Source organism: Bradyrhizobium sp. 87, from assembly GCF_023073015.1.
GTDB classification, from domain to species: Bacteria; Pseudomonadota; Alphaproteobacteria; order Rhizobiales; family Xanthobacteraceae; genus Bradyrhizobium; species Bradyrhizobium canariense_D.
In genome coordinates, this window is record NZ_JADPIQ010000090.1 from 164,774 (window position 1) to 276,386 (window position 111,613).

The 111,613-nt window shown below is 63.6% G+C and carries 111 protein-coding genes and 6 pseudogenes (1 of these 117 only partly in view); 57 read left to right on the forward strand and 60 right to left on the reverse strand.

All coding sequences use genetic code 11. The features are described from left to right. Window positions 1-40: 40 nt before the first annotated feature. The 3 genes from IVB50_RS23410 to IVB50_RS23420 form a co-directional block, all read right to left on the reverse strand. Entirely contained in the window at window positions 41-319 is a 279-nt protein-coding gene (locus tag IVB50_RS23410; protein ID WP_026232756.1) for a hypothetical protein, read from the reverse strand. Between the two features lie 174 nt (window positions 320-493). Further along, window positions 494-1,480: an SH3 domain-containing protein gene (locus IVB50_RS23415; protein WP_247297421.1), complete on the reverse strand. Its 987-nt coding sequence runs from the start codon at window positions 1,478-1,480 to the stop codon at window positions 494-496. 168 nt (window positions 1,481-1,648) lie between these two features. Continuing rightward, window positions 1,649-3,571, reverse strand: a complete 1,923-nt coding sequence (locus IVB50_RS23420) for an FAD-binding monooxygenase (RefSeq protein WP_247297423.1) — start codon at window positions 3,569-3,571, stop codon at window positions 1,649-1,651. A 101-nt stretch (window positions 3,572-3,672) separates the two neighbouring features. Here IVB50_RS23420 and IVB50_RS23425 point away from each other — a divergent pair, with 101 nt between their 5' ends. Together IVB50_RS23425 and IVB50_RS23430 are read left to right on the forward strand one after the other, a co-directional pair. Continuing rightward, window positions 3,673-4,137 carry a MarR family transcriptional regulator gene (locus IVB50_RS23425; RefSeq protein WP_018454538.1) on the forward strand — a complete coding sequence of 155 codons (465 nt, stop codon included), beginning with the start codon at window positions 3,673-3,675 and terminating at the stop codon, window positions 4,135-4,137. Between the two features lie 179 nt (window positions 4,138-4,316). Continuing rightward, window positions 4,317-4,745: a hypothetical protein gene (locus IVB50_RS23430; protein WP_018454539.1), complete on the forward strand. Its 429-nt coding sequence runs from the start codon at window positions 4,317-4,319 to the stop codon at window positions 4,743-4,745. Window positions 4,746-4,752: 7 nt separating this feature from the next. Here the strand turns inward: IVB50_RS23430 and IVB50_RS23435 are convergent, their stop codons facing one another. Beyond that, window positions 4,753-5,349 carry a L,D-transpeptidase gene (locus tag IVB50_RS23435; RefSeq protein WP_198293348.1) on the reverse strand — a complete coding sequence of 199 codons (597 nt, stop codon included), beginning with the start codon at window positions 5,347-5,349 and terminating at the stop codon, window positions 4,753-4,755. 387 nt (window positions 5,350-5,736) lie between these two features. Between IVB50_RS23435 and IVB50_RS23440 the strand changes: the two genes are divergently transcribed. The 4 genes from IVB50_RS23440 to IVB50_RS23455 all read left to right on the forward strand — a co-directional run bounded on the left by IVB50_RS23440 (window position 5,737) and on the right by IVB50_RS23455 (window position 8,203). Beyond that, window positions 5,737-6,759, forward strand: a complete 1,023-nt coding sequence (locus IVB50_RS23440) for a hypothetical protein (RefSeq protein ID WP_018454541.1) — start codon at window positions 5,737-5,739, stop codon at window positions 6,757-6,759. A gap of 371 nt (window positions 6,760-7,130) precedes the next feature. After that, window positions 7,131-7,361, forward strand: coding sequence for a hypothetical protein (locus IVB50_RS23445; RefSeq protein ID WP_007591727.1), 231 nt, complete (start codon window positions 7,131-7,133; stop codon window positions 7,359-7,361). 92 nt (window positions 7,362-7,453) lie between these two features. After that, window positions 7,454-7,843, forward strand: coding sequence for a hypothetical protein (locus IVB50_RS23450; protein ID WP_018454542.1), 390 nt, complete (start codon window positions 7,454-7,456; stop codon window positions 7,841-7,843). 108 nt (window positions 7,844-7,951) lie between these two features. Further along, window positions 7,952-8,203 carry a hypothetical protein gene (locus IVB50_RS23455; RefSeq protein ID WP_018454543.1) on the forward strand — a complete coding sequence of 84 codons (252 nt, stop codon included), beginning with the start codon at window positions 7,952-7,954 and terminating at the stop codon, window positions 8,201-8,203. Window positions 8,204-8,216: 13 nt separating this feature from the next. Here the strand turns inward: IVB50_RS23455 and IVB50_RS23460 are convergent, their stop codons facing one another. The 5 genes and pseudogenes from IVB50_RS23460 to IVB50_RS42775 form a co-directional block, all read right to left on the reverse strand. Then, a complete protein-coding gene (locus IVB50_RS23460) occupies window positions 8,217-8,402 on the reverse strand; it encodes a hypothetical protein (protein WP_018454544.1) in 186 nt (61 codons plus the stop codon). 176 nt (window positions 8,403-8,578) lie between these two features. Next, the gene (gene minE / locus IVB50_RS23465; protein WP_007591739.1) at window positions 8,579-8,860 is read right to left on the reverse strand and encodes a cell division topological specificity factor MinE; all 282 of its coding nucleotides are present in this window, start codon (window positions 8,858-8,860) and stop codon (window positions 8,579-8,581) included. Next, window positions 8,857-9,672 (reverse strand): septum site-determining protein MinD, encoded by an 816-nt coding sequence (minD, locus tag IVB50_RS23470; RefSeq protein WP_007591740.1) that lies wholly within the window; start codon window positions 9,670-9,672, stop codon window positions 8,857-8,859. Before minD ends, minE begins: the two co-directional genes overlap by 4 nt. Before the next feature lie 19 nt (window positions 9,673-9,691). Beyond that, the gene (gene minC, locus IVB50_RS23475) at window positions 9,692-10,390 is read right to left on the reverse strand and encodes a septum site-determining protein MinC (RefSeq protein ID WP_026232759.1); all 699 of its coding nucleotides are present in this window, start codon (window positions 10,388-10,390) and stop codon (window positions 9,692-9,694) included. A 273-nt stretch (window positions 10,391-10,663) separates the two neighbouring features. After that, a pseudogene (locus tag IVB50_RS42775) lies at window positions 10,664-11,679 on the reverse strand (ABC transporter substrate-binding protein). A gap of 100 nt (window positions 11,680-11,779) precedes the next feature. On the opposite strand from IVB50_RS42775, the gene IVB50_RS23490 reads away from it, so the two are divergent. The 6 genes and pseudogenes from IVB50_RS23490 (at window position 11,780) to IVB50_RS23520 (ending at window position 16,922) form a co-directional block, all read left to right on the forward strand. Next, window positions 11,780-12,427, forward strand: coding sequence for a TetR/AcrR family transcriptional regulator (locus tag IVB50_RS23490; protein ID WP_018454547.1), 648 nt, complete (start codon window positions 11,780-11,782; stop codon window positions 12,425-12,427). 84 nt (window positions 12,428-12,511) lie between these two features. Next, window positions 12,512-13,226 (forward strand): annotated as a pseudogene (locus tag IVB50_RS42780) (ABC transporter permease). A gap of 18 nt (window positions 13,227-13,244) precedes the next feature. After that, on the forward strand, window positions 13,245-14,282 hold the full coding sequence (locus tag IVB50_RS23505) for an NAD(P)-dependent oxidoreductase (RefSeq protein WP_018454549.1): 1,038 nt from the start codon (window positions 13,245-13,247) through the stop codon (window positions 14,280-14,282). Then, entirely contained in the window at window positions 14,269-15,090 is an 822-nt protein-coding gene (locus IVB50_RS23510; RefSeq protein ID WP_018454550.1) for a GNAT family N-acetyltransferase, read from the forward strand. Before IVB50_RS23505 ends, IVB50_RS23510 begins: the two co-directional genes overlap by 14 nt. 6 nt (window positions 15,091-15,096) lie before the next feature. Then, the gene (locus IVB50_RS23515; protein WP_018454551.1) at window positions 15,097-16,152 is read left to right on the forward strand and encodes a dihydrodipicolinate synthase family protein; all 1,056 of its coding nucleotides are present in this window, start codon (window positions 15,097-15,099) and stop codon (window positions 16,150-16,152) included. Beyond that, the gene (locus IVB50_RS23520; RefSeq protein ID WP_018454552.1) at window positions 16,140-16,922 is read left to right on the forward strand and encodes an ABC transporter ATP-binding protein; all 783 of its coding nucleotides are present in this window, start codon (window positions 16,140-16,142) and stop codon (window positions 16,920-16,922) included. The genes IVB50_RS23515 and IVB50_RS23520 overlap by 13 nt, the downstream gene beginning before the upstream one ends. A 155-nt stretch (window positions 16,923-17,077) precedes the next feature. Here IVB50_RS23520 and IVB50_RS23525 read toward each other — a convergent pair whose 3' ends face one another. The 3 genes from IVB50_RS23525 to IVB50_RS23535 form a co-directional block, all read right to left on the reverse strand. Next, window positions 17,078-18,169 carry a substrate-binding domain-containing protein gene (locus IVB50_RS23525; protein ID WP_018454553.1) on the reverse strand — a complete coding sequence of 364 codons (1,092 nt, stop codon included), beginning with the start codon at window positions 18,167-18,169 and terminating at the stop codon, window positions 17,078-17,080. Between the two features lie 154 nt (window positions 18,170-18,323). Further along, the gene (locus IVB50_RS23530) at window positions 18,324-18,581 is read right to left on the reverse strand and encodes a hypothetical protein (protein WP_007609546.1); all 258 of its coding nucleotides are present in this window, start codon (window positions 18,579-18,581) and stop codon (window positions 18,324-18,326) included. A gap of 79 nt (window positions 18,582-18,660) precedes the next feature. Further along, window positions 18,661-19,611 carry a DUF2778 domain-containing protein gene (locus tag IVB50_RS23535; protein WP_018454554.1) on the reverse strand — a complete coding sequence of 317 codons (951 nt, stop codon included), beginning with the start codon at window positions 19,609-19,611 and terminating at the stop codon, window positions 18,661-18,663. Window positions 19,612-19,823: 212 nt separating this feature from the next. Between IVB50_RS23535 and IVB50_RS23540 the strand changes: the two genes are divergently transcribed. Together IVB50_RS23540 and IVB50_RS42785 are read left to right on the forward strand one after the other, a co-directional pair. Continuing rightward, window positions 19,824-20,264, forward strand: a complete 441-nt coding sequence (locus IVB50_RS23540; protein WP_018454555.1) for a DUF1810 domain-containing protein — start codon at window positions 19,824-19,826, stop codon at window positions 20,262-20,264. 87 nt (window positions 20,265-20,351) lie between these two features. Further along, a pseudogene (locus IVB50_RS42785) lies at window positions 20,352-22,432 on the forward strand (methyl-accepting chemotaxis protein). Window positions 22,433-22,436: 4 nt separating this feature from the next. Here IVB50_RS42785 and IVB50_RS23555 read toward each other — a convergent pair. Next, window positions 22,437-23,027 carry an NADPH-dependent FMN reductase gene (locus tag IVB50_RS23555; RefSeq protein ID WP_018456361.1) on the reverse strand — a complete coding sequence of 197 codons (591 nt, stop codon included), beginning with the start codon at window positions 23,025-23,027 and terminating at the stop codon, window positions 22,437-22,439. A gap of 51 nt (window positions 23,028-23,078) precedes the next feature. Continuing rightward, complete coding sequence (locus tag IVB50_RS23560) at window positions 23,079-23,789, reverse strand: AraC family transcriptional regulator (RefSeq protein WP_245288436.1); 711 nt, start codon at window positions 23,787-23,789, stop codon at window positions 23,079-23,081. A 532-nt stretch (window positions 23,790-24,321) separates the two neighbouring features. Here IVB50_RS23560 and IVB50_RS23565 point away from each other — a divergent pair. Genes IVB50_RS23565 through IVB50_RS23575 form a run of 3 tightly spaced genes read left to right on the forward strand, consistent with a single transcriptional unit; the run spans window position 24,322 to window position 26,908 of the window. Continuing rightward, window positions 24,322-25,419, forward strand: a complete 1,098-nt coding sequence (locus IVB50_RS23565; RefSeq protein WP_018456359.1) for a DUF2336 domain-containing protein — start codon at window positions 24,322-24,324, stop codon at window positions 25,417-25,419. Then, window positions 25,416-25,736 (forward strand): PilZ domain-containing protein, encoded by a 321-nt coding sequence (locus IVB50_RS23570; RefSeq protein ID WP_018456358.1) that lies wholly within the window; start codon window positions 25,416-25,418, stop codon window positions 25,734-25,736. Before IVB50_RS23565 ends, IVB50_RS23570 begins: the two co-directional genes overlap by 4 nt. A 50-nt stretch (window positions 25,737-25,786) precedes the next feature. Further along, window positions 25,787-26,908: an HD domain-containing phosphohydrolase gene (locus IVB50_RS23575; RefSeq protein ID WP_026233153.1), complete on the forward strand. Its 1,122-nt coding sequence runs from the start codon at window positions 25,787-25,789 to the stop codon at window positions 26,906-26,908. 26 nt (window positions 26,909-26,934) lie between these two features. Here the strand turns inward: IVB50_RS23575 and IVB50_RS23580 are convergent, their stop codons facing one another. Together IVB50_RS23580 and IVB50_RS23585 are read right to left on the reverse strand one after the other, a co-directional pair. Then, window positions 26,935-27,138: a hypothetical protein gene (locus IVB50_RS23580; protein ID WP_018456356.1), complete on the reverse strand. Its 204-nt coding sequence runs from the start codon at window positions 27,136-27,138 to the stop codon at window positions 26,935-26,937. A gap of 131 nt (window positions 27,139-27,269) precedes the next feature. Continuing rightward, the gene (locus tag IVB50_RS23585) at window positions 27,270-27,947 is read right to left on the reverse strand and encodes a nitroreductase (RefSeq protein WP_026233152.1); all 678 of its coding nucleotides are present in this window, start codon (window positions 27,945-27,947) and stop codon (window positions 27,270-27,272) included. 128 nt (window positions 27,948-28,075) lie between these two features. On the opposite strand from IVB50_RS23585, the gene IVB50_RS23590 reads away from it, so the two are divergent. Beyond that, the gene (locus IVB50_RS23590; RefSeq protein ID WP_026233151.1) at window positions 28,076-29,038 is read left to right on the forward strand and encodes an alpha/beta hydrolase; all 963 of its coding nucleotides are present in this window, start codon (window positions 28,076-28,078) and stop codon (window positions 29,036-29,038) included. Between the two features lie 46 nt (window positions 29,039-29,084). Here IVB50_RS23590 and IVB50_RS23595 read toward each other — a convergent pair whose 3' ends face one another. After that, window positions 29,085-29,456: a nuclear transport factor 2 family protein gene (locus IVB50_RS23595; RefSeq protein ID WP_018456353.1), complete on the reverse strand. Its 372-nt coding sequence runs from the start codon at window positions 29,454-29,456 to the stop codon at window positions 29,085-29,087. 103 nt (window positions 29,457-29,559) lie between these two features. On the opposite strand from IVB50_RS23595, the gene IVB50_RS23600 reads away from it, so the two are divergent. Next, the gene (locus tag IVB50_RS23600) at window positions 29,560-30,123 is read left to right on the forward strand and encodes a TetR/AcrR family transcriptional regulator (RefSeq protein WP_247297435.1); all 564 of its coding nucleotides are present in this window, start codon (window positions 29,560-29,562) and stop codon (window positions 30,121-30,123) included. A 15-nt stretch (window positions 30,124-30,138) separates the two neighbouring features. Here the strand turns inward: IVB50_RS23600 and IVB50_RS23605 are convergent, their stop codons facing one another. Beyond that, window positions 30,139-30,609 carry a cupin domain-containing protein gene (locus IVB50_RS23605; RefSeq protein ID WP_018456351.1) on the reverse strand — a complete coding sequence of 157 codons (471 nt, stop codon included), beginning with the start codon at window positions 30,607-30,609 and terminating at the stop codon, window positions 30,139-30,141. Between the two features lie 203 nt (window positions 30,610-30,812). On the opposite strand from IVB50_RS23605, the gene IVB50_RS23610 reads away from it, so the two are divergent. Next, window positions 30,813-31,061 carry a hypothetical protein gene (locus IVB50_RS23610; protein WP_247297438.1) on the forward strand — a complete coding sequence of 83 codons (249 nt, stop codon included), beginning with the start codon at window positions 30,813-30,815 and terminating at the stop codon, window positions 31,059-31,061. Window positions 31,062-31,284: 223 nt separating this feature from the next. After that, window positions 31,285-32,376, forward strand: a complete 1,092-nt coding sequence (locus tag IVB50_RS23615; RefSeq protein WP_026233150.1) for a type II asparaginase — start codon at window positions 31,285-31,287, stop codon at window positions 32,374-32,376. Between the two features lie 129 nt (window positions 32,377-32,505). Here IVB50_RS23615 and IVB50_RS23620 read toward each other — a convergent pair whose 3' ends face one another. Next, the gene (locus IVB50_RS23620) at window positions 32,506-33,381 is read right to left on the reverse strand and encodes an MBL fold metallo-hydrolase (protein ID WP_247297440.1); all 876 of its coding nucleotides are present in this window, start codon (window positions 33,379-33,381) and stop codon (window positions 32,506-32,508) included. A gap of 132 nt (window positions 33,382-33,513) precedes the next feature. Between IVB50_RS23620 and IVB50_RS23625 the strand changes: the two are divergent. Further along, window positions 33,514-34,047: pseudogene (locus IVB50_RS23625) on the forward strand (transposase). Between the two features lie 163 nt (window positions 34,048-34,210). On the opposite strand, the gene IVB50_RS23630 reads toward IVB50_RS23625, so the two are convergent. After that, window positions 34,211-35,833 (reverse strand): ABC-F family ATP-binding cassette domain-containing protein, encoded by a 1,623-nt coding sequence (locus IVB50_RS23630; protein WP_204511036.1) that lies wholly within the window; start codon window positions 35,831-35,833, stop codon window positions 34,211-34,213. A 317-nt stretch (window positions 35,834-36,150) separates the two neighbouring features. Between IVB50_RS23630 and IVB50_RS23635 the strand changes: the two genes are divergently transcribed. Both IVB50_RS23635 and IVB50_RS23640 read left to right on the forward strand, forming a co-directional pair. Continuing rightward, window positions 36,151-38,454 carry an autotransporter-associated beta strand repeat-containing protein gene (locus IVB50_RS23635; RefSeq protein ID WP_247297442.1) on the forward strand — a complete coding sequence of 768 codons (2,304 nt, stop codon included), beginning with the start codon at window positions 36,151-36,153 and terminating at the stop codon, window positions 38,452-38,454. Then, window positions 38,451-38,990, forward strand: coding sequence for an autotransporter outer membrane beta-barrel domain-containing protein (locus tag IVB50_RS23640; RefSeq protein WP_247297444.1), 540 nt, complete (start codon window positions 38,451-38,453; stop codon window positions 38,988-38,990). The genes IVB50_RS23635 and IVB50_RS23640 overlap by 4 nt, the downstream gene beginning before the upstream one ends. 19 nt (window positions 38,991-39,009) lie before the next feature. On the opposite strand, the gene IVB50_RS23645 is transcribed toward IVB50_RS23640, so the two are convergent. Next, window positions 39,010-40,617 carry a multicopper oxidase family protein gene (locus IVB50_RS23645; RefSeq protein ID WP_247297446.1) on the reverse strand — a complete coding sequence of 536 codons (1,608 nt, stop codon included), beginning with the start codon at window positions 40,615-40,617 and terminating at the stop codon, window positions 39,010-39,012. 232 nt (window positions 40,618-40,849) lie between these two features. On the opposite strand from IVB50_RS23645, the gene IVB50_RS23650 reads away from it, so the two are divergent. The 3 genes from IVB50_RS23650 to IVB50_RS23660 are packed head-to-tail and all read left to right on the forward strand — an operon-like array spanning window position 40,850 to window position 44,768. Next, window positions 40,850-43,621, forward strand: a complete 2,772-nt coding sequence (locus IVB50_RS23650) for a molybdopterin cofactor-binding domain-containing protein (protein ID WP_026233146.1) — start codon at window positions 40,850-40,852, stop codon at window positions 43,619-43,621. Then, window positions 43,618-44,142 (forward strand): (2Fe-2S)-binding protein, encoded by a 525-nt coding sequence (locus IVB50_RS23655; protein WP_018456342.1) that lies wholly within the window; start codon window positions 43,618-43,620, stop codon window positions 44,140-44,142. Before IVB50_RS23650 ends, IVB50_RS23655 begins: the two co-directional genes overlap by 4 nt. Window positions 44,143-44,150: 8 nt before the next feature. After that, entirely contained in the window at window positions 44,151-44,768 is a 618-nt protein-coding gene (locus IVB50_RS23660) for an Isoquinoline 1-oxidoreductase subunit (RefSeq protein WP_247297677.1), read from the forward strand. Between the two features lie 117 nt (window positions 44,769-44,885). On the opposite strand, the gene IVB50_RS23665 is transcribed toward IVB50_RS23660, so the two are convergent. Beyond that, window positions 44,886-46,982: an autotransporter domain-containing protein gene (locus IVB50_RS23665; protein WP_247297448.1), complete on the reverse strand. Its 2,097-nt coding sequence runs from the start codon at window positions 46,980-46,982 to the stop codon at window positions 44,886-44,888. On the opposite strand from IVB50_RS23665, the gene IVB50_RS23670 reads away from it, so the two are divergent. Continuing rightward, window positions 46,963-47,577, forward strand: a complete 615-nt coding sequence (locus tag IVB50_RS23670) for a hypothetical protein (RefSeq protein ID WP_157642964.1) — start codon at window positions 46,963-46,965, stop codon at window positions 47,575-47,577. The genes IVB50_RS23665 and IVB50_RS23670 overlap by 20 nt on opposite strands. An 894-nt stretch (window positions 47,578-48,471) precedes the next feature. On the opposite strand, the gene IVB50_RS23675 is transcribed toward IVB50_RS23670, so the two are convergent. Then, complete coding sequence (locus IVB50_RS23675; protein ID WP_143274232.1) at window positions 48,472-48,705, reverse strand: hypothetical protein; 234 nt, start codon at window positions 48,703-48,705, stop codon at window positions 48,472-48,474. A gap of 427 nt (window positions 48,706-49,132) precedes the next feature. Between IVB50_RS23675 and IVB50_RS23680 the strand changes: the two genes are divergently transcribed. The 3 genes from IVB50_RS23680 to IVB50_RS23695 all read left to right on the forward strand — a co-directional run bounded on the left by IVB50_RS23680 (window position 49,133) and on the right by IVB50_RS23695 (window position 51,779). After that, on the forward strand, window positions 49,133-49,594 hold the full coding sequence (locus tag IVB50_RS23680; protein WP_247297451.1) for a hypothetical protein: 462 nt from the start codon (window positions 49,133-49,135) through the stop codon (window positions 49,592-49,594). After that, window positions 49,575-49,931, forward strand: a complete 357-nt coding sequence (locus tag IVB50_RS23685; protein ID WP_247297452.1) for a helix-turn-helix transcriptional regulator — start codon at window positions 49,575-49,577, stop codon at window positions 49,929-49,931. The genes IVB50_RS23680 and IVB50_RS23685 overlap by 20 nt, the downstream gene beginning before the upstream one ends. Window positions 49,932-51,155: 1,224 nt before the next feature. Continuing rightward, window positions 51,156-51,779, forward strand: coding sequence for a class I SAM-dependent methyltransferase (locus IVB50_RS23695; RefSeq protein WP_018456335.1), 624 nt, complete (start codon window positions 51,156-51,158; stop codon window positions 51,777-51,779). An 82-nt stretch (window positions 51,780-51,861) separates the two neighbouring features. Here IVB50_RS23695 and IVB50_RS23700 read toward each other — a convergent pair whose 3' ends face one another. The 6 genes and pseudogenes from IVB50_RS23700 to IVB50_RS23720 form a co-directional block, all read right to left on the reverse strand. After that, on the reverse strand, window positions 51,862-52,296 hold the full coding sequence (locus IVB50_RS23700) for an MAPEG family protein (RefSeq protein WP_039799692.1): 435 nt from the start codon (window positions 52,294-52,296) through the stop codon (window positions 51,862-51,864). A 45-nt stretch (window positions 52,297-52,341) separates the two neighbouring features. Beyond that, on the reverse strand, window positions 52,342-52,827 hold the full coding sequence (locus IVB50_RS23705; RefSeq protein WP_018456333.1) for an SRPBCC family protein: 486 nt from the start codon (window positions 52,825-52,827) through the stop codon (window positions 52,342-52,344). Then, a complete protein-coding gene (locus IVB50_RS23710; RefSeq protein WP_247297454.1) occupies window positions 52,824-53,141 on the reverse strand; it encodes a metalloregulator ArsR/SmtB family transcription factor in 318 nt (105 codons plus the stop codon). Before IVB50_RS23710 ends, IVB50_RS23705 begins: the two co-directional genes overlap by 4 nt. A gap of 202 nt (window positions 53,142-53,343) precedes the next feature. Continuing rightward, window positions 53,344-53,468 (reverse strand): annotated as a pseudogene (locus tag IVB50_RS42790) (GrlR family regulatory protein); the annotation flags it as partial. Between the two features lie 19 nt (window positions 53,469-53,487). Continuing rightward, window positions 53,488-54,471, reverse strand: coding sequence for a dienelactone hydrolase family protein (locus IVB50_RS23715; protein ID WP_026233144.1), 984 nt, complete (start codon window positions 54,469-54,471; stop codon window positions 53,488-53,490). Between the two features lie 323 nt (window positions 54,472-54,794). Then, entirely contained in the window at window positions 54,795-55,133 is a 339-nt protein-coding gene (locus IVB50_RS23720) for a hypothetical protein (RefSeq protein WP_018456329.1), read from the reverse strand. Between the two features lie 144 nt (window positions 55,134-55,277). On the opposite strand from IVB50_RS23720, the gene IVB50_RS23725 reads away from it, so the two are divergent. Continuing rightward, complete coding sequence (locus tag IVB50_RS23725) at window positions 55,278-56,630, forward strand: IS1182 family transposase (protein ID WP_026233143.1); 1,353 nt, start codon at window positions 55,278-55,280, stop codon at window positions 56,628-56,630. Window positions 56,631-57,252: 622 nt separating this feature from the next. Beyond that, window positions 57,253-57,968: pseudogene (locus IVB50_RS23730) on the forward strand (DUF418 domain-containing protein). Window positions 57,969-58,379: 411 nt separating this feature from the next. Here the strand turns inward: IVB50_RS23730 and IVB50_RS23735 are convergent. Further along, entirely contained in the window at window positions 58,380-59,198 is an 819-nt protein-coding gene (locus IVB50_RS23735) for a methyltransferase domain-containing protein (RefSeq protein WP_018456327.1), read from the reverse strand. Between the two features lie 527 nt (window positions 59,199-59,725). Here IVB50_RS23735 and IVB50_RS23740 point away from each other — a divergent pair. After that, window positions 59,726-61,012 (forward strand): hypothetical protein, encoded by a 1,287-nt coding sequence (locus IVB50_RS23740; protein ID WP_247297457.1) that lies wholly within the window; start codon window positions 59,726-59,728, stop codon window positions 61,010-61,012. A 149-nt stretch (window positions 61,013-61,161) separates the two neighbouring features. Here the strand turns inward: IVB50_RS23740 and IVB50_RS23745 are convergent, their stop codons facing one another. The 5 genes from IVB50_RS23745 to IVB50_RS23765 all read right to left on the reverse strand — a co-directional run bounded on the left by IVB50_RS23745 (window position 61,162) and on the right by IVB50_RS23765 (window position 65,751). After that, window positions 61,162-61,866 carry a GrlR family regulatory protein gene (locus IVB50_RS23745; protein ID WP_018456325.1) on the reverse strand — a complete coding sequence of 235 codons (705 nt, stop codon included), beginning with the start codon at window positions 61,864-61,866 and terminating at the stop codon, window positions 61,162-61,164. Window positions 61,867-62,264: 398 nt separating this feature from the next. Beyond that, the gene (locus tag IVB50_RS23750) at window positions 62,265-63,086 is read right to left on the reverse strand and encodes a tetratricopeptide repeat protein (RefSeq protein ID WP_018456324.1); all 822 of its coding nucleotides are present in this window, start codon (window positions 63,084-63,086) and stop codon (window positions 62,265-62,267) included. A 32-nt stretch (window positions 63,087-63,118) separates the two neighbouring features. After that, window positions 63,119-63,802, reverse strand: coding sequence for a substrate-binding domain-containing protein (locus IVB50_RS23755; RefSeq protein ID WP_026233140.1), 684 nt, complete (start codon window positions 63,800-63,802; stop codon window positions 63,119-63,121). 18 nt (window positions 63,803-63,820) lie between these two features. Further along, the gene (locus tag IVB50_RS23760; protein WP_018456322.1) at window positions 63,821-64,522 is read right to left on the reverse strand and encodes a GrlR family regulatory protein; all 702 of its coding nucleotides are present in this window, start codon (window positions 64,520-64,522) and stop codon (window positions 63,821-63,823) included. 194 nt (window positions 64,523-64,716) lie between these two features. After that, a complete protein-coding gene (locus IVB50_RS23765; protein ID WP_018456321.1) occupies window positions 64,717-65,751 on the reverse strand; it encodes a glutamine synthetase beta-grasp domain-containing protein in 1,035 nt (344 codons plus the stop codon). 538 nt (window positions 65,752-66,289) lie between these two features. Between IVB50_RS23765 and IVB50_RS23770 the strand changes: the two genes are divergently transcribed. The 3 genes from IVB50_RS23770 to IVB50_RS23780 all read left to right on the forward strand — a co-directional run bounded on the left by IVB50_RS23770 (window position 66,290) and on the right by IVB50_RS23780 (window position 68,126). Beyond that, window positions 66,290-66,493, forward strand: a complete 204-nt coding sequence (locus tag IVB50_RS23770) for a DUF2735 domain-containing protein (protein ID WP_007591835.1) — start codon at window positions 66,290-66,292, stop codon at window positions 66,491-66,493. 168 nt (window positions 66,494-66,661) lie between these two features. After that, the gene (locus IVB50_RS23775) at window positions 66,662-67,405 is read left to right on the forward strand and encodes a tyrosine-protein phosphatase (protein WP_247297460.1); all 744 of its coding nucleotides are present in this window, start codon (window positions 66,662-66,664) and stop codon (window positions 67,403-67,405) included. 40 nt (window positions 67,406-67,445) lie between these two features. Next, window positions 67,446-68,126: an SDR family oxidoreductase gene (locus IVB50_RS23780; RefSeq protein ID WP_026233139.1), complete on the forward strand. Its 681-nt coding sequence runs from the start codon at window positions 67,446-67,448 to the stop codon at window positions 68,124-68,126. Here the strand turns inward: IVB50_RS23780 and IVB50_RS23785 are convergent, their stop codons facing one another. Next, a complete protein-coding gene (locus IVB50_RS23785; RefSeq protein ID WP_018456317.1) occupies window positions 68,127-68,474 on the reverse strand; it encodes a GrlR family regulatory protein in 348 nt (115 codons plus the stop codon). Window positions 68,475-68,617: 143 nt separating this feature from the next. Between IVB50_RS23785 and IVB50_RS23790 the strand changes: the two genes are divergently transcribed. Together IVB50_RS23790 and IVB50_RS23795 are read left to right on the forward strand one after the other, a co-directional pair. After that, window positions 68,618-69,304 carry a DUF2161 family putative PD-(D/E)XK-type phosphodiesterase gene (locus IVB50_RS23790; protein WP_018456316.1) on the forward strand — a complete coding sequence of 229 codons (687 nt, stop codon included), beginning with the start codon at window positions 68,618-68,620 and terminating at the stop codon, window positions 69,302-69,304. Window positions 69,305-69,399: 95 nt separating this feature from the next. Further along, window positions 69,400-69,705: a hypothetical protein gene (locus tag IVB50_RS23795; protein ID WP_018456315.1), complete on the forward strand. Its 306-nt coding sequence runs from the start codon at window positions 69,400-69,402 to the stop codon at window positions 69,703-69,705. Window positions 69,706-69,784: 79 nt separating this feature from the next. Here the strand turns inward: IVB50_RS23795 and IVB50_RS23800 are convergent, their stop codons facing one another. The 7 genes from IVB50_RS23800 to IVB50_RS23830 all read right to left on the reverse strand — a co-directional run bounded on the left by IVB50_RS23800 (window position 69,785) and on the right by IVB50_RS23830 (window position 76,228). Then, on the reverse strand, window positions 69,785-70,414 hold the full coding sequence (locus IVB50_RS23800; RefSeq protein WP_026233138.1) for a GNAT family N-acetyltransferase: 630 nt from the start codon (window positions 70,412-70,414) through the stop codon (window positions 69,785-69,787). Window positions 70,415-70,565: 151 nt separating this feature from the next. Then, a complete protein-coding gene (locus IVB50_RS23805; protein ID WP_026233137.1) occupies window positions 70,566-70,967 on the reverse strand; it encodes a PaaI family thioesterase in 402 nt (133 codons plus the stop codon). A gap of 82 nt (window positions 70,968-71,049) precedes the next feature. Continuing rightward, window positions 71,050-72,252, reverse strand: coding sequence for a kynureninase (gene kynU, locus IVB50_RS23810; RefSeq protein ID WP_018456312.1), 1,203 nt, complete (start codon window positions 72,250-72,252; stop codon window positions 71,050-71,052). An 8-nt stretch (window positions 72,253-72,260) separates the two neighbouring features. After that, window positions 72,261-73,100, reverse strand: a complete 840-nt coding sequence (gene kynA, locus IVB50_RS23815) for a tryptophan 2,3-dioxygenase (RefSeq protein ID WP_018456311.1) — start codon at window positions 73,098-73,100, stop codon at window positions 72,261-72,263. A gap of 33 nt (window positions 73,101-73,133) precedes the next feature. Further along, window positions 73,134-73,943 carry an alpha/beta hydrolase gene (locus IVB50_RS23820; RefSeq protein ID WP_247297461.1) on the reverse strand — a complete coding sequence of 270 codons (810 nt, stop codon included), beginning with the start codon at window positions 73,941-73,943 and terminating at the stop codon, window positions 73,134-73,136. Window positions 73,944-74,171: 228 nt separating this feature from the next. Further along, on the reverse strand, window positions 74,172-75,449 hold the full coding sequence (locus tag IVB50_RS23825; RefSeq protein ID WP_018456309.1) for an ArgE/DapE family deacylase: 1,278 nt from the start codon (window positions 75,447-75,449) through the stop codon (window positions 74,172-74,174). A 53-nt stretch (window positions 75,450-75,502) separates the two neighbouring features. Continuing rightward, window positions 75,503-76,228 carry a pyridoxamine 5'-phosphate oxidase family protein gene (locus IVB50_RS23830; protein ID WP_247297463.1) on the reverse strand — a complete coding sequence of 242 codons (726 nt, stop codon included), beginning with the start codon at window positions 76,226-76,228 and terminating at the stop codon, window positions 75,503-75,505. Window positions 76,229-76,302: 74 nt separating this feature from the next. On the opposite strand from IVB50_RS23830, the gene IVB50_RS23835 reads away from it, so the two are divergent. Together IVB50_RS23835 and IVB50_RS23840 are read left to right on the forward strand one after the other, a co-directional pair. After that, the gene (locus IVB50_RS23835) at window positions 76,303-77,775 is read left to right on the forward strand and encodes a PLP-dependent aminotransferase family protein (protein ID WP_247297464.1); all 1,473 of its coding nucleotides are present in this window, start codon (window positions 76,303-76,305) and stop codon (window positions 77,773-77,775) included. A gap of 67 nt (window positions 77,776-77,842) precedes the next feature. Continuing rightward, complete coding sequence (locus IVB50_RS23840; RefSeq protein WP_018456304.1) at window positions 77,843-78,091, forward strand: DUF6719 family protein; 249 nt, start codon at window positions 77,843-77,845, stop codon at window positions 78,089-78,091. A gap of 3 nt (window positions 78,092-78,094) precedes the next feature. Here IVB50_RS23840 and IVB50_RS23845 read toward each other — a convergent pair whose 3' ends face one another. Together IVB50_RS23845 and IVB50_RS23850 are read right to left on the reverse strand one after the other, a co-directional pair. Beyond that, complete coding sequence (locus tag IVB50_RS23845; RefSeq protein WP_026233136.1) at window positions 78,095-78,457, reverse strand: hypothetical protein; 363 nt, start codon at window positions 78,455-78,457, stop codon at window positions 78,095-78,097. A 35-nt stretch (window positions 78,458-78,492) separates the two neighbouring features. After that, window positions 78,493-78,657 carry a hypothetical protein gene (locus tag IVB50_RS23850; protein ID WP_018456302.1) on the reverse strand — a complete coding sequence of 55 codons (165 nt, stop codon included), beginning with the start codon at window positions 78,655-78,657 and terminating at the stop codon, window positions 78,493-78,495. Between the two features lie 417 nt (window positions 78,658-79,074). Between IVB50_RS23850 and IVB50_RS23855 the strand changes: the two genes are divergently transcribed. Beyond that, window positions 79,075-79,278, forward strand: a complete 204-nt coding sequence (locus IVB50_RS23855; RefSeq protein ID WP_026233135.1) for a hypothetical protein — start codon at window positions 79,075-79,077, stop codon at window positions 79,276-79,278. Between the two features lie 55 nt (window positions 79,279-79,333). On the opposite strand, the gene IVB50_RS23860 is transcribed toward IVB50_RS23855, so the two are convergent. Then, entirely contained in the window at window positions 79,334-79,882 is a 549-nt protein-coding gene (locus IVB50_RS23860) for a CreA family protein (RefSeq protein WP_026233134.1), read from the reverse strand. 208 nt (window positions 79,883-80,090) lie between these two features. On the opposite strand from IVB50_RS23860, the gene IVB50_RS23865 reads away from it, so the two are divergent. The 4 genes from IVB50_RS23865 to IVB50_RS23880 all read left to right on the forward strand — a co-directional run bounded on the left by IVB50_RS23865 (window position 80,091) and on the right by IVB50_RS23880 (window position 84,087). Beyond that, a complete protein-coding gene (locus IVB50_RS23865) occupies window positions 80,091-81,674 on the forward strand; it encodes a L,D-transpeptidase family protein (protein ID WP_085384887.1) in 1,584 nt (527 codons plus the stop codon). A gap of 92 nt (window positions 81,675-81,766) precedes the next feature. Continuing rightward, window positions 81,767-82,336: a glutathione peroxidase gene (locus IVB50_RS23870; RefSeq protein WP_085352959.1), complete on the forward strand. Its 570-nt coding sequence runs from the start codon at window positions 81,767-81,769 to the stop codon at window positions 82,334-82,336. A gap of 165 nt (window positions 82,337-82,501) precedes the next feature. Next, complete coding sequence (locus IVB50_RS23875; protein ID WP_018456296.1) at window positions 82,502-83,527, forward strand: polysaccharide deacetylase family protein; 1,026 nt, start codon at window positions 82,502-82,504, stop codon at window positions 83,525-83,527. Between the two features lie 8 nt (window positions 83,528-83,535). Then, a complete protein-coding gene (locus IVB50_RS23880; RefSeq protein ID WP_018456295.1) occupies window positions 83,536-84,087 on the forward strand; it encodes a dihydrofolate reductase in 552 nt (183 codons plus the stop codon). An 11-nt stretch (window positions 84,088-84,098) separates the two neighbouring features. On the opposite strand, the gene IVB50_RS23885 is transcribed toward IVB50_RS23880, so the two are convergent. Next, window positions 84,099-84,551, reverse strand: a complete 453-nt coding sequence (locus tag IVB50_RS23885; protein ID WP_018456294.1) for a DoxX family membrane protein — start codon at window positions 84,549-84,551, stop codon at window positions 84,099-84,101. 291 nt (window positions 84,552-84,842) lie between these two features. Further along, a complete protein-coding gene (locus tag IVB50_RS23890; protein WP_018456292.1) occupies window positions 84,843-87,152 on the reverse strand; it encodes an NADP-dependent malic enzyme in 2,310 nt (769 codons plus the stop codon). A 275-nt stretch (window positions 87,153-87,427) separates the two neighbouring features. Between IVB50_RS23890 and IVB50_RS23895 the strand changes: the two genes are divergently transcribed. Beyond that, window positions 87,428-88,822 (forward strand): hypothetical protein, encoded by a 1,395-nt coding sequence (locus tag IVB50_RS23895; protein WP_345946455.1) that lies wholly within the window; start codon window positions 87,428-87,430, stop codon window positions 88,820-88,822. A gap of 128 nt (window positions 88,823-88,950) precedes the next feature. After that, a complete protein-coding gene (locus IVB50_RS42795) occupies window positions 88,951-89,361 on the forward strand; it encodes a hypothetical protein (protein WP_345946456.1) in 411 nt (136 codons plus the stop codon). Window positions 89,362-89,506: 145 nt separating this feature from the next. Here the strand turns inward: IVB50_RS42795 and aspS are convergent, their stop codons facing one another. Continuing rightward, on the reverse strand, window positions 89,507-91,279 hold the full coding sequence (gene aspS, locus IVB50_RS23900) for an aspartate--tRNA ligase (protein WP_018456291.1): 1,773 nt from the start codon (window positions 91,277-91,279) through the stop codon (window positions 89,507-89,509). A gap of 194 nt (window positions 91,280-91,473) precedes the next feature. On the opposite strand from aspS, the gene IVB50_RS23905 reads away from it, so the two are divergent. Next, window positions 91,474-92,949 (forward strand): protein adenylyltransferase SelO, encoded by a 1,476-nt coding sequence (locus tag IVB50_RS23905; protein WP_026233133.1) that lies wholly within the window; start codon window positions 91,474-91,476, stop codon window positions 92,947-92,949. A gap of 87 nt (window positions 92,950-93,036) precedes the next feature. On the opposite strand, the gene IVB50_RS23910 is transcribed toward IVB50_RS23905, so the two are convergent. Next, complete coding sequence (locus IVB50_RS23910; RefSeq protein ID WP_018456289.1) at window positions 93,037-94,026, reverse strand: zinc-dependent alcohol dehydrogenase family protein; 990 nt, start codon at window positions 94,024-94,026, stop codon at window positions 93,037-93,039. A gap of 103 nt (window positions 94,027-94,129) precedes the next feature. Between IVB50_RS23910 and IVB50_RS23915 the strand changes: the two genes are divergently transcribed. Both IVB50_RS23915 and rnd read left to right on the forward strand, forming a co-directional pair. Continuing rightward, window positions 94,130-95,029 carry a LysR family transcriptional regulator gene (locus IVB50_RS23915; RefSeq protein WP_018456288.1) on the forward strand — a complete coding sequence of 300 codons (900 nt, stop codon included), beginning with the start codon at window positions 94,130-94,132 and terminating at the stop codon, window positions 95,027-95,029. A 374-nt stretch (window positions 95,030-95,403) separates the two neighbouring features. Then, a complete protein-coding gene (gene rnd, locus IVB50_RS23920; protein WP_018456286.1) occupies window positions 95,404-96,555 on the forward strand; it encodes a ribonuclease D in 1,152 nt (383 codons plus the stop codon). Window positions 96,556-96,662: 107 nt separating this feature from the next. Here the strand turns inward: rnd and IVB50_RS23925 are convergent, their stop codons facing one another. The 5 genes from IVB50_RS23925 to IVB50_RS23945 all read right to left on the reverse strand — a co-directional run bounded on the left by IVB50_RS23925 (window position 96,663) and on the right by IVB50_RS23945 (window position 100,218). Beyond that, the gene (locus IVB50_RS23925) at window positions 96,663-98,045 is read right to left on the reverse strand and encodes an aspartate aminotransferase family protein (RefSeq protein WP_018456285.1); all 1,383 of its coding nucleotides are present in this window, start codon (window positions 98,043-98,045) and stop codon (window positions 96,663-96,665) included. Window positions 98,046-98,203: 158 nt separating this feature from the next. Beyond that, window positions 98,204-98,374 carry a hypothetical protein gene (locus IVB50_RS23930; protein WP_007609402.1) on the reverse strand — a complete coding sequence of 57 codons (171 nt, stop codon included), beginning with the start codon at window positions 98,372-98,374 and terminating at the stop codon, window positions 98,204-98,206. Between the two features lie 30 nt (window positions 98,375-98,404). Further along, the gene (locus IVB50_RS23935; protein WP_018456284.1) at window positions 98,405-98,968 is read right to left on the reverse strand and encodes an isochorismatase family protein; all 564 of its coding nucleotides are present in this window, start codon (window positions 98,966-98,968) and stop codon (window positions 98,405-98,407) included. 25 nt (window positions 98,969-98,993) lie between these two features. Then, a complete protein-coding gene (locus tag IVB50_RS23940) occupies window positions 98,994-99,614 on the reverse strand; it encodes a GNAT family N-acetyltransferase (protein ID WP_018456283.1) in 621 nt (206 codons plus the stop codon). Further along, on the reverse strand, window positions 99,601-100,218 hold the full coding sequence (locus IVB50_RS23945) for a hypothetical protein (RefSeq protein ID WP_026233132.1): 618 nt from the start codon (window positions 100,216-100,218) through the stop codon (window positions 99,601-99,603). The genes IVB50_RS23940 and IVB50_RS23945 overlap by 14 nt, the downstream gene beginning before the upstream one ends. A 71-nt stretch (window positions 100,219-100,289) precedes the next feature. Between IVB50_RS23945 and IVB50_RS23950 the strand changes: the two genes are divergently transcribed. Continuing rightward, complete coding sequence (locus tag IVB50_RS23950) at window positions 100,290-101,330, forward strand: LysR family transcriptional regulator (protein ID WP_018456281.1); 1,041 nt, start codon at window positions 100,290-100,292, stop codon at window positions 101,328-101,330. A 78-nt stretch (window positions 101,331-101,408) separates the two neighbouring features. Here IVB50_RS23950 and IVB50_RS23955 read toward each other — a convergent pair whose 3' ends face one another. Then, window positions 101,409-102,569, reverse strand: a complete 1,161-nt coding sequence (locus IVB50_RS23955; RefSeq protein WP_026233131.1) for an autotransporter outer membrane beta-barrel domain-containing protein — start codon at window positions 102,567-102,569, stop codon at window positions 101,409-101,411. 378 nt (window positions 102,570-102,947) lie between these two features. Here IVB50_RS23955 and IVB50_RS23960 point away from each other — a divergent pair, with 378 nt between their 5' ends. Then, on the forward strand, window positions 102,948-103,154 hold the full coding sequence (locus IVB50_RS23960; RefSeq protein ID WP_007591938.1) for a cold-shock protein: 207 nt from the start codon (window positions 102,948-102,950) through the stop codon (window positions 103,152-103,154). 96 nt (window positions 103,155-103,250) lie between these two features. On the opposite strand, the gene purN is transcribed toward IVB50_RS23960, so the two are convergent. After that, a complete protein-coding gene (gene purN / locus IVB50_RS23965) occupies window positions 103,251-103,904 on the reverse strand; it encodes a phosphoribosylglycinamide formyltransferase (protein WP_204511004.1) in 654 nt (217 codons plus the stop codon). A 14-nt stretch (window positions 103,905-103,918) separates the two neighbouring features. Beyond that, complete coding sequence (gene purM, locus IVB50_RS23970) at window positions 103,919-104,992, reverse strand: phosphoribosylformylglycinamidine cyclo-ligase (protein ID WP_247297466.1); 1,074 nt, start codon at window positions 104,990-104,992, stop codon at window positions 103,919-103,921. Window positions 104,993-105,147: 155 nt separating this feature from the next. On the opposite strand from purM, the gene IVB50_RS23975 reads away from it, so the two are divergent. From IVB50_RS23975 to ppx, 4 genes are all read left to right on the forward strand, one after another. Further along, window positions 105,148-105,690 carry a CDP-alcohol phosphatidyltransferase family protein gene (locus tag IVB50_RS23975; RefSeq protein ID WP_026233129.1) on the forward strand — a complete coding sequence of 181 codons (543 nt, stop codon included), beginning with the start codon at window positions 105,148-105,150 and terminating at the stop codon, window positions 105,688-105,690. Between the two features lie 92 nt (window positions 105,691-105,782). Next, window positions 105,783-106,460 carry a DnaA/Hda family protein gene (locus tag IVB50_RS23980; RefSeq protein ID WP_026233128.1) on the forward strand — a complete coding sequence of 226 codons (678 nt, stop codon included), beginning with the start codon at window positions 105,783-105,785 and terminating at the stop codon, window positions 106,458-106,460. Window positions 106,461-106,588: 128 nt separating this feature from the next. After that, the gene (locus IVB50_RS23985; protein WP_026233127.1) at window positions 106,589-108,781 is read left to right on the forward strand and encodes an RNA degradosome polyphosphate kinase; all 2,193 of its coding nucleotides are present in this window, start codon (window positions 106,589-106,591) and stop codon (window positions 108,779-108,781) included. 15 nt (window positions 108,782-108,796) lie between these two features. Beyond that, window positions 108,797-110,299: an exopolyphosphatase gene (gene ppx / locus IVB50_RS23990; RefSeq protein WP_018456273.1), complete on the forward strand. Its 1,503-nt coding sequence runs from the start codon at window positions 108,797-108,799 to the stop codon at window positions 110,297-110,299. 35 nt (window positions 110,300-110,334) lie between these two features. Here ppx and IVB50_RS23995 read toward each other — a convergent pair whose 3' ends face one another. Both IVB50_RS23995 and ndk read right to left on the reverse strand, forming a co-directional pair. Then, window positions 110,335-111,195: a TerC family protein gene (locus tag IVB50_RS23995; protein ID WP_018456272.1), complete on the reverse strand. Its 861-nt coding sequence runs from the start codon at window positions 111,193-111,195 to the stop codon at window positions 110,335-110,337. 44 nt (window positions 111,196-111,239) lie between these two features. Further along, window positions 111,240-111,613 carry the 3' portion of a nucleoside-diphosphate kinase gene (gene ndk, locus IVB50_RS24000; RefSeq protein ID WP_018456271.1) on the reverse strand. 49 nt of this gene lie beyond the right edge of the window, so 374 of the gene's 423 nt are visible here — the last part of the coding sequence; its start codon lies beyond the right edge, outside the window — the gene reads right to left on this strand; the stop codon is at window positions 111,240-111,242.

Genomic DNA, 111,613 nt, shown 5'->3' on the forward strand with positions numbered 1-111,613 from the left:
CCGCCGCGACGAAGCCGATAGCATCAGGTCAGCGCTCCGATCAGTGGACGCGAATGATATGGGGACGGCCAAGATCGATCAGCCCCTGCACCGCCGAGAGGCGGTCGTCGAGAGCTGCGATGGTCAGCAACAAATTGTTGCGGCGTTCGTCGAGAAGGCCCATCTCGGCGCCGGAGAGTTTGGTGCTCGATCGCTCCTTTTGAATCACCTCGAGAGATTGGCGCAATCCGGCAATCAGGCCGGACAGCTGCTTGGCTTCCTTGGTCATCGACCGCTTGGCGACATTGTGGCGGCGCGTCTCCGCCTGGTTCTGTCTCATCGTCGTCATCCTCCCGTGCCCCGCTGCCCCGAGTGGAATGCTTACAGCTTTGAGTAGACATATTACGATCGATGAAATCTGCCCGCGAAGAAGCTTCTTAAATTGTATGGGCAGGGAACCCGTTCCGGCCCAAACAAAAAGCCCGGCGCGAGGGCCGGGCTTTCGTTGGCAACTTTAGTGCTTTTGGTGCCCGCCACCGGGACCGCCGGCCGGGGCACCGCCGCCGTGCGGCGCGGCGTTGATGTGAGGTGCGCCGCCGCCACCGCCGTGAGGCATCGCAGGCGCAGCCGCGCGCGGCGCAGGCATTTGGGCATGAGCGTTCATCGGCGAACCGTGGCCGACGTTCGGCTGAGCCACATGCGGCATCGCGGGCCGGCTTGCGGGAGCGGCTGATACGCGCGGCGCCTCATGTGGGCGCGCCATCGGCTGCGCACGCAGAGCCGCGCGGTGTGCGGCCTGCTCGTGCATGATGCGGGCCTGAGCGTCCCGCGGATTGCGGCTCTGCAGATTGGTCCGCTCATGCGCGATGGGGTCAGCTCGTCCCGCACGGCTCCGGTCCGTCGTCACCGGAGTCTCGTGCCTGGCGATGGCGGCGTCGTGCCGTGAAGTTGCGGCATCACGGCCGGAGACCGCGGCCGCGCCCTTGACACTTTCCTTGGCATTCGCGCCGTTGCGCCCGAGTGCGACCGCCGCATCGCGCGTTGCCGCGCGGCCGATGCGAGCCGCGCGTGGATCGATCGTCATCCGCGTCGCGTCGCGCTGATGCGAAGTCCAGTAGCTATTCCAGTGAGCATGCCGCCGATACCAGGGCCGCCCCTGATAATAGCTCGACCAGTACGAGGTCAGCACGAAGGGGACGATCGGCACGTCGACCTCGTCGACATAGTCAGGGAGATAGACGTAGTGATTGCGATAGCGATATTCGAGATATTGCGACGACACCCAGCCACGGTCATCCGAGAAGCTCACGTCGCACCAGGCGTTGCCGCGCAGGCAACCATGGATGTCGACGCGGGCGCCCTCGGGGATGCGATCGACCAGGGGAAAGCCCGAACCCGGCCCGGCGCGCAGGCCGGTCGAGACGGTGACCATGCCCGGTGCGGCCAGCGCGGCCGTCGGGGCGAGCAGCAATGCGGCTAACAACACGCTTCGGAATTTCATGGCGTAGTCCTCCTCTTTCGAGTCGGAACGCGCTAGCGGAACGGGCGTTCCGCGTACGAAGGTCTCATCCGCCAAAAGATCGAGACGGATGCCGCGCGCGGTTCAATATTCATTCGCCGTTCATCGACACCGCGCGCAGAGAGAGCCTACGTGTGCGCCGCCGGCCCGTCAGTTCACTTGCAGCATGAAGCCGTCGAAGTACGCAGCAAGCGCAGCAAAATCATCGAGCGGCAGCACGGTCGCGACATACTGATCCGGCCGCACCACGACCATGCAGCCCGCCTTGCGGTCAATGCCGCGCATGGTGAAAACGTCCTGACCATTCTTGAGGTCCGGACAGAACATCTTCTCGTAGTCGATCAGGCCGTAGCGGCCCTTGCGCGGCAGCAGCAGCGCAGGCATCGCCTCGAGAGCGAGCTCGCGATGATCCTGCTGGAAGACCGCCCGCAGGTCGATCACGCTATCGATGTCGGCGACCGCGGGGGTGTAACGCCGGACCGGCGACTCCCGCGCATCGGAGAGAAAATTGCACAAGGCGCGAACGGCCGATCCGGTTGCTGCAGGATCCTCAGCGCCGGAGAAAGCGTAGATGCGGAAGCGGCCATCCGCCTGCGCAGCGTGACCGAGATGCACCGGCTTGGCATCCGCAAGCCGGATCACCGGTGCGGAATGAAATCGCGTGCCGATGACGAGGCCTTGCGCGAGATGCTGGTGGGACGTCGCTCCCGTCAGAACCGACGGGCGGTAATGCGTCGCCGTGCCGGCGGTGTAGCGACCGTGCCTCACGAAATAGTCCTGCGTCCTGGCGGCGTCGGCGCCGCCGGCCTTGGCGGCGGACGCAAGAATCCCCGCCCATTCCCGGTCGAAATCGATCAGCTCTTTGGCAACCGCCTGGCGCTCGGCCGAATAGGAATGCAGCAGGCTCGGCGCAGACTGCTTCCGCAAAACGGCAGCGAGCTTCCAGCCGAGATTGAAAGCGTCCTGCATCGAGACGTTCATGCCCTGCCCCGCCTTCGGGCTGTGGGTGTGGCAGGCATCGCCGGCGATGAAGATCCGCGGCAGCCGCGTAGCGGTCTCGGTCTCCGGCACGTCGTCGAACTTGTCGGTCAGGCGCTGGCCGATCTCGTACACCGACCACCACGCGATCTCCTTCACATCGAGCGTATGCGGCTTCAGGATCCGCTGCGCCTTCGCGATCACGTCATCGGCGGTGATGTTGCGATTGGCGACGCGCTCGCCGATGTCGAGCTTGGCGAGCTCGACATAGAGGCGCACCATGTAGCCGCCCTCGCGCGGAATGATCAGCAGGCTGCCGTCCTTTGCCGACTGGATCAGAGCCTTGAAGCGGATGTCCGGAAAATCGGTCACCGCCAGCACGTCCATCACGCCCCAGGCATGATTGGCGGAATCGCCGAGCAACTCGCGACCGATCGATTTGCGCACTGTGCTGCGGGCGCCGTCGCAGCCGACGACGTAGCGCGCCTTGATCGTCTCGATCTTGCCCTCGTTCCTGCCATCGACCCGTTCGAGCCGCGCCGTCACGGCATGGTCGGCGGGACCCGCGGCCGGATCGACCTGAAGGTCGAGCAGGCGCCGGCTGTAATGGGGCTCGAGCCTGCCCGGCGCCTTGCGCATGACGTCGAGAAAACCGTCATGGATGCGCGCCTGGTTGAGAATGACGTGCGGGAATTCCGACAAGCCGTCCTCGACGTCCTGCACCCGGCCGCTACGGACGATATGTTCCGGCACCCGCTCGTCCGGCTTCCAGAATGTCGTCTCGTTCACCCAGCAGGCTTCCTTGAGGACGCGCTCGCTGAATCCGAAGGCGTGGAACATCTCCATGGTGCGGCATGCGATGCCGTCGGCCTGCCCGACCAGCAAGCGGTCCGGTTTCTGCTCGACGATGCAGGTCTTGATGTCGGCAAACTGCGCAAGCTGGCCCGCGAGCGTCAGGCCCGCAGGGCCACAGCCGACGATGAGGACATTGACCTCTTCAGGCACGGCGCCCGTTGCGCCAGAAGGCTGAATGCGCGCGGCGGGATCGGCGATTTCAGGGTCGCCCGGCTGAAATCCATTGAGATGGAATTGCATGAGCACCTCTCCCGCCGATGTTCCGGTTGGATATTGATCTATGCTGACTATCAGTATACTTGTCAACGATCCCGGCCGTCCCGCCCCAACGGAGAAATTCGGTGAAAGACAACAACGACATGCCCGGACATCTGGCGCGCCGATTCCAGCAGATCGCGGTCGCGGTGTTTTTGGCCGAGGTCGGGGATGCCGGCTTCGACCTCACGCCGGTGCAATACGCCGCGCTCGCGACCATCAAGGCCAATCCGGGGCTCGACCAGGTGACGCTCGCAGGATTGATCGCCTACGACCGCACCACCATCACCGGCGTGATCGACCGGCTCGTGCAGAAGGGGCTCGCGGAGCGCCGCGCCTCGCGCCGCGACCGCCGTGCCCGCGAGCTCGAGATCACCGACGAAGGCCGCCGCACGCTGCGCAAGATCACGCCGGCCGTCGAATCCGCGCAACGCATCATGCTGCGTGGCCTCAGCGCGAAGGAAGGTGATGATCTGATGCGCCTCCTGCACAAGGCGATCGCCGCCGGCAACGAACTCAGCCGCGCCCCGCTGCGCGGAGTGCAGGCATAGAGCGTTTTCGAGCGAGGTGGATACCGCTTCGCGTCAAGAAAACGTGCCAAGACAGAAAGCCCCGTAATTCTACCCCTCATTGTCGCAGTATCGCGAAACCAGGAACTAACCTTCGGCTGTTACGGTCGACGGCATTCGGCGTTTAACGCGCGATTAACTTTGCCGGTCTGGAGTTTCGGATGTTCAGGTTCCTCATTGCGGCGGCGGCGATCGCGCTCTCGACCGCTCCGGCGCTCGCGAATGGCCATGGCGGCGGCGATGCCCCTCCGCCGCCGAAGCCCGCGACCTCACCGGCGAAAGTCATCCTGACCAAGCAGGGCCCCACACTCGTGGACCTCAACGGCATGACGCTCTACTATTACGAGCGCGATACCACCGGCAAGACGTCGAACTGCAACGGGAAATGCGTCGAGAGCTGGGTGCCGCTGCCCGCAACGGCCGATGCCAAAGCGGTCGGCGACTTCACCGTGATCAACCGTAACGACGGCAGCAAGATGTGGGCCTATCGCTATCGTCCGCTCTACACCTCGCCGGCCGACAAGGCGCCGGGCGAGGCCAATGGCAATGCCACGACGCTGCAATGGCGCGTCGCCCGTCCCGAGAACTAGGGCGACCTCACCCGCGCCAGCTGGGCCGCGCCTCGACTTGCGCGTTCTGTCCGGGCGGCAGCACCACGACCATTGAGTTGAGCTTCACCCGGTCATAGAGATCGATCACGTCCTCGTTGCGCATCCGGATGCATCCGGACGAGATCGCCTGCCCGATATATTCCGGCTGGTTGGTGCCGTGGATGCGGTAGAGCGTGTCCTTGTTGCCGGCATAGAGATAGATGCCCCGCGCGCCCAGCGGATTGGCGGGGCCTCCGGGCACCCGCGCCGGATAGGGCCCGAGCCGCGCCTGGATGTCCGCCGTCGGAACCCAATCCGGCCATTCCGCTAGACGACCGACCCGCGCGACTCCGGAGAACGCCATGGCTTCCTCGCCGACCGCGACGCCGTAGCGGATCGCCTTGCCTTCGGGCAGCACGAAATAGAGATAGCGCGCATCGGTATCGACCAGGATCGTGCCCGGCTGCTCCTTGCGCGGATAATCGACGATATGACGGAGATATTGCTCGGGCACGTTTGCTTGCGCGTAAGGCGTATGCGCCAGCAACTGCCGGTCGCGGGTCGTCATGCTCGCGTCCGTCGATGGCGAAAGCGTCGTCTGCATGCAGCCGCCCAACGGAAGCATGGCAAGGACGAGTAGAACGAATAAGGATCTTGGCACCGCCGGCCCCGATAGCGATAGCAGCGCCCCCAGCAACACCAGATGCTGCCAAAATCGTGCTGAAAACAAGGCATTGTGGAACAATTACGCGTGTTTTCTGAGGCGGGTTCCATCACCACAAACGGCGCAAGAGCGTCGCACAGTCTCCATCCCCTCGCCTTGCTTTGGTCAAACCCGGCTGGACTCGTGGGTCATGGTGCTTGGGCCTCATCGGATTTGGGGATTTGGATGGGCCCACCTCAACGGATCTGCTCGCGCCAATGCGAACGACCGATACCTCAATACTCAACACCTGGGGCTTCAAAACACCCAGGCTTCAAAGGAGCTGCGATGCTCGCGACGCTGAACTCTCGGCAAATCGTCGATGAGATCGTGAAGGACACGGTCACGAACAACGACCCGCACGACGCCGTGCAGATTTCGCCTGACATTTTGCTGGCCTCGCGCCCTCTCAGCGTTGCGCCCGCGCTCGCGCCTGAGATCACGACCCGTCCGGAACCCAAAATAGATCCGGCGTTCCTGCTGAAGCCCAGAATGAATCCGGAGCCGAAGTTCAGTCCCGTCGCGGAGCCGCAGCCGGCAGCGCCCTCGGTCGACACCGCCGTGCGCGTCGCGGCCAGTGATGGCCTCAGCCGGCAGAAGCGCTCTTCCGCCGGCAAGTGGCTGCGCGGTGCGTTCGTCACGATGCTGTTTGCGGGCGGAAGCGCAGCCGCCACTGTCGCCTGGGAGAAACATGGCGACACCGCAAGACAGATGCTCGCCGAATGGACCCCGGCTTTGGCGTCGCTGTTGCCTTCGACGTCGCAGACGGCACCGGTCGCCGCCGCGCAGGCCGCGTCGCCTGCGGACCAGCCCGCAACTGATCAAGTCGCAACGGATCAAGCGGCCGACCAATCGGCGGCTCCGCCTGCAACCCAGGTTGCAGCAGCAGTGCCCCCGGCAACACAACCCGATCCTGTACAATCGGTGCAGTCGATGACGCGCGATCTCACCGCGATGGCGCAACAGATCGAGCAGCTCAAGGCCAACATCGCCGAGTTGAAGGCCGGGCAGGAGCAGATGGCACGCGAGATGGCGAAGCCGCCCGCGCCGAAGCCGGTGGCCGATACGAAGCCGCGCGTCGATCCGCGCGCGCAAATGTCCGCGCTACCGCCGCGGCCCGCGGCGCCGCCGGTTCGCAAACCGAAGCCGGTCGTGTCGCACACCTACATGCCGGCTTATTCGCCGGCGCCGCTCGCTCCGCCGCCGCCGGCCTCGCAGGCTGCCGCAGCCCCACCGCCCGCTGCCATGACGACGCAAGCCGTTGCCGACGACGACGGACCTGTCGTACGCCCGCCAATGCCGCTGCGCTGAACCATCGTCACGCGACGACGCGTCGCACCAGCGATGCTGTCAGAGTCGATGTGATGCGTTGAATCCGGATGACTACGGGAAGCGAGCTTCGATCGTTTTCCATCAAGAGAAAAGGCCGTCGGGATCTATGCCGGCGGCCTTCTCTTGCAGCTGCCGGTTCCCGGAGCCCGGTTCTGCTGCAATTCCATGCCTCATGATCACGCCGACATATTTAATAAAATCTTAACACGCTTGAATGCTGCACATCATTTCTGCGCATAAGCAGAGAGATTGCGCGCGCCGTTCATTCGATAAACATCGACTCAGTGGTACCATCGGTCATGTGTTGAAACGTCCACCCGAAGCTCAATTCGTCACACCGGGGAATTCGGATGCCTTACTATTCCTTCGATCTCGTGGTTGGTGAAGAGTTCAAGAACCAGGGCGGTATCATCCTCGAAGACATCGAGGTCGCCTCCGATCGCGCCGTTCAACTGGCCACCGAGCTGTCGCAGGTGAAGCCCGAGCTGCAAAGCAAGGGTTGCGCTGTGCGCGTCACCGACCGCGATCACAAAGAGGTCTATCGCACGCCGCTCGATCCGGTGCCGGCCTGGCGGCGCTAACCCGCCGGCCGGCTTCGCGGGCGCACGCTATCCCCATTGCGGAGCGGCGCGGCAGCCGCTAGCCTTCCCGAAAATTCGGGGAGGTACCAAGGATGCGCACTGGTTTTCTGATGACGGCCCTGTTGCTGCTGGCCGCGTCCGCCCAAGCGGCCGACCATCCACGCTCGACCTATGTCACGTTGGTCTTGCAGGCCTTCGCCGCCAAGGTCGAATGTCCGGGCACCGATATCGCCTACCAGGATCTGGTGCAGAAGGCGGAGCAGATGCAGCTGCCCGAAGGCACCACCGAGAAGGTCCGCAAGGCGATCGCCTGGATGCACACGGGTGGCAAGATGGGCGAGAAGCAGGACGACGATCTGATGGCCGAGGTCGCGGTGGCCACCCAGGCGACCGACCTCAACCAACGCCGCCTCGGCATGCCCAACTGGTGCGAGGCCCAGAAGACCAACCTCGCCGGCCTGATCCGCAGCAAGGGCGGCTAGCGTGATCGTGCGGCGTTAAGCACGCCGCGCCGGAATTTTTGCTTCGGCCAATAATCGTCACATTTCTCGCCAGCATGCGGCTCTTTCGAACTCGAACAGGGGAGCTCCATGCGGATCAACCATGTCCTTCTCGCGGTCGCGTTTGCCGTCGCACCGATGCTGACTGCGCCCGTGCTGGCGAAGAATTCCAATGCCCAGAAGGGCGAGGACAAATCGACCTCGTCTTCGTCGTGTAGCGCTTATCAGCAGGCGCCGGATGGCTCGTGGGAGCCGCTCCCCTGCAAGGAGACGGGCGAGCGCTCCCAGCCGCAGACACAGAATCGCACCTCGCCGCAGGGCGCTGACCGCGGGGAGCGTTGAACGCGGGGGAGTGTCAGCTCTGGTGCGGACCGCGGATGATCTTCATCGCGTCCGCGATGTGACGCCACTCTTTGGCCTCGTCGGCCTCGCCGCGGCCCTCACAAGCCCTGGCCTGTTCGGCGGCCTTCGCGATCGCAGCAAAACCATGCTGTTCCAGCATCTGGCGCGCGACGGTGTGGACCTGGACCTCGGTCATCATGGGCGTTCTCCCGTTTGACGAAACCGCGGTGCATCGCGCCGCCGCGGGTTGTTCACAACGATTGAGCCCCGGACCTCGTTCCGTAGCGTTCACGTCAGCAAGCAAAAGGCGGCCCGCTATGCCCAGCGGACCGCCTTTTCACCAACCCCAAATTTGAAGCGTCGCGGCCGAGGTCCCTAGCCGGCCGCCGCGCGCTTGCGCTCGAAATCGTTGGGCACCTCGATATCGACCTCGAGGGTCGAGACCTCGTCGCCGCGATCGAGCCGGACGATGACCTTGGTCGGGTCCAGCGTGACGTGCCTGGAGACGACCGCGAGAATTTCCTCACGCAGCACACCGAGCAGATCGGGCTGGCCGCGCAGTCCGCGTTCATGGGCAAGCAGGATCTGCAACCGTTCGCGCGCGACGGGTGCAGAGGCCTTGTTGCCGCGGAGAAGCCGAAGCAGACCCATGCTCATGCGGCCCTCCGTCGCAGCAGGCGGTCCATGAAGCCCTTGCGCTCGGTCGGCACCTGCATGGGCACGGTGTCGCCGCACAGCCGTCGGGCCGCGTCGATATAGGCCCGCGCCGGTGCGCCTTCCGCGTTCGACAGCGTCACGGGCGTGCCGACGTTGGAGGCGCGCAGCACGTCCTGGCTCTCCGGGATGATGCCGAGCAGGGGCGTTGCAAGAATTTCGAGGATGTCCTCGATGGTCAGCATCTCGCCGCGCGCGGCGCGCGAGGGATCATAGCGGGTGATGAGAATGTGCTTCTCGACCCGCTCGCCCTTCTCGGCCCGCACCGTCTTGGAATCGAGCATGCCGATGATGCGATCGGAATCGCGCACCGAGGAGACTTCGGGATTGGTGACGATCACGGCTTCGTCGGCAAAGCGCATCGCCATGGAGGCGCCGCGCTCGATGCCGGCCGGACTGTCGCAGATCACCCAGTCGAAACGGCTGCGCAGATCGTCGATGACCTTGCCCACGCCCTCTTCGGTCAGCGCGTCCTTGTCGCGGGTTTGCGAGGCCGGCAGCAGCCAGAGGTTCTCCAGCCGCTTGTCCTTGATCAGGGCCTGCGGCAGCTTTGCGACGCCCTGCACCACGTTGATGAGGTCGAACACGACGCGGCGTTCGGCGCCCATCACGAGGTCGAGGTTGCGCAAGCCGACGTCGAAATCGACGACGACGACCTTTTCGCCGCGCTGCGCGAGCGCAGCCCCCAGTGCGGCGGTCGTCGTGGTCTTTCCGACGCCCCCCTTGCCTGACGTCACGACCAGTACCTTGGCCATCTCTCAAATCTCCTTCTGGTCAGTTCAGCGCAGTAATTCGCATGGTGTTGCCCTGCAGCCAGGCCTGGGCCGGCTTGCCGCGCAGGGCCGCGTCGATATCGTCGGCGGTCTGGTAAAAACCATCGATTGCAAGCAGTTCGGCCTCGATCTTCTGACAATAGATGCGCGCGCTCGTGTGACCGTTCACGCCCGCCATGGCGCGACCGCGTAGCGCGCCGTAAATGTGAATGGAGCCGCCGGCAACGACCTCGGCGCCGGAGCCGACAGAGCCCAAAATGGTGACGTCACCCTCGGGGAAGATCACGGTCTGGCCCGACCGCACGGGGCTTTCGAGCAGCAGCGAGGTCGGCTTGGTCTCGACCTTTGCCTCGACCTTCTTGGGCGCACTCGGCTCGACCACGCAGCTGCGCCCGCCCGAAAGCAGCGGCGGCATCATGGGGTTCAACCGGCCCTCCTCCACGCCCTCGATCCCGAGCACGCGGATGTTGCGGTCCTGAAGGCTGGTGAGCAGATGGCCGATGCCGGACTGGCTGAGATCGACCGAGGACAGGTCGATCACCACGGGGCGGCCGGCGAAGAAGCCCGGCGAGCGCGCGATGGTGGTGTCGATCTCCTGCAGCCAGTCCTGGATGGGAACCGTCGGCACGAAGACGAAGGCCACATAGGAGCGCCCGCGCAGGCGAACCATTTGGCGTTGAGGTTTTACTGCAGCCTCCATAGCGGCCGACTCGTCCCCTGTTATTGAATGGTTAACGATGCCGCCGATATGGTTAATGGCCGGTTAATTTCTCCGTGGGGTTACGTGGCATGGAAGCGCACCAAGGGCGTTGAGCAGGCGCTCTCGCCCCGCACAACGGTCATCGCCCGCGAAGGCGGGCGATCCAGTACTCCGAGACGGTTGCGGGTCAGCCGAAAGGCTGCGGCGTACTGGATGCCCCGGTCAAGCCGGGGCATGACAGCGGAATGTGGGGCCGGCGCGGCGACCAGCCCCCTACTTCTTCACCTTGCTCGCATCCATCTTGATGGCGGGGTCCAGCATCTTGGTCGTGAACGCCGTCGTGACGTCGAACGGCTTCTCCATGCCGAGATAGGTCTGGACCAGATCGTAGTCCTTCTTCATCCGCTCGCCGTCGATCCAGCCGAGTGCCTTCGTCGTCGTGAATTCGTCCGTCATCAGGGACTTGATGCGCTCCCACTGGCGCTCCTGGTTCTCCTTGTCGAGACCGGAGACCTGATCGAGCAGCGCCTTCAGGCAGGGCGCGGCGTCGGCGACGCAGGTCGCGAAGGCCTTTTGCGTGACCCGCACGAACGCCTCGACCAGCTTCGGGTTCTTCTGCAGATAGCCGCCGTTGACGATCAGCGAATTGCCTAAGGGTTGAGCCCGATGTCCTTCCAATTGACGTAGCCGAGATCGCTTCCGAACTCGATCACCTTCAAATCGTGCTCGTTGTAGAAGTCGCTGATGATGTCGACCGTATGGCTCTTGAGCGCGGCGATCTTCGCCGTCGGCCCGACATTGACGAAGCCGACGGAGTCGGGCGCAAGCCCTGCAGCCTTGGCGAAGGCCGGCCACATCACACGCGAGGCGTCCCCGGGCGGATTGCCGATCTTGTGGCCGGCAAAATCCTTCACCCCGTTCACGCCGTAGCTCTTCAACCAGTAGAAGGTCTGGCCGGTGTTGGCGTAGACGCTCATCACGGCAACAGCGTCAGCCCCCTTGCTCTTCGCCACCAGCATGGTGGCGAGATCGGCGACGCCGAAGGGCGAGCCGCCGGAGCCGACCTTGGCGGCGGAGACGCCGGAGCCCTTGCCGACCTCGATGGTCAGATCGATGCCCGCTTTCTCGTACCAGCCTTGCGCCTTGGCGTAATAATAGGGCGAGTGATCGGCCGTCGGCGCCCAGTTCAGAATCAGATTGACCGCCTCGCCCGCGTTCGCGGGCACGACTGGTGATCCGAGCATCAGGGCCACCGCCAGGGCCGAGCCCGCCGCCTGCAAACGCTTCATCGCATCTCTCCTCGTTGCCCGCGACCGGCTTGTCGCTCTCCCCCCGTGAGGATACCAATGCAACAAGGCCGCCCTCAACTTGTCAACTGTTTGGTTGGAAATGCCCGCAAAACGTTCAGGCGACACCGTGCCGCAGCGGCGCGACCCGGTCGCCACACGCAAGAAGCTGCTCACCGCGGCGCGCGAGGAGTTCGCCCGGCACGGGTTTGCCGGCGCCCGCGTCGACGAGATCGCAGAGCGCGCCGGTGTCAACAAGCAGCTCGTCTACCACTATTTCGGCGACAAGGACGCGCTCTATCTCGCCGTGCTCGAATGGGTTTACGCCGATATCCGCGAGCAGGAACGTCAGCTCAATCTCGAAGGCCTGCCGCCGGGAAAGGCGATCCGGAAACTGATCGAGGCCTCGTTCGATTACCTCGCGACGAACCCCGATTTCATCGTGCTTCTGAACGACGAGAACCGCGGCGGTGCCCGCCACGTCCGCGGCTCGACGCGGCTGGAGGCGATGCATTCGCCGCTGGTGAAGAGCGTGTCCCACATCCTTCACGAAGGCGTCCGCGCCGGCATGTTCCGCAAGGGGATCGACCCGATCCAGCTCTATATCTCCATCGCGGGCCTCAGCTATTTCTATCTCTCCAACACGCCGACGCTGTCGGCGATCTTCGGCAAGGACCTGTCGAGCCGGGCCGCGCGCCGCGCCCGCCGCCGGCACGTCGCCGATCTCGTGCTGCATTCGCTCCGGCCATAATCAACCAACTGGTTGAAACTTCCCTCCGGGACGGCTAGGCTTGCGACCAGCGGCAAGGTGGCCGCTGACAGCAGGGGGTAACCGGTGACAGGAGACGGCGCCCGCAATACGCGCAGCTTTGCGATCGTCCTAATCGTGCACTTCGCCGTGCTGGTGCTCTGGCAGGTGCTGGTCGATGCCTTCCACGTCCCGAAGTTCATCCTGCCCTCGCCGCTCGCGACAATCCAGACGCTGGGAACCGCGAGCTACGCCTGGGGCGCCAACACGCTGGTGACGGCGATCGAGATCCTCGGCGGCTTTGCGCTCGGCGCCTTCGCTGCCGCTGTTCGTGACGCTGAACATGATCCCGAAGGTCGCGCTTGGTCCGCTCCTCATCGTCTGGTTCTCCTACGGCATCGTGCCGAACATCCTGATCGCCTTCAGCATCTGCTTCTTCCCGATCCTGCTCACCACCGCGCGGGGCTTGCGCGAGGTCGAGCCGGATCTGCTCGACCTCGTCAAATCGCTGCGCGGCTCGCGCTGGACGCTGTTCCGCAAGATCCAGCTGCCGGGATCGCTGCCTTACATCTTCTCCGGAATGAAGGTCGGCGCCATCCTCGCGGTCGCCGGCGCCATAGTCGGCGAGTTCATCGCCTCCGAGCGCGGGCTCGGCTACCTCATGATCCAGGTGCAGTCGTCGCTCGACACGCCCGCGATGGTGATGGCCGTCGTGCTGCTCACCCTGCTCGGCGTCGCGCTTTACGGCTTCGTGCTCGTCCTCGAACGCATCTTCGTCGTCGGCGACGCAAGACAAACTTGAAGATCAAGGACCAAAACCATGCTCCTCACCCGCCACAACCTGCCGAAGACCATCCCTGATATCGCTGCGCTCGACGATCTCCTGTGCCGGCCGACCCAGGCATTGATCGACGACCTCGCCCGGGTCGACGGCGACATCATGATCCTCGGCGTCGCCGGCAAGATGGGGCCGACGCTTGCGGGGCTTGCCAAGGCCGCAGCGCCCGATCGCCGTGTCATCGGCGTCGCCCGCTTCAGCGACGCCGGCGTCAAGGACTGGCTGCACGCGCGTGGCGTCGAGACTATCAATTGCGACCTAATGGACGAGACCGCGATTCAGGCGCTGCCGAAGGCGCCCAACATTGTCTTCATGGCCGGCCGCAAATTCGGCGCTGAGGGCGATCTCTCGCTGACCTGGGCGATGAATGCGCACGTGCCGGCACTGATCGCGCAGGCCTTCCCCTCGTCGCGGATCGTGGCGTTCTCGACCGGCTGCATCTATCCGTTCGTCCCCGTCGACGGCAAAGGATCGGGCGAGGACATGGCGCCGAACCCGCCCGGCGAGTACGCCCAGTCCTGCGTGGGCCGCGAGCGCATGTTCGAGTATTTTTCGCGCAAGTTCGGAACGCCCGGGCGGCTATTCCGCCTCAACTACGCGATCGACATGCGCTATGGCGTGCTGCACGACATCGCCTTGAAAGTGCTCACGGGCACGCCGATCGACCTCAGCATCGGTCATGTCAATTTCATCTGGCAGGGCGATGCCTCATCGCAGGCGCTGCGCTGCCTCGCGCATTGCACAGCGCCGACCTCGCCGATCAATGTCAGCGGCCACGAGATTTTGGCGGTGCGCGACCTCGCAGCAAGATTCGGCGCCAGGTTCGGCCGTATGCCGGTGCTGACAGGAAACGAAGAGCCGACCGCGTGGCTGACCGACACGTCCAAGGCAGTCGAGCTTTTCGGCCTGCCGGTCGTCGACACCGAGCAGCTGATCGCCTGGACGGCGGATTGGGTGTCGCGCGCCATGCCGAGCCTCGGCAAGCCCACCAAATACGAGGTGCGCGATGGACGCTACTGACGATCCGCGCATCATCCAGCTTGGCGTCGAGGATGCTGCGGCGGGCCTCGCGCTCTCGACAGAGGCGCACTGGAACCAGAATGAAGACGACTGGCGGTTTTTCTTGAGCGACGGCGTCGCGTTCGGCATCCGTGATGGCGCGCAACTGGTCGCGACCGCAGCACTCCTGCCCTACCCCGGCGACAACGCCTGGATCAGCATGGTGCTGGTGACGGCAAGCCATCGCCGACGCGGTCTCGCCACGCGGCTCGTCGACGCCTGCCTGGCGATGGCGCGCGAACGCGGCCTGACGAGCTGGCTCGACGCAACCCCGGACGGTGCTGCCGTCTATGGGCCGCTCGGGTTCACGCCGACCCTGCAATTGCGCCGGCTCAAGCTGGTGAAATCGGCATCCGCGTCCGGGCAGGCACCTTCGTCCGCGACGCTCGACGCGCTCCGCGCGCGCGACCGGCGCGCCACGGGCCTCGATCGAACCGCCCTGCTCTCCAACTTCGCGCAGCGTTCCGGCTCGCGCATCGTCGCCGCGAACGGCGCCATCGCGCTGGTTCGCGACGGACGTACCGCGCGCCATATCGGCCCGCTGCTTGCCGACGACGCGGCAGCCGCGCTGACCCTGGTCGATGCCATCGCGCGATCGGAGACCGGACCGCTGCTGCTCGATGCCGTCGCGTCGCAAGCCGCGTTCCCTGAAGGATTGACCGCATCCGGCTGGATCATCGAGCGCCCGTTCCAGCGCATGCGGTTCGGCCCCGCTAAGACCGCGGGTGAAGACATGCCATTCGCCGTCGCCGGCCCTGAATTCGGATAGGACATCATGCACCACAGCCAGATCAACAGCGAGATCCGCAAGCTGATCGCCGACGGCACCGTGCTGCCGGCGCATCCCCTCGCGCTCACCGCCGAACGCCAGCTCGACAAAAAGCATCAGCGCGCGCTGACGCGCTATTACATCGAAGCCGGCTCCGGCGGCCTTGCGGTCGGCGTGCACACCACGCAGTTCGCGATCCGTGACGTCGGCCTCTATCGTCCCGTGCTGGAGCTCGCCGCCGAGACGGCGGCGAACTGGACCAAGCGTCCGCTGGCGCTGGTCGCGGGCATCGCCGGTCCGACTAGGCAGGCCACCGCTGAAGCCCGCACCGCGCGCGACATCGGCTATCACGCAGGGCTCCTCAGTCTCGCTGCGATGAAGAGGGCGTCGGAGGACGAGATCATCGCGCATTGCGCAGCGGTCGCAGCCGAAATTCCGCTGGTCGGCTTCTATCTTCAGCCGGCGGTCGGCGGCGTGGTCCTGTCGAGCCGGTTCTGGCAGCGCTTTGCCTCGATCGACAATGTCATCGCGATCAAGATCGCGCCGTTCAACCGCTACCGGACCCTTGATGTTTTGCGCGGCGTCGCAGCAGCCGGCGCGCTCGACCGCGTTGCGCTCTATACCGGCAATGATGACCACATCCTGCTCGATTTGATGCTGCCGTTCGACCTCCGCGACAACGGCGTCACCACGCGCACTTATTTCAAAGGCGGCCTGCTCGGCCACTGGTCGGTGTGGACGGCGAGCGCGATCAAACAGTTCGAGCGCTGCAAAGCGGCACGGCACAAGGACAGCGTGCCGGCCGATTTGCTCGCGCTCGATGCCCGCGTCACCGATTGCAACAGCGCCTTCTTCGACGTCGCCAACGATTTTCACGGCTGCATCGCCGGCTGCCATGAGGTGCTGCGACGGCAGGGCCTGATGCAGGGCCTGTGGTGCCTCGATCCGAACGAGGGCCTGAGCCCCGGCCAGAAGGACGAGATCGAGCGCGTGTACCGCGAGCATTCCGACCTCAGCGACGACGCGTTCGTGGCCGCAAACTTGGATAAATGGCTGGCATGAGCTCAAGCCCCTTCATCAGCCTGCACGGCGTCCGCAAGGTCTATCGCAGCGGCGGCGCCGAATTCCTCGCGGTGTCCGACGTCACCATGGACGTGCAGGAGGGTGAGCTGGTCTCGCTGGTCGGCCCGTCCGGCTGCGGCAAGACCACCGTGATGAAGATTTTGGCCGGCTTGCACGACGCCGACGGCGGCACGGTGAAGATCGGCAACGCCAAAAGCCCGTTCGATCCGACCCGCGACATTGGCATGGTGTTCCAGCAGGCGTTGCTGCTGAAATGGCGGACCATCCTGGACAACGTGCTGCTGCCGGCAGAGATCGTCGGTCTTCCGATGAAGGCCGCGCGCGAGCGGGCGCGCGATCTGCTCAATCTGGTGGGTCTTGCCGGCTACGAGCAGAAATATCCGCGCGAGCTGTCCGGCGGCATGCAGCAGCGCACCGCCATCGCGCGCGCCTTCATTCACGACCCGAAACTGATCCTGATGGACGAGCCGTTCGGCGCGCTCGACGCCTTGACGCGCGAGCAGATGAATCTGGAGATGCTGCGGATCTGGCGCGAGAGCGGCAAGACCATCATCTTCATCACGCACTCGATCCAGGAGGCCGTGTTCCTGTCCTCGCACTGCGCCGTGCTGACGGCCGGACCTGCGAAGATGGCCGATTATTTCCCCATCGACCTGCCCTTCCCACGGGCTCTGCCGCTGAAAACGACGGACGCGTTCGGCGCCTATGCGCGGCGGATTTACGAGAAGCTGGGTTTGGGCGCGGCTTAATTCACCGCACGATAGATGCTGTAGGGTGGGCAAAGCGACTTGTCCGCCGTAGCTCGAAGAGCGAAGGAGGAAGCGTGCCCACCATGGCGAGGCAAGCAAGCAGTGGTGGGCACGGCGCAAGTGCGCCTTTGCCCACCCTACGGGAGTTTGCGCGATCAAGCCTTGTTGCGCATCTTGCCGAGCAGATAATTGTCGTAAAAATTCTCCGCGATCTGCGTGTAGAACAGCAGCTCCTTCATATAGGCGTCGTGGCTTTCCTTGGTGCGCTTGAACAGGTCGCTCTTGATGGCGAGCTCGTTCAGATGGTCCTGGGTCGCGGTGTAGCAGGCCTCCAGCACCGGCTGCGGAAACGCCTTCAGCTCCGCGCCGTTGGCGATCAGCCGCTTCAGCGCCGCCGGATTCACGCTGTCGTATTTCTCGAGCATCCAGGCGCCCGCGGCCGACGCGGCCTGGTTGACGATCGCCTGGTACTGCTTCGGCAGCGACGCCCACTTCTCGTCGTTGACGATCATGTGCAGCATGGCGCCGCCTTCCCACCAGCCGGGGAAGTAGTAATATTTGGCGACCTTCTGGAAGCCGAGCTTCTCGTCGTCATAGGGGCCGACGAATTCGACTGCGTCGATCGTGCCCTTCTCCAGCGCCGGATAGATGTCGCCGCCCGCGATCTGCTGCGGGACCACGCCGAGCCGCGCCAGCACATGACCACCCATCCCGGCGATGCGGAATTTCAGGCCCTTGAGATCGTCGACGGTCTTGATCTCCTTGCGGAACCAGCCGCCCATCTGGGTGCCGGAATTGCCGCAGAGGATGGCATGCGCCTTGAACGGCTTCAGCGCCTCATTGGTGAGGTCGGCGCCGCCGCCGAAATGCCACCAGGATTCCTGATGGCGATGGTTCATGCCGAACGGCGCGCCGGTGGCATAGGCCAGCGCCGGCTCCTTGCCGATGTAGAAATAGAGCGGGGTCTGCGCCATGTCGACAGAAGCGGTGCTGACCGCATCGAGCGCCTGCAGGCCGGGAACGAGCTCGCCGGCCGCGAAGGTCTGGATCTGGAATTTGTTGTCGGTGGCCTCGGCAACATATTTCGCAAAAGTCTGAGCGGTGCCGTAGATAGTGTCCAGCGACTTCGGGAAGCTCGAGGTCAGGCGCCATTTGATCTCGGGCGCGCTTTGCGCGATCGCAGGTGCGGCAACCAGCGTCGTCGCGCCGGCAACCGCGCCGCCCTTGAGGAATGTACGGCGTTTCATGATGGTCTCTCCCTGAACTATGTTTCAACGTATCGGCTTGAGCGCGATCTTCGCAGACCATGGCCTGTTGCTATAGCGGAGTTCAACTAGTGAGCGGTAGCCCGGATGGAGCGCGGCGCAATCCGGGAATCTTCCCAAATTTCCCGTGTCGCTCTCAGAGCAGCTTGGCGCTCACAAACAGCGCGCGCACGGCGTTGGTCGCCTGCACCACGAGCATGGCGTTCTCGGCGGCGCCTTCGAGCGCCGCGACCGCGTCTTCATGCAGCGAGCGGAATTCCATCCACTCGACCGATTTGAAATTGGTGAGGAATTGATAGGCCTGGCCGACGGTCGCGATCGCCAGCGTGTCGCCGTTCAGCTTGATCTTGAACGTCGTGCGCAGCGGGGTCTCGGAACTTTGCGGATCACTCATGGGCTGCTTCTGGACGATGACGGCTTAACGAAAGGAAAACGGCAGCCCCGCCGTAGCAGGCCAATATCCGGAGCAGATATCAGGACTCGGTGCTCGCGCGCTGCGAGGCGGTCGCCGATGGGGTCAGCCTCGGCACCACGACCAGACGGTTGAACTCACCGTTGTCGTAGGCTTTCATGAATCGATCATAGTCCTTGATCGAAACGCAGCCGTTGGAGTCGCCACGAGGCCCGAGCATGTAATTGTGGGTGAGCAGGCCGACGCGGCCGAGCGCGCTGGTGCCCTCGGTGGGCGTCAAGCGCAGTGCGCGGACGCCGTGAAACAGTTTTTCGCGCGGCTTCAGGTCGTAGGTCGCAGGCGGGGTCGCGCCAACCATGCGCTGGTCGACGTGCTCCGGGTCGTCCATCAGCGCGCCCATGCCGGAATGCGCTTCCAGCGCGATGCCGCTCGGCAGGTAAAGCGCCTTGGCCGAGATGTCGTAGACCGCGGTGCGCGAATCGTAGCCAAGCGCGGCGAGATCCGGCGCCTTGCCGAACAGGCCGCTGTCGGGCGTCAGCGAGGCCAGCCTGATCTTGTCGGTGAATTTTTCGAAGAAATTGCGGTTGTCGACACGGGGGTTGGTCTCGGCATAAGCCTGGCTTGAGGCAATCTGGGCGGAGATGTCCGCCTGGGGCGGGCGCGAGCGCGGCATCGGGATGGCGTCAGCACGCTGCGATTGTCTCGTCTCCTCGGACATATGCCGGTCGTCATCGGTCAGGGTCGAGCGCCAGTCGTCGGCCTGGAGCTTCTGGGCGAGCATCGCCTTGGCATCGCGCAATTTGAGCTGGACTGCATTGACCGCGGAGCGCTCCAGCGTTCGCAGGCCGAGCTCGCGGGCGGGCGGACTGCTGGAAGCCGAAGCGAATCGATCATCGAACGAAGGCGCATTGGCCGGCGGCAGTGCGGCGGTGACCAGCGAGGCCGAACCGCCGATATCCGCGACCCAGGCGGCAGCGCCCAGTGCCAGCGCGACGGCGGCCAGAGACAGCAATATCGTCTCGGCTCGCCCAATACGGCGGCGCGACAATAGCCCCTCGGCTCGTGCCCGGTCGGAAACCATCAGATCCCCAAAATCGACCCCCGAGGGGACCCACCCCCACCCGGAGATTCTCTACCAGCTACCACATTGGGAGCCAAAAGTTAGGCATAATCGCGGCCGGCAAGGGCCCCGGCAAGCCATTCCAGGGTATCCCAAGGTATCTTATGACCGATCCGTTCGATCTAGAGCGCTTTGTCCGGGCCCAGGACCCGGTCTATGGCGACGTCCAGGGGGAGCTGACCCGGGGCCGAAAGCAGAGCCACTGGATGTGGTTCGTCTTCCCGCAGGTCGCCGGTCTCGGCTTCAGCGCCATGTCCCAGCGCTACGCCATCACCTCCCGCGCCGAGGCCCAGGCCTATCTCGCCCACCCCATCCTCGGTCCGCGCCTGATCGAATGCACGCGGCTCGTGCTCGCCGTCGAGGGCCGGACCATCAACGCCATCCTCGGCGCGCCCGATGATGCCAAATTCCGCTCGTCGATGACGCTGTTCGACGCGGTGTCCGATGAGCCCGTTTTCGACGAGGCGCTCGCCCGGTATTTTTCGGACAAGCGCGATCAGGCAACGCTCGATATCCTCGCGGCCCTTGACCGACAGCCCAAGTGACCGCAGCCACCAGCGTAAACCCGGGATTAACATCGCCTGCCTATTGTCCGTGCAAATAATTTCCCGCGCCAGTTGCCGGACAGAATCATGAAAATCGGTACGCTCCTGACCACCGCCATCGTCTCGCTCTCGACAGTGGGCGGCGGCCTCGCCGTCTACGTCGCCGTGACGAAATACCAGACGATGGAACGGATCACCGAAGCGCAGGGGCGGCTGGCGATCGTCCGCGCCGTCAGCGACATCCCGCGCTACCTCAATCCCGAGCGCGGCTTTTCCACCAACATCCTCTATGGCCCTCCCGCGGTCGACCCGGCGCTGCTTGCCGAGCAGGACAAGCTGCGCAAGCAGACCGATGCCGCCCGCGACAGGATGAACGCGCTGCGCAAGGACCTGCCCGGCCCGTTCGATGACGGCAACACCACCGGCGGCAACATCGACGCCATCAATTCGAAGTTCACGGCGCTGCGCGAAGCCATCGACAAGGCGATGGCAGGCCCGCCGGAGGCGCGCAAGGATGCCGCCAAGAAGATCGTCGCCGACAACGCCGTGCTCAACGCCGGCGGGACCGCGCTGCTCAACGAGCAGGTTCGCCGCATGGCGATCCTCAACGGCGATGCCTACCGGCAGGCCAGCTACGCCAACATCGCGATGACATTGCGCGACGTGGGCGGCTTCAACTCCAGCCTGCACAAGAATCTCGTCGGCGGCAAGAAACCGGCGACCGATGCCGAGAAGGCCGAGATCAGCCGCTCGCAGGGCCGCAACGATCAGATCGTGATGTCGCTGCTGGAGTTGCGCGGCAATCCCGCAACGCCGGCGAACGTCGCCGCCGCGCTGGAAAAATTCAACGCGATCTACATCGAAGAGTTCGGCCGCGAGCTCAAGCTGGTGAAGGAGGGTGCGGTCACCGGCAGTACGAACACGACATGGACACCTATTACACCGCCACGCAGCGCGGCCTCAGCACCATTATCGAGGTCCGCGACGCCTTCTACGACAACGCCGAGCAGATTCTCGCCGGTGCCTCCACTGCGGCCCACACCAGCTTCACCATCGCACTCGCGGGACTCCTCGCCGTGCTGATCGCCAGCGCCGGCCTCATCGTAACGGTCCGCCGCCGCGTCTGCGCCCCGATCGTCAACCTGACGACGCGGATGTCGCGGCTTGCCGAAGGCGAGGTCACGGACCAGATTCCCGGCGCCGAGCGTTCCGATGAAATCGGTGCCATGGCCGCGGCGGTCCGGGTCTTCAAGGACAACATGATCAGGGCCGACAGCCTCGCGGCCGAGAAGCAAGCCGAGAACGACGGCAAGATGCGCCGCGCACAGGCGCTCGACGGGATCACCCGCGCGTTCGAAGCCAAGGTCACCGAGCTCGTCGGCGGCTTGTCCCGCGCTTCAGCCACCATGGAAAGCACGGCGCAGTCGATGACCTCGACGGCTGCCCAGACCAACAGCCAGGCCGCCGTCGTCGCCGCCGCCTCACAGCAGACATCGAGCAACGTGCAGACGGTCGCGAGCGCCACCGAGGAGCTGACCTCTTCGATTTCGGAGATCGGCCGTCAAGTGGCCCAGTCCACCGAGATCGCGGCCCGCGCCGTCGACAACGCCCGCCGCACCGGCGACACCGCCCGTGCGCTGGCCGAGGGCGCGCAGAAGATCGGCGACGTCGTCACGCTGATCCAGAGCATCGCCGAGCAGACCAATTTGCTGGCGTTGAACGCGACCATCGAGGCCGCCCGCGCCGGCGACGCCGGCCGCGGCTTCGCGGTAGTTGCTGCCGAGGTGAAATCGCTGGCGGGCCAGACCGCCAAGGCCACCACCGAAATCTCCGAGCAGATTTCGGCGATCCAGGCCGCGAGCGACGAGACCGTCACCGCGATCCGCAACGTCGCCGACGTCATCGGCGAGATCGACCAGATCGGCACCGCGATCGCGGCCGCGATCGAGGAACAGGGCTCGGCGACCAAGGAGATCGCCCGCAGCGTCCAGGAAGCCGCGCGCGGCACCCAGGAGGTCAACACCAACATTTCAGGCGTGCAGCGCGCCGCCGACGACACCGGTACGGCCGCGCGGGAGGTGCTGGGCGCAGCCGAGCAGCTCTCGTCCCAGTCACGCGATCTCGCCGGACAGTTCGACCGCTTCCTCGGTGAGGTCAGGTCGGCGTAAGGGCTTAGTACGGCGGCGCCTTGCGCGCCCGCTGCGCCTTGGCCGCCTCGATCCACCATGCGAGATCGTCGGCGAAGCGCGGGAACGAGCGTTCCAGCGCTTTGCCGCCCTCGCCGATCGGTTCACCCGCTTCCGACAGCGTCTGTGCGATCGGGCCGACGCCGATGGTGCTCGACACCACCACCATGCCCATCTCCGACAACGTGCCATGCCAGGCGGTCGAGGCACGCGCGCCGGACAGGCGGCCGGCCGAGTAGCTCACGATCGCGGCTGGGCGCCAGAACCACTCCTCGAGGAAGTGGTCGGTGAGATTCTTCAGGCCCGGCTGGATGCCCCAATTGTATTCGCCGGTGACGAAGACGAAACCATCTGCGCCGCGGATCTCTCCGGCGAGCTTCTCCAGCGCCTCGGGTGCGGAGCCCTTGCGGTATTCCTTGTACATGCGATCGAGCATCGGCAGGCCGATCGCCTTGGCGTCGATAAACACGACGTCGTCGCCGCGGGCGCGCAGGCGATCGATGACGAAATTCGCTAGGCGTATGCCCATGCGGTCGGAACGGTAGGAACCGTAGAGGACGAGAATGCGATTGCTCATGGGCAGCAGTATAGCACGGATCATCAGGCCGGCCCTCAACGTTTTGACGCGCTAAGTTCGCCGTCCGGATTCAAGCGTTTGCGACGGTGTCTCGCCGAACTGGTCGCGATAGCTTCTGGAGAAGTCGCCGAGATGCCAGAAGCCGAACGCCAGCGCGACGGCCTTGACACTATCGGCACCCGCGAGCAGCCGCTGACGCACCAGCCACAGCCGCCGCAGGCGCAAGTAGCGGTGCAGGCTCATTCCACGATAGCGGCGGGCGACGTCGTGCATGGTGCGAACGGACAAGCCGAGTTTGCGCGCGATCTCGTCGCTGTAGATGGGCAGCGAGAGGGCGTCGGAAAGCAGCGCGCGGATGTCCTGAAAGACTTTGAAGTTGCGCTCGTCATTGGGGCGCAGGGTCCATCGCGCGGGAACGATACTTTCGAAAATTGCGTCCACAGCGCCGAGCAGGGTCTCCTTCATGCCGGCCGCCTTCAGCGGCAAGTCGGGCGAGGCGACGGGCTCCGACGCGGCTTCCAAGACTTCCCGGACCACACCGCGAAGCCGGCTCAAGCCCGCAGCGGTCGTTTCGAAGATGTTGAAGCAGAGGGTTGCTTGTGGCCAGCCGCGATCCGTCACCTCCGGCCTGAACACCACCGAGGCGATTTGCCGCTGCACCTCCTCAATGATGGTGTAAGCCGCGCCGCCGCTGCCGATGACGATAACGGGTCGTATACGCCGCGCGCCGTTGAATCGAACGGTCACGTCCAAATCGTCCATCGTGAATCCGATCGCGGTACAATTCTCGACGAGCTGTGCGTCGACGACCCGCGGAAATGCCCGCGTCAAATTCACGTCGCAGCCGGGTAGCGACAGAATACTCTGCTCGGCCGAAATCCTCCGTACAAAAGGCGTGAACTCGAAGTCGAGCCCTCGTATGGCGTTTCGAATTCATCGACGTCGGTGAAGCGAAATACCTTTGGCGCCAGCGTCGGCGGATCATCACTTCTATTCATGGCAATGTGAACTTCGCGTCGCAACACACGCGTCCGGCGACGATGCCGGCCCGCTTCTGCGCTCCGTGTGCCTTAAGTCTGAAAGAATCACTTCGAACTATGCCGACCAGTTGGCGAGCGTCGAAGTCCAAGGACAAGGCGGCGCATCAAATCTCGCCAATTTTCGATAGCGTTTTCCGTGTGGCCAGCGGTGCAGATATACCTAGACGAGCAAAATCCAAACTTCAAATTAACGTCTGTCGGGCGGAATAGGTGCAGTTCGATAGTCCAAATTAATTTTAGGTCAGGCCCCTGCCATGATGGCAAATTCGCCTGCTGATATTCTTGCTGAATTGGAAGAGGTGGTCGCAACCTACCCACCGCACCGTTGCGCACGCATTCTCGCCGGCATGGTGCAGTTGCTCACTGGCAGCCGCGGCCAGTGCCGGGAATTGCTCGTCAACGTGGTCGACGGTGTTCTGCTGCGATTGACGGAACGGGTCGAGGCCAGCGCACTGGTTCAGCTCAGCACGGCGCTCGCGGAACTTGACATCGCGCCTCCCGAAACATTGTGGCGTCTCGCCTCGCACGATAGTCCGGACGTGGCATGTCCTGTGTTGCTCAAGTCGCGTGCACTTTCCGCAGCCGATCTCGAGGCTGTCATTGACTCCCGTGGCGAGTGGCATCGACGCGCGATCGCCGCGCGCAGCGACATCGCGCCGACGGTGACTGAGGCGCTGATCAAGCACGGCGGCCCGATCTGCCTTGACCTGATCAAGAACCAGGGAACGAAATTCTCCGACGCAGCCTATGCAGCGCTAATTGCCAAGGCCGACCAGGACGGCGAGATCGCGAAGGCGCTGGTGCTCCGGCCCGGCACGCCCGATCTGGTCGTGCGCAAGCTGCTCTCCGCCCCACCAGCCCGGAAGGCACCCGCCCCGTCCGCCGCAGCGCCGGTGCCGGAAGCGGAGCCGGCTCCGCCAAAGCGGCCTTGCCGGGCCGACTACGCGGGCGCGAGGCCGGAGATCGTCGCCCTCAACCGCGTCGGCAAGCTCAACGATTCCACGGTGAACCGCTTTGCGATCCGCGGCGAGACGGCCAATTTGTTCACGGCGCTGTCGGTGCTTTCAGGGGCGCCGCTCGAAATTATCGAGCATGTCGCGAGCGATGACGATTGCGAGGGGCTGGTCATGGCGTGCCGGGCGTCGCGGCTAAACTGGCAGACCACCCTTACCATCCTGAGCAACCGCAGCGGAAAAAGGCTCTCCTATTCCGAGCGCGAGCGCGCGCAACGGATCTTCGAGACGCTGCTTCTGTCCACCAGCCAATGGACAGTGCGATGGGGGCAAATAGTAGCAAACGCCAGCACAGGCGACCCGGGAAATTGCAGCCCGAAGATGGGGGTTAGCCGATGAAGTTCGACGGTCGCAAAGCGATGCGCGTAAAAATGGATCACAAGCAGCCTGTCAATCTAATGGGCTCGGACGGCACTTGGCGGCGCAGTTGCGTTTTGCTCGACATATCGCAAAGCGGTGCCAAGATCGAGGTCGAGGGCACGCTCGACGTGCTCCAGGCCAAGGAATTCTTCCTGCTGCTGTCCTCGACGGGGCTCGCCTACCGGCGCTGCGAACTGGTCTGGATCGACGGCACCACGGCCGGCGTGCACTTCGTCACCGCAGACGGCAAGAAGAAACCGGCAGCCTCTGTGCAGGCTGCCGCTCAGAACAAATAGGCCCAAGGATTCATCAGCCCGATCCAACTCCAGCATGATTCAGGTCAACCGTGCAGAACGCGCGAACTATATCCCGCCCCGTCAAAGGCGACGGCGGCATCCGAGAGAAGGAAGCGGCACGCCCATTCGTGCATGTGCTGGCTGACTCCTCGGAAAAATTGTCGAGCGTCTGTTCGATTCTCGAGCAACGGTTTGCCTTCGCAGGCGAACGGCTCGACGCAGAAGCCAAGCTGTCCCAGATGCCGTTCGCGATCGTCATCCGTGCGGAATTGCGTGACGTCCACACCATCGCGGCCATCAAGAAACGAGCCATAAAGTTCGCAAAGGCAACGAAGCGCATCTTCCTGGTCGAGCACCCCTCTCACATGAGTATCTCGCAGGCCTACGCGCTCGGGGCCACGCTCGTCCTTCCCGGGACGATCGACAAGATCAAGCTGCTGGCAGCGCTGGCTGATTCCGCCGAAGAGGCGTCTGCTTCCTCAGGTCAGGCGCCGCAGCAGGACAATGCCGTCGAGGCCGCGGCGACGGCGATCGCGTCGATGTTCACGGCCGTCGCGCTCGGCGAGCCCATCGATGTCGACGGCACGAAGGAAGCCGGCCGCAAGATCGCTGATCGCATCACCCAGCATGGCTTGTCCGAGTGGCTCACCACTGTGCGGCGCCACCACGAGGGAACCTACCAGCACTGCCTGCTCGTGACCGGCGTTGCGATCGACTTCGGACTGAGTCTCGGTGTGGGCCGCGCCGATCTCGAGCGGCTGTATTCGGCGGCCATGTTCCACGACCTCGGCAAGGCCCGGATCCCGCTTGCCATCCTCGACAAGCCCGGCCGTCTCGATCCGGCCGAACGTGCCATGATCGAGACTCACCCGATTGCGGGTTACGATTTCCTGAAAGACCACGACAATATCTCACCGGAGATCCTCGATGCCGTGCGGCATCATCACGAATTTCTTGACGGCAGCGGCTATCCGGATGCACTCGGGGCCGAGAGTATTGGCGACATCGTGCGGATTCTCACGATCTCGGACATCTTCGCGGCCCTGATCGAGTATCGGCACTACAAGCCGACGCTGCCACGCAGCGAAGCCTATGACATCCTATGCGGGATGAGCGGAAAGTTGGAGAAGGCGCTGCTGACCGCGTTCAGGCAGGTCGCTCTCACGAGGTAAGCGCAGCAACCCGTCTCGACCCCAGTCTAGTGCGCGGCGCGATGTCTGGTGCGGCGCGGAACGGTCCGGCAGGCGAGCCCTTCGGCCAGCAGCTTCATGTCCTCGTGCCGGCCGCTGCGGATCAGCCGGCCGAACTCTTCGGGTGTGAAAGGAAGACTTGGATCATCATCGATCGGACGCCGCACTCGCGGGCCGAAGAACCGTCGAACCAGGCTAGCGAGCCGCCGCATGTCAATTCCCTCGCGCCAGCATCAAACCTTTCAGTCCGCACATTGTTCCTCCTGCACGATCGAGATTGCAAGAGGCCGCCAAGCGGTCCGCACCAAAAATTTCGGCGAGAGAATAATCTCCTCTGCCCGCACTACTCGGCGAATCCGACGTAGCGCACGAAATCGTCGTTGCCCTCGCGATCGGAGCGCACCGCGTTCGCGGCAAAGTTGTCGTCAGGATAGCCCATCGCGACGCAGGTCATGATCACCTCGTCCTCCGGAATGTTTACGACCTCGCGCACGATGTCAGAGCGCATGATGCCCTGCCCGTTGATCACCGAACCGAGACCGCGGTCCCAGGCCGCGAGCACGATGCCGTAGCAGAGCGCGCCCAGGTCGAAATGGCAGACCGCGCCGGGATCGAGCACGCGGTCATAGGTCAAGACCAGCGACACCGGCGCATCGAACTGGCGGAAGCCGCGCAGCACCCAGTCCTGCCGCATCGGCTTGTCGTCGCGCGCGATCCCCATCGCGCCGAACAGTTTCTTGGCGACGTCGACTTGCCGGGTCCGGTGCACGCCCTGATACTCGCCGTGACTGACGATGTCGCGCTTCACCTTGGCGCCGCCAACCATCTCCTCCATGTTGCGTCGGCGCAGCCGTTCCAGCGGACCGCCCGTGAGCACGTGGACGTGCCAGGGCTGGGTGTTCATCGACGAGGGCGCACGCTTGGCGCTGTCGATGATCGCTTCGATCACCGCGCGCGGCACCGGCTCGTTCCTGAAGCCGCGCACGCTGCGGCGCGACTGGACCAGCGTTTCGAATTCCACCTCAAGACCTCCCTGCCCGTTCATCCCCTGGCGCGCCAACACGCGAGCGGTTGCCGATGCGGCGCGCAATATCTATGCTAACCCGCAAGCAAGACCAAGAACCCTGTGAGGATCCCATGAAAGCCAACATGGCTGCACCGCTCGATCCCGTCATCGCCCAGATCATTCCGCTGCTGCCAATGCGCGATGCCACGACGATGACGCCACAGAGCGCCCGCGATTCCTTGCGTGCACTGGCTGCCTCACGCGCGGCCATAGCGCCACCACCGGTCGACATCATCGCGGATATCAAGGTGAAAGGCGGCGCCGGTCCGCTGGATGCACGGGTCTACCGCGTCGGCACCACGCCGGCGCCGACCGTGGTGTTCTTCCATGGTGGCGGCTGGGTCGCGGGCGACCTCGAGACCCACGACCGGCAGGCACGCAACCTTGCGATCGAGACGGGCGCGGTCGTCGTCTCCGTCGATTATCGCCGTCCGCCCGAAACGCGTTTTCCCGGCGCGTTCGAGGACGCCTTTGCCGCGGTCAGCGACGTGTTTGGCCGCGTCGCGGAATTTGGCGGCGATGCAAAACGCTTCGGCGTTGCCGGCGACAGCGCCGGCGGCAATCTCGCCGCCACCACCGCGATCGCCTGCCGCGACGCCGGCATCAAGCTCGCGGCGCAACTCCTGGTCTACCCCGTGACCGACGTCCTCGGGAGTTATGCGGACGCGCGCGAGAACGCACGCTTCCCCTCGCGCGCCGAGAATGCCGAAGGCTACTTCCTCTCGCGCGCCGTGATGGAGTGGTTTTGCGGTCATTATCTCGCCGATCCCTCTCATGCGACCGACTGGCGCGTTTCACCGCTGCGCGCGGCTTCGCTCGCCGGCGTCGCGCCCGCGATCGTCACCACCGCCTGGTTCGATCCCCTGCGCGACGAAGGTGCAGCCTACGCACGGGCGCTGGAGGCAGCCGGTGTGCCGGTGAAGCATCATGAAGGCCCCGGCCTGATCCACGGCTATTTCGGCCTCGGCGACGCCTCCGAGGTGGCGCGAGCCGAAGCGCAGCGCGCACGCGCGGACTTCAAGGCGCTTCTCGCGCGCGGCGCCTGAGGGCGATATCCGGAGCGGCAGGATCGACCGCCGCGCCGGCCGGCGTTCAGGACTTGGCAGCGGGCACCTCGAAGAAGCCCGTCGCCTGAACGAGGCGGCCATCGTCGCCGAAACGGCCGAAGCTCTCGCCCGTGACGAACACGCGACCGGCGCCGTCATACATCGTCCAGCGAAAAAGCCCTTGATCATGGTGCTCGAGGAAGCTGTCATTCCTGAAATGCGCGCCAGGAAACTTGAGCTGGGTTTGACCGATGCGCGCCATCAAGGCGTCGCGTCCCTCAACCTGCGAGCCCGGATCGGTATACACGCAGTCCGCGACCACGCTTTGCTCGAGCAGCCGACGCCGCTCGTCCTCATCGATGGGTCCCCACGCCGCCTGATAGGTGTTCCAGGTCTTCAGTCGCGCTTCATCGTTCATCTCGCAGAACCTCTCGTGGCTTCATGCCGCTTTCGGTCATATTGACAATTATTGATACTTTGTCAATATGACCCGACGTTCAGTTCCGACGCTTGTGAGGCTCATGGCTCGTTCCAGCATTTCGAAAGAAGAGCTCGCCGTCGAGGCTGCGACGGAGGTCTTCTCCCGCTACGGCCATGCCCGCACGACGATGGGCGACATCGCCGCCAGGGCGGGAATGTCGCGGCCGGCGCTGTATTTGCTCTTCCCCGACAAGGACGCCGTGTTCGCGGCGGTGATCCAGCGAATGGACGAGCAGAAGCATCGGGAGATCAGGGCCGCAATCGCGCGCCTCGACGGCCTTCACGCCAGGCTGCTCCACGCCTGTAAATCCTGGGGATCGCATGGCTTCGACCTGATCGAGGCGCATCCCGATTCGGCAGATCTGTTCGACCTCCGTTTCCCCGCAGTTCGGAAGGTCTACGACAACTTCCAGTGTTTGGTCGCCGACCTCATCCGCGATCAGGTGAATGCCGCCGGGTTAGCGGTCGAGCCGGAGGTGCTGGCGCGATGCCTGGTGTTCGGCATGCGGGGACTGCGCGAAACCGCCAGGAACGGCAAGGAGATGCGGCGGCTGATCGCCGTTCAGGTCACCACGCTCGTCAGAAGCATCAATGACGGCACTTGAGCTTCGAAGAGCCGCCTACCGCGCCTTCCCCGCCCGCTGCGCGTCGGTGTGCCCCCAAGTTTGGTCCCAATCCTGACCGGCGGCATCGACGACGCGGCCGTCGGCTTCGAAGAACTTGTTCGGCACCTGGAAGATCGCCAGGATCAGGGCGCCCTCCGGGCACCAGGCGGCATGCCGGCTGCCCGCCTCGCGCCAGATGAATTCGCCGGCCTTGCAGGTAATCCCCTTGGCCGGTCCCTCGTTGTCGACGAGAGCGCCCTCGATGACATAACTCTGCTCGACGCCGACATGCTCGTGATCGGGCAGCACCGATCCCGGCGCAAAGCGCATCAAGGCCGTCATCAGACCGCTGCTGCGATCGAACAGCAGCGTCTTGGCCTCGCAGCCGGGAAAGCGCGTCTTCTGCCATTCCATCTCTTGCGGCCGAACCAGGTGAGAATGCCGGTCAGAAGCGGCATCCGGCATGTTCGCAATCAGGGTCTCCATTACGATGCTCCCTTTCGGCTAAACTCGCCTGAAGCTAGCAGGATCGCCCGTCCCGGTCAGCGAGCAGTGCAGCAGGCGTCGGCCCTTTCGTACCCGCGGTCGGAAATCGCCAGCAAGACCGGGCGGCAGGCGCTCATCCAGCTTGATTGCGCCACGATTTCCGGCTCCAATCCGCGTGCCATTTCTGGTTTAGGGAGACAATCATGATGAAGCGGATTTTCCTGGCTGCGATCGTTGCCACGTTCGCAGCGGGTTCGGCCCTCGCGGAGGACACCTGCGAAAGCAAGGCGGTCGGCAAGGACGGCAAGGCCCTGGCTGGCGCCGCCAAGGCCTCGTTCATGAAGAAGTGCAAAGCCGAAGCCTGCGCGCCCAAGGCCGTCAGCGCCGAGGGCAAGCCGCTCGCCGGCGCCGCCAAGAACAGCTTTATGAAGAAGTGCGAGATGGGCGCGTAAGGCGCCGCAAATTCGCTGCTGCTTTAGCGAGCAATCGCCAGACGAACTGCCACATGGCCGGGCTTGTCCCGGCCATTCGCGTGTGTGTTTCCGTGTGCCGGCTTCCAGACCAAATCATCCGAAAGCAGCGTCGCCCTAGACAGGAGCTCTCGACTGACCGATCATGCGGTGCTGAGCGAAACGGGGCGCATCGACAAGGCTTTCTAGCAAAGGGAACGTCAAGATGTGGCAACCTCGAGTGCGTCATCACTTCATCGCGGCAATGAGCTTGCTCTTCGCGCTGCTCATCGGACTTGAAGCCGCGAACGCGCGGGGCCCGGGACTGCCCAATGTCATGGTGCTCGCAACCGGCGGCACGATCGCCGGCAGCGGGGCGAGCAGCACCACCGTGGTCGGCTACACCGCCGCCACGGTGGGCATTGAGACGCTCCTGAATGCCGTCCCCGAACTGAAAACGGTGGCTAACGTCAAGGGCGAGCAGGTTTTCCAGATCGCCAGCGAGAACATGAACAATGACTACTGGCTCAAGCTTGCCAAGCGCGTCAACACGCTGCTCGCGCAGGACGACGTCGATGGCATTGTGATCACGCACGGGACCGATACGATCGAAGAAACCAGTTATTTTCTGGACCTCGTCGTCAAGAGCAAGAAACCTGTCGTCGTCGTCGGCGCGATGCGGCCGTCGACGGCGATCAGCGCGGATGGACCGATCAACCTCTTCAATGCGGTGATCCTCGCAGGCAGTGACGAGGCCGTCGGCAAGGGCGTGCTCGTTGCTCTCAACGATCAGATCAACGCGGCTCGCGATGTCACCAAGAACAACACCTCGACGGCGGACACCTTCCGTGCCCCGGAACTCGGCTTTCTCGGCTACATGCAGGGCAACAAGCCGTACTTCTATCGTCAATCGACGCGCCGGCACACGGCGGACTCCGAATTCGACGTCTCCAGCCTCGATGTCCTGCCGCAAGTCGACATCGTGTACGGCTACGCCAACATGAACCGGGTCGCGATCGACGCGTTTGTCGCCGCCCGGGCCAAGGGGATCGTGCATGCCGGCGTCGGTGACGGCAGCCTGGCTCGCCCCGCGGTCGAGCCAGCCCTCGACGAGGCCCGCAAGAAGGGTGTCGTGATCGTGCGCAGCAGCCGGGTCGGCAACGGCATCGTCGCGCGCAACGGCGAGGCCAAGGACGACGAGCACGACTTCGTCGTCTCGGATACGCTCAATCCTCAAAAGGCGCGCATTCTGCTGATGCTGGCGCTGACCAAGACGACCGACACCAAGGAAATCCAGCGGATGTTCTATACGTACTAAAGCGTTCGACGCGCGGGCGCTCCACGAACTCGTCTTGCCCGGGCTTGTCCCGGGCATCCACGTTTTTGTTTCGTGCAGCCATGGTCGTGGATGGCCGGGACAAGCCCGGCCATGACGGCGACCCAGTGGTCAATCCCGCTTGAAACGATAATCAAAGGCGGCGCCGAGCGGCCTGATCAGCCCGACCGTCGGCGCCGGGAAATGAATCGGCAGGATCAGCGTGTCGGTGTCGGCGACGGAAGCAAAAAACTTTCGCCGCGACACCGCGGACTGCTTCGCATCCCAATCCGGCTTGGCCGACCAGTCCGGCTCGCGGCACTGGATCTGATGATGCATGAGGTCGCCGGCGACCACCGCGCGGCGCCCCTTCGAAAAGATGTTCACGCAGCAATGGGAGGGCGAATGCCCCGGCGTCGGCGTCAGCGTGACGGTGTCGTCGAGCGCGTAATCGTCATCGACCAGCAGCGCTTGGCCTGCCTCGACGATCGGCAGGCAATTGTCGCGAAACACGGTGCCGGGCGGGTTGCGGCCCTTGGCATGCTCGGCCTCCCAGGCCGCATATTCACCCTTGTGGAAGACGTATTTCGCATTCGGAAACGTCGGCACCCAACGGCCATCGCGCAAGGTCGTGTTCCAGCCGGTGTGGTCGATATGAAGATGCGTGCAGAACACGTAGTCGATCTGCTCGAAGCCGATGCCGAGCGCGAACAGCTCGTTGCGCCAGCGTTCCTTGCCGGGAAAATCGAACGGCGGCGGATGGCCCTTGTCCTCGCCGGTGCAGGTGTCGACCAGGATGGTATAGCGCGGCGTGCGCACCACGAAGGTCTGATAGGTGATGACCATCATGCCGCGCGCGGCATCGAACACCTCCGGCTCCATGGTCGGCAGATGGTGCCTGAACACACCCTCGTCATAAGCCGGGAAAAAATCCTGCGGCCGCCGCCACGGCCCCTCCCGCTCGATCACCGCATCGATGGTGATGTCGCCGATCCGGAGTTGCTTCATGGCTATTTCGCTCCGCTTTTTTGAAACAGCGTAGCGAGAGCCCCTGAAACGTGCAAGCAAGCGAATGGATTGCAAATCTCTCGATCTGGTTGTAGCCCGATGGAGCGAAGCGTAATCCGGGAAGGTGCTCGCGTGGTTCGCTATCGGCGCAATCTTCTCCCTGGTGGGACCTTCTTTTTCACCGTGACGCTGGATGATCGAAGATCATCCGTGTTGGTCGATCATGTGGACAAGCTGCGCCACGCATTCCGGGTGGCGCGCGCTGAAAGGCCATTCACGATCGAAGCAATCGTGGTCCTCCCTGATCATCTGCACGTCATCATGACGCTGCCGGACAATGACGCTGATTTTTCCGGCCGATGGCGGCGGATCAAGAGCTCCTTCACGCATCAACTGGCTGTTTCAGGTGCCCCCATCTCCCGCAATCGTCGGGGGGAGTTCTCTCTGTGGCAAAGGCGGTTTTGGGAGCACACGATTCGTGACGACGCCGATTTCGAACGCTGCGCCGACTACATCCACTTTAACCCGGCCAAGCACGGGTATGTCTCTTCGCCGGCAGACTGGCCGCATTCATCGCTTCACCGCTAGGTCCGCGAAGGCGTGCTTCCGCCCGATTGGGGAGGAGCTGGAGAGATAGTTGGTAGCTTCGGCGAACGCGAAGACTGACCCGGATTACGCTTACGCTCCATCCGGGCTACGAGATTTCCACGGACTCCTGTCGCCCGGATGAGCGAAGCGACATCCGGGGCCGGACCATCCGCAGCGCACGACTAGCCACGCGGCACGAAACCCGGATTACGCTTCGCTCCATCCGGGCTACCGCCGATCACTACGACCGCAACCCCGGCGCTTCCTGCCCCGTGCGCGCGACATATTCGGTGTAGCCGCCGCCGAACTGGTGGATGCCTTCGGGCGTCAGCTCCAGCACGCGGTTCGACAGGACGCTGAGAAAATGCCGGTCATGCGAGACGAACAGCATGGTGCCCTCGAAATCCGACAGCGCCGTAATCAGCATCTCCTTGGTGGCGAGGTCGAGATGGTTGGTCGGCTCGTCCAGCACCAGGAAGTTCGGGGGATCGAACAGCATCTTGGCCATCACCAGGCGCGCCTTCTCGCCGCCCGAGAGCACGCGGCAGCGCTTCTCGACGTCGTCGCCGGAGAAGCCGAAGCAGCCGGCGAGCGCGCGCAGGGAGCCCTGCCCCGCGGTCGGAAACGCATATTCGAGTGACTCGAACACCGTCTGCTCGCCGTCGAGCAAATCCATCGCGTGCTGCGCGAAATAGCCCATTTTGACGCTGCCGCCGACTGCAACGGTGCCCTCGTCCGGCTCGCTCGCACCGGCGACGAGCTTGAGTAGCGTCGATTTGCCGGCGCCGTTGACGCCCATCACGCACCAGCGCTCCCTGCGGCGGATCATGAAATCGAGCCCGTCATAGATCCGCTTGCTGCCGTAGCCCTTGAAGACCTTTTTGAGCGCAACGACGTCCTCGCCCGAGCGCGGCGCCGGTGGGAAGTCGAACGCCACCGTCTGGCGGCGGCGCGGCGGCTCCACCCGCTCGATCTTGTCGAGCTTCTTCACCCGGCTCTGAACCTGCGCCGCATGAGATGCGCGCGCCTTGAACCGCTCGATGAATTTGATCTCCTTGGCGAGCATGGCCTGCTGGCGCTCGAACTGCGCCTGTTGCTGCTTCTCGCTCAACGCCCGCTGCTGCTCGTAGAATTCGTAATTGCCGGCGTAGGTCGTAAGCGAGCCGGAATCGATCTCGACCACTTTCGAGATCACGCGGTTGATAAACTCGCGGTCGTGCGAGGTCATCAGCAGCGTGCCTTCGTAGTCGTGCAAGAACTTCTCCAGCCAGATCAGGCTTTCTAGATCGAGATGGTTGCTGGGTTCGTCGAGCAGCATGACGTCGGGACGCATCAAGAGAATACGCGCCAGCGCCACGCGCATCTTCCAGCCGCCGGAGAGTTTTCCGACGTCGCCGTCCATCATCTCCTGGCTGAAGCCGAGGCCGGATAGCGCCTCGCGCGCACGGCCGTCGAGCGCGTAGCCGTCGAGCTCCTCGAACGCGTGCTGCACCTCGCCGTACCGCGCGATGATCTCGTCCATCTGGTCGGCCTTGTCGGGATCGGCCATCGCGGTCTCGAGCTCGCGCAGCTCGGCGGCCACCGCACTCACCGGTCCCGCCCCGTCCATGACCTCGGCCACGGCGCTGCGGCCGGCCATCTCGCCGACATCCTGGTTGAAATAGCCGATGGTGATGCCGCGATCGGTCGAGACCTGCCCCTCATCGGGCAGTTCCTCGCCGGCGATCATCCGGAACAGCGTGGTCTTGCCGGCGCCGTTCGGGCCGACGAGCCCGATCTTCTCGCCCTTGTTGAGGGCGGCGGACGCTTCGATGAACAGGATCTGGTGGCCGGCTTGCTTGCTGACGTTGTCGAGGCGGATCATGAGGTCTTTTTGGGGGATTGTTGCGTTGCAGCGTCATAGGCCATGCAGGCCGCCAGGGGAAGCCTGGCCGAGCCCGTGTTGTCTGCTCGGAGAGACCTTGGCCGCACGCCGAAGTTGCTGCCTGTGGCTGAAATGACGCACGCCGCCAGCAATGGCCTCGGCTGCGAACAACGGTTCATTGTTCCAGGGGTTCCACTCCGATAGCGTCGCCATGTCGTGCCGCCAATGGCCTGGCAGTCAACAAGACGTCAGGTGGGCAAGTGTCGGGATTTCGGCGGATTTCAACCAAGCGGGCAGCGTGGCTGGCTTCGACTGCCTTGGCGGCGACGCTGGCCGGTACGGCGGCGGCGCAGGCCGCAGATTCGACCTGGTCGACCAGCCCAGGCACGGGCGACTTCAACACCGCCGCCAATTGGAGCCCGGCCGTGGTGCCAACTGGCACCGCGTTCTTTGGCACCTCCAGCACGACGGCAGTTTCATTCTCGGCCGACGCCAGCTTCGGCGGCTGGACCTTCAACAGCGGCGCGTCGACTTACCACTTCACCAATAGCCGGTCTCTTTCCTTCATCGACGCTGGTATCAATGCCCAGGGCGGCCAAGTCTTTATACGCAACGACACAAATGCTCTGAATTTCTACAACAGCAGCACGGCCGGCGCAGGAGCTGCTCCTGCAACTCAATTTGACATCCAGAACGGCGGCAGCGTCAACTTTTACGACACCAGCACGGCCGGTAATTCCCGCATTAGCTTAGGCGGCGGTGGCGCTGCCAACAGGATCTATTTCAACAATTCTAGCACGGCCGGGAACGCGCAAATCAACGCCTTCAGCGGCAGCCCCGCTGTGGTGTTCAAGGACACCAGCTCAGCCGGCACTGCAAGGATCTTGGTGAACAGCACCGCCACGTTCAGCAACGCGAGCAGCGCCGGCAGCGCCGCATTCAACGGCAGTGGCGTTCTGCAATTCTTCAATAACAGCACAGCCAGCAGCGCCGATGTCACCCTGCAATTGGTCCAGTTTTTCGATACGAGCAGTGGCGGCAATGCCACTCTGAGGACTTTTGCGGGCAGTGTCGTTGATTTCTCGACCCTAACATCCGCGGGGACGACTGCCGGCTCGATCAGTGGCACGGGCACGTTCAACTTTGGCACAAAAACGATCACGGTTGGCGGCAACAACCAGTCGACCACAGTTGCTGGTACGATCCAAGGAATCGGCGGTGCGCTGGTCAAGACCGGCACCGGCATGCTGACGCTGTCGGGCACCAACACCTACGCTGGCGGCACCACGATTTCCGCTGGAACCTTGCAGATCGGCAACGGCGGCACCACAGGCTCGGTCCTCGGCAACATCACCAACAACGCGGCGCTAATTTTCAACCGCTCGGATGCGGTCACCTTTGGCAGCGCCATCGGCGGCAGCGGATTGGTCTCCAAGCAGGGCACCGGCACGCTGACACTGTCGGGCACCAACACCTACACCGGCGGCACGACTGTCAACGCAGGCGAGCTTGTGGTGAACGGCTCGATCGCATCGTCGGTGCTGACCGCCGTCAGCAGCGGCGCCACGCTGTCGGGCGTCGGCACCGTCGGCAATACGGTTATCAACACCGGCGGCACCCTGGCGGCGGGCAACGGCGCCGCAGGCACGTCGCTGAACGTAACCGGCAGTCTCGCCCTTCAGTCCGGCGCCATCTACATGGTGCAGATCAATCCGACGACTTCGAGCTTCATCGGCGTGACGGGTTCGGCCACGCTCGGCGGCGCCACGGTGAACGCGACCTACGCCAATGGCAGCTACGTCGCCACGCAGTACACGATCCTCACAGCAGGCAGCGTCAGCGGCACGTTCGGAGCGGTGGTCGACACCAACCTGCCCACGAACTTCCATACGACGCTGAGCTATGATCCCACCCACGCCTATCTGAACCTGGTCCTGAACTTCGTCCCGCCAGGCGGCAGTTTGACTGGCAACCAGAACGGGGTCGGCAATGCCATCGTCGGCTACTTCAACACCAATGGCGGCATTCCGCTGGTCTATAGCGGGCTGACACCGGCCGGCCTGACCCAGGCCTCGGGCGAGACCGCGACGGGGTCGCAGCAGACCACTTTCAACGCCATGACCCAGTTCATGAGCATCATGACCGATCCGTTCACGCCCGGACGCGGCGACGGCGTCCATGCGCCGGCCTATGCCGAGGATAATGTTGCCGCCAACGCCTACGCCTCGTCAGGCAAGCCGCGCAGCAAGAACGAGCGCGACGCTTATGCCGCGATCTACAGCAAGGCGCCGCTGCGGAGCAATTACGATCCGCGCTGGAGCGTGTGGGCGGCCGGCTTCGGCGGCGCGCAAACCACCGATGGCAACCTCGCGGCAGGCTCCAACACCAGCACCAGCCGCATCTTCGGCATGGCGGCCGGTGCCGACTATATCCTTTCACCCAACACCGTCGCAGGCTTTGCGCTCGCCGGTGGCGGCAGCAGTTTCAACGTCGTCAATGGCGGCAGCGGTCGCTCCGACCTGTTCCAGGCCGGCGCCTTCGTGCGCCACACGCTCGGCGCGGCCTACGTCTCGGGCGCGCTGGCCTATGGCTGGCAGGATGTCACCACTGCCGCACCGTGACGATTGCCGGCGTCGATCACCTGCGCGCGCAGTTCAATGCGAACGCCTGGTCGGGACGCCTCGAAGGCGGCTACCGCTTCGTGACGCCGTGGATCGGCGGCGTCGGCCTCACGCCCTATGCGGCCGGGCAGTTCACCACCTTCGACCTGCCGGCCTACGCCGAGTCCGTCGTCTCCGGCACCAACACCTTTGCGCTGGCCTACGGCTCGAAGAGCGTCACCGACACCCGAAGCGAACTCGGCGTCCGCGCCGACAGATCCTGGGCGATGCCGAACGCGATCCTCTCGCTGCGAGGCCGTGCGGCCTGGGCGCACGACTTCAACCCGGACCACGCCATCAACTCCACCTTCCAGGCGCTGCCCGGCGCCAGCTTCACCGTCAACGGCGCAAGGCAGGCCAGCGAGTCCGCGCTGACGACGGCGTCCCTCGAAATGAAATGGATGAACGGCTGGTCTGCGGCAGGCACCTTCGAGGGCGAGTTCTCCGAGGTCACGCGCTCCTACGCCGGCAAGGGCGTGGTCAGATACGCCTGGTGAGAGGCGTCCTCCCAGAAGCTTACGGCTTGTAGACCTCGACCGTCTGCATCATGCCCATCTCCTCGTGGTTCATCATGTGGCAGTGGAGCATGTAGACACCGGTGAAATCGATAAAGCGCGAGCGGAACACGACCACGCCGCCCTTGCGCTCCACGATCACGGAATCCCGCCATTCCGGCACCGCCAGCGCCTTGCCGTTGGCCGAGATCACCTGGAACGGGTTGGTGTGGATGTGGAAGACGTGGTCGTCATGCTCATGCGTATTGACGATGGTCCACTCCTCGACCGCGCCCAGCTTGACCCGCTGATCGATGCGGCCGGGGTCGAACTTCTTGCCGTCGACGAAGAACTCGAATTCCTGCCAATGGCCGGCGGCATCGGCCTCCGGCGCGGTGGCCGACAGCACCACCTTGCGGCGGTTGGTGATCTCGGAGTCCTTGATGGTCGCGAGCGGCGCTGGTGGCAGGGCGCGCGGCAGCTGCATGTCCATCGGCGCGCCTGACACCACGACCCGCGCCAGAGGCCCCACCGGCGAAGGATGCCCCTGGTCGTAGGGCGCCGCGTTGAAGGCGTAGGTGCCGGGGCTGCCTGCTTTCACCAGAATGTCGGCGCGCTGCCCCGGCGCGATCAGGACCTGCTTGAGCGGCTGCATGGCACCGAGCTGGATGCCGTCATAGGCGATCGCATGCAGATCGTGCTTTTCGAGGTCGAGCAGCATGTCGTCCTGATAGGCGGCGTTGAGGATGCGCCAACGCTGCACCTCGCCGGGCCGCATCTCGATCATTGGCCGGCGCTGGCCGTTGATGGCGAGAAAGCGCGTCGCAGTCTCGGGAAACAGCGTCTCGAAATTTTCGACCATGCCGTTGGCATCGTAGACCACCTGGGTCAGCACCATGAGGCGTTCGCGGGCTGTCGCGATCTCGGGGACGTCGGCGAAATCGCCCTCGATGACGACGGCGCCGACCATGCCGGAGGACATCTGGATGTCGGCGCTGCCGTGGTGATGCGGGTGATACCAGTAGGTGCCCCTGGTGTGGTCGGCCGGCAGGGTGATTTCGATGTTGTAGCTGCGGCCCGGCGCCATCGAGCGCATGACGTTGTCGGAAATCCCGCTCGGGCTGGTATGCGCGCCGTGGAAGTGGAAATTGGTGTTGTTGAACTGGTGCGGATGGCTGATGTCGGCCGGCAATCCATCGCGGTTCGGTGGCAAATCGTTGATCATCTTGATGCGCAGGGTTTCGCCGGGCTTCATGCGCAAGGTCGGGCCGGGGCTGCCGCCGTCATAGGATCTGACATAGAGCCGGACGCCGCCGATCTGGCGATAGGCGTAGCCGACCCGCAACGTCGTGCTCAGCACGCCATTGACGGACCGCCGCACCTCGGGCTCGACCAGCGCCTGGTCCATGGCAGGAACGGGCGTTTCAGCGACCATCCGCATGGTCGGCGACATGTCCGCGGTGTGGGACATGCCAGCATGGTCGTGCACGGCGTGCTGGGCGTTCGCGGCACCTGCGAACAGCGACAACGCGCCGGCTTTGAGACCGCAATCGAGCAACTGGCGGCGCGACAATGTCATAGTCCCTGTCACGCTGGTGACTGAAGCTGCACCGTTCGAATCGTGCTGCATTTGCATTTCGCCCCCTGTTGCCTGACGGTCTTCCGTTCGATTCGATTTTAAAGCAAGCTCGAAACCGCAATTCGAGCCGTAAGCGTATCACATTCATTGGTTGTAAACCTCCTCGCCCGTTCTATCGTCAATGAATCGTAACGGATTCGGCGCTCGCGCGGGTCCGTGGCCTGCGTACATCGAATGCTGCCAGCATCCCGATGTTCTCGAAACTCTGTCCAAGGATCTGATCATGACGCCTTCGCGACGTGAGTTCGTGAAGTGGTTATCGGCGGGAGGCATCTCGGTCAGCCTGTCACATCTGGCGTCCGCGGCGGGCGTTCCCTTCGCAGCGCACGAAACGCTGCCTGGACGCGGCAAGTTCAATCCCGCGACAACGGGCGCCGGCCGTGTCGACGGCGTCGCCAAGGTCACCGGTGCGAAGCTTTACGCGTCCGACTTCCGCGCCAACGACCTGCCGGGCTGGCCGCAAGCCACCTCGCACGCCATCCTGGTCCGCGCCAATGACGCCACGCATGTCTATACCGGGCTGGACCTCGGCCGCCTCGGCGGCGCGCTCAAGCCGTCGGTGGTTGTGACAGCCGCCGATCTCGATCGGATCGGGACGCAGGTGCCGGAATTCTATGCGGGCGACCTGTTCTGTCCGATCGGCAAGACGCCGCTTTATCTCGGGCAGCCGGTCGCGCTTTTGATCTTCGAAAAGTTCGATGCCTTCGACCAGGCGCGTCTCGCGCTCCGCGACGGCACGTTCGTCCAATTCGGCGAGGAGACCGGGCCTGTCGTGGTGCCCGATTACGGGGCCTTCCGCTTCACCCGCGTGGCAGGTCCCTCGCCTGACCAACCGGACGTCTATTCGCCGCTCCAGGCCGGCTGGGTCTCGCCCAAGAAGGTGCAGAGCGCGGCGCTGCCGGTGTGGTCGCCGCTCGCGAAGGACACGCCGGCGGATTACGCCAAGGCGGCGAAATATGGCGAGCAGATCCGCGCCGAGCTTGCAGCGGATGACCCATCCATGCTGGTGCTCGACCGCGAGTTCGAGACGCAATCGGTCGACCCGATGTTCCTGGAGCCGGAATGCGGGCTCGCCTGGTACGACGGCAAGGGCGGCAATCTCGAACTGCTGCTCGGCGTCCAGTCGCCCTACGAAGCGGCGGAGTCGATCGCGCATCTCTTCGGCAAGGCCCGCGCGCCCTACAAGCCGGCACACATCAACGCGCAGTTCGCCCATGTCGGCGGCGGCTTTGGTGGCCGCGATCACACGCCTTTCATTCTGTATGTGGCGCTCGCGGCGGTCTGCTTTCCCGGCAAGCCGGTGCGGCTGGCGCATGACCGTTACCAGCAGTTTCAGGCCGGCATCAAACGCCACGCGATCAAGATGCGCTCGCGCATCGGCATCGATCGCGCGACCGGCAAGATCAAGGGGTTCGCTGCCGATCACGTGCTCGACGGCGGCGGGCTCGCCCATTTCTCGGCCAGCGTCGCCGTCGTCGCAGCCACCGGCGCGATCGGCATCTACGACATTCCGAAGGTCGACGTCAGGACCGTCGCGGTGCACTCGCGCGGCGTGAGCGCAGGCTCGATGCGGGGCTACGGCATCCTGCAAGCCATGACGGCGCTGGAGGTCCTGATCGACGAAGCCGCCTCCGAGCTCAAGCGCGACCCGATCGAATTCCGGCGGCGTAACGCGCTGCCGCAGAACGGTCGGACCATGACGGGCAATCCCTACATCGTCTCGGTGCGCACGCCCGAAATCCTCGACAAGCTCGAGAAGCACCCGATCTGGCAGCAGCGGGCACAGTTCAAGCAGACCTCGTCGGATCGGCTGGTCGGCACCGGCGTTGCCTGCGTGACGAAAGACTATGGCTCCGGTGCGGACGGCTCGCTCGGACGCGTTGAGCTCGCCCCCGACGGCAGGATCGTCATCTATTGCGATCACGTCGAGATGGGCAACGGCATCGGGACGGCGCTGGCCAACCGGGTCGCCGGCCATCTCGGCGCCATCGCCGACGAGGTCTCGGTCGCTCGCGTCGACAGCTATGACATGCTCGGGCTGGTCACATCAGGCGATCCCTCCACCATGGACCAGAAGACCCAGGACGCCGCGGAGAAAAATCCGCGCTGGGTGCCCGCGATCAGCTCGCCGACGAGCTCCTCGATCGGCGCGCATGTCGGCACGCATTCGGCCGCGGAAGCCGCCCGCGTGATTTTCCGCTTCGGCCTGTGGCCCGCGGCGCTTGAGCTGTGGCGCGTCGCAAAGACCGATCGGCGCGCGGGGCAATGGGACGCCGCAAGCTGGCAGAACGGCCAGCTCACCATGCCCGGCCTCGAACCGCTGGCGCTGCCGGTACTGGCCGCAACAGCTCACGCGCGCGGCTTCGTCACCGGTGCGGTTGCGCACAGCTTCTCGCGCTGGGCGTGGTCGCGGGCACGCTTCCCGGTGTCCGGCGAGCAATACCGCGCCGAGATCGATGCGCTGGCGATCCGCAAAGGCAACGGCAAGTTCGAGCGGATCAACCGCACCAGCGTCAAGATTCCGCCGACCGACAACAACCGGATTGGCACCGCCTACACCTCGATGTGCGGGACGGTCGTCCGCGTCGAGATCGAGCGCGCAACCGGGAGCTTGCGCATCGCCAAGGCCTACAGTGTGTTCGAATGCGGCACCGCGCTCGTGCCCGAGGTCGTGATGGGCCAGGCCCAGGGCGGCTTCGCCATGGGCGTCGGCTACGCGCTGCTCGAAACCCTCCCACCGTTCGAGGGCGGCCCCGGCAACGGCGAATGGAATCTCGGGCGCTATCTGGTCGCACGCGGCTCCGACCTGCCGCTCCGCGATCTCGAGATCGAGATGCTGAAGCCGCTAGTACCGGACGAAGCGCCGAAGGGCATGGCGGAGGTCGTGATGATCCCGATCGTGCCGGCGCTGATCAACGCCATCCACGACGCCACCGGCCATCGCTTCCGTGCGCTGCCGGTCACCGCAAGCCTATTGAAGGGAGTGCTCGCGTGACGACCCTCAGCCTCACCATCAACGGCCAGAAGCACGGCCCGATGGACGTCCGCGACGATCTCTCGATGAACGATTTTCTGCGCGAGATGCTGGGCATGACCGGCACCAAGTTCGGCTGCGGCGCCGCGCAATGCCTGAGCTGCGCCGTCATCATCGATGCGCCCGACGGCACCAGCACCACCAGCCCGACCTGCGTCGCGCCGGCCGTGAATTTCGACGGCAAGTCGATCCGCACCGTCGAGGGGCACGCGCGGGACGGCGAGCTCTCGACCCTGCAAAAGGCCTTCATCGAGCATTTCGCCTTTCAGTGCGGCTATTGCACCGCCGGCTTCCTCAATGAGGGCCAGGTCCTGCTGGAGCGCCTGTCGCGGACACCGGTCGCGCGCGAGGCGCTGGAGCAAACCATCGCGGATGCGCTCGACGGTCATCTCTGTCGCTGCACCGGCTACGTCAAATATCACGAGGCGGTGCGCGACGTGATCCTCGCCGACTCGAAGCGCTACCTCATGGCCACCAAGTGACGCGCATCATGATCTCCGACGTGCGGTTCAAGATGATTGCCGTGGTCGCCGCCCTCGCCGGCAGTTTCGGTGCAGGCTACGCGGCGTCGGAGACGGCAGGTCACGCCCTCGCCTCGCCCGAGAGCTTTGCCTCGATCGGCGACACAGAGAAGCGCTCGGCCGCAATCTTCACCGAGCTCGGCAAGGTGCTGACGCATCCGCGTTGCACCAATTGCCATCCGGCCGGCGACAGGCCGCACCAGGGCGACAATGCCCGCCTGCATCAGCCGCCGGTGACGCGCGGCGCTGACGGCCACGGGCTCGAGGCGATGCGCTGCAACACCTGCCACCAGAAGGCCAATTTCGAGCCCGGCCGCATACCCGGCCATCCCGAATGGCATCTCGCCCCGCGCGAGATGGCCTGGGAGGGCAAGACCGTCGGCGAGATCTGCGAGCAGATCAGGGATCCCGCGCGCAATGGCGGGCGCAAGGTGGAAGACCTGATCGACCATATCGGCCTGGACACCCTCGTCGGCTGGGCCTGGAAGCCCGGCTTCGGCCGCTCGCCCGTGCCGGGCACGCAACAGCAGGCCGGCGCGCTGGTCGAGGCCTGGGTGAAGACCGGAGCGGCCTGCCCGGCGCCGTGACGTCGAAGCGGTCCGTCCCGCGAACGGAGTTCAGTCGAACTTGTAGTTCACGCCGAGCGTCATCAAGTCATGGCACTGCTTGATCGTTTCCAACGGCACCGCTGCCACCCGAGGGGTTCACCACGCATATCGCACCACGCCCTTGCCGGCGTAGCTGCGCGTCACGCTGGAGAACTCGCCTTCGAATGTCGCGGCGGTCGACCAGCCGTTCATCCATCTGGTTTCGGCGGATGCCGTGACCAGCGCGGAGTCGGAAGCCTGCGCCGCGCCGTTGACGAAGAAGCTGGCGCCCGGCAGCGTCTGGAACGTCGCACCGATGCCGCGGTCGGGATTGAAATCATGCGCCCCGGCCACGCGGCCGCGCAGCGTCAGCATCGCGCTCTGCATGGCAAAGGATTTGTCGGCGCGGACGCCGAGTTCGCTGCGCGTGTCGGTCACGCTCTTCGCATTATAAGCGAGTGCAAAGGTGTTGGCGCCCGAGACGACACCTTCCGCATAGGCCGGCAGGCCGAAGGTGGTGAACTGGCCTGCCGCATACGGCGTGAAGCCAATCCCGCCGATCACGGGCACCACGAAGCGGTAGCCGCTCTCGACACGGCCGGACCAGGCATTGGCATTGAACTGCGCGCGCAGGCGATCGATGCCGGCGATGGTGATGGTGCGATCGGTGGTGATGTCCTGCCAACCATAGGCCAGCGCGCCGGAGAGATAAGCCGCGCCCACCGTGTGGCGCACGAAGGCGCCGGCCTGGAACAGGTCGGAGCGTCCGCCGCCGCCGTTGACGACGCTGAAATTGGTGCCGCCGCCGGCAAGTGCAAAGCCGACCAGCGTGTCGCGCGAGATGCGATAGTCGGCGCCGACAGCGGTGCCATAGAGGCTGCTGCTGGTGTTGTTCGAGCCGGCGATCGAGTTGCCGTCGGTTTTCTGCGAGCCGCCGAAGCCGGCCGCCCACACGCTCCAGCGCTGCTGGAACGGCACCGCAGCTGGTGCCTTGGTATAGATCGCCGCCAGCGCGTCGTTCGGGCTGCGCTTCCTCGCGGCATAGGCGAGCGCTTGCTCGTCGGCGTAACCGGTTGCGTTGCCGCCGGCGGTTGCACCGTCACCGCGCCCGGCGATGAACGGATCGGTCATCACCCCCATGAACTGGTTCATCGCATTGAAGGTGGACTGCTGCGACCCGGTCGCGGTTTCGCCGGAGACCTGCGTCAGGGCGGTGGCGAGACCGGAGCCGGTCAGAGCGAACAGCGCGTTGAAGCCCGCCGGCATGTTGGCGCCGGCCAGGAGCGCATTGTCGATTCCGGCCGCGACGTTCTTCTGGTTGATATTGGCATTGGCGGGCAGGTTCGGCGACAGCAGGCCGGGATCGACCGTCAGTAATACCTCGTTGCCGACATAACTCACCCGCGCATTGCGGGCGAAACTGTTGCCGGCGAGAACGCCCGCCGTGTCGAAGGTGCCGTTGACGGTGCCCGCGATCATGATGGTGTAGGTGGTGGTTGCGCTGATGCGCGCCAGCGGATCGACCGTGACCTTGCCCGCAAGGTTGGCGGTGCCGGTCACAACCGTCATGTCGCTCGATGCGCCCGATATCTGCACCAGATAGGTCGATGCCGCCGTCAATGTCAGGCTGCCGCTCACCGTCAGCGTGCCGATCGAATTGCCAGGCGCCAGCGTGCCGCCGTTGACGTTGGTGTTGCCGACGATGCCGCTGCCGCCGAGCGTGCCGCCGGAATTCACGGTGACGCCGCTTGCCGAGGTGATATCGCCGTTGACCGCCAGCGTGCCGCCGTTCACGGTGGTCGCGCCGGTGTATGTGTTGATAGCGGACAGCGTCATCGTGCCGGTACCAACCTTGACGAGTGAGGCGCCGGTGCCGCCGACAGCGCCACCGTCGGCAATGACACCGGTGACGTTGGTGGAGAGGTTGTTGCCGCCGACCGTCAATTCGTTCTGACCAAGGCTGAAGAGCCCGGCGCCATTGATCGAGCCGGCGCTGAGCTTGTGATCATTGTTGGGCCCTGTCGAGTCGCTGAAATCCGTAACGCTCGAAGCGCCGTTGGTGATGGCGGCGTTGCCGCCCGTCGCGAAGTTAGCGAATTCCAGGCTGCCGTTGTTGATGATGGTGGCGCTGCCGGCGGTGCTGGCGTCCAGGAAGTCGAACCCGCCACCGTTGGTAATGGCGGCGCTGCCGGCCGTGCTGGTGTTCGAGAACACCAACGACCCGGCACTGATAGCGATAGTTGCGTTGCCCGCCGTGCTGCTCATGGCAAATGTAAGGCCGTTGCTGCTGGCGATGATGGCGCTGCCGGCGGTGCTGGTGTCGCGGAATTGCAGTAGATTGCTATTGGTGATGCCGGCGCTGCCGGCCGTGCTGCTGTCGCGGAATTGCAGTACCCCGCTAGCGCTGATGGCTGCGCTGCCGGCCGTGCTGCTGTTGCGGAAAATGACGACGCTACCGGCTGCCCCGTTGATGGTGGCGCTGCCCGCCGAGCTGGTGCCGTTGAAGGCAACGGAGCCGCCGACGATGCTGGTGATGGCGGCGCTGCCTGCCGAGCTGCCGTCGCTGAAAACGAGCGAGCCATTGCGGTTGATGATCGTGGCGCTGCCGGCCGTGCTGCTGTTAGCGAAACTGATGGTGCTGCTGAAGCTGTTGGTGATGGTGGCGCTGCCGGCCGTGCTGCTGTCGTTGAAACCGATCGTGATGCCGTTTGCAGTGTTAGTGATGGTGGCGCCGCCCGCCGAGCTGCTGCCGTTGAAAGCGATGGAGCTCCGGAAGCCGCTGTTGGTGATCGTGGCGCTGCCGCCCTGAACGCTAATGCCGGCACCGCTGAAAGTGAGAGTTTGAAGGAAGTTGTGGTTGTCGAGAACATAGTTCGAGGCGCCTGGACTGAAGGTCCAACCGCCGACCGTGGTGTCGGCCGAGAGCGTCAGCGCGGTCGTGTTCGAGCTGCCAAACAATGCGGTGCCGACTGGCACCGTCGCCGGGGCCCAGTTTGCGGCGGTGTTGTAGTCGGCAGTGCCAGGGTTGGCCAGCCAGGTCGCATCCTGTCCCAACGCCGGGACCGCGATCCCGACCAATCCGGTTGATGCCAAAGCCAGCAGCGCGGCCCGTCCGTTCGAAAACCGTCCAAAGCCCGACATTGCCCCACCTGACATCTTGTTGTGAATGCTGCTGCTGTTTTGCAGCCGCGTCGTCGAACCGAGCTTGACCTTCATGACGTAACTCCAGAAACGCTCTTGTTTGCCGTGTCGACGACAGGGAATGTCTCGCGACCGGAGCACGAAACAGAAAAGCGTTGCATGGCTGGATCCTTGAAAACGGCAAACAATCGTCACGGCGCGACGATTGCGAGGCGGGGTGGTATATCGGCAACGTGTTCTGCACGCGCTTAAGTTCTGCGGAGGCCCGCTCAACTATGTCGTTACGCAGAGAGAATCCGTCTTCCCAGTCACCGCGCCGAATATCGCGTCACACGAGGGGTCTGAGAACTACCTAGAAAGGTGGTTCGCTGCGATTTATGAGCGCCGGCGCATCGACTCCGCGGATCGGTTTGCAATCCAGGAGCGCCGTCAATCGCACGACAGGCATATCGGCTCAGGTTGGGAATGCGCGCCCTCGTTGCTCGAAACATGTCCGCAGATGATCCAGGCGGCGGCGTGCACGATGAGGAATGCGGCGGCGACTGCCAGCAGCCAGCCCGTTTCATTGTGGGCATGGGATCGGGCCGCCAATTTTGTTTGCGTCGCTCTGCTCGTCACCATTCTTGTTCTCCGGACGTTTTTTGGCTTCGTTTCCGAGCAAATGCTCACATTGGCGTATGACGCGGCTTGCCAGGCGGCGCCGCGACGCATGCAGTGCCGAGATGATGAAAGCGACGATGCCGTGCTCTTCTGACTCGACGAGCCGATCAGAAACCCGGCAGGCTGGCCGGATCATGAGATTTCCATGCAGATCAACTTCGGAGAACGACGGAAATGCATACAAAAGCGGCTTGATCAGGGAACGCTAACGCCCGGGGCGGATCGACACCCTTGCCGGTGGATGCTGCGCAAAGGCTGAGAGTGTAATCAGCAGCACCGCGGATGACAGGGCGAGGAAAAAACCGCGCCGCCGTCGCCTCTCCGTCCGGCCTTCGCCAGGCCTTTTAGGCCGGCGCGCGCCCGTCGTTGTACGCATCGTCGATCTCCCAATGTCGTTACGCTGAGAGAATCTGTATTCCCGGTAACCGGGCCGATATCGCGCCATTTTGTGCATCTGAGAACTACCTGGAAAGGTGGTTCGCTGTACTTTATGTATGCTCGCGCAGGTCGGAGGCCTCTGGGGTCGCCTCTGAGCTCGGCGGCCGGCACAATCTGGAAATGACATGCATCTCTCCACGGATCCCATCGATCCGCTAAATCAAGACGTCTATGCGCTCTGGGATCAGCTGGCCGACTTCTCGGTCGCCGACAGTGACGCTGCGCTGACCCACCTGCTGTCCGCACTGCGCACCATGTTGTCGGCACGCAATGTGCTGTGGGGCGTGGTCGTGCGATTGCCTTCGCCGAAGCGGACCGATCCCCTGCTCGGCTGGCGTCCGCGTCTCGTCAGGGTGCTGGACCCGATACCGGCGGTGGCGGCATCCGTGCAGAAGCAGTACGATACGCTCTGGTCCGACGACGTCGACCTGTCCCAGATCTTGTCAATGTCGGGCGACGAGCCGTTCCGCGTCCGCCTGCTGTTCGAAACAGCTGCCGCCGGAATGGTTCAAGGGGAAGCACTATCGGCGCCACTATCTGGACGTCGGCTTCGCCGACAGCATCTCCGTGCGCATTGCGCTCAATGACGATTTGAGGATTCGCCTGTTCGTATTTCGTGATGCGCAGCAACCCCGCTTTACGGCACAGGACGGCCAGCGTCTGGGCTTCGTGATGCGCGCCTTGAGATGGTTTCACCGTCAACAATTGCTCAGCCACGGACTGCTCATCGCCAACGCGCCCCTCACACCCGCTGAACGCCGCGTGTTGCTCGGACTGCTCGCCGGGGACACGGAAAGGCAGATCGCGCAGAAGCTCGAGCAAAGTCCGAACACCACGCATTTCCACGTCAAGTCGATCTACGCCAAGTTCGCCGTGCGCAGTCGCCAGTCCCTCGCCGCGCTGTGGCTCGGCAGGCTGCGATAACGGGCTGAAGCCGCAGGGCTGCCCTGGATGCCCTTCCCTTTCTGGCTCGTCTCGGACCTCGCTGAGATGCAGGAAGACGAATACGACAGCCGATCGTTGATCACGTTGGCGCTCGTAGACTTGCCGAGGACAGCCAATTCTCGATTCGATGCGCACTTTCGGTTAGTCCGCTGCGCGGATCATAGCTTCCCGAAGGGGGCCATGGGGCAGCCTGTTTGCATCGCCTTCGAGGCGGTTAGCCTCGAGCATAAGCCTATTCTGCAACGACAATTTGGGTTGTACGGCTTTGGTGCGCATGGTGCTCTCCGGGTAGGAGGCGGGAGCGCGATACTCTCAGTCACCGATAGATGCCGATGGCGGGGCGGTGATCGGCTGAGTCTACGCCCTATATGTGGGTTAAGCCACTGATGCCTTGGACAAGCTGAGCGATTGCGACAAAGAAAGGCAGGACGGGGCTAAAATCAAACCGGGCCACTGAGGTGGGAAACAGGCCAGCGCCCTATCGAGGCCGAAATAGGCCGCTCTGAGTTTCGAAATTCCCCCTAAACGAAAACGCCACCAAGCCCAATAATGCTCAGTGGCGCCACGTTGGAACTGGAAACCGCAATCCTCCAGTAGACATTGGTCGGGACCGCCGGCGTTTAGGTTCAACGCGGCCTCACTGTTGCTCGGGTTTGCAATGGAAAGCGGCCTTCTTGGCAGGCGCAGCTTCGATTAATTCAGTTATGCCAACGAGCGTAATTCGGTCGGTGATACGCGATGCTATGTACTTGTACCGCGCAATGCGCTGGTCGATCTCGTCACATTTCTCACACATAGCTCACCGCGATTGTCAAAGGCGGGAGCGTGCAGGACTCTCTGTCACCGATAAAAGCCAAGGACCGGGCGGCGATCACGAGACTCTAAACCAGATACTCAGTTCCAGATACAGGAACGAATTTGGGCCACTTCTAAATCAATTTGGGCCGGTAGCGTGGGAAACCGGCTCAACGAGGCAATCTTAGAAGTGATCGCCAGCTCGGAATTTGCAGGTCATGGTCCGCCTTGGGTCACCTGACGAGATCGCCGTCCGGGTCTAGAATGCAGACCTCCGGACATCCTGCCGTGGCAGGCCGCGCTGTCGCCGCGCTTCACGCCGGAGCGCCGAGGGCGAGAACACTGAAGGGATGGAGTAATGCTTGCGGTCGAGTATTGGCGGGGTCAGCATGGAAGGGATCGGGTTTCATGACGATTTCAGGCCGGGCGGCCCATTGGGAGAACGTATACGAGAGCAAGGGCGAACGCGAGTTAAGCTGGTTCCAGGAGAGCCCGTCGCCTTCGCTCGAATTGATCGCACTGGCCGCCGCAGAGCTTACCTCACCGATTGTTGACATCGGCGGTGGGGCGGCTCGGCTCGTCGATGCGCTGCTGGCGGCTGGATATGCAGATCTGACCGTCCTTGATCTGTCCGACGCGGCGCTCGCGGCCTCGCGTGCACGGCTCGGTGCCGCTGGCGACGCCGTGCATTGGATCGTCGCCGATGTGACGACGTGGCAGCCAGCGCGCCATCATGACATCTGGCACGACCGTGCAGCGTTCCATTTTCTCACCGCGCCGGAAGAACAAGCGGCTTATGTCGCGTGCGTCCGAAGAACCGTAAAAATTGGCGGTCATGTCATCATCGGCACATTCGCAATCGATGGTCCGGAGAAATGCAGCGGCTTGCCCGTGACACGTCACACCGCTGACAGCATCACCGCACTGCTCGGCGCCGGCTTCACATTGACGGATCATCGGCGTCATAAGCACGCGACGCCGTGGCAATCGGTACAGAATTTCCAGTTCAGCAGCTTCATCAGATCATGCTGAATTTCACGCTGCAGCCCACGTCTGCAGGGCCACAACTTGCGAATTGCACAGATCGCTCGCTTCGGGCCAAAAGCCGCTGTCGTCAGGCGGCCAGCGTTGATACCCTAGGGATGGCTGCCAGGGCGGTTACGGCAATGAGGATGACCGTTACGAGGGCACCTGAAACATAGAGAATGGTTCTGACGCTGCCGCCTTTGGCCGCGTTACCGCCGCGCAAATAGACCGCAACGTGGATCAGACGAATTGCGACATAGACCCATACAAGCGTTGCAAGCGTGACGGGTCTTACCCCTGCCAACGTAGCCAGGACTGTCGGGACGACAAAAGGCGGCAGCGCCTCCACTGCGTTCATGTGGACGCGATCGATCCGGTACAGCAGGTTATCGTCATCCAACGGCAAGACAGGTCCGGAGAGTGCCCCGGCCCAGCCTTTGGAGAATCCTGAATAGACCGCCAGCAAAATTGACAGGAGGCAAAGGGCAAGCACCCCGACAATGCTAAGCCAGTAGGCTGTCATAAGGACCTCCGCAAATGCGATCACGTCGCATAGGTTACGCGGATATCATGCCTCGCGGGCTATCCGCTCGGCGAACCGTTTCAGGTAGAGCGGCCAACCCTGATCGCCTTCAACGCCTTCGCTCACGCCTTCCCTACCTTGGCCATGACGTTCGAGGTGACGGTGCTCAAGTTCCAATCGAGTCCGGCTTGGCGTCTCGGCAATGAACCGCACCTCCCATTCACTGGTCTTGTCTGGATCGGTTTCGATTTGCCAGCGCGGGCTGATGTCCCAGCTTAGAAGCACGCGATTCGGCGGCTCAAAAGCCAACACACGCGCCCAGCGGCATTCGCTGCCGTCGACACCTCGATCATAGATGTGACCGCCGACCCGGGGCTCGAACACGGTCTCTGCGATGGGCACGGAGAGCAGATTGTGCTCGCGTGGTTTGAAGCTGCCGAAGTCTTCCGTAAAGACCTTAAACGCGCGCTCGATAGGCGCCTCAACCACGATCGATTGTTTGATGGGTGCCGCCGATACACGGATGCTCATTTCTGGTCCTCCACTGATTTTTCTCCGGCCACTTTGTACGCAGCCAGTGTGCTGCTCCAGAACCGGTCAAGCCAGGCGCGCATCTGGCTGAGCCCCGCTGGATCGATGTGATAAATGTTGCTGGCTCCCTTCGGCTCGGCACGAACCAAATGAGATTCGCGCAGCACCTTCAGATGCTGAGAGACGGCTGACTGGGAGACAGTCAGTTCACGGGTGAGTTCAACGACAGTGCGCGGCCGCGCGCCCAGCAATGCGAATATTCGTCTGCGGGTCGAATCGCCCAGAGCGGCCAGTTGCACGCTGTCTTTAGCCATGCTTCGCCGAAGGGTTGCCGTTACGGTAGCGGATCTATCATTAGCCATAACTAATGATAAGCATAAACTAATGATCTCGTCAAAACGTGCTGATATTGGGCCAGACGTCAGCTTGGGCTCACTTGCCGACCTCGCCGCGGTCGCACGTCAGGCCTGCGTTACCCTCTCGGCAGACATCCGAGATCTCTGAGTAACCGTTCTGGGCCCGCCTCATCAGCTTGAGCGATGCCGCCAATCGCAGGCTGCGCTTCCCAGCGAGTGCGATGCCTTCGAGCTCGCCGCGAGATAGTAGAAGAACGCATCGCCGCCCAGGATGCGGCCGTCCATCGCGCTCATAGATCGGCTGCTAACGGCTCTCGCCCTGGCGAACGAGAGTCTCTCGAAAGAAATTGATGATGCTGGCGTTGAACTCGCGATGGAATGCCGTCCTGTCGAAACCCGGCGGGTCAGTACAGAAGCGAGGAAGCTTCTCCGCGAACTCTGCCGTGCATGGCGACAGGAAAGCAAAATGACCGGCAGGCACCACGCGCACTTCCTTTTTGCCGGGCAGCGACTGAGCAACGAGCGCTGAGTTTTTCGGGTCTACGCCTGCGCCGCCAAACTCTGATCGCCAGATCAGCAGCGGGATTGTGATGTCTGCCAAGCGGTCAGCGGGAAAGGCAAAGTTAATTGCCGTATCGGCGAGCACTGCGGCTCGGATACGAGGTTCGTGAGGCAAGCTGCTTGGTATGTCGCCGCTACGGAGTTGCTCGCATGCCCGCGTTCGGTTCGCGTCCGAGCAGTAGAGCGCAAATCTCCGGAGATCGGGATTGCCGCCCGCCAACACCAATCCGGTATAGGCGCCGAGCGAAAACCCAAAGAAGCCGATCCTGGAGGAATCAATCGCAGCCCGGTCTTTCCAGTCATTCAAGATGAAATCAAGCAATCGGATAATGCTGGCGGGCCGGGTTGCCAGAATGGAAAGGCTGTCTCGTTGCGAGGAATCGTTTCCATTGTCACCCGGAAGGTTGATCGAGGCGACGACAAATCCAGCGTTTGCCAGGGCCTGCACCGTGTCATCGTGTTGTCCGAACCAACCGCCGCGTCCGTGCGAGACGATCACGAGTGGCAAGTTCGTTCCTGTGACGGGACAGTCCTTCGTACCTTCAATCGATTCAATGAATTGGACAGTGAGTTTGCCGAGGGGCACTCGTTGCGCCGCTGCTGCGCAAGGGTACCATATAGCGCCAGCCAGATTTGGATCGGTATCCAGAAGCTGAACACCGGCAGCTTGCACAGGCGACATCAAGCAGCCGAGTACGGCAGCACAGATCCAATACAGTTTGGCCATCAGTGCCCCCATTCGCCAGCGAACTCTCGGATCAAACTTGGCCGAACTGTGCCGCATTGACTGCCGCTACCAGCCTCGCGCAGCTTGCACGTCGGTCCGCCTCCCGCTGAGCCGCAAGCAAGCAAGATGAAAAGACCAATAAAACGCAGGGAAACGCGCCCATCGCAGCCCCGAACAACATGTGCGCAGCGTAGGTAGAGCTTGCCAAAAGGCAAGCTTCGGCTCTGTGACGTTGTTCACAATTGTAATCTGGCTGGTCGTCCGAACGTCTGCAACGGGTTACAAGCCGACATCGCCGCGAGTCGCAGGGCCAGATACAGGCCCTAACGTTTGCTGGCAAACAGCTTGCGCTGCGCAAGATTAACGTAAGAATCGGGCCAATCGACCTCTCTCTTAGATTCCGGAAGAGATTGCCTCCGGTCGGCATACTCGAAGTACAGCGTCCCGTGGACACCTTGCGCATCGCGCTTCAAAATGGGGCGCCCCCATACGGGCGACAATATTCGCAAAGCCTGCTCTTCCCCAGCGCGTTCGGTAAAGTCCTCAATCAACTCCATGTCTTGGCCCGGGCCGGGAAAGATAGCAGCGAACTCATCATCGGTCGCTTGAAACAAGCTGAACGTCGCGTTGACCGCGCGATCTATAATCTGAATGTTCTTCAAGCTCTCCTCCCGGAATAGACGACCATAGGCTCTCTAGTACCGATGCACCGAAGTCCGCTGCAGGCCGATTCTGTTGAAAAAGTCGGCTGTTGCGGCGCAGATAGATCAGTGATTCAGTCTGTCTAGTTGGCAGGACTGAAGATCATGATGGGGCATCGGCAAGTCGAGCAAGCCGCTTTGTTCTATGAGTTCTCACTTGAGAAGCATATTCCCGCCGATCACCTGCTCAGGTCGATCGACAGGTTTGTTGACCTCGGAGAGATCAAGCGGGACCCGGCACCTTTCTACAGCAACATCGGTCGGCCTTCGATCGATCCGGAGCTCATGATCCGGATGCTGCTGATCGGTTACTGCTTCGGTATCCGGTCAGAGCGGCGCCTGTGCGATGAGGTTCACCTTAATTTGGCCTACCGGTGGTTCTGCCGGCTCGGTCTCGAGGGGGCGGTGCCGGATCACTCGACGTTCTCCAAGAACAGGCACGGCCGCTTCCGGCAAAGCGATCTCTTCCGACGCGTGTTCGAGTGCGTGTTGCGCCGCTGCATCGAGGAGCGGCTGGTCGGCGGTGAAGGGTTTGCAGTCGATGCGAGCTTGATCAAGGCCGATGCCAATCGGCAGAAGGGCATCGAAGGCGACAAGGGACTTCCGCCAGCGGCGGCCGGACGAGCCATCGATGAGTATCTAGCTGTCCTCGACGATGCAGCCTTCGGGGCAGCGACCGAAGTCACCCCCAAGTTCGTGTCGCCCTCCGACCCGGCGGCGCGCTGGACGGGGGCTCACGGTGGCCAAGCCTTCTTCGCCTACTCCACGAACTACCTGATCGACGTCGAGAACGCGATCATCGTCGATGTTGAGGCGACTACGGCGATTCGGCAGGCGGAGGTGCTGGCTGCCAAGCGCATGATTGAGCGCTCGCTCGAACGGTTCGATCTCTATCCAAGCCGGCTCCTCGGCGACAGCGGTTATGGCTCGGCCGAGATGCTCGCCTGGCTGCTCTATGAGCACGGCATCGAGCCCCACGTTACAGTGTTCGACAAGTCGGCCCGCACAGACGGGATCTTCTCGCGCGACGACTTCACCTATGACCATACCGGAGACGTCTATCGTTGCCCCGATGGCAAAGTTCTTACCACGACCGGAACGCTGGTGAATGATGGTGCCACCATGCTTTACCTGGCCAGTAAGCGCGATTGTGATCGCTGCGCATTGAAGCTCCGGTGCTGCCCCACGCAGGCCTCACGGAGGGTGCCACGCTCGATCTACGAGGGCGCTCGCGACATGGCGCGCCAGATCGCAAGATCATGGGAGGGTCGCACTTCTCGTCGGCTCCGCAAGAAGATCGAGATGCTGTTCGCGCACCTCAAGCGCATTCTCAAGCTCGATCGCCTGCGACTAAGGGGTCCGAACGGCGCGCGCGACGAGTTCACCCTCGCAGCCACAGCCCAGAACCTCCGCAAAATGGCCAAGCTGATCCCAATGCCAACCCCAAGGCTCGCATAAGAACTGGTGAGCCCTTCGTCCGCATCGCAACTCGTACCATTACAGCGAACTACTTCGGGCCTTTTTCAACGGAATCGGCCAATACCAGAACTGAACTGGCCCAATCTCCTCCCCCAACCTATAGTGCTCGCGCATGGTCGCCATAAGCTGTGAGAGCCGCTCCGGCCCTGTGAACCCAAGGCAGCGCATCGAAACTATCGATGTGCTTCGCGGCCTGGCGTTGCTCGGCGTCCTTGCTATTAACGTCGTCACTGAATTCCGCGTCTCAATCTTCGAGCAGTTCTTACCCGCCGGGCGACCGGCACCTCCGTTTGACCGCGCGGTCGAGACAGTCTTGATGCTCGCGGTCGATATGAAGGCATTTGCCCTGTTCTCACTGTTATTCGGAGTTGGACTTGCCATTCAATATGAGCACCTCTCGACGAACCCGCATCGCGCGCTTCTGTTGTTTCGCCGTCTGATCGCCTTGCTGACGTTTGGACTGATTCACCTTTTCCTGATCTGGAATGGTGACATTCTTACCGAATATGCGATCGCAGGGTTAGTCGTCCTACCATTCCTGTTTGGCCCCCGCTGGCTGCTTTCATGCGGCGCGGCGACATTCCTGGCGCTGTATTTGGCCATGCAGGTGTGGTCCCCTCCTGGATTGTTTCCCAGCTTGGCTTCGTTGCAAGGCCATGTGCTTGAAGCCAATCAGGTCTATGCAGGGGGCAGCTTCGGGCAGGTGCTGGCGTTCCGGGTCAGCGAAATCCCCGTGATCGTTCCTCTCCACATCTACGTATTCCCGCGGACGATAGGGCTATTTTTGATTGGTGCCCTCGTCTGGCGCAGCAATGCCTTGAGGAAGCGAGATCGTCCACTCCTGTTCTTGACAGCAATCAGCTGTACTGGGCTAGGCGCAGTCTTGATCCTCCTAAGAGTAAGCGGCGTCGTAGCGGGCGCCGGTCTCGGCGCACTGGCCACTCCCACAGGCACGATCCTGCTGGCTTTCGGCTACGGTGCAATGATCATCGCCGTCGCCGATCTGGCGAACGGCAAGCGATTGCTGGGCTGGGCTGCGCCGCTAGGGCGCATGGCATTCACGAATTACCTCGCTCAGTCCATGATCTTTGGCTGGATTTTCTACGGATACGGCCTCGGGCTATTTGGGCAGCTCGGGGCGGCGAAGCACTGGCTATCGGGCTTTTCGTCTACGTCTGCCAGGTATTTGTCAGCGGTTGGTGGTTAGACCGGTACAGGTACGGCCCGGTCGAATGGTTATGGCGGACACTGATGTACGGCATACTGCAGCCGATGTCTCATGATCGTCTGACCAGCTCGAGCAAGCGCCCAGCCTAGGTCTGCCAGGGGTCAAAGGCTGCCCTCTTCAGCCAGCATAACCTTGGTCGGGTCACTTGCACGAAGCGGACATCGCCGCGCTCTGGGCTGAGGTCAGCCACGGGCCAGAAGCGGGCATCGCCAAATGAGCCCCCCGCTCAAGCCTCATCGTGCACGGATGGATGAAGTTCACTCCCCTCAGGACGGTGCATCGCTCGGAGGTCGACGACCGGATGGCATTCGGCTTTGAACTTTAGGAGCTGAAGCTTGGAGGAGTTCGATGGAGCGCTTGATCAGCGCGACCATCGCGGCAGGACTGATAAGTGCAAAAGTGCACAAAAGTTCCCGTGCAAACCGGCGGATCATCCACTCCCTCGGGGGCCGCGCGGCTAGGCCAGCGGTCCGCTAAGGGCCATGCCATCAGCGGACGTATCAAGCGGTTGCGGTGAGTAGGTGAGCTGCTATCGGGAACGATAACCCGCTACTACCCACGTATTTTCCCAACTCCAACTTGGTATCTTCGGCCAGGTGTTCGCGAGCCACCTCGCTTGCTTGCGACACATGACTGGCCAGTGGCGAACCCGCAACATAGCTAAATACAAATCGTTCGACGGATGGAAACTCGATGGCACCGACCCTCCGTTGAACCGTGATATCCTGAAAGTTCGCAGCAGCGACAAGTCGGCTCAGCTGATCGGCATCGGCGAGTCCAAATGGAGCTCGCATGATTGTGGCCGCCGCTGGACCGATGTGGCGCTCCAGTATTTTGGCTAAAGATTCAAACCCGGGACTTTGATCGATGCCGCACCACACCATGAGGGCGAGCCTTCCCCTTGAAGATAGAACTCTGCGCATTTCGCGCAAAGCAGCTGGTCTGTCGGCGAAGAACTGGAGGCCGAGTTGGCAGTACGCAATATCAAACGCGCTGTCAGCGGACGGCAGTTTGTCTGCACTGGCCTCCTGCCATTGAACCGAGGCAGCGTCATCGGCCATCCCGAGCGATCGTGCCACGTTCAACATGCCAGGATTGAGATCGATGCCCGTCACGATCCCGGTAGGGCCCACCTTCACCGCCGCGAGGCGCGCCACTATTCCAGTGCCGCAAGCAATATCGACTACGCGTTCGCCCAGCTTCGGCCGAGCGAGGTCTATCAGGACGGGGGCCCATGGCCCAAACACAGCCGGGACCAACTCCCGTTCGTACACTTCGGGCGCACTACCAGCGACCTGCCACTGACCTTGCTGCTCCATCAGATGATGCCAAAAGGACGTTCGCTCCTGCGCTTATAGCTCAACACAGCGATGTCCGCCACGGGTGGTCAAAAGCGCGTCCGCTCCCTCAGCGAAGTGCAGGCTCTTTTCGAGCTTGACGGCGAAATAGTTGCGAGGGGCGGCGGTGCAATCACAGCCCGATGGCATCGCTCCGCATCTTCGATCTGAAGTCGAAGATTTTCCAGTTCTGAGAGCCGGCAATAGAGGTCGTTGAGCCGAGAGGCCAGCTCAGCTTGAAAGTCCTGCATGATCGCCCCCATTACTCAAATTCGCTACCGAACCGCGAATTAAAGCAGCGGTCGTGCGCGGCTTCATTAAGGCATGTGAATCCCGTTGCGATCCCGATGAGTTCCGAGTATCGGAACCCGACCGTCCACTCCCTCGGGGGGAGCTCGATGCGTCGGACTCCGCGGTGGGTCAATAGCGCCGGTTTCGGCCGTGGGCAGTCAGGGCGGGCGGTCTACCCTCAACTTCAGACATGAGCGGGCACCGCAAGCGCGATTGCGATGGGGCCACTTCCAGACTTCGCCGATGGGTATATAGAATCATCGTCCACCCTGGAGAACGGCCAAGTGGCCCGAATAGAAACCTTCGTCTGGATCGTAATGACCTTCATAATCATTTTAGCCACCGCTCCACTACGGGCTTTGGCAACACCGGAAGCGTCTGCATGCGGGTACCTCGCTAGTCAAATTGATAAGGCGCAGCCAGGGCCGTTGTTTTTGCCCAGCTATCCGACCGTGGAATCGGGGCCTCTCCATGGCGCCGCATACCTCTATGACAATGCGGTGGCTGTCATCGCGTTGGTCGGTTGCGGTGAGCGAGACAAAGCAAGTCGGATGAGCGCGGCGATCCTCTGGGCCGTCGATAATGACCGGACCTGGCATGATGGACGGCTCCGAAACGCTTACGCCGCGGGTGTGGTGGCGAATGGCTCCGCCAAACTTCCGGGTTGGTGGGACAATAATCGGAACGAATGGTTGGAGGATCGATATCAGGTGGGAAGCGATGTTGGTAACATGGCATGGGCCATGTTGGCGTTGCTGTCGATTGATGATGTGAACACCGGCTCCCCGTTTCGCGATGGTGCAGCGCGGCTTGGCGCTTGGGTCGCGCAATGGGCCGATACGCGCGGTACTGGCGGTTTCACGGGAGGTACGTTTGGGCACGAACCGACGCCGGAAGTGCGGACGTGGAAATCGACTGAACATAATACTGACCTCGCCGCCGCGTTTGGTCTTCTTGCGATCCGCACAGGCGATTCGCGCTGGCGCGATAAGGCAACGGTTGCCGAGTACTTTGTAAATACGATGTGGGATCCGGGGTGCGTCTGTTTCGCCGCAGGAACCGCTGAAGACGGTGTCACGCATAATCCGATTTTGGCTCTGGATGCCCAGATCTGGCCTTTAACAGCGCTTCACGGAGCGGCCGGGAAATTTGCATCGGCAATGACGACCGCCGAACAGCGAATGAGTGTCGGCGGAGGCTTTTCTTACGGTGAAGACCGAGACGGTGTGTGGACCGAAGGTACGAGCCAAATGGCTCTCTTGATGAAATTGCTCGGCAAGACGAAGAGGGCAGATTCGCTGATCGCTGTCATCGAATCCCAGAGGTCGCCCGATGGTGGGTTCTATGCCACGACTGTCCGCGCGTTACCGACGGGGTTCGTGTTGGACACCGACCCGACCAAGCCGCGAAACTATTTCCGATTGTCACATCTTGGCGCAGCTTCGTGGGCTGCCCTTGCGGAAGGTGGGTTCAATCCCTTTACGATGACAAAAGGACTTCCCTAGCTGAGCCGCAGTGCTTCTCGTCGAGGCCGTTTCGATATGTCCTGATTTCGATATGTCCGCTTGGGGGTCACTTGCCGACATTGCCGCGGCTCGGACGTCAGGCCTGTTGAGCCACTCGAGCGGAGATCCCAAATCTTTGAGTAACCGCCCTACGCCCGCCGCATCAGCTTGAGCGAGGCCGCGAGCCGCAGGCTGCGCTTGCCGGCGAGCGCGATGCCTTCGAGTTCGCCGCTGTCCGCCGTGCAGGTTCCGGAGAAGCCGATCCCGACCTCATAGCCGCCGAACACGGGGTTCTCGCCTTTTGCCGGCGTATGCTCCTGGTTGAGGATCTCGCCCTTCCAGCGGCCGTCAGCCGAGGAATAGGAGCCGAGATAGTAGAAGAACGCATCTCCGCCGAGGATGCGGCCGTCCATCAGCAGCATGACGCCGGAGAGCCCGGCATCGACGCCGTCGAGCGCGCGCAGATGGATCGCATAGAGCCCGTTCACCACCCCGCCTGGACCGATCGTCCCCTGCGGCGGCAACCCCTCGTCATCGAGCCGCGTGAGATTGGCCCAGAAACCGGCGCCCGGCATCGTGTCCGCGCTGCCCGCGAGACGGATCTGGTTGCCGACGAGTCGGCCGCGCGCGCCGATCGCGGCGACATCAGCCCCCATCAGCGGCTTGTAGTTGGGATCGTCGTTGTGCCGTTCGGTGATGACTTCGGCGATGATCTCGCCGTCGCGCTCGAAATAGCTTCCGAGATGCGCGAAGGCCGAATTTCCGCCCAGCAGCTTGCCATCATGCATGCACATGATGCTGCGGCCGAAGGCATCGTTGACGCCGTATTCAACCTTGTAGAGCCCGTCCAGCAACGCAAGTGACCCGCAAAATCATAAGGAAAGCACGCGCTACCTAGCACTGCCATCGCATCAAGACCATCGGGCTTTTTCGCGCAGGGCCATTCGCGAAGCCACGCCCTGCCATGATGCCATCATGCGCCTGTTTTGCCCGACGGCGCAAGCAATTTCGGCAATTCCGCATATGGCGATTTCACACCATTTGCAGGCCTGTGATTTCAACCACTTGGCTACTGTGCATGGGGTTGTTTTTCGAGTTTTTTTGTTTGGCCGGTCGCGAACGGCCTTGCGCACTCACCAAAGCCGGCTTCGAACCCGCCGGCCGAGGCGCTACGGCATGATCCGGAAAAATGCGCAGCGGTTTCCCGAAAAGATCATGCTCACAAATAAATCTACAGCGCGTTCATCGGGCTTTAGAAGCACAGCGTGGTGACGAGCTTGCCCTGCTTGTCCTTGATCGCATAGGGACAGCGCAGCCGCTCCAGCGCCTGCTTGGCATCCTCGTCGCCGAGCGCTGCGGCGCGCTCGTAGTAGGATTTCGCGGCGTCCTTGTCCTTTGGCCCGCCGCGGCCCTCCTGCGCGAAGGCGCCCATCCGCTCCAGCGCGCCGGGATGGTTTTGCGCGGCAGCCTTTTCGAACAGCGCGCGCGCCGCGGCGTCGTCCTTCGCCCCGCCCGTGCCTTCGGAGAGCATCATGCCGAGCTGGTACTGCGCCTCCGCGTTGGTCTCGGCGGCCTTGCCCAGCAATGCGCGCGCCTGTGCCGGATCGGCCGGCGCGGCACCGCCGCTGCCGCCAAGCGCGGCGAGATTGCTGATGCCGCGGGGATTGCCGGCCTGCGCCGCCTTCTCGAACAATTTCCGCGCCTGCGCTTCGTCCCTGGCGACGCCGGAGCCGGTACCGTAGGCCACGCCGAGCTCGACCATCGCCGCACTCGATCCCTTGTCGGCAGCTTTGCGCCAGGCTGCCATCGCGTCCGCCGGTTGCCGGTTGGCCGCATAGGCGCGGCCGAGCGCGAACATCGCGCGCCGCGACGACGGCGCGGCCTGCTTGCAGAACTTGATGGCGGTCGCAACGTCGGAGGCCGCAATCTCGGTCGCGCCCCTGACGTCGGCCGGCTTGTCGGGATCGCTGGGATCGGCCGCGACCCGGTCGCACAGCACGAGGTCGGCCGATTGCCCATGCCCCGACAACGGCACCGCAAGCGTGAGAAGGATGGCAACGAGGAAAGTCCGCATGGACGCCAGGTTGCGTCGCAGTCTCGGCAAATTCAAGGCTCGAGTCCCGATTGGCGCAGCACGGGGACCACCTCGGGCGATGCCAGATAGCGCAGCAGCCGGTCAGCGGCGTCGGCGTTCTCGGCGTTTGTCATCCGACCGGCGGAGAACACGGCCGGCGTTTGCAGATCGTGCGGGATCGGGCCGACCACCTCGATGCCTTCGACCTGCTTCAGCTCGCTGATCTGCTGCACCGCGAGGTCGGCCTCGCCGCTCACGAGCCGCTCCGCGGTAAAGCCCTGCTCGACGATGGTGGCCTTGGCGTTGATCTCTTCCGCGATCCCCATCTGCGCGATCAACCGGGCGAAATAGACCCCGCTCGCCCCCAGTCGCGAATAGGCCACCGACCGCGCCGCGAGCAGCGTGTTGCGCAGTGCGGATGCCGTGGCGATGTCGGGATGTGCCTGCTCTGCCCGCACCGCGATGCCGACGAAGGAGCGCGCGAGATCGGCAGCGCTCTCGGCGATCACACGGCCCTCGCCGATCATCTCGTCGAGCCCTTCGCGGGTGAGGATGACGAGATCGGCGGCCTCGCCGTCGCGCAACCGTTTGAGCAGCGCCAGCGTCGGCGCGAAATCGGCATCGATGTGGACGCCGGTCGCGGTCTCGTACGCGGAGGAGAGGCTGCGCATCGCGCCCATCAGGCCGAGCGTCGAGAGCATGCGAATTGTTTCCATCAGCGATTCCCGTGACGATCAGGCGCGGTGCATCAGCTTGAGCGCGGCGGTCAGGCGCAGGCTGCGCTTGCCGGCGAGCGCCGTTGCCTCCAGCACCGCCTCTTCGGCATCATAGGTGCCGGAGAAGCCGATGCCGACCTCGTGGCCGCCGAAGATCGGATCGTCCTTGGCCGGCGTGTGCTCCTGATTGAGGATCTGGCCCTTCCAGCGCCCGTTGGCGGCGGTGTAGCTGCCGAGATAATAGAACGATGCATCGCCGCCGAGGATGCGGCCCTTGTTGAGCAGCATCACGCCGGTGAGACCGCCGTCGACGCCATCGAGCATGCGCAGATGCACCGAGTAGAGCCCGTCGGCGATACCGGCCTCGCCGACACCGCCGGCGATCGGCATCTCGTCTTCGGTGATCGGTGTCATCAACGACTGAAAGGGTACGCCGGGCAGCTCCTTGAGCTCGCCCTTGAAGCGATAGAGATCGCCGTCGGCCCAGCCCTTGGCAAGCAACGTCGCATCGTCCGTGCCCGCCATGGCGCGATAGTTCGGATCGGGGTTGTGGCGGACGGTGTTGATCACGACGTCGACGCCGGCTTCGGTCTTCACGTAGGTGCCGATATGGGCGAAGGCCGAATTGCCGCCGAGCATCTTGCCGTTGCCGGCATGCATCACGCTCCGGCCGACCCGGTCGCCGAGCTGAAATCTCACCTTGTAGAAGCCTTCAAACACCAGCCGTCCCCGGCCCTGCGCGCACCCAGACGCAGTCTATCCCGCTTTCGGCGGCGATGGACAAGTTTCCGGCCATGAGGTCCGATGAGTCTCCGCAACGGCTGTCAGCAAAATGAAAAATCCGCCGAAGCCTTTCGGCTTCGGCGGATCGAAGTCCAACCGGGGCCAGCCCCCCAGCCCGGGCCGGGAGGATCTTAGGCGGCGGCCTTCTTGTCGGCCGGCACGGAGGCGATCGTCTTCAGGATCTGCGAAGCGATCTGATATGGGTCGCCCTGCGAATTCGGACGACGGTCTTCCAGATAGCCCTTGTAACCATTGTTGACGAAGGAGTGCGGCACGCGGATCGAAGCACCGCGATCGGCAATGCCGTAGCTGAACTTGTTCCAGGGCGCGGTCTCGTGCTTGCCGGTCAGACGCTTGTCGTTGTCCGGGCCGTAGACGGCGATGTGGTCCATCAGGTTCTTGTCGAAGGCCGCCATCAGCGCCTCGAAGTACTCCTTGCCGCCGACCGTACGCATGTACTCGGTCGAGAAGTTGGCGTGCATGCCGGAGCCGTTCCAGTCGGTGTCGCCGAGCGGCTTGCAGTGGAACTCGATGTCGATGCCGTACTTCTCGGTCAGGCGCAGCATCAGGTAGCGGGCCATCCACATTTCGTCAGCGGCCTTCTTGGAGCCCTTGCCGAAGATCTGGAATTCCCACTGGCCCTTCGCGACTTCCGCGTTGATGCCTTCATGGTTGATGCCGGCAGCCAGGCAGAGGTCGAGATGCTCTTCGACGATCTTACGGGCGACGTCGCCGACGTTCGAGAAGCCGACGCCGGTGTAGTACGGACCTTGGGGCGCCGGATACCCCGAGGCCGGGAAGCCGAGCGGACGGCCGTCCTTATAGAAGAAGTATTCCTGCTCGAAACCGAACCAGGCGCCGGAATCGTCAAGGATGGTGGCGCGCTTGTTGGTCGGGTGCGGGGTCTTGCCGTCGGGCATCATGACTTCGCACATCACGAGCACGCCGTTGGTGCGGGCGCCATCCGGGAACACCGCGACCGGCTTCAGCACGCAATCGGAGCTGTGGCCTTCAGCCTGCTGGGTGGAGGAGCCATCGAAGCCCCAGAGCGGAAGCTGCTCGAGCGTCGGGAACGACGCGAATTCCTTGATCTGAGTTTTGCCGCGCAAGTTCGGAGTCGGCGTATATCCGTCGAGCCAGATGTACTCGAGCTTATACTTGGTCATTGAGCCTCTCTGTAGATGATGCGAAAGGTGGGGGCCGCAGGCCCCCGCACGATTGTTTACCCGGCCAACATCGGCCGACCCTTTCCAAGCATTTAACGTGCCAAAAGGCCGCAGCGCGGGAGGTTTTCCACCGCCGCCGGCCCCCTCTTCCCTCCCGGCGGATCGGCCAGTGCGCCGCGCGTCATAGCGGCGCACCTTTGCGTGAAGCTGCATCGCAAAAATCCCGCGGAAATCGCCCGATTTTGAAGCAGGCCGGCCCGGGTCTAAGGTTGCCGGCTAAACGCGCATCAACGTCGGGCAATATTCGCCAAGACTGCGACCGTCGCCCGCAACCTTCGCAACGGCCCACGCGTTAGCCACCCGAGCGCTGCCTTAGAGGAAGCAGAATGCAGTCTGCCTACAAAATAGGCCAACGCTGATTTCCTTTTCAGCACTTTGCATTTCGGAATGCACGGCCGATATGGGGATTCCAGTAACCACAAGCCAACGAGTCGGGCGCACCATGGAGGCCAGCGCTGCGATCTCGGGAGATAATGCAATGATGAACAATGGACTGAGTCACGGATCTGCACAGATCTACCAATTCCCTGTCGGGGGCCGCTCGGCTCTCGGGGGGCGCCGCAACGGTGAGACCCGCCTTCCCGCCAACCACGCCTCGCTTCCCGTGAACGAGACGATTTGCAGCGGCAGCTGGTACCATCAGGAAGCAGTCGATGAAGCCAAGCCGAAATGGGATCGCTGATGCCTGCGTTCGGTTCAATACCGCCGCGGTCTCTCGATGCCCGGCGTCAGTTCGAAAAAGGGTCGAAACAACGGTGTTTCGGCCCTTTTCCATTCCGGACTTGATTGCGGGATTATATGGTCGCGCAGGTGATCACAGACCGTTTCAAATGCCTGACAAGACACCTCCATGAAAGACTTCCCTGCCCGCCATCTCGCCCTGCAAGGCGCCAGCAATTTTCGCGACCTCGGCGGCTATCCGACCGCAGATGGCCGTATCACGCGATGGCGGCAGATCTTCCGCTCCAACCATCTCGGCCAGCTCACTGCTGCCGATATCGAGATCGTCCGCGCGTTGGGCGTGCGCAGCGCCTTCGATTTTCGCGGCGTCGAGGAACGCGCGGCGGGTGTCTGCGTGGTCAACGAGATCGCCGTGCATTCGCTGCCGATCGAGCCGACAGTCGTGGCTGCGCTGCGCGCCGAGCTCGGCAGGGGCAGGTTGACCGCGCCGGTCGCGCTCGAACTCATGCGCGAATCCTATCGCAACTATGTACGCCACAACACGGCCAGTTTCCGCAACCTGTTCGGGCATCTCCTGGAGGACCGCGCGCCGCTCGTGATCCACTGCACCGCCGGCAAGGACCGCACCGGCTTTGCCAGCGCGCTGATCCTGCATGCGCTCGGCGTATCTGATGACGTCATTGCCGAGGATTATCTGCTGACCAACCAGCACTACAAGCGCGACGCATCAAACGTCTCCGATCTTCCCGCCGATGTTCTCGACGCGATCGGCAACGTCGAGGCCTCGTATCTTGCGGCTGCTTTCGAGGCCGTCGGTAGCGAGTATGGCGATCTCGAAACCTACTTGCGCGACGGTCTCGAGCTCGGCACACCGGAGCGGATCGCACTGAAGGCGCGCTATCTGCAATCGTAGGCGGCCGTAAATCTTAAGCGGCCGTGCCGGGAGAACAATGATGCAAGGCAAGGTTCTGATCGTGACCGGCGCACTCGGCGCGCTCGGCAAGGTGGTCGCCGAGACCGCGCTGGCACGCGGCGCGCGCGTGGCCGGCATCGACCATGCGCCATCGCAAATCTCCGCGATGCCTGAGCGCATCGAGATCGGCGGCGTCGATCTGTCCGACGCAGCACAAGCAAAGACGGCGGTCGAGGCAGCGGCGAGACACTTTGGCGGGCTCGACGTGTTGGTTAACATCGCCGGTGGCTTCGCCTTCGAGACCGTCGGCGACGGCGACGTCAAGACATGGCAGCGCATGCATGCGCTCAACGTGCTGACGGCACTCAACGCCTCGCAGGCGGCCCTGCCGCATCTGGCCGCGTCCAAGGCCGGCCGCATCGTCAATATCGGGGCCATGGGCGCGCTTCAGGCCGGCTCCGGCATGGGCCCCTATGCGGCGTCGAAAGCCGGCGTCCACCGGCTCACCGAGGCGCTGGCGAGCGAGTGGAAAGGCAAGGTGACCGTGAACGCGGTGCTGCCCTCGATCATCGACACCAAGGCCAACCGCGCCGACATGCCGAAGGCCGACTTCGCCAAATGGGTGACACCGCAGGAACTCGCCGAAGTCATTCTGTTCCTCGCCAGCGATGCCGCCAGCGGCGTCACCGGCGCGCTGATCCCGGTTGGCGGGCGGGTGTAATCAATCCGGCACCAAGAGCCGGAGATTGCCTCTGAAACGGATGCTCTGCTTGCCGGCGAGCGCGATGCCCTCGCCGTACGCGGTCTCGCCATTGTAAGTGCCACTGAAGCCGATGGTCACGACCTTGCGGCCCCACACCGGGCGCTCGTCGAACGAGGGGGAATGCTCCTCGTTGGTCAGCTCGCCCTTCCACTTGCCGTTGGCCGAGGTGTAGCTGCCGTAGGCGAAGAAGAATGAGTCCCCGCCCCGCATGGTGCCGTCGCGCATCACCATGACGCCTTGGTTGCCGCCCTGAACGGCATCCAGCATTTCGATGCGGATATGATAGAGCCCATTCCTGATGGTCATCTTCGTGAAGCGCCCGATTGTCCCACCCGCAGGATAGCCGGATCATCTGTTCCCGATCAAATGGCGCAGAGCTCTAAGTCCACTCCGGGGCTAAACTGCCGCAGACTGATTCTCCGATCGAACGTGACATTCGGAAGCTTCCTTTGGAAACCACGCTCTATCTGCCTGTCAAACGCTTCCTCGAAGAGCTCGGCTTCACGGTCAAGGGCGAGATCGGCGGCTGCGATCTCGTGGGCCTCAGCGCCGGCGATCCTCCGGTGGTGGTGATCGGCGAGCTCAAGCTGACCTTCAATCTCGAGCTGATCCTTCAGGCGGTCGATCGTGCACCGGCCGGCGACGAGGTCTGGATTGCGGCAAAGATGTCAGCGCGCGGCAAGGGACGCGAGACCGACGCACGGTATCGCAATCTCTGTCGCCGCCTCGGCTTCGGCATGCTCGGGGTGACCGACCGCGGTCAGGTCGAGGTGCTGGTGAAGCCGCCGACGGCAGCCCCACGCCGGGAGCCGAAGGTCCGTTCGCGCCTGGTCGCAGAGCATCAGCGCCGCCAGGGCGATCCGGCGCTGGGCGGCAGCACGCGCGCGCCGATCATGACGGCCTATCGGCAGCAGGCACTGGCCTGCGCCTCGGAGCTCGCGGCAGGCCCGCGGCGGGTGAGCGAATTGCGCCGGCGCTGTCCCGATGCCGGCAAGATCATGCTTAACAATGTGTATGGCTGGTTCGAACGCACCGAGCGGGGAATCTACGGGCTGACGGAAGCTGGCCAGGCGGCGCTGAAACGCTGGCCACAACAGCGGGTTGCGGATGTTGCCGGTCTCCCGTCACTACCCTGACACCCAACCGGTGCATAGCTGAGATGCCACACCGATTTCATATTGCAATGCAACATAGACGGCACTAGGTATCCCGGCATCGAAACGAGGCCGTTATGAACGCAAACTGGAATACCAAATATGGCACGCGGCGCGTGCGCCACGATCCCCCGACCTTAGACGAGGCGATCTTCGCCGCCGTCGGCATCACCGATGATCAGGAGCAGCAGGCCGAGATCGCCGCAGCCTTGATGGGCATGCCGCTCGATGTCGTCCAGGCCGAGGTCAAGAAGCAGGTTCGCACCAACAGCCGCATCACCTCGACCCGCGTGATCGCCGGCGAACAGGGTGCGCAGCGCTCGGTGGTGGTCGAACGCCGTGTCGTGCGCCGCTTCGGCAACGACAAGCGCACCGGCACCTGACGGCCTAGTCCCTACATACAATACAAAAGCGGACCGGTTTTGCCGGTCCGCTTTTTTGATTCCAATCGGATTTTTCAGGTCAGGCGGCGCGATTGCCGTAGATGCTGGAGATGATCTTCCAGCAGGTCGAGTTGAAGCTGATAAGAGCGCGGCCGGCCCTGAATGGCGAGGCCGCGAGATCAGCGAGTTCGTCCTCAGGCGCCTTGGCGAGATCGATCGTGCCGGTCGATTCGCCATGACGGAATTGCAGATGCGCCCCGAACTTCCTGGCGAGCGCGCGCATCGGGTGATTCTCGGCGCCGGTGGTGATGCGCAGGCGCTTGTAGCCTTTCCAGCGCGCTTCCGCGATCAGGCGGCTGAACAGCACGGTGCCGACGTTCTGGCGCCGCGCCGAAGCTTCCACGCTGAAGGCGACCTCGGGCAGCGAATCGCCCTCGGGCGGATGCAGCTCGGCCGCACCGCGGACCACGCCATCGACGATATAGGCGACAATAACGGTGCCGTCCTCGGCACAGCGGGCGGCGTAACGCTCGATAAAACTGTCGTCGAGAAAACCGTTGAAGCGGTCGTGCCGGCTTTCGGCATCGAGCCTCAGCAGGTGATCGCGCAAAAGCGGCAATTCTTCCTGCTGGCTCAAGGTCCGCACGTAGCCCTGAACGGACTTCGGGCGGTTGGTTATTTCAAGTCCAAAATCTGCTGCGAGTGACAAGTCAAAACTCCTCTTGGTGTCCCTCGAGGAGGCGTTCGAATCCCTAGGCCTCCAATATTGTGCATCGCAACAAACTTTTCAAGACGGGAACCTGCCCAAGTTTCGGGCATCGGAAGCGACTAATTCTTTAATAAAATCAAGCCCCCCGTATTCACACGAGGACCAGCTGGGTCTGCGTCACAACGGCAACCAGCTTGCCGTCCTCGGTCTCCAGCCGGGTGGTCCAGACCTGGGTCCGCCGGCCTCTGTGGATTGGGGTGGCGGTCGCGATTACCGTGGTTCCCTCCTTGGCCCCGCCGATGAAGTTGGTCTTGCTCTCGAGCGTGGTCGTGCCCTTGGCGTCCTCCGGCAGATTGATCACGGTGGCCGCCGCGCCGACGGAATCGGCCAGCGCCATCACCGCGCCGCCGTGAATGGTATGATGAAGCGTGCAGAGATCGGGCCTGACCGTCATCCGCGCCACCACGCGATCCCTCTCGGCCTCGACGAACTCGACGCCCTTGAGTTCGGCAAACGGCATCTTCATTGCTTTAAGTTTATCGAGCGGCGTCATCGGATCTCCTCCCAAATCATTCTGCTCACAGGGTGAATTGCTCTTCGCGGCAAAGCAATGACGGGGAGACAGCGTTCGTACCTCACGTCACCGCATTCACCACCTGATACTCCGGCCGCCGCCAAATTTCGCCCGCGATCACTTCTTCGATGAACTCGGCTGCCCGCACGATCTCGCCCTCACCGATATACAGCGGCGTGATGGCAAATCTCATGATGTCAGGCGCGCGGAAATCGCCGATGACGCCGCGGGCGATGAGAGCTTGCATCGCGGCATAGCCGCCGCCGTAGGCGAAGGAGACCTGAGAGCCGCGACGCTCATGCGTGCGCGGCGTAACAAGCTTCAAGGACGGACAGCGGCGTTCGACCTCGGCAATCAGGAGATCGCCGAGGGCCAGCGAGCGGGCCCGGACCTCGGCAATATCGACGCGATCCCAGATGTCGAGCGAAGCTTCCAATGCCGCCATTGCCAGCACCGGCGGCGTTCCCACGCGCATGCGCTCAACGCCACCTGCGGCCGCATAGGCAAGCTCGAACGCGAACGGCTTTGCATGCCCCATCCAACCCGACAAAGCGGCGCGCACGCTGTCGGCGTGGCGCGGCGCAACGTAGAGGAAGGCCGGCGCGCCGGGGCCGGCGTTGATGTATTTGTAGGTGCATCCAGCGGCGAAATCCGCGCCGGTGCCTGCAAGGTCAACCGGCAGCGCGCCGGCCGAATGCGCGAGGTCCCAGACCGTGACGATGCCGAGCGCATGCGCTCTTGCAGTCAGCTTCGCCATGTCGTGGCGCCGTCCGGTGCGGTAATCGACCTCGGTGATGTAGAGCACCGCGATCTCCTCCGACAACGAAGCCTCGATCTCCTCCGGCGCCACCAGGCGCAATTGATGGCCACGGCCAAGGGTCGCGATCAGGCCTTCGGCCATGTAGAGGTCGGTCGGAAAGTTGCCGGTGTCCGATAGAACGACCTTGCGCGACGCGTTCATGTCGAGCGCGGCGGCGAGCGCCTGATAGACCTTGAGCGACAGCGTATCTCCGACCATGACGGAGCCGGCTTCCGCACCGATCAGGCGCGCGATGCGATCGCCGACATGGCGCGGCTGGGCATACCAGCCAGCCGTATTCCAGGCGCGGATCAAGTCATCGCCCCACTCGGCGGTGATGACGCGGCTGACGCGCTCGGCAACGCCAAGCGGCAACGCGCCGAGCGAATTGCCGTCGAGATAGATCACACCGTCCGGCATATGGAACAGCGCTTTGGTGTCGTCGTAGACGCGAAGCTTGGTCATGGAATTCTCTACAGGATCGTGCGCACGCGCCAGAGTTCCGGAAACAGCTCGACCTCCAGCATGCGCTTGAGGTAGCTGACGCCGCCGGTGCCACCGGTGCCGCGCTTGAAGCCGATGACGCGCTCGACCGTCGTCACATGGTTGAAGCGCCAGCGCCGGAAATAGTCCTCGAAATCGACCAGCTTCTCGGCGAGCTCGTAGAGCATCCAGTGCGTTTCCGGCGCCTCGTAGACGATACGCCAAGCCTGCAGCACACCTTCATTGAAGCTATGAGTCTCGCGAACATCGCGCGCCAGCACGGCCGCAGGCATCTTGAGCCCGTTGCGGTCGGCGAGCCGCAGCACCTCGTCATAGAGGCTTGGCGTTGCGAGCTCGGCTTCGAGCAGCTGCGTTGTTTCCAGATCGTGCGCGTGCGGCTTGAGCATGGCGTGGTTGCGGTTGCCGAGCAGGAATTCGATCTGCCGGTATTGCCGCGACTGGAAGCCTGAGGACTGGCCAAGCTGCGAGCGGAAGCGCGTATACTCGCTGGGCGTCATGGTGCGCAGCACGTCCCAGGCGCCGTTGAGCTGCTCGAAGATGCGCGACATCCGTGCCAGCATCTTCATTGCAGGCTGCACCTCATCCTTCGCGATCGAACGGCGTGCGGCGCTGAGCTCGTGGATGGCGAGCCGCATCCACAGCTCGGTGGTCTGATGCTGGATGATGAACAGCATCTCGTCATGGGCTTCCGACAGGGGATGCTGCGCGCCGAGGATCGCGTCCAGCGCCAGATAGTGTCCATAGGACATGCGCCGGGCGAAATCGGTCTCAGCGCCTTCGCTTGCGGGATCGTATTGGCTGGACGTCATGGCAGGCCCTTTCGATCGATCTTCAAGGCCTCGTCAGTCGAGGCCGATCAGGCGCGCGGTGGTGGGCGACGACGGGTCCTTGAGGGCGTCGATCACGGTGAAATGGTTCAGCCCGGGATCGACGACAAGACGCGTCGGCACATCGAAACCAGTCCAGACGTTGGCCATCAGATCGGACTGGCGGATGAATTCGGGCCGCTCGTTGCCACCGACCCAGGCGGTCACCGGCGAAGGCCCGCGCGGCAGATGCAGCGCCGCGCTTTCCAGCGTCGCCTCCTCCATCGTCATGCGCAGGGTGTCGTTCATCCTGGTCTTGAGCAGCGGACGCAGATCATGCAGGCCGCTGATGGACAGCGTGCCGGCGACGCGGTTGTAGACGGCGGGCTCCAGCCGGCTGTCGTCGCACAGCATACGCGTAACGAGATGCCCGCCGGCGGAATGGCCGGCGAGCCGGATCGGGCCCGCGACCAGCGAGGCCGCCTTGGCAATCGCTGTGGTGATTTCCGCCGTAATGTCGGAGATGCGCGCGGCCGGCGTCAGCGTGTAGCTTGGCAGTGCCACCGTCCAGCCGTGATGGCGCGCGCCTTCGGCGAGATCAGTCCATGTCGACTTGTCGAAGCGCATCCAGTAGCCGCCGTGGACGAACACGACGAGGCCCTTGCTGTCGCCGTCGGGCAAGATCAGATCGAGGCGCTGGCGCTCACCGGGGCCATAGGCGATGTCAGCGCGAAACTCCTTCAGCCCGGCGCGATAAGCCGCCGCCCGCTCCGCCCACAGCGCCTGTATCTTGTCCGAGCCCGGGATATGGGCCGAATTGGCGTAGGCGTCATCCCAATCGCGCATCGTGCTTCCTCGACGGACTCAAGGCCTTGTGGACCAGGCGCCAGTCTGCCACCAGCGCGGGCGGCATCCTAGTCTTTCTTTAAGCTTAAAGGATTTGGGCGCCGGTGGATTGGGCAGCCGGAAGATGGTTCGTTCCCCAGGGCGCAGCGCAGCGTGAAACGATGCGCTGCTGAACCGCGGTCCAAATGTGCGGTGACGTGGGTCCTGGCTCTGTCCGGGACACGAGGGCTACCCCTGCTCCACCCCGCACCAATCCGCGATGAACAGCGCCATTGCCTTGGTCGTCTTTTTCAGCGAGTCCAGATCGACATATTCATTGAAGCCGTGCATCTCGCCGCCACTCGCGCCGAAGCACAGGCTCGGGATGCCGTGATTGAGGCCGTAGAAGCGGGTGTCGGTAAGCGCGGTGAAGACGAGGTCTTCGATTTGGCCGCCATAGACGGTGCTGAAGGCCTTGCCGAACGCCGCCTCAGGCGCGGTGGCATTGGTCAGCTCATAGCCTTCCGACAAAAAGCCCGACCATTCGATCTCCGGCGGATTGTTGGCGAGGAAGCGGTGGTTGCGTGCGGCGGCGGCGACACACGCAAGAATCTCCTTCTGGTGCTCGGCGATCGACCAGCCGGGCAACACGGCAATCCGGCAATCGACGTCGCACCAGGCCGGCACGCTGGAGGCCCAGTCGCCGCCCTTGATGATGCCGGGGTTGAAGTTGATGGGATGGTTCAGCGTCTTGAAGTGACGATCGGCTTTCGCGCGCTCGTTCCACTCGATCTCGAGTTTTTGCAGCGCCTGGATCAAATGATAGGCCGCCATGATTGCATTCGCGCCGGAGCCGGCGAAGGCGACATGGGTCGGATGGCCCTTCACGCGCAGGCGGAACCAGATCACGCCCACCTGCGAGCGCACCATCTTGCCGCCGGTCGGCTCAGGAATGAAGCAGGCATCCGCACGATAGCCTCGTTGAAGCGTCGAGAGCGCCCCGACGCCGGTGCTCTCCTCCTCGATCACAGACTGGAAGTGAATCCGCGCCGTCGGCCTCAGGCCCGCGGCCCTGATCGCATCGAGCGCGGAGAGCGCTGCGATGGTGCCCGACTTCATGTCGCAGGCACCGCGACCGAACATCTTGCCGTCCTTGATGACGGGCGAGAACGGCGGGGTGTCCCACAATTCCAGCGGCCCCGCGGGCACCACGTCGCAATGGCCCTGGAGGATCAGCGATTTGCCCGCCTCGGTTTTGGGCCGGTACGTGCCGACCACAGTGCGCGCCTTCGAAAAATCGTGCTCGATGGGCCCGAAGCCGCGCAGATCCTTGAGGTCGTCGACATTGATGTGCCAGTCGTCGACCTCGTAGCCGCGCGCGCGCAGGAGGTCGCCCATCATGTCCTGGCATGGCCCCTCCGCACCGCGCGTCGAGGGGATCGCGACGAAATCGCGTGTGGTCGCGAGCTGGGCTTCGAAGCCGGCATCAACGGCGTCAAGAATCCTCTGCTGCGTTTCGGCATTCATCAGGCAACTCCAATCGGCATTGAGATCATCGATGGAGCGTAAGCTAACCGATTTCAGCCGTTCGGGTACTCTGCAAAATAGGCATCCCGCAATGCGTCTTCGAGCAGCCGGCCCTCCGAATAGCCATTCAGTGTCGCCGGCCGGCTCACGCCGTCGAGCAGCCGCGGGCAAGGTTCCGGCGCACCGAGCACGGTGCGCACCGGGATGCGCTCGGCATAGATCGGCAATTCATAGTCCTCGTCGTCGTCGGCGACACCCTTGGCCCGGATTTTCGCGGAGGCTTCCTCGATCTCCATCGCGATAAAGGAGGTCGCCTTGATCTCCTGCGTGTTGCTCGCCCGCAGGCTGGCGGTGCGATCCGGGAAGAAGCGGTCGACCATCGCGATCACCGCGCGTTCTTTCTCCTCGGGATCGGTGACGAGATAGGCGGTGCCGAATGCCATCACGGCGCGGTAATCGGCCGAGTGATTGAACCCGCAGCGCGCCAGCACCAGGCTGTCGAGATGGGCGACCGTCAGGCACACGCGCTCGCCCAGGGTCTGGTTGCGCAGCATGCGGCTGGCGCTCGAGCCGTGCCAGTACAGTTTCGTCCCTTCGCGCCAGAAGAAAGTCGGCGTGCAATAGGGCTGGCCGTCGATGGCGTAGGAGACGTGGCAGAGCATCGAGGAATCCAGGATGCGATGAACGGTGTCGTGATCGTAGAAGCCGCGGTCGTGACGGCGCTTCACCTGATTGCGCGCGGATGTCGGATAGGAATTCTGGTTCTCGGTCTGGCTCACGGCCGCTCCTGTCGGATTTGAACAATTCCAGAGCAGTTGTATCCGTGGATTTGGTCTGCGATAGTGCCAATTCCATGCGAAAAATTCCGACCAATTCTGTCCCCTCGCCGGCCAAAGCCGAGCTGCCGCTCGACCTCGCAGGCCCGCACATCACGGCTGGCGCCTCGTCGGCGCACCGGCTGTATCAGGCACTGTGCGAGATGATCGTCGGCGGTCTGGTGAAACCCGGCGAGCCGCTGCCGCCGTCGCGCACGCTGGCCAAACAGACCGGCTTTCGGCGCAATGCCGTCGTCACCGCCTATGAGCGGCTGATCGCCGACGGCTTTGCCGACGCAACCGTCGGCTCCGGCACCTTCGTCGCCGCGCGCATCCCCGCGCGCGCGGCCGAGCCGAAGCGGCCCAAGATCAGCGTCGAAACGCCGGGGCAAGGCGCGTTTTCACTCGGCTGCACCCATATCGACGCGCGTGCCGTGCAGCATTTCCGGGCCTTTGTCGGCCGTCGCATGCGCGCCTTCGGCGCGGAGCATCTGCACTATGGCGATCCCCGTGGCAGCCGCGAACTGCGTGCGGCGATCGCCGATCATCTGTTGTCGGCGCGGGGCCTGCGCTGCGATCCCGATCAGATCATGCTGACGTCAGGCACGCTGCACGCGCTGCGCATCTTGCTGAGCGCAATCCTGAAGCCCGAAGATCAGGTCTGGTGCGAGGACCCAGGTTACCCCGCCGCGCGAAAAACCATCGCGCATTGCGGCTATCGTGCCGTCTCCGTTCCCGTCGACGCGCACGGCATGCGTGTCGCCAAAGGCCGCGCAGCGGCGCCGTCCGCGCGCGCAGCCTATGTGACGCCGTCGCACCAGTTTCCGCTGGGTGTGCAGATGTCGATGCCGCGGCGGCTCGAGCTGCTGGACTGGGCCAGGCAGGCCGGCGCCTTCGTGCTGGAAGACGATTACGACAGCGAATTCCGTTACGACGGCGCGCCGCTGATGTCGCTGGCCGGCATCGATCACCTCCAGCGCGTGATTTACATGGGCACGTTCGCCAAGACGTTGTTTCCGGGCCTGCGCATCGGCTATTGCGCCCTGCCCGAGCGCTTGATTGCGGATGTGACCGCGGCGCGGGCTGCGCTCGACCGCTTTCCCGGCACGCTGATCGAGGGTGCGGTGGCCGACATGCTCAATTCCGGCGCGTTCGCGGCGAACCTGAAGCGCGTGCGCAAGCTTTACCGCGAGGCGCGCGACGCGCTGGCCGGGAGGCTCGAAGCCGCATCCGATGGCGTGCTGTCGGTGCCGGTCCCATCACAGGGTCTGCATCTAGTCGCCCGGTTCGATCCCTCGGTCGATCTGTCTGTGGCGGCGAAAGCCAAGCAGGCCGCGGGCGCCGAAGGCTGGCTGTTGGCCGACACCTATTCACGCGCGCGCCCACAGCCCGGTTTCGTGCTGGGATTTTCCGGCCACGCGGTTTCGAAGCTCGTGGCCTCCGCCGAACGACTCGCGCGGGAATCGCGAGCGGCCTTGCGCGCGAGGAGCAAGCCGGCCGGGCGGGCATGACGAACGTTCACTATGAGAATCGGCTGCCGCTCCCTACATTGCGACATCGATGCTGGGAGCTCTCACCATGCTGCTACGCCGCGCGACTTGCCTCTCGCTCCTGATCTTCATCGCACTCGCTGCGACAGCGCGCGCAGGTACCGTCGGACGCGAGCAGGACATCGTCGACCTCAAGCTCGGCCAGCGCGTTCAAGTGGACGACGGAACCTGTCCCGCCGGACAGGTCAAGGAAGTGCGAGGCGCCAAAATGACCGACAAGGGCGTCGCACGGACGAGCATCTGTGTGTCGCGGTTTGGTCCAAAATCAAAGCGATGAGCGCTACTTCGCCGGATCGAACATGCATTGCAGGGTCGGCTTGGCGATCTTGGTGAAGGTCGGGCCGATTTCGGTCTGCTTTGCGGCCGGCACCCAGTCGGTCTCGATCGTCGGCACCCCGGTCTCGCTGATGCCGCGCAGCAGGGCCTCGCGAAGATCGCGATCCTCGACGACGGCGGCAGCATGATCATGCAGGCAGCCGCAGACCTCTTCCGGATGCTCCCACCGTCCGAGCATGCGCGGCGCGCATTGCCTCACGAACTCGGTACGGGGATCGGGTAATCTGGATGGAGAGCGCACCTGCGCCTGAACGGCACTGATCGTCAGAAGGGATATGAACGCCGCAGCGCAGGAACGAACAAGCATGATGGCCTTTATTGGCTGATTTTTCTTGTTGGCGATCAGAAGCGCGCGGCAACCACGATCGGCTGCGGTGCCGGGATCATGATCGGCGAGCCGCTGTACTGGAAAGTACCGATACCCGGGACATTGCCGTCCGGCGAGCCTGCGAACGAGGAGCCGGCGAGCACGAAACCGAAAGCAAGGATGAGGCTGAGCGTGCGCATGAAGTTCTCTCCGAATTCGGTGGCCGGCGTGCGCCGTCGTCGTCGTGAGGTTGATAACCATGGGCGGTTTCGCGCGTGATGCGCCAAAGCCGGAAAATGGTTTCGTCTCCGTGAGAATTGTTTCGTCCCGCTCGAGGCGACGACATATTCCATGGAAAATCTCAATCTTTTCAGATGGGTCGTGCGGTCACCCAATGTAGCTTGGCAGGTTCCGGCGAGCTCGGATGCGCCGCGGAACGCCGGCGCCGTCATGATCCCGCCTCACACCCTTCACATGCGTTTTACGTTTTTCTGCTGAAGAGAAGCCGAACGAAGGCTGGGTCCTGTCGAACCGGGGGCGCTTCGACTGCGACCCAAGCTATCGAGACCGAGGACGCCCGAGCATCGCCGAGCGTGTTCATGTGAGGAACAGCCATCATGACCGCGCAGAATCGCGCAACGACGCGCGATGCGGACCAACGAACGGACCGCCGGGAGCAACGACCTGTTCACAGCCATTCGCCTGGCGAAATGGCGCTACAATCGAGCCGGGGCTTTGAGGCCACGCCGCAGTCATTCGTGCGGCTGACCGGCTCGCATCTTGCAAAACCGCGCGCCATCCGCGCTGACATCATCGAGTGAACGCAAACCCCTCACTGAGTGCACGCGAGAGCGTCACTGAGTGAACGCAAGAGCGTCACTGAGTGAAGAACTCTCCGCACTTCTGGACGTTGGCGTCCGCCGGTCCCCACGGCATGACCGGCACGGTCGAGGTCGAGTTCTTCGGCGAACCCTCGATCAGCCTGTCCGAATAGACCATGTAGACCAGCACGTTGCGCTTCGCGTCACAGCCGCGCACGATCTGCATCTTCTTGAAGAACAGCGAGCGGCGCTGGCGGAACATGTCGTCGCCCTGCTCCATCTTGTTCTTGAACTTGATCGGGCCGACCTGACGGCAGGCGAGCGAAATGTCCGAGACTTCCTCGGCAAGGCCCAGCCAGCCCTTGAAGCCGCCCTTCTCCGGCACCGTAAAATGACAGGCCACGCCCTCGACTTCAGGATCGTCGAGGCCGTAGGTCGCAAGCTTGTCGTTCGGGCTCATCCATTTGAACACGGTCGAGCGGCGAAAGATCAGATCCGGCTCGTCGGCGGCGAAGGCGGACGCTGCCGGCACGGTCAACGCCATGAGGAATAAAGCGAGGCCTTTCAAGCGGATGCTGGAAAGACTGCGGAAACGAGATGACATGAACCTCTCCGGTAACAACTTCCAGCAATGTAGGGATGAGGCGACCGATCAGGAAGACGACCGGCAAGCCGACACGGCCGCCGTTTACCGCTCCGTGAGGCTTTTTTGCTACGCTTTGGACAAATGTAGCTGATGGCAGAACCGCCATGCTGGTGAACGCGTATCCCCTCTGAGAGACTAACATCTGATTTGGATTATGGATTCGAGGATGAACAGCGTGAACGGGGCCGGTTTTTCTGCCAAGCCGACGCGGCTTTGGCAGGTCGCCATTTTGGCGGCGGCGGGTGCGATCGGCACGGCAAGCCAGGCGGACGCAGCGTTTTATTACTGGACGGACTATTCCGACGGGTCCTACGGGCGCCAGGAGCGCCATCTCGACGTCCCGCGCCAGAAACCGCAGAAGCGCGGTGCGGTCGGCAAAAAAGACCTTGTTGCCGAAAAAGAAGCCGGCACCAAACCGCAAGGTCCTCTCGTCATCGTCGTCTCGATCGACCGGCAGAAGGTCACGGTCTACGACAGCAAAGGCGTGTTCGCGGAATCCCCGGTTTCGACGGGCATGAAGGGCCATTCGACGCCGATGGGTGTGTTCAGCGTCATCCAGAAGCACAAATTCCACCACTCCAACATCTATAGCGGCGCGCCGATGCCGTACATGCAGCGGATCACCTGGTCGGGCGTTGCCATGCATGCCGGCGTGCTGCCGGGCTATCCAGCCTCGCACGGCTGCATCCGCATGCCGATGGCGTTCGCGGTGAAGATGTGGAACTGGACCAGGATGGGCGCGCGCGTGATCGTTTCGCCCGGTCAGATGTCGCCGCAGAAGTTCTCACATCCGCTGCTTGCCTCGCTGCGCGTGCCACCGCAACCCGCGGCCAGCCTCGAGCCGCAGACCAATGCCGGCGACAAGGCCGACAAGGGCACAGCCAATACCGCGGCCACCGAAGCAAAGCCGGTTGAAACGAAAACCGCCAGCGCCGACGGCGTGCCCGAGCTGCGCTCGTCGGTCGGCCACACCGTGATGTCGGACGTGACCACCGGATATGCCCCAGCCCGCGAGGAGGCCCCGGCATCGGCCGACAACACCGAGACAACGGCAAAGCCCGAGACCAAGCCCGCTGAGGCGGCGGACGCGGCCAAGCCAGAGGCCGGAGACGCCGCGCAGCCCGCGAACACTGAAGCGAAGCCTGTCGACGCCGCGGAGACGCCGAAGTCCGAACTCGCGAAGACATCCGATGCACCGGCCGCGGCGCCAGCGCAGGCGGCCACGACCGACGTCAAGAAGGACGAAACCCGCGTTGCCGATCCGGCGCCCGTGGCAAAACCTGAAGCGCCCAAGCGAGCGGGCCAGATCGCGGTCTTCATCAGCCGCAAGGATTCCAAGCTCTACGTGCGGCAGAACTTTGCGCCGCTGTTCGAGGTGCCTGTCACAATCGCCGCGAGTGATCGGCCGCTCGGCACGCATGTCTTTACCGCCGAAATCGACAAGGCCGATTCCAATGCGCTGCATTGGTCGGTGGTGTCCTTGCCAGTGTCGGTCCGTTCTGCCGCGCGCGAAGATGACGGCCGCGTGACAGGCCGCCAACGTGGCGCGGCGGTGATTCCCGTCGCCGTAAAGCCTGTGGTCCCGCCGGACAGTCCAGCCGAGGCCCTGGACCGCGTCTCGATCCCGGCCGACACGATCGCGAGGATCAACGAAATGCTGACATCGGGCGGCTCGATCATCGTCTCCGACCAGGGCATCAACCAGGGCGAGACTGGCGAAGGCACCGATTTCATCGTCCGCCTGTACTAACGCGCCTCATCGCGGCAGATAACGCCGTGTTGACGACGCCGCTCGCACCGACGGGGTAACATGCGCCCCGGATCATTTCGGGGGACGCCGTTATGATGAACCGCAGGACCATACTCATCGCCGCCTTTGCAGGCACGCTGGCGCCGGCGACGCGTGCACTGGCGGATGGCGGCATGAGCCGAATTTCCGCCTACGCCTTCTCTTTCCCGGCATTGTCAGGCGACGACATCCGCCTTGCGGCCTTCACTGGCAGGCCGCTGCTGGTGGTGAACACCGCTTCGCTCTGCGGTTACACGCCGCAATATGCCGGCCTGCAAGACATCTGGAGCGAGTTTCGCGAACGCGGCCTCACCGTCATTGGCGTGCCCTCCAACGATTTCGGCGGACAGGAGCCCGGCGGCACCAGTGAGATCTCGGAAACCGCCCACCACCAATACGGCGTTACCTTCCCCATCGCGGCCAAGGCCATCGTGGTCGGTGCAAAGGCGCATCCATTCTACAAATGGGCGGCAGAGGCGCGCCCGCGAGAAGTTCCGCGCTGGAACTTCCACAAATATCTGATCGGCCGGGACGGCTATATCGCCGATGTCTTTGCATCCGCGGTCGAACCGACAGACACGCGGATCAAGACGGCGATCGCCAAGGCGCTGGCCGACACTTGACGCCACGCGTCCCCAATCCGGTTGGGCACAATTGGGCTGGCGCGCCAAACAGCCGTTGCAATGGCGAGGGCCCACCATCTAGGCTAGGATTGTTATGGGCAGGATGGTTTTGCCGAAGGCGAAAAGCCGCGGCGGAACAACGGGATCAATCTCGAGGACAACACCATGCGTGTGGCGGCAGGACTGATATTGGCAAGCGCGATGTCTCTGGCGATGACGGGCGCGGCATGGTCGCAGACCCCGGCTGCAAAGCCCGCCGCCGCGACGCAGGCCGCACCGGCGGCAACACCGGCTGCGGCTGCGCCCGCTGCAGCTCCCGCACCCGCTCCTGCAGCAGCCGCCGCGCCGGCGGGCTTCGTCAATCCTCCGCCGCCTAAGCAGGCGCCCCAGCCCGCCCGCGCAGCCTGCAACACGCCGGGCGCGCTTGGGGTCGCCCGCACCGTCGAGATCGACACCACGGGCGGTCCTGGCTTCGGCTTCGAGCATTTCAAGGAGCTCGATTTCCTGCGCGACCACGAAGTGGTGCTGACCTTCGACGACGGCCCCTGGCCCAAGAACACGCCCGCGGTGCTGAAGGCGCTCGCCGACGAGTGCACCACCGGCATCTTCTTCTCGATCGGCAAGCACGCGACCTACGAGCCGGAGATCCTGAAGCAGGTCTACGCGGCCGGCCATACCGTGGGCACCCACACCTGGTCGCACGCCAACCTCAACAACAAGAAGCTCACGGAAGCGCAGCGCAAGGAAGAGATCGAGAAGGGTCTTTCCGCGGTGAAATGGGCGCTCGGCGGCATTTCGCCCTCGCCTTTCTTCCGCTTCCCGGCGCTCCAGCATCCGCCGGAGATGGTCACCTATCTCGGCAACCGCAACACAGCGATCTTCTCCTGCGACATCGACTCCTTCGACTTCAAGGCCTCGAAGCCCGAGAAGGTGATCGAGACCGTCATGAAGAAGCTCGACAGCAAGGGCAAGGGCATCATCCTGATGCACGACTTCCAGAAGCACACTGCGGAAGCCCTGCCCGAATTGCTCAAGCGCCTGAAGGCCGGCGGTTACAAGGTGGTGGCGATGCGCGCCAAGTTCCCGGCCTCGACGCTGCCGGAATACGACCAGGAACTGCTCAAGGACGTCAAGCTGCCGACGGTGAGCACCCGGCCGGTCAACAGCGTCGTGACAACGGTTTCCGAATAGCCGCGCCCTTGTCCTTTCGGATCGAAGGCTACGTCATCGTCTCCGCGGACGGCATGCTCGCGGACGCCGACCATGTCATGCCCGACAGCCTGAAGTTCGAAGGCGACAAGCTGTTCTTCGAGCAGGCGCTCGATCGCGCCGCGCTGATCGTGCACGGCCGTCACTCGCATGAGCAGCAGCCGAATTCACCCAAGCGCAAGCGCCTGATCCTGACCCGCAAGATCCAGACTCTGACCGTCGATCCCGAGATGCCGAACGCGACCTTGTGGAATCCGGCTCACACCAGCTTTGAGGACGCCTGTGCGTTCGCCGATGTCGCTTCCGGCACCGTCGCAATCATCGGCGGCCCCGTCGTGTTCGACATGTTCATGGATCGCTACGATACGTTCTGGCTGTCGGAAGCCCCGCACCTTCGGCTGCCCCGCGGCGAGGGCTGTTTTGTCGAAGTACCGGGGCGCACGCCTCAGGAGGTGCTGGCCTCACACGGGATGAAGCCGGGCGCGCCGTATCTGCTCGACGCCGCGCATGACGTGACGGTGACGCCATGGCGCAGGACGTAGTGGCTTAACCTTTATACGTCCCCGTAGGCCGCTTCGGCCGGACGCGTGGCGCGCCCGTAGCCCATGATCATGAACAGGGCGCCGATGATCGACAGGTTCTTGAGCGCGTCGACCAGCATCTTGCCGTTGTCAGGCGGCACCTGGTTCCAGAAGTCGTAGAACAGGAAGGTCGCGACCGCGACATAGATAATCATCAGCATCGCGAAGAAGCGCGCGCCGAAATTCAGCGCGATCATCACGCCTGCGATGATCTCGAGCACGCCGACTGCGATCGCCAGCAGTTGCGGCGTGGTCATGGCCGTCGCCGTCTCGATCTGCTTGGCGTAAGGCGCGATCATGTCGGGCATCACGACCTTGGCGGCGATGAAATCAACGGTCGCCTGCATGGCAAACAGTCTTGCCGCACCCGTGTAGATGAACAGCACGGCGAACAGGATCCGCCCGAAAGTTACGAACGCTGGCATGATCGGCCTCTTTGCTCAGGCTTTTGAATTCTCGCGAAAGCACTTCGCGATTATGAAGATACATTCGCCGGTTTACAAACGGGGAAATGGCTAACTGCGAGCAATTCAAAGTTGGTGGCCCGGCACTGCACCTTCTTACCTTGTGGGAGAAGGTGCAGTGCCGGATGAGGGGTCTCGCTCTGCAAATTCAACCGTGAGAAATGTGCGCGCGGAAGCAACCCCTCACCCGTCTCGCCGCTCCGCGGCGAGCCACCCTCTCTCACAAGGGGAGAGGGGAAGGCCACGCACGCCCTACGTAAACAACGTCGGCTGCTGCCGCGACGCGCGCTCCTGCGCTTCCACCACAGCCACTGCGGTCATGTTGAGGATGCCGCGCGCCGTTACCGACGGGGTGAGGATGTGAGCCGGGCGCGCCGGGCCGATCAGGATCGGCCCGACGGGGAGCGCGTCCGCCAGCGACTTGATCATCTGATAGGCGACGTTGGCGGTGTCGAGGCTTGGCATGATCATGATGTTGGCTTCGCCCTCGAGCTTGGAGTGCGGCAGCACCATCTTGCGCGCGGCGGCCGAGAGCGCGGTGTCGCCTTGCATCTCGCCGTCGGCCTCGAGTTCCGGATGCTTCTCCTTCAGGAGCTGGGTTGCCCGGCGCATCTTGCGCGAGGATTCCGTGTCGTAGCTGCCGAAATCCGAATGCGAGACGAAGGCGATCTTCGGCTTGATGTTGAAGCGTTGGACGTGGACCGCCGCGAGCGAGGCGATCTCGGCGAGCTCTTCGGCGCTCGGATTGGGCCGCACCTGGGTGTCGGCGATGAAGAAGGCGCCCTTGCTCGTGATCAGCAGCGCCAGCGCCGCATAGTCGCTGATTCCCGGGGTGAACCCGACGATCTCGCGAACATGGCGCAGATGGCTCATGTAGCGGCCCTCGACGCCGCAGAGCATGGCGTCCGCCTCTCCGCGCACCACCGCGAGCGCCGCGATGACGGTGTTGTTGGTGCGCACCACCGTGCGCGCCGCATCCGGCGTCACGCCGCGGCGGCCGGCGACCTCGCCATAGGACTGCACGTAGGAGCGGTAGCGCGGATCGTCCTCGGGATTGACCAGGTCGAAGTCCCTGCCGGCCTTGATAGACAGGCCGAAGCGCTCGATGCGGGCCTCGACCACCGACGGACGTCCGACCAGGATCGGCATCGCCAGCTTCTCTTCCAGCACCACCTGGGTGGCGCGCAGCACGCGCTCATCCTCGCCTTCGGCGTAGATCACGCGCACCGGTTGGGTCTTGGCCTTGGCGAACATCGGCTTCATGACGAGGCCGGAGCGGAAGGCGAAGCGCTCGAGCAACGCGGTGTACTCGTCGAAATTGGTGATGGGCCGGGTCGCAACGCCCGATTCCATCGCGGCCTTCGCCACCGCCGGCGCGATGCGCAGGATCAATCTCGGATCAAAGGGACTCGGGATCAGCGAGCCCGGGCCAAACCCTTGCGTCTCGCCGGTATCGAAGCCTTGCGCGACCGCATCGGACGGCGCCTCGCGCGCGAGCTGCGCGATGGCCTCGACGGCGGCGTGCTTCATCTCCTCGTTGATCGCGGTGGCGCCGACATCGAGCGCGCCACGGAAGATGAAGGGAAAGCACAGGACGTTGTTGACCTGGTTCGGATAGTCGGAGCGGCCAGTGCAGATCATGGCGTCGGGACGGGCTTTGCGCGCCTCCTCCGGCATGATCTCCGGCGTCGGATTCGCGAGCGCCATGATGAGCGGCTTGTCGCCCATCGCCTTGGCCATCTCGGGCTTGAGCACGCCCGGTGCGGAGAGGCCGATAAAGATGTCGGCGCCGCCGATGACGTCGGCGAGCGTGCGCTTGTCGGTCTTCTGCGCATAGACCGCCTTCCAGCGGTCCATCGTGGTGTTGCGGCCTTCGTGAACAAGGCCGTCGATGTCGCAGACCCAGATGTTCTTGCGCTGCGCCCCCATCGACACCAGCAGGTTCAGTGTCGCAAGCGCTGCGGCCCCTGCCCCCGATGCCACGATCTTGACGTCCGACAGGTTCTTGCCGTTCAGGCGCAGACCGTTGGTGATCGCGGCGGCGACGATGATCGCGGTGCCGTGCTGGTCGTCGTGAAAGACCGGGATCTTCATGCGCTCCTTGAGCTGCGCCTCGATCTCGAAGCATTCCGGTCCGCGGATGTCCTCGAGATTGATGCCGCCGAAGGTCGGCTCGAGCGCGGCCACGGTCTCGACCACGCGTTCGATGGTGTCGGCCGCGATCTCGATGTCGAACACGTCAATGCCGGCGAATTTCTTGAACAGGACCGCCTTGCCCTCCATCACCGGCTTCGAGGCCAGCGGGCCGATATTGCCGAGGCCGAGCACGGCGGTGCCGTTCGAAACCACGGCAACCAGGTTGGAGCGTATCGTCAGCGTCGCCGCTTCCGCGGGGTTCTTGGCGATCTCCATGCAGGCGGCGGCGACGCCGGGGGAATAGGCCAGCGCGAGGTCGCGCTGGTTGGCGAGCGGCTTGCTCGCCTGGATCTCGAGCTTTCCGGGGCGCGGCAGCCGATGATAGGCCAGCGCCGCCTGGTGGAGATCATCAGAATAGGACGACATGCGGTGTCTTGCCTCGCGTTACCGGCCTCAAACTACGTTGTCCTGACCGGCCCGCCTTCGGGTGGTATTTCCGGGTCATGGAAACGGGATGAAGCACGTCGGGCGGCCCGGTGGCAACATCCGATTGCGGCCCCATCAACAGGGCGCGCGGTCAAATATCTGATAGCGCTCGCTTTCCCTGGACCGCGCGTTGCTTTGCGAATATGGCAGGTTGCGTGCTGCAACGCGAGCAACTGGAGCTGGGAATGAAGTGAATCCTGATCGGCTTCATCGTCGTGGCCGTGGTGGGCGCGGGCGGATGGTTGGGCTTCAGCTTCTACGCAAAACATCGCGTCACCGCCGAGGTGGAGACCGCGTTCGAGCAAATCCGCAAGCAAGGCGGCAAGGCTAGCTACGGCAAGATCGCCTTCGATCTGCCCACGCGCACCCTCACGATCGAGGACATCGCGGTTACGCCGGGCAAGGCACCGCAGGCGCAGATCAGGATCGCCGCCATCAAGGGCACGGGCGTTCGCCAGATCGACGAAACAAGGATCTCGGCCGACGCCGTCGACATCACCGGGCTCGAGGTTACGCTGGACCAGATCGGCGCTGCCAAGCTGAAGGTCGCGTACAAGATCCCGCACCTGGTCATGCGCGACTATGCCGGTCCTGTTCAGGCGGGTCAGGTGCCGGCGGACAGCTCGCTGGTCGATATGTACCGCTACGTGCTCGGCCAATATGCGAGTGTCGCTGCATCGTCGCTCACGGCTCCGACCCTCACGATCAGCTTCGATTCCCGCGCCGCCGGCAGCGGCGAGGTCACCTATTCCGAACTGGCGATCCAGAACCTAAAGCACGGCAAGATCGACGGGATGAAGTCGGACCGCGCCGTGATCTCGGTCGACGTGAAGCAACCCGGCAAGACGGACAAGCTGACGGGTGAATCGTCGAACATCATCGTCAACGATTTCGACGCGACCGCGATCATCGCCGCGCTCGATCCGCAGACGGCCAGCGACGACAGCTATCGCCGGGTCTATCGGCAGGTCTCGACGGGCCCCTATGCGCTCAAATCGGCACAGGGGATGCGAGTGGATGTCGACGGGTTCACCATGGAAGACATCGCCGTCCAGCCGTCGAAATTCCGGCTGGCCGAGATATTTGCCGCGCTGCCACGGGATCAATCGGCCCCGCCGACTCCGGCGCAGGCACGCGAGCTGCTGGAGAAGCTCGCCGGAGTTTATGAGGGTCTTCGCATCGGTAAGGCCGAAATCGGCAAGATGTCGGTCGGCACGCCGCAAGGAACGGCCACGGTTGGTGCCATCCGATTTCGCGACGGCGAGTTCGCGGTCGAAGGCGTCGACGCGCCGTCTCCGCAGGGACAGTTCAAGATGGAGCGCTTTGCGCTGAAGTCCTTCAGCACGGCGAGTTTGATGCGCTGGGCAGCAAGCCTCACCACTGCCGGGCGGGCGCCCTCGCCGGATCAGATGCTCGGGCTGTTCGGCGTGCTCGCAGGCGCGGAGATCAAGGGCGTGACGGCGCCGTTCAAGACCACCAATAAGCTGGTCATGATCGACACACTGAGCCTGGACTGGGGCAGCTGGTCGGCTCGATCCCGAGCAAGGCGCATGTGGTTGCCAAATTTGTCACGCCAGCCGATCCATCCGGTCCAAAACAGCTTCCATTGATTGCCAGCGGGATCGACAAGCTCGCTATCGACCTCGATCTCGGCGCTGCCTGGACCGAACAGTCCAACAGCTTCGCTCTGACGCCCGCGACCCTCGACATCGGAGGCATCGCAAGAGCGCAACTGCGTATGGCGCTCGGCAACGTACCACGCGAGGTGTTTTCGGCCGATCCGGCCCAGCTCATGGGCCAGGCGGCCCGGATCGAGGCGGGCACGCTCGAATTCTCATTGCGCGACAGCGGCGTCATCGATCTCGTCGCGGCGCAGTTCGCGCGCATGCAGAATGTCAGCCGTGATACCGCACGCCAGGCGCTCGTCGAGAGCATCAAGGCTAAACGCGAGCAAGTTGCTTCCGCCAATCCGGATGCGAACGCGGCCGTGGACGCGATCGCCCGCTTCGTCGAGACGCCGGGCCAGACGCTTTCCATCAAGCTGTCCCCGCGCGCCAAGGCACCGCTGATGCAATTGATGCAGCTCTTGCAAACCGACCCACAGAGCGCGCTTGCGCAGTTCAGGATCGAGGCGTCGACGGGGCTGTAGGGAACGACGCTGCGCGCGGGGATGGCAGTTGGACCGGCGAAAATCCCTCCCCGTCATTGCGAGCGAAGCGAAGCAATCCAGAGTCCCTCCGCGGAAAGATTCTGGATTGCTTCGCTTCGCTCGCAATGACGCTGTGGAGACAGCCTCACTTCTGCGGCAGGCTCACCTTCACGTGCAGCTCGCGGAGCTGCTTGGGGCTGGGCTCCGACGGTGCGCCCATCAGGAGGTCCATGGCCTGCTGGTTCATCGGGAACAGCGAGACCTCGCGCAGATTGTTGGTGCCGCACAAGAGCATGACGATGCGGTCGACACCGGCGGCCATGCCGCCATGCGGCGGGGCGCCGTACTGAAAGGCGCGGTACATGCCGCCGAAGCGATCGACGACTTCCTGCTCGCCATAGCCCGCGATCTCGAACGCCTTCACCATCGCTTCCGGCACGTGGTTGCGGATGCCACCCGAGGCGATCTCGTAGCCGTTGCAGGTGATGTCGTACTGGAACGCCTTGATGGTCAGCGGGTCCTGGCCCTTCAAGGTATCGAGACCGCCCTGCGGCATCGAGAACGGGTTGTGCGAGAAGTCGACCTTCTTGTCCTCGTCGTTGTACTCGTACATCGGGAAGTCGACGATCCAGGCCAGCTCGAACCGCTCCTTGTCGGTGAGGTTCAACTCCTCGCCGACCTTGTTGCGGGCCAACCCTGAAAATTTCCAGAACTTGTCGGGATCGCCGGCGACGAAGAAGGCGGCGTCGCCTTCCTTCACGCCGATCTGCGCGCGGATCGCGGCGGTGCGCTCAGCACCGATGTTGTTGGCAAGCGGACCGGCACCTTCGCCGCCCTCGCGCCACATGATGTAGCCGAGGCCGGGCTGACCTTCGCCCTGCGCCCAGGAGTTCATGCGGTCGCAGAAGGCGCGCGAGCCGCCACCCGGCGCCGGGATCGCCCAGACCTGGTTCTTGGGGTCCTCCAACATGCGCGCGAACACCTTGAAGCCGGAGCCGCGGAAGTGTTCGGAGACGTCCTGCATCTCGATCGGGTTGCGCAGGTCCGGCTTGTCGCTGCCGTATTTGCGCAAGGCTTCCGCGAACGGAATCCGGCGCCAGCCCTTGGTCACCGGCTTGCCCTTGGCAAACTCCTCGAACACACCCGTGATGACAGGCTCCATCGCGGCGAAGACATCGTCCTGCGTGACAAAGCTCATCTCGACGTCGAGCTGGTAGAACTCGCCCGGCAGACGATCCGCGCGTGGATCCTCGTCGCGGAAGCAGGGCGCGATCTGGAAGTAGCGATCGAAGCCCGACATCATCAAGAGCTGCTTGTACTGCTGCGGCGCCTGCGGCAGGGCATAGAACTTGCCGGGATGAATGCGCGACGGCACCAGGAAGTCGCGCGCGCCCTCCGGCGAGGACGCGGTCAGGATCGGCGTGTTGAACTCGAAGAAGCCCTGCCCCTCCATGCGCCGACGCATCGACTTGATGATTTCGACGCGCGTCATGATGTTCTGGTGCAGCTTCTCGCGACGCAGATCGAGGAAGCGGTACTTCAGACGGACGTCTTCAGGATATTCCTGGTCGCCGAACACCGGCAGCGGCAGGTCGCCGGCCGGGCCCAGCACCTCGATCTCGCTGACATAGATCTCGATCTTGCCAGTCGGCAGATCGTCATTGTCGGTGCCTTCGGGGCGGCGACGGGCCTTACCGTCCATCCGCACCACGAATTCCGAACGCAGCTTTTCGGCCTGCGAGAACGCCGGCGAGTCCGGATCGACCACGCACTGGGTCAGGCCGTAATGGTCGCGCAGGTCGATGAACAGCACGCCGCCATGGTCGCGAACGCGATGGACCCAGCCTGAAAGGCGGACCGTCTCGCCGATGTTGCTCTCGCGGAGCGCGCCGCATGTATGTGACCGGTAGCGATGCATGGTCGTCCCAAATTCAATGTCGGAGGATCGAATCGAACCGCCGAAACGGCAGGTTCAAAGTTGCGGCAGGGTTTACCTCGGCAGGACGGGGGCGGCAACCAAGGGAACGGCCCGTTTTCGGCTGGAAGTGGCCATTTTTGCCCAATCTCGGCTCAAGCCTTTGCCATCAGGCGTTCCACGCCTATCTTGAGGCCATGACAGTCCATTTCCCGTTCCAGAACTCCTATTCGGCGCTGCCGGACAGCTTTTTCGCCCGGGTCGCACCGACGCCGGTGGCAGCGCCCCGGCTGATCAAGCTGAACCGGCCGCTGGCGGTCCAGCTCGGGCTGGATCCTGATGTGCTGGAAACCCCTGAGGGCGCCGAAATCCTGGCCGGCAAGACGGTTCCCGCCGGCGCCGATCCGATCGCCATGGCCTATGCCGGCCACCAGTTCGGGCAATTCGTTCCGCAGCTGGGCGACGGACGGGCGGTCCTGCTCGGCGAGGTCATCGACAAGGACGGCATCCGCCGCGACATCCAGCTCAAGGGCTCCGGTCCCACCCCATTCTCCCGCCGCGGCGACGGCCGTGCCGCGCTCGGGCCGGTGCTGCGCGAATACATCGTCAGCGAGGCGATGTTCGCATTGGGCATCCCCACCACGCGCTCACTCGCTGCCGTCGTCACCGGCGAGCACGTCATCCGCGAGACCGCGCTGCCCGGCGCGGTGCTGACCCGCGTCGCCTCGAGCCATATCCGCGTCGGCACCTTCCAGTTCTTCGCCGTCCGCCGCGACACCGATGCCATTCGCCGGCTCGCCGACCACGTCATCGCTAGGCACTATCCGGAGGTGCTCGGCGCCGAGCGGCCCTATCACGCGCTGCTCGGTGGCGTCGTCGCACGCCAGGCCGATCTGGTCGCACGCTGGCTGCTAGTCGGCTTCATCCACGGCGTGATGAACACCGACAACTCATCGATATCAGGCGAGACCATCGATTACGGTCCGTGCGCCTTCATGGACGCCTACAATCCGTCGCAAGTGTTTTCCTCGATCGACGAGATGGGCCGCTACGCCTATGCCAACCAGCCGCGCATCGCGCTGTGGAATCTGACCCGGCTTGCCGAATGCCTGCTGCCGCTGTTTTCCGACGATCAGGAAAAGGCGGTCGCCGAGGCCCAGGACATTCTTGGCGCCTTCTCCGACACGTTCAGCGACGCCTATCAGGCGGGCCTGCGCAAGAAAATCGGCCTGTTCACGGAGCGCGACGGCGACGACGCGCTGATCCAGGACCTGCTGGACGCCATGGCCAAGAACCAGGCCGACTTCACCCTCACCTTCCGCAAACTCGGCGACGCCGCTGGCGATCCGGCTGCTGACGATGCACGCGCGCAATTCATGGACCCCGCGGCGTTCGACGAGTGGGCCAGGCGCTGGCACGAGCGCACGGCGCTGGAGCCGCAAACCGCAGCCGAACGGCAAGCCGCCATGCACGCCGTCAACCCGATGTTCATCCCGCGCAACCACCGCGTCGAGGCCGTGATCCAGGCCGCGGTCAACGATGACGACTACACGCCGTTCGAGGAATTCGTGAAGGTGCTGGCTAAACCGTTCGAGGGCCAGCCGGGCTATGCAGCCTACGCCGATCCGCCGCTGCCGGAGCAGCGGGTGCTGCAGACGTTCTGCGGGACGTGAGGCAAGCTCGGTGCGCACGGTGGACGAGCCGAAGGCATAATCCAGATGCCGGGGTGCCGAAACCGTTTGTTCAAGACGATCATTCGCTCAGATCGTTACCACGATCTTGCCGAACTGCTCGTTTGACTCCAGAAAGCGATGCGCTTCGACGATCTCCTCAAACTGAAACGTTTTGGCGATGATCGGTTGCAATGCACCGTCCCGCAGCCCGTCGAGGATGAAGGTCTTCGCGTTAGCAAGCCGCGCGGGGTCGCGGATGATCTCGTGCACGAGATAGCCGCGCAGCGTCAGGCTCTTGGTCAGGACGTTGACCAGCGGAAACGGCGTTGGCTCTGGGCTCAGGCCGCCATATTCGATGAGAACGCCACCCGGCGACATCGCGGCGGTGAGCGGCCCAAATATGGGACCGCCGACCGCGTCGAACACCACGCGAACGCCGTTTGAGCCGACAATGTCCTGCAGCCGTGACCGGATGTCCTCTTCCACGGAGGCGATAACGTCGGCGGCGCCAGCATCGCGCAGGGCCTGCCGCTTGATCGAGGTTCGCGTCACTGCAATCGGGATCGCACCGATCCGGTTCGCGATCTGAATCGCTGCAAGCCCGACGCTACTCGACGCCGCGGTGATGACTACGGACTCCCCTCGCTCCAGCCCAGCAATATCGACCAGAGCGCCGAACGCCGTCAGATATTGCATCCATACCGCGGCCGCGGCGTCGAAGCCGAGCTCGGGCGGGTGCTTAACGACGAACTCCGCCGGAAACGTGACGAGCTCGCCATAAGCCGGCCATCGCACCATCGACACGGGCGGCACGATGCTGACGACCTCGCCCGGCGAGAAGCCGCTCACGCCTTCGCCGATCGCCTCGACGATGCCGGCGGCCTCGAGACCGAGGCCGGACGGAAAGGTCGCGGTCTCGATATAGGTCCCCTTCCGCAAGAGCGCTTCCGCGCGATTGAGCCCGAGGGCCTTGACCCTGATCTGCACCTCGCGCCTCCCTGGCGGCGCGACGTCGACGGTCTCGATGCGCAGCACCTCGGGGCCACCATGTCTGCGGAAGCGAACGACGCGCGCCATGAACACACTCCAAAATAATTGAATTCAATGGACCTATGCCAACCGGGCGGCGCCGGATAAAGCGTGCGGAGAGGTGAACAGTCGAAACCAGGAGTTTGCAATCATGGACCGCCTGACCAGCATGGCCGTCTTCGTCAAGGCGGTGGATGTGGGCTCGTTCGCCGCTGCCGCCGATGCGCTCGAAATGTCGGGGCCAATGGTCGGCAAGCACGTTCGTTTCCTCGAGGAGCGCCTGGGCGTCCGCCTCCTCAACCGCACCACACGGCGCCAGAGCCTGACCGAGACTGGCCAAGCCTACTACGAGCGCTGCCGCACTGTGCTCGCTGAAGCCGTGGCCGCCGACGCCGTCGCTTCCGATGAATTGTCCGAGCCGCGTGGCCGGCTCCGCGTGACCATGCCCGCCCTGCTGGGCCGGCACTGCATCGCCCCCTTGCTGATGAAGCTCGCGCGACGATATCCCCATCTGGAGCTCGATCTCTCGTTCGGCGACCCGATCGCTGACATCATCGAGGGCCGCTATGATCTTGCGATCCGGACCGGCGATCTACACGATCAATCCGGCCTGATGACGCGGCGCATCGCAAGCCAGCGCATGGTGGTGTGCGGCACGCGCTCGTACTTGCGCGCCAACGGCAAGCCGAAATCGCTCGACGATCTTGCCCAGCATCAGGCGATCATCTATCGCCGCTCCGGACGCGTCCGGCCGTGGCTGTTTCCCCGCGAGGGCCAGCCTCCGAGCGAAATCGTGCCGGCGGGAAGGCTCAGGCTCGACGATCTCGACGCGATCGCGGACGCCGCGTCACAGGGGATGGGACTGGCCTGGCTGCCATACTGGCTAGTCCGCGAACGCCTGCGCGCCGGTAGACTCGTCACTCTGTTGAGCGGTCAGCCGGGATTTCTCTACGACTGTCACGCGCTCTGGCCACGCTCGTCCCGGATGCCGCCGAAAGTTCGCGCCGCCGTGGACGCCTTGGCGACCGCCCTGCCGAAGCTCATGACCTGACGCCGGATGCCGTGACGCCTGCATAGCATGCCGCGGCCGTTAACCCCCCGTCCACCATCCGGCCCGACCCGCCGCCGGTAACCACGAGAATTAACAGACCCTCAATTCGCCCCCGACAAGTTTAGCAATGTTGCTGGGGGATTTTGCCGTGGATCTGTTGGTTTTCGAGTTCCTGGGGCTGGCGCTGGTCGCCATGTGCGTGGTCGTGGTGGCACTGCCCTGCGCGCGCAAACCCTCCCGGCGGGTCCGCTACGAATAGGATTTTCGTCGGAAAATGCGATTCCGGTCCAAATGCAAGGCTCGAATTCGCTTCGAGCCCCTTGACATCACAGCGCTTTCGGCAGAACGGCTGATGGACTTGTCATGGGCCGTTCATGGATTTGATTACCACCACCGCTGACCTTGCGGCTGCCTGCAGCCGGCTGGCCAAGCACCCCGTCATTACCGTCGATACCGAGTTCCTGCGCGAGACCACCTATTACCCGCTGCTGTGCGTGGTGCAGATGGCCAGCGCCGAGGAAGCAATCGTCATCGACACCCTGGCCGAGGGCATCGACCTCAAGCCGTTCTTCGAGCTGATGGGCAACGAGGGCGTGTTGAAGGTGTTCCACGCCGCCCGCCAGGACATCGAGATCATCTGGCACCAGGCGGGTATCATCCCGCACCCGGTGTTCGATACCCAGGTCGCGGCCATGGTGCTCGGCTACGGCGACAGCATCGCCTACGACGCCCTGGTCGAGAAGGTCACCGGACACCGCCCGGACAAGACCCACCGCTTCACCGACTGGTCGCGCCGGCCGCTGACCAAGGAGCAGATGCACTACGCCGTGTCCGACGTCACGCATCTGCGCGACGTGTTCGCAGCGCTCGATGCCGACCTTAAAAAGCGCCGGCGCAGCGAATGGGTCTCGATCGAGATGGAAGTCCTGACCTCGCCCAAGACCTACGACTTCCATCCCGAGCGCGCCTGGGAACGGCTCAAGACGCGGGTGCGCAAGCCCAAGGACCTTGCGGTCCTAATGGAGGTCGCCGCCTGGCGCGAGCAGGAGGCGCAGAGCCGCGACGTGCCGCGAGGCCGCGTGCTGCGCGACGAGGCCGTCAGCGACATCGCGACCCATGCGCCGAACACGATCGAGAAGCTCGCAAACCTGCGCTCCGTGCCGAAGGGTTTTGAGAAATCCAAATGGGGCGCCGACATCGTCGCCGCTGTCGAGCGCGGGCTGGCGCGCGATCACGCCACGCTGCCGAAGCTGGAAAAGCCGCGCAACAATAACAATGGCGCCGCGATCGTCGAACTGTTGAAGGTGTTGCTGCGCATGACCGCGGAGCGCCATGCGGTCGCCAGCAAGGTGATTGCGACCGTCGACGATCTCGAGGAGATTGCGGCCGACGACGAGGCCGACGTGCCGGCGCTACGCGGCTGGCGCCGCGAGCTGTTCGGCGAGGCCGCCCTGAAACTGAAGCGCGGCGAGCTGGCGCTGGCGGTCGAGAAAGGCCGCGTGATCGGGGTTCAGCGAGCGGAATAGCCCCGATGCCTCCCGATGTCGTCCTGGCCTAGTGCGCAATTGCGCACTAGGCCAGGACGACACCGGGGGTGTGATAGAGCGCTACGCTCACGCGTGAAGCGCCGTCCCTACGCCGGCGTCAGCTTCGCCACTTCCGGCTTCATGTCGTCCAGCACACCTGAAATCGCCGCGACCAGCTCGTCGATCTGAGTCTTGGTGACGATCAGCGGCGGGCAGATGGCAATGGCATCGAGCATGTTGCGCGAGATAACGCCGCGCTCCTGCAGCATGCGGCTGGCCATGCCGCCGACGGCGCCCGGCGTTGCCGCTGCGGTCTTGCGCGCCTTGTCCAGCACCAGTTCGATCGCAGCGATCATGCCGACACCGCGGACCTCGCCCACCAGTGGATGGCTGGTGAGTTCACGCAGCTTGCCTTGCATGTAGCCACCGAGCTCGGCGGCGTGCGCAACCAGGCCCCGCTCCTCGATGATCTTCAAATTCTCGAGCGCAATCGCCGAGCCGACCGGATGGCCGCCCGCGGTGAAGCCGTGGCCGAGCACGCCGATCTTGTTGCTCTCGTCGGCGATCGGTTCGAACATGCGATCGTTCATCATGATGGCCGACAGCGGGAAATAGCTCGAGGTGATCTGCTTGGAGACCACGATGGCGTCGGGCTTGATGCCGTAGGTTTCGCAGCCGAACATCTTGCCGGTGCGGCCGAAGCCGCAGATGACCTCGTCGGCGACCAACAGGATGTCGTACTTGTTCAGCACCTTCTGGATCTTGTCCCAATAGGTCGCCGGCGGCACGATGACGCCGCCCGCGCCCATCACCGGCTCGCCGAAGAACGCAGCGATCGTGTCCGGGCCTTCCTTCTGGATCAGCGCATCGAGTTCCTCGGCCCGCCGCGTCGCGAACGCTTCCTCGCTCTCCCCGGGCGCGCCATCCTTGTAGAAATGCGGCGAGCCCGTGTGCAGGATGTTCGGGAGCGGCAAGTCGAAAGAGCGGTGGTTGTTCGGCAGCCCGGTGAGGCTGGCGGACGCGATGGTGACGCCGTGATAGGCGCGCATCCGGCTGATCACCTTCTTGCGCTGTGGCTGGCCGAGCGCATTGGAACGATAGGCAATCAACTTCAGAACAGTGTCGTTGGCCTCCGAGCCGGAATTGGTGAAGAACACCTTGCTCATCGTAACAGGCGCGAGCGCGACCAGCTTCTCGGCGAGATCGATCGAGGGCCCGTGCGATTTGGCGGAGAACGTGTGATAGAACGGCAGCGCCAGCATCTGCTTGTGCGCGGCGTCGACCAGCCGCTTCTCGTTGAAGCCGAGTCCGACGCTCCACAGGCCTGCCATCGCCTCGAAATAGCGCTTGCCTGACGCATCGAACACGTAAGGCCCCTCGCCGCGTTCGATCACCAGGGGACCGGCCTGCTGATGGGCGCGCGCGTTGGTGTAGGGATGGAGCTGGTAGGCCACATCCCGGGCCTCTTGCGAATTGGGCAGCATGGACATTTGCAGGAATCCTTGAAAGCGTCACGTCGCCGGCGCGGCCAGCGTCATCACTCGATGATCCAGCTCCTTGGCTATTGCCACCGCGCAAAACTTGCAACGTCAATTCGTCGGCAGGAAGCGCTCAGCTGCGTTGCACAAAGCCGCACATCGGGCAGCTGTCACGCCGCACCGTCGTCATTCCCATCGCTATCGGCGGCAGCGGCCTCCCGCACCTCCACCAGCGCCATCGAGAGCAGATACACCGTCGTTGGCAGACCAAGACGGCGTGCCGCCTCGGCGGCACGCGACAGGTCGCTTGCCAGCTCCTCGAGCTGATCTCCCCGTGACAATGTCCCACTCCATCCGTCGATCGCGGCCGCCTACACCGCAACGGCGCCGCTGGTTCTGATCAGTTCGGCGCTGGACTGGATTGTAGCAAAATTCCCGATCACATTCACTACCGCATGCTTGTAGGCGGCAGCATCGCCAGTCCCCGGCTGCCGGCAGGCCACCGCGTCGGCCACCACCTGGAAGCGATGACTGCGGTGAAACCCGTCAATAGCGGTGGCCAGGACGGTTTCGTCCAGGGAAAAGCCCGCGAGCACGCAACGGACATTGCGGATATTGGACATGTAGTCCACAAACCGCGCCGAACTGTAGGCCGACGGCAGCGGGTGCTCGAAGGTCATTTCTCCCGGCCGCGGCTTCGCCTTCGCGATCCAATCGGTCAGCTTGGATGCCGGATTGAACCAGGCCGCCTGCGCGATGCGCTTCAGATGCATCACCGGCCAGAGATTGTCGCGCCAGAACGTCAGCAGTTCCACGCAGCGCGCCGTTGCGGCATCGCCGTCGAGGATGACGTGGCGACGTCCGGGGGTCAGATATTCGACCTGGAGATCCGCGCAGACCAGGATCGGCGGATCGTCTGTGATGGAAACCAGCATGGTTTTGCGCGCAGCTGCACCAGTTTCAACGGCCAGCGAGCGCGACGTCCCGCAGCGGCGACGTCACAGCCCGTCCTGCCGAGGCGTCGAGCACGCCCGGCCGGTCCCAATCGCCCTCGGGGCGGATGATCACGTAAGGATCGCTGTCCAGCGTAATGGCATCCGGACCCGGTTCGATCTCCAGCAGCATTTCTGTGTAGGAGAAGTCGGAAAATGTGATCTTGCGATTGTGACCAAGCGGCTTGGCGCCGAAATGGGCCCAGAAATCGACCAGCCGGTCCTGCGCCTGGCCGTAGATCTTGCGAAAGCCCTTGCGCTTCACATAGTCGACGCTCGCTTGTACCAGCTTGAACGAGACGCGCGACCGCCGGTATTGGTGCCGCACCGCAAGCCGTTCCACCTTGGCGAAATCGCCGAAGAACCGCACCCGCAGACAGCCCGCAGGCTCGTTGCCGACATAGCCGATGAAATGCGCGGCAACCATGTCGTTGCCGTCGAACTCTTCATCGAACGGGCAATCCTGCTCGGCGAGATAGACGGCTGAGCGGATCGAGGTGACCAGCATGAGATCGGTGAGATCGCGCGCGAGGCGAATGGTGATGGCGCGGGAATCGGGCTTGGCGAGAGGAATCCTAGTACCGTGCATCTGCAAAACTCCTTGCTTGGATGATCGCGCTCGGCATGCGCATCGGCTGCCGATGCCAGGGCCGCTCGTAGCACCAGAGGTCGGGTTGGAAGCTTGGAACAGGCTCGAAGCCTGTCGCTTTCATGATGTCGCGGCCGGCCACGGTTGACGGCTGCGCATAGCAATCCGCGTTGCGAAACCTTAGCTGTCTAAGATGAGCCGCGGCCTTGCCGAGACCGGCGACGCCGCGCCCCGTCGCCGCGATCGCCCAGATGTAGATAGCGGAAACGTCTTCCTTCGCGGACGCGAGATAGCGCGTCTCCGGCGCGGTGAGGCAGATCTCGTCGAGCAGCAACGCATCATGCCCGCGATCGTTGAGAAACAGGAAGGCCATGCCGCCGACAAGGTTGCCCTTCCGGCTGAAAGTCAGGATGCTCTCGGGATCGAAGGCGAAATATTTTGCAAGCTCAGTCGCCCCGATCCGAACGCCCGGCACCAGCCGGTGCGCCAACTGCGAAAGCGCGGCGATTTCGGAAAATTTGGCGCGACGGACGTCGACATCCGGACTGAGCGGCAGCGCGTCGAAATCATGCCTTGCGGCAAACGAGCCCCTTTCCATACTCATGTCGCCCCTCTATCGTTCGCGGCTTTCGTGCCCCGCTATGGCGATGAGCTTAGCGGCTGGGGATCAGGCGTATGCAGCAGTTATTGCACCGGGGTGCTGCGGTGATGCAGCACCGTGAAGAAACCCTGGACATGTCCTGGGACGATTTGAAACTGTTTTTAGCTTGCGCAAAATATAAAAGCTTCCGCAACGCCGCCGAGGAGCTCGGGCTCACCTCCACCACCCTGATGCGCAGGATCGACCGGCTCGAAGAGAGCATCGACTGCAAGCTGTTCCTGCGCGACCAGAGCGGGCTCACGCTCAGCGACGAAGGCAGCGCGATGATCGCCGACGTCGCGCACATGGAGCGTCATGCCTTCAATGTGTTCCGGCGTGCTTCGCGATCGTCGAACGATATGTCAGGCACCGTGCGCGTCGCGGTGACGGAAGGCCCCGGAAATTTCTGGATTCTGCCGCGACTGATCGATTTCCAGAAAACCTATCGCAAGATCACCGTCGACCTGCGCTGCGCGATGGAACAGGCCGACGTCGCGCGGCTCGAATCCGATATCGCGATCCAGCTCGAGCCGCCGACCAATCCCGATCTGATCGTCGCCAAGCTCGGCCGCCTGCACATCTATCCCTTCGTCTCCAAGGAGTACGAAAACCTCTACGGCGTGCCCGCGACCCTGGCCGAGCTGAAGAACCACCGCATCATCAAGCAGAGCGCTCCGCAGGTCGACGACGGCGCCTACGCCCGCGTGCTCGGACTGAAGTCGCTCGAGGGCATCGTCGGGATCAAGACCAACTCCTCGGTCGGCGTGCTCTATGCGGTGGAGCGCGGCGCCGGCATCGGATTCCTGCCGACGGTTTCGATCGCGCTCGGCGCCCCGCTGGTTGCCGTCGATCTCGGCGTCAGCCACCACGCCGATCTCTGGCTCACCTATCATAAGGAGTTCCGCGCCTCCGAGCGCCACAAGATCGTGGTCGATTGGCTGAAGAAAATCTTCGATCCCAAGATCCATCCCTGTTTCCGCGACGAGTTCATCCACCCGAACGCGCTGGCGCCGATGATGACGGCCGCGCGCGCGGCCTTTGGATTGACGGGTTATGTCGCGGCAATGCCGACTTAAAGCTCGAGCATGATGCTTTCGTAAAACCGCTTCGCAGTTTTCCGGATCCTCCTCTGGCCGACGCGGGCAGGCTTCGCTTCACCACCGATATTCGAAGCCGACCGTGCCCTGGTGCGACGTCAGCTCGTTGCGGAACTTGCCGTCGTAGTTGACGTAGAGCCGCGCCGTGTTGGTCAGGCTGAGCGAGGCCGAGGCGCCTGCATCCGTACCGTAGCGGCTCTCGCCGATGCCGGGCACGACGATGCTCTGGGTCCCGAGGCTGACCTGCACCGATCCCAGGTTCTGATAGAAATTGTCGACGAACTTGCCGTAGGCGGACAGGTCCAGGATCTTCTGGTCGAAGATGAAGTAGCGCCCGATCTCGGCTCCGATCATGACGCGCGCGCGCGAGAGCGCCGTCGAGCCGACATTGAGTGGATCGAGGCCGCCAACCTCCTGGAACGCGACGCTGGTGGCGCGGACATATTCCAGTGCGCCCTTGGGCACGATGCGCATCTGGTCCTTGGTCCAGTAATAGCTGATCTCGGTCAGCGCGCCGTCGATTGCGGCGCGATAACCCGCGGTCGCAAGTCCCAGGCCAGTATCCCGGCTGGAGCGGACCTTGCCAAAGCCGTGCACCACCGCGAAGGCCCAGGTCCAGGGGCCCTTGTCGACCGAGCCGCTGAAGCCGAGTTGCGTCAGATCCAGCGTGGCGGACTGAAGTGCGAGCGGCACGTCGATATCGGTGTGGCTCTGGTCGACGGAGAAGCCGAGATTGACACCCGGCGCGAGCCGCGCGCCAAAGCCTGCGACACCGCCAAACGTCTTGCGCTTGTCGCCGACAAAGTCTCCTTGCGCATCCGTCCGGACCGAGATGCCATAACCCTCGAACCAGGTGCGGTAGCGCGGGTCTTCCGTGCTCGCCGACGCGCCGCCGCCGCCGGGATTGGTCCGAAACGCCCGGTTGACGCCGCCAGATGCCTGGTTTCCGAGCCGCTCCAGGAAATTCGAGCCGAGATTGAGCGAGCTGTTGCCGGCCGACTGGTCGTAATTGGTCGCGGTCGGCATCGGAATTGGCATCGGAATCGGCGTCGGTGACGGCGTCGGTGTCGGGGTCGGCGTGGGCGTGGGACTCTGCGCAAAGCCTGATGTCGTCGACAGTACCATGATGAGAGCAAACGCCACGGCAGCCGCGATCCAGCGGACGCGGTTCAGCCTGATCGCCTGCCGTGTCTCTGAGGGCTGCGAAATGCAGCACATGGCGACAAGTCCTGAAGCAAAGGGCGGCGCGCAAAAAAGCAACAGGAGCGGCGCACGCGTGCCGCGATTTGTTCCGAACTGTTACTGAGGGTCAACCGGCTGGCGCGTCCCGGCAAAGGCATTGCTTCCGATTGTGGTTCCGCGGCCACAGGTCGCAAATTGCGGACGGGCACTCGGGTCGAAGTCTTGAAATTCGCGCGCGGCTTGCTAACGGGCGATTTTCATGTTGCAATATCGGACACAATCGGAATTGGCCGCTCGACTGTGCGTTTCGCGACATTGAGACTCAAGACTCGAACAGACTACCGGAAGCCCGTTTGTGGCGTGGCACGCGAAAAGCGGCCGCGTCGTTTTTGTATCTAGCGGAGGAGACTGAGGATGCCGCAAAAGGGCACCGTCAAATGGTTCAACCCGACCAAGGGCTATGGGTTCATCAAGCCGAACGGCAGTGACAAGGACGTCTTCGTCCACATCTCCGCCGTCGAGCGCGCCGGACTCTCGACCCTCAATGAAAATCAGGTGGTTGAATACGATCTCGTGGAGAACCGCGGCAAGGCATCCGCGGAGAACCTCAAGGTTTCCTGATTTCTCTCGCGGTCTGCGCAAGAGATCATGACGTTGCCCCCGGCTCTGCCGGGGGTTTTTGTTTGGAATGAGAAGTATTCCGAGTGCGACGGCGCTTCACCGCACCAACGGCGAAACCAGAAAATTCTCCGACGGCCCGCTGCCCGCGGTCTTGCACACATCGCCCTCGATCTGGACCTTGCCGGTCGCGAGCAGGCTCAGTGCTGCGGGATAGATGCGGTGCTCGACTTCAAGGATACGCTCCGACAGCGTGTCCGCCGTGTCGTGGTCGCTGACGGGAACCGCGCCCTGCATCACGATTGGGCCGGCGTCGGTCTCGGGGATCACGAAGTGCACCGTCGCGCCGGACAGCTTGACGCCGGCGCGCAAGGCCTGGCCGTGCGGGTCGAGACCGGGGAAGGACGGCAGCAGCGAGGGATGAATGTTGAGCATCCGCCCGTACCACGCCTTGGTGAATTCGGCCGTGAACAGGCGCATGAAGCCGCCGAGGCAAATCAGCTCGATGCCGTGCTGATCGAGTGCTGCTTGCAGCACCTTCTCGAAGCCGGCGCGGTCCTTGCCGAACGGCTTGCTTTCGATCACCAGCGTCTTCACGCCGCTCGCTTTGGCCCTTTCCAGCCCCAGCGCATCGGCCTTGTTCGAGATGACGAGCGAAATCTCCGCCGGAAAATCCGGCGCGGCCGCGCCCTTGATCAGCGCAGCCATGTTGGAGCCACGGCCGGAAATCAGGATGGCGACGCGGCGTTTCATTACAGCGCCGGTCATTACAGCGCCAGGTCGAGATGGCCGTTATAGACGACGCGGTGCTCGCCCTCGGCCAGGATCACGCTACCGAGCTGTGCCACGGTCTCACCGGCGTCAGTGAAGATCTCCACGACCTCTTCGACCTTGTCCGGCTCGACAATCGCGATCATGCCGATCCCACAATTGAAGGTCCGCAGCATTTCGAGCTCGGCGATGCCGGCCTGCGCGGCCAGCCATTTGAACACCGGCAGCACTGGCAGGCGCGCCAGATCGATACCGACGCCGAGATGCTTCGGCAGCACGCGCGGAATGTTGTCGGTAAAGCCGCCGCCGGTGATGTGGGCAAGCCCCTTCACCGCGCCGGTGTCGCGGATCGCGCGCAGGCAGGATTTGACGTAGAGACGCGTCGGCGTCAGCAACGCGCCGCCCAGCGTCATGACGGGCGCAAACGGCGCCTGCGCCCCGAAGCCGAGGCCGGATTGTTCCACGATCTTGCGCACCAGCGAGAAACCGTTGGAGTGCACGCCCGACGAAGCGAGCCCGATCACGGCATCGCCGGCGGCGATGTCCTTGCGCGGCAAGAGCGTGCCCCGCTCCGCGGCGCCGACGGCAAAGCCGCCGAGGTCGTAGTCGCCGTCTTTGTAGAGGCCGGGCATCTCGGCCGTCTCGCCACCGATCAGGGCGCAGCCGGATTCGCGGCAGCCTTCGGCGACACCGGCGACGATCGACGCGGTCGCCTCCGGATCGAGCTTCCCGCAGGCAAAATAGTCGAGGAAGAACAGCGGCTCGGCGCCCTGCACCACGAGGTCGTTGACACTCATGGCGACGAGGTCGATGCCGATCCCGCCATGCAGGCCGGTCTCGATCGCGATCTTGACCTTGGTGCCGACGCCATCGGTCGCGGCCACCAGGATGGGATCCTTGAAACCGGCCGCCTTGAGATCGAACAGGCCGCCGAATCCGCCGATTTCGGCGTCGGCGCCGGGCCGTGCGGTGGCGCGCACCATCGGCTTGATCAGGTCGACCAAGCGGTTGCCCGCATCGATATCGACGCCTGAATCGGCGTAAGTGAGGCCGTTTTTGCGGTCGGTCATGCCCGATTTCCAGTGGGTTTGCGGCTGGTTACGTCGAATTCCGGGGACGCGCAATGGCTCGCATGGCGCGCCGCCGTATACTATGTAGAGATATCAACCGGTTCAGCCTCCAAAGGGCCGAATTCGAGGTCAGGCCGGGTGCCGGGAAGCGCCGTGTGAGTATACCGAACATCATTACTTTGGGCCGCATCATGCTGGTCCCGATCATCGTCTGGGCCATCGTGTCGAGCCAAATGGAGGTGGCGTTCGCCGTATTCCTGATCGCCGGTATCAGCGACGCGGTCGACGGCTTCCTTGCCAAGCGCTTCAACATGACGAGCGAGCTCGGCGCCTTGCTCGACCCGCTCGCCGACAAGGCGCTGCTGGTCTCGATCTACATGGCGCTCGGCATCTGGGGCGCGATTCCGCGCTGGATCGTCATCCTGGTGGTCTCGCGCGACATCATGATCGTCGCCGCCGTGATCATATCGTGGCTGTTCGACCGACCTGTGGAGATGAAGCCCTCAAAGGTATCCAAGCTCAACACTGTGGCCCAAGTGGCGTTCGCGGCGCTGGTGCTGGCCGCCCTCGCCTTCGGCTTCAAACCCGGTCCTTATGATATAATCCTGATGGGCCTCGTCACGGTCTTCACGCTCTCCTCCGTGTCGCTCTATCTTGTCGAATGGTTGCGGCACATGAGCACGATCGAGGCCAAGTGAGTTGGGAGCGGCCCCGTAAAAGGCCAACTCCCGCTCGATTAGGTCGCATCTCGTCAAACGAAGCCGGCACGCCGGCACGGAGCAAAGCAAGCGTGCCAAGCCGCGTTCATCCCCGACAGTTGGCGTTTTCGCTTCCGCATGCGGAGAGCCTGAGCCGGGACAATTTCCTCGAAGGCCCCGTCAACGCCGCCGGTCTTGCCCTCATCGACGCCTGGCCGGAATGGCCGAACCGAATCATGTGGCTGGCCGGCCCGGAAGGAAGCGGCAAGAGCCATCTCGCCGCGATCTGGGCCGAGGCTTCAGGCGCCCGCTCGACCACGGCCAATGGGCTGACCGCCGAGGCCGTCCCGGCTGCGCTCGCCACCGGCGCGCTGGTGGTCGAGGATCCCAAAGCCAGGGAATTCGACGAGCGCGCCCTGTTCCATCTGATGAATCTGGCCCGCGAGGACGGCGCCTACGTCCTCTTCACCGGACGCGAGGTGCCCGCGTCTCTCGAGATCGAGCTCGCCGACCTGCGCTCGCGGCTCCGCGCCGTCCCCGTTGTCTCGCTGCTGCCGCCCGACGACCAGCTCTTCCGCGGCCTGATCGTCAAGTTCTGCGCCGACCGCCAGCTCGCGGTGGACGAGAGCGTGGTCAGCTACCTCGCCACTCGCCTGGAGCGGTCCTCGGCCGCCGCCCGACGGGCTGTGGACCTGCTGGACAGCGAGGCCTTGCGCCTCGGCCGCCCCGTCACCCGGGCCCTGGCGGCCGAGCTGCTCCGGGATGTCTGACCAAGGCGGGTTGACGCGGCCGGGCGGCGGAACATCAATGTCATCGAAACGTCATCGCTCTAACACATGCTCCCGCGGGTTTTGCGCGTAAGTCGCAAATTGGGGCGAACTGGATGGACCGACTTCTGATGGATTCTGCGCAAGCTGTTGAAGTTAAAGAAAAAGCCCCGGAAGCCGAAGGCCCGCCGGCGATCGCATCGAGCCCCGAGCGGTTCATCAATCGCGAGCTTTCCTGGCTGCACTTCAACCGCCGCGTCCTGGAGGAATCGGTCAATCCCAGCCACCCCATGCTGGAGAGGGTGCGATTCCTGTCGATTTCAGCGAATAACCTCGACGAGTTCTTCATGGTCCGCGTCGCCGGCATCAAGGCCCAGGTGCGCGAGGGTATTGCTGAGCGCAGCCCCGACGGTCTGACCCCGTCCGAGCAGCTCGCGCTCATCAACCGGACCGTCTCGCAGCTTGCCTCCGACCAGCAGGCAATCTGGCGCGACCTGCGCGGCACGCTCGCCGACGAGGGTATCGTGCTGGTCGAGGGCAAGGAGGTCACCAAGGCGGAACGAACCTGGGTCGAGGACTACTTCCTCAGCAACGTGTTCCCGCTGCTGACGCCGCTCGCGATCGACCCGGCCCACCCCTTCCCGTTCATTCCGAGCCTCGGCTTCACCATCGCGCTCCAGCTCACGCGCGCCGCCGACGGCAAGCAGATGAACGCGCTGATCCGCATGCCCGGCAAGATCGACCGCTTCATCCGTCTGCCGGCTGACGGCAAGGTCGTCCGGCTGATCTCGCTGGAGCAGGCCACCGCGCTGTTCATCAACCGCCTGTTCCCCGGCTACAATCTTCACGGCCAGGGCGCCTTCCGCGTCCTCCGCGACTCCGAACTCGAAATCGAGGAAGAGGCCGAGGATCTCGTCCGCCTGTTCGAGACCGCGCTGAAGCGCCGCCGCCGCGGTTCGGTGATCCGACTCGAGATCGACGCCAAGATGCCGGAGCAGCTGCGCAGTTTCGTGCAGCACGCGCTGTCGACCGCCGACGACGAGGTGTTCCTGGTCGATGGCGTGCTCGCCATGAACGAGCTCTCGCAGCTCACCCGCCTTGACCGGCCCGATCTCGAATTCACCCCTTACGTGCCGCGCCATCCCGAGCGCGTGCGCGAGCAAGGCGGCGACATCTTCGCTGCGATCCGGCAGAAGGACCTCGTCGTCCATCACCCCTACGAATCCTTCGACGTCGTGGTGCAGTTTCTCCAGCAGGCGACGCGCGACCCCGACGTCGTCGCCATCAAGCAGACGCTCTACCGCACCTCCAGCAACTCGCCGATCGTGCGCGCGCTCGTGGAAGCCGCCGAAGCCGGCAAATCCGTCACCGCGCTGATCGAGCTGAAGGCCCGCTTCGACGAGGAGGCCAACATCCGCTGGGCGCGCGACCTCGAACGCGCCGGCGTGCAGGTCGTCTACGGCTTCCTCGAACTGAAGACCCACGCGAAACTCTCGATGGTGGTGCGGCGCGAGGGCGGCAGCCTCACGACCTACGTCCACACCGGCACCGGCAATTACCACCCGGTGACCGCGCGCATCTACACCGACCTCTCCTACTTCACCTCGGAGCCGACCATCGGCCGCGACGCCGCGCGCGTGTTCAACTTCATCACCGGCTACGCTGCGCCGAGCGATCTGGAAAAGATGGCGGTGTCTCCGCTGACCTTGCGCAAGCGCATCATCGAGCACATCCAGGGCGAGACCGCGCATGCGCGGCACGGCCGGCCTGCTGCGATCTGGATGAAAATGAACGCGCTGGTCGACCCCGACATCATCGACGCGCTCTACGAGGCCTCACAGGCCGGCGTGCAGGTCGAACTCGTGGTGCGCGGTATCTGCTGCCTGCGTCCCGGCATTCCCGGCTTGTCGGAGAACATCCGCGTCAAGTCGATCATCGGACGATTCCTCGAACACGGCCGAATTTACTGCTTCGGCATGGGCCAGGGCCTGCCGAGCGCGAAAGCGGCTGTGTATATCTCCTCAGCCGACATGATGCCGCGCAACCTCGACCGCCGCGTCGAGGTGCTGTGTCCGCTGCAGAATCCCACGGTGCATCAGCAGGTTCTCGAACAGATCATGGTCGCGAATCTCAAGGACAATGAACAGAGCTGGCAATTGTTGCCGGACGGGTCCTCAACGCGTATGAAGACCGCGAAGGGCGAGGAGCCTTTCAACGTCCACAACTACTTCATGACAAATCCGAGTCTGTCTGGCCGTGGTAAGTCGCTCAAGGAATCCTCGCCGCGCCGCCTCACGCGCCGTAATGAACGTCATCAATCCTGATCCGGGATCGTCGACGTGAAGCGGCCGCGCAAGCGCGGCTCGAGCGTCGCGGTCATCGACATCGGCTCCAACTCGGTCCGTCTCGTCGTCTACGAGGGACTGACGCGGAGCCTCATTCCCATCTTCAACGAGAAGACGCTGTGCGGCCTCGGGCGCGAAGTGCAGAGCACGGGACTGCTTGCGCCCGACGCCGTCGACAAGGCGCTGACCTCGCTCAAGCGCTTCCATGCGCTGTGCCGGGTCATGCAGGTCGGGCGGGTGTTTGCGATTGCGACCGCCGCCTGCCGTGATGCCTCCAACGGCGCCGACTTCATCGCGAAAGCCGAGCGCATCTGCGCGGTGAAGATCGAGATCCTGTCGGGCCCGCGCGAGGCGCGGCTGTCGGCGCTTGGCGTGATCTCCGGCATCCATCATCCTGACGGCATCGTCGGCGACCTCGGCGGCGGCTCGCTCGAACTGATCGACGTGCGCAAAAACACCGTGCGCAGCGGCGTGACGCTGCCGCTCGGCGGCCTCGCGCTGCAGGACCTCGCGCATAAATCCCTGAAACGCGCCGACCGCATCGTGCGCGAAGCGCTCGATGGGGTGCCGCAGCTCAAGGCGGGGAGCAGCCGCAGCTTCTACGCGGTCGGCGGCACCTGGCGCGCGCTTGCGCGCATCCACATCATCCAGAGCGGCTATCCGCTGCAGGTGATGCACGGCTATTCGATTTCGGCGGCCGAGGCGCTCGATTTCTCGCGTCGTCTCCGCCGGCTTGCGGCCGCCGGCATGCTCGCCGACATCGAGATCGTCGCCGATGCCCGGCGTCCGCTCCTCACCTATGCGGCGCTGGTGCTCGAGCACATCATCCGGGTGGCGAAGCCGAAGACCATCGTGTTCTCGACCTTCGGCGTGCGCGAGGGCCTGCTGCACGAGAAGCTGCCGGAGTCCGAGCGCAACAAGGACGGACTGATCTGCGCGGCCGAGGAGCTGAACCAGCTGCTGTCGCGTTCGGCAAAGCACGCCCGCGAGCTGATCGCCTGGACCGACCGCCTCGCGCGCGTGGTGAAGCTGCGCGAGACCGAAGAAGACCGCCGCCTGCGCCACGCCGCGTGCCTGCTGTCCGACATCGGGTGGCGCGTGCATCCCGACCATCGCGGCGAGCAGACGCTGAGCCTCGTCGTCAACGGTAATTTCGGCGCGATCACCCACACCGAGCGCGCCTTCGTCGGGTTGTCCGTGTTCTATCGCTATGCGGGCCTCAGCGAGGAGAACCAGCCGCCGGTCGCCATGCAGGAGCTGCTGACGCCGGCGCAGCTCGAACGCGCCCGCCTGCTGGGCGCGGCCTTCCGCGTCGCACATCTGATCTCGGCGGCGCGTCCGGGCGTCTTGCCCGCGACGCATTTCCGCAGCATGGGCCGCAAGCTGTTGCTGGTGTTCGAGCACCGCCTCGGCGATCTCGTCGCGGATCGAGTCGGCAGCCGCTTCCGCGCGCTCGCCCGCCTGATCAACCGCGCCGGCTCGATCGTCCGACGCTAGCGCTTTTCCCAAGAGATCATGCTCAAAAGATAGATCTACTCCGCCGAGGCCTTGACGTGGCGTTCGGAGGACTCGAGCGCGGCCGCGCTCATGCTGCGGCGGCGCCAGATGGAGCCGACGACCAGCACGACAACGACGCCGAGAGCTGCGCAGAGATAGTCGCCGCCTCCGCCGCCATGGGCGAATTGCGGCGGGATGCGCAAGGCGCCGAGCATGTTGTCGAGCGAAGCGCCGAACGGACCGTCGAACAGCGCATGCAGCCTCGGCGCGATGCCGGGATCGGTCGCGATCACTTCGCCCGCGATCCAGCCGAGCAGCGCCGCGCCGGCCCACACCAGAACCGGCAGCTTTGCGAGCAGCGCCATGATCAGCGCCGCGCCGGCGACGATCAAGGGCACGCTGATGGCAAGACCGAGCACCAGCAAGGGCACGCTGCCATTGGCGGCCGCGGCCACCGCAATGACGTTGTCCAGGCTCATGACGATGTCGGCAACGACGACGATCTGCACGGCCTGCCACAGATGCGACGCCGACTCGACGCCGTCCTCGTCCTCTTGCTCCGGCACCAGCAGCTTGGCCGCAATCACGATCAGCGCGAGGCCGCCCACCAGCTTGAGGTACGGCAACTCCATCAGGCTCGCGACGATGCCCGTGAAGATGATCCGCAGCAGCACCGCGGCGCCCGCACCGAGGATCATGCCCCACAGCCGATGCCGCGGCTTGAGGCCGCGACAGGCAAGCGCGATCACCAGCGCATTGTCGCCGGACAAGAGGATGTTGATCCAGATGATCTTGCCGACCGCGACCCAAAAGGTCGGTTCGGCCATCTCAACGCGGAACTGGGTGAAGAATGCCCCGATCGTAGCGGGATCGAAGATCTGCCAGAGCCAGTTCACACTACGTCCTTTCGCCGCGTCTCGTTACCTTATCGGCTGACGGATCAGCCGACGATCTCGTTGCCCGAGAAGAACTGCGCGATCTCGATCGCGGCGGTCTCCGGCGCATCCGAGCCGTGCGCGGAGTTCTCGCCGATCGACTTTGCGTAGAGCTTGCGGATGGTGCCGTCAGCCGCCTTGGACGGATCGGTCGCGCCCATCACGTCGCGATACTTGGCGACGGCACCCTCGCCTTCCAGCACCTGGACGACCACGGGGCCCGACGTCATGAACTCCACGAGCTCACCGAAGAAGGGGCGCGCCTTGTGGACCGCATAGAAGGTCTCGGCCTGTTCCTTGGTCATGCGGATACGCTTCTGCGCGACGATGCGCAGGCCCGCCTTCTCGATCACGGCGTTAACCGCACCGGTGAGATTGC

Bases quoted from the DNA above. Each gene is read 5' to 3' on its own strand.
- IVB50_RS23680 (WP_247297451.1), top strand. From the start codon at position 49,133: ATGCATCTCTCCACGGATCCCATCGATCCGCTAAATCAAGACGTCTAT.
- IVB50_RS23780 (WP_026233139.1), top strand. From the start codon at position 67,446: ATGCAAGGCAAGGTTCTGATCGTGACCGGCGCACTCGGCGCGCTCGGC.
- IVB50_RS23825 (WP_018456309.1), bottom strand. From the start codon at position 75,449: ATGAATGCCGAAACGCAGCAGAGGATTCTTGACGCCGTTGATGCCGGC.
- IVB50_RS23695 (WP_018456335.1), top strand. From the start codon at position 51,156: ATGACGATTTCAGGCCGGGCGGCCCATTGGGAGAACGTATACGAGAGC.
- IVB50_RS23735 (WP_018456327.1), bottom strand. From the start codon at position 59,198: ATGGAGCAGCAAGGTCAGTGGCAGGTCGCTGGTAGTGCGCCCGAAGTG.
- IVB50_RS23705 (WP_018456333.1), bottom strand. From the start codon at position 52,827: ATGAGCATCCGTGTATCGGCGGCACCCATCAAACAATCGATCGTGGTT.
- IVB50_RS23945 (WP_026233132.1), bottom strand. From the start codon at position 100,218: ATGAGTATGGAAAGGGGCTCGTTTGCCGCAAGGCATGATTTCGACGCG.
- IVB50_RS23845 (WP_026233136.1), bottom strand. From the start codon at position 78,457: ATGCTTGTTCGTTCCTGCGCTGCGGCGTTCATATCCCTTCTGACGATC.
- IVB50_RS23775 (WP_247297460.1), top strand. From the start codon at position 66,662: ATGAAAGACTTCCCTGCCCGCCATCTCGCCCTGCAAGGCGCCAGCAAT.
- IVB50_RS23855 (WP_026233135.1), top strand. From the start codon at position 79,075: ATGACCGCGCAGAATCGCGCAACGACGCGCGATGCGGACCAACGAACG.
- kynA (WP_018456311.1), bottom strand. From the start codon at position 73,100: ATGACGTCCAGCCAATACGATCCCGCAAGCGAAGGCGCTGAGACCGAT.
- IVB50_RS23515 (WP_018454551.1), top strand. From the start codon at position 15,097: ATGCACCACAGCCAGATCAACAGCGAGATCCGCAAGCTGATCGCCGAC.
- IVB50_RS23875 (WP_018456296.1), top strand. From the start codon at position 82,502: ATGCGTGTGGCGGCAGGACTGATATTGGCAAGCGCGATGTCTCTGGCG.
- IVB50_RS23725 (WP_026233143.1), top strand. From the start codon at position 55,278: ATGATGGGGCATCGGCAAGTCGAGCAAGCCGCTTTGTTCTATGAGTTC.
- IVB50_RS23570 (WP_018456358.1), top strand. From the start codon at position 25,416: ATGAAGTTCGACGGTCGCAAAGCGATGCGCGTAAAAATGGATCACAAG.
- IVB50_RS23840 (WP_018456304.1), top strand. From the start codon at position 77,843: ATGCTGCTACGCCGCGCGACTTGCCTCTCGCTCCTGATCTTCATCGCA.
- IVB50_RS23905 (WP_026233133.1), top strand. From the start codon at position 91,474: ATGACAGTCCATTTCCCGTTCCAGAACTCCTATTCGGCGCTGCCGGAC.
- IVB50_RS23700 (WP_039799692.1), bottom strand. From the start codon at position 52,296: ATGACAGCCTACTGGCTTAGCATTGTCGGGGTGCTTGCCCTTTGCCTC.
- IVB50_RS23430 (WP_018454539.1), top strand. From the start codon at position 4,317: ATGTTCAGGTTCCTCATTGCGGCGGCGGCGATCGCGCTCTCGACCGCT.
- IVB50_RS23755 (WP_026233140.1), bottom strand. From the start codon at position 63,802: ATGGAAACAATTCGCATGCTCTCGACGCTCGGCCTGATGGGCGCGATG.
- IVB50_RS23910 (WP_018456289.1), bottom strand. From the start codon at position 94,026: ATGGCGCGCGTCGTTCGCTTCCGCAGACATGGTGGCCCCGAGGTGCTG.
- IVB50_RS23540 (WP_018454555.1), top strand. From the start codon at position 19,824: ATGACCGATCCGTTCGATCTAGAGCGCTTTGTCCGGGCCCAGGACCCG.
- purN (WP_204511004.1), bottom strand. From the start codon at position 103,904: ATGAAACGCCGCGTCGCCATCCTGATTTCCGGCCGTGGCTCCAACATG.
- IVB50_RS23935 (WP_018456284.1), bottom strand. From the start codon at position 98,968: ATGCTGGTTTCCATCACAGACGATCCGCCGATCCTGGTCTGCGCGGAT.
- IVB50_RS23660 (WP_247297677.1), top strand. From the start codon at position 44,151: ATGATCTCCGACGTGCGGTTCAAGATGATTGCCGTGGTCGCCGCCCTC.
- IVB50_RS23415 (WP_247297421.1), bottom strand. From the start codon at position 1,480: ATGAAATTCCGAAGCGTGTTGTTAGCCGCATTGCTGCTCGCCCCGACG.
- IVB50_RS23615 (WP_026233150.1), top strand. From the start codon at position 31,285: ATGTGGCAACCTCGAGTGCGTCATCACTTCATCGCGGCAATGAGCTTG.
- IVB50_RS23785 (WP_018456317.1), bottom strand. From the start codon at position 68,474: ATGACCATCAGGAATGGGCTCTATCATATCCGCATCGAAATGCTGGAT.
- IVB50_RS23605 (WP_018456351.1), bottom strand. From the start codon at position 30,609: ATGGAGACCCTGATTGCGAACATGCCGGATGCCGCTTCTGACCGGCAT.
- IVB50_RS23885 (WP_018456294.1), bottom strand. From the start codon at position 84,551: ATGCCAGCGTTCGTAACTTTCGGGCGGATCCTGTTCGCCGTGCTGTTC.
- IVB50_RS23795 (WP_018456315.1), top strand. From the start codon at position 69,400: ATGAACGCAAACTGGAATACCAAATATGGCACGCGGCGCGTGCGCCAC.
- IVB50_RS23455 (WP_018454543.1), top strand. From the start codon at position 7,952: ATGCGGATCAACCATGTCCTTCTCGCGGTCGCGTTTGCCGTCGCACCG.
- IVB50_RS23675 (WP_143274232.1), bottom strand. From the start codon at position 48,705: ATGATCCGGCCAGCCTGCCGGGTTTCTGATCGGCTCGTCGAGTCAGAA.
- IVB50_RS23620 (WP_247297440.1), bottom strand. From the start codon at position 33,381: ATGAAGCAACTCCGGATCGGCGACATCACCATCGATGCGGTGATCGAG.
- IVB50_RS23565 (WP_018456359.1), top strand. From the start codon at position 24,322: ATGATGGCAAATTCGCCTGCTGATATTCTTGCTGAATTGGAAGAGGTG.
- IVB50_RS23740 (WP_247297457.1), top strand. From the start codon at position 59,726: ATGGGGCCACTTCCAGACTTCGCCGATGGGTATATAGAATCATCGTCC.
- IVB50_RS23520 (WP_018454552.1), top strand. From the start codon at position 16,140: ATGGCTGGCATGAGCTCAAGCCCCTTCATCAGCCTGCACGGCGTCCGC.
- aspS (WP_018456291.1), bottom strand. From the start codon at position 91,279: ATGCATCGCTACCGGTCACATACATGCGGCGCGCTCCGCGAGAGCAAC.
- IVB50_RS23610 (WP_247297438.1), top strand. From the start codon at position 30,813: ATGATGAAGCGGATTTTCCTGGCTGCGATCGTTGCCACGTTCGCAGCG.
- IVB50_RS23450 (WP_018454542.1), top strand. From the start codon at position 7,454: ATGCGCACTGGTTTTCTGATGACGGCCCTGTTGCTGCTGGCCGCGTCC.
- IVB50_RS23750 (WP_018456324.1), bottom strand. From the start codon at position 63,086: ATGCGGACTTTCCTCGTTGCCATCCTTCTCACGCTTGCGGTGCCGTTG.
- IVB50_RS23460 (WP_018454544.1), bottom strand. From the start codon at position 8,402: ATGATGACCGAGGTCCAGGTCCACACCGTCGCGCGCCAGATGCTGGAA.
- IVB50_RS23865 (WP_085384887.1), top strand. From the start codon at position 80,091: ATGAACAGCGTGAACGGGGCCGGTTTTTCTGCCAAGCCGACGCGGCTT.
- IVB50_RS23445 (WP_007591727.1), top strand. From the start codon at position 7,131: ATGCCTTACTATTCCTTCGATCTCGTGGTTGGTGAAGAGTTCAAGAAC.
- purM (WP_247297466.1), bottom strand. From the start codon at position 104,992: ATGACCGACCGCAAAAACGGCCTCACTTACGCCGATTCAGGCGTCGAT.
- IVB50_RS23630 (WP_204511036.1), bottom strand. From the start codon at position 35,833: ATGATCCGCCTCGACAACGTCAGCAAGCAAGCCGGCCACCAGATCCTG.
- IVB50_RS23765 (WP_018456321.1), bottom strand. From the start codon at position 65,751: ATGACCAAGTATAAGCTCGAGTACATCTGGCTCGACGGATATACGCCG.
- IVB50_RS23590 (WP_026233151.1), top strand. From the start codon at position 28,076: ATGGCTGCACCGCTCGATCCCGTCATCGCCCAGATCATTCCGCTGCTG.
- IVB50_RS23985 (WP_026233127.1), top strand. From the start codon at position 106,589: ATGGATTCTGCGCAAGCTGTTGAAGTTAAAGAAAAAGCCCCGGAAGCC.
- minE (WP_007591739.1), bottom strand. From the start codon at position 8,860: ATGAGCATGGGTCTGCTTCGGCTTCTCCGCGGCAACAAGGCCTCTGCA.
- IVB50_RS23950 (WP_018456281.1), top strand. From the start codon at position 100,290: ATGCAGCAGTTATTGCACCGGGGTGCTGCGGTGATGCAGCACCGTGAA.
- IVB50_RS23835 (WP_247297464.1), top strand. From the start codon at position 76,303: ATGCGAAAAATTCCGACCAATTCTGTCCCCTCGCCGGCCAAAGCCGAG.
- IVB50_RS23870 (WP_085352959.1), top strand. From the start codon at position 81,767: ATGATGAACCGCAGGACCATACTCATCGCCGCCTTTGCAGGCACGCTG.
- kynU (WP_018456312.1), bottom strand. From the start codon at position 72,252: ATGACCAAGCTTCGCGTCTACGACGACACCAAAGCGCTGTTCCATATG.
- IVB50_RS23490 (WP_018454547.1), top strand. From the start codon at position 11,780: ATGCCCGCAAAACGTTCAGGCGACACCGTGCCGCAGCGGCGCGACCCG.
- IVB50_RS23435 (WP_198293348.1), bottom strand. From the start codon at position 5,349: ATGCAGACGACGCTTTCGCCATCGACGGACGCGAGCATGACGACCCGC.
- IVB50_RS23650 (WP_026233146.1), top strand. From the start codon at position 40,850: ATGACGCCTTCGCGACGTGAGTTCGTGAAGTGGTTATCGGCGGGAGGC.
- IVB50_RS23580 (WP_018456356.1), bottom strand. From the start codon at position 27,138: ATGCGGCGGCTCGCTAGCCTGGTTCGACGGTTCTTCGGCCCGCGAGTG.
- IVB50_RS42795 (WP_345946456.1), top strand. From the start codon at position 88,951: ATGGCGCTCGGCAACGTACCACGCGAGGTGTTTTCGGCCGATCCGGCC.
- IVB50_RS23645 (WP_247297446.1), bottom strand. From the start codon at position 40,617: ATGCAGCACGATTCGAACGGTGCAGCTTCAGTCACCAGCGTGACAGGG.
- IVB50_RS23820 (WP_247297461.1), bottom strand. From the start codon at position 73,943: ATGCGCGATTGGGATGACGCCTACGCCAATTCGGCCCATATCCCGGGC.
- IVB50_RS23960 (WP_007591938.1), top strand. From the start codon at position 102,948: ATGCCGCAAAAGGGCACCGTCAAATGGTTCAACCCGACCAAGGGCTAT.
- rnd (WP_018456286.1), top strand. From the start codon at position 95,404: ATGGATTTGATTACCACCACCGCTGACCTTGCGGCTGCCTGCAGCCGG.
- IVB50_RS23530 (WP_007609546.1), bottom strand. From the start codon at position 18,581: ATGAGTGATCCGCAAAGTTCCGAGACCCCGCTGCGCACGACGTTCAAG.
- IVB50_RS23440 (WP_018454541.1), top strand. From the start codon at position 5,737: ATGCTCGCGACGCTGAACTCTCGGCAAATCGTCGATGAGATCGTGAAG.
- IVB50_RS23420 (WP_247297423.1), bottom strand. From the start codon at position 3,571: ATGCAATTCCATCTCAATGGATTTCAGCCGGGCGACCCTGAAATCGCC.
- IVB50_RS23505 (WP_018454549.1), top strand. From the start codon at position 13,245: ATGCTCCTCACCCGCCACAACCTGCCGAAGACCATCCCTGATATCGCT.
- IVB50_RS23805 (WP_026233137.1), bottom strand. From the start codon at position 70,967: ATGACGCCGCTCGATAAACTTAAAGCAATGAAGATGCCGTTTGCCGAA.
- IVB50_RS23940 (WP_018456283.1), bottom strand. From the start codon at position 99,614: ATGCACGGTACTAGGATTCCTCTCGCCAAGCCCGATTCCCGCGCCATC.
- IVB50_RS23890 (WP_018456292.1), bottom strand. From the start codon at position 87,152: ATGTCGTCCTATTCTGATGATCTCCACCAGGCGGCGCTGGCCTATCAT.
- minC (WP_026232759.1), bottom strand. From the start codon at position 10,390: ATGGAGGCTGCAGTAAAACCTCAACGCCAAATGGTTCGCCTGCGCGGG.
- IVB50_RS23525 (WP_018454553.1), bottom strand. From the start codon at position 18,169: ATGAAACGCCGTACATTCCTCAAGGGCGGCGCGGTTGCCGGCGCGACG.
- IVB50_RS23560 (WP_245288436.1), bottom strand. From the start codon at position 23,789: ATGGACGATTTGGACGTGACCGTTCGATTCAACGGCGCGCGGCGTATA.
- IVB50_RS23555 (WP_018456361.1), bottom strand. From the start codon at position 23,027: ATGAGCAATCGCATTCTCGTCCTCTACGGTTCCTACCGTTCCGACCGC.
- minD (WP_007591740.1), bottom strand. From the start codon at position 9,672: ATGGCCAAGGTACTGGTCGTGACGTCAGGCAAGGGGGGCGTCGGAAAG.
- IVB50_RS23860 (WP_026233134.1), bottom strand. From the start codon at position 79,882: ATGTCATCTCGTTTCCGCAGTCTTTCCAGCATCCGCTTGAAAGGCCTC.
- IVB50_RS23410 (WP_026232756.1), bottom strand. From the start codon at position 319: ATGAGACAGAACCAGGCGGAGACGCGCCGCCACAATGTCGCCAAGCGG.
- IVB50_RS23925 (WP_018456285.1), bottom strand. From the start codon at position 98,045: ATGTCCATGCTGCCCAATTCGCAAGAGGCCCGGGATGTGGCCTACCAG.
- IVB50_RS23915 (WP_018456288.1), top strand. From the start codon at position 94,130: ATGGACCGCCTGACCAGCATGGCCGTCTTCGTCAAGGCGGTGGATGTG.
- IVB50_RS23715 (WP_026233144.1), bottom strand. From the start codon at position 54,471: ATGGCCAAACTGTATTGGATCTGTGCTGCCGTACTCGGCTGCTTGATG.
- IVB50_RS23955 (WP_026233131.1), bottom strand. From the start codon at position 102,569: ATGTGCTGCATTTCGCAGCCCTCAGAGACACGGCAGGCGATCAGGCTG.
- IVB50_RS23600 (WP_247297435.1), top strand. From the start codon at position 29,560: ATGGCTCGTTCCAGCATTTCGAAAGAAGAGCTCGCCGTCGAGGCTGCG.
- IVB50_RS23850 (WP_018456302.1), bottom strand. From the start codon at position 78,657: ATGCGCACGCTCAGCCTCATCCTTGCTTTCGGTTTCGTGCTCGCCGGC.
- IVB50_RS23710 (WP_247297454.1), bottom strand. From the start codon at position 53,141: ATGGCTAAAGACAGCGTGCAACTGGCCGCTCTGGGCGATTCGACCCGC.
- IVB50_RS23770 (WP_007591835.1), top strand. From the start codon at position 66,290: ATGATGAACAATGGACTGAGTCACGGATCTGCACAGATCTACCAATTC.
- IVB50_RS23510 (WP_018454550.1), top strand. From the start codon at position 14,269: ATGGACGCTACTGACGATCCGCGCATCATCCAGCTTGGCGTCGAGGAT.
- IVB50_RS23595 (WP_018456353.1), bottom strand. From the start codon at position 29,456: ATGAACGATGAAGCGCGACTGAAGACCTGGAACACCTATCAGGCGGCG.